Source organism: Pedobacter sp. N23S346 (assembly GCF_048515415.1).
Lineage (GTDB): Bacteria > Bacteroidota > Bacteroidia > Sphingobacteriales > Sphingobacteriaceae > Pedobacter.
Window position 1 is genome coordinate 114721 of the sequence record NZ_JBLYEE010000010.1, and the last position, 108218, is coordinate 222938.

General features: G+C 38.6%; 92 protein-coding genes and 2 tRNA genes. 35 read left to right on the forward strand and 59 right to left on the reverse strand.

The features are described from left to right. The first annotated feature begins 171 nt into the window (after positions 1–171). Positions 172–531: a hypothetical protein gene (locus tag ACN1CD_RS17350; protein ID WP_419131661.1), complete on the forward strand. Its 360-nt coding sequence runs from the start codon at positions 172–174 to the stop codon at positions 529–531. Positions 532–660: 129 nt separating this feature from the next. Here the strand turns inward: ACN1CD_RS17350 and ACN1CD_RS17355 are convergent, their stop codons facing one another. Next, positions 661–849, reverse strand: coding sequence for a hypothetical protein (locus ACN1CD_RS17355; protein ID WP_419131662.1), 189 nt, complete (start codon positions 847–849; stop codon positions 661–663). Positions 850–956: 107 nt separating this feature from the next. On the opposite strand from ACN1CD_RS17355, the gene ACN1CD_RS17360 reads away from it, so the two are divergent. From ACN1CD_RS17360 to asnS, 5 genes are all read left to right on the forward strand, one after another. Next, a complete protein-coding gene (locus tag ACN1CD_RS17360; RefSeq protein WP_419131663.1) occupies positions 957–1484 on the forward strand; it encodes a ferritin in 528 nt (175 codons plus the stop codon). A gap of 648 nt (positions 1485–2132) precedes the next feature. After that, a complete protein-coding gene (locus ACN1CD_RS17365; protein ID WP_419131664.1) occupies positions 2133–3581 on the forward strand; it encodes a circularly permuted type 2 ATP-grasp protein in 1449 nt (482 codons plus the stop codon). A 9-nt stretch (positions 3582–3590) separates the two neighbouring features. Then, positions 3591–4526 (forward strand): alpha-E domain-containing protein, encoded by a 936-nt coding sequence (locus ACN1CD_RS17370; RefSeq protein WP_320466003.1) that lies wholly within the window; start codon positions 3591–3593, stop codon positions 4524–4526. 41 nt (positions 4527–4567) lie between these two features. Next, positions 4568–5557: a transglutaminase family protein gene (locus ACN1CD_RS17375; RefSeq protein ID WP_419131665.1), complete on the forward strand. Its 990-nt coding sequence runs from the start codon at positions 4568–4570 to the stop codon at positions 5555–5557. 375 nt (positions 5558–5932) lie between these two features. Next, positions 5933–7381 carry an asparagine--tRNA ligase gene (gene asnS / locus ACN1CD_RS17380; RefSeq protein ID WP_419131666.1) on the forward strand — a complete coding sequence of 483 codons (1449 nt, stop codon included), beginning with the start codon at positions 5933–5935 and terminating at the stop codon, positions 7379–7381. Positions 7382–7881: 500 nt separating this feature from the next. Here the strand turns inward: asnS and ACN1CD_RS17385 are convergent, their stop codons facing one another. The 4 genes from ACN1CD_RS17385 to ACN1CD_RS17400 all read right to left on the reverse strand — a co-directional run bounded on the left by ACN1CD_RS17385 (position 7882) and on the right by ACN1CD_RS17400 (position 10938). Continuing rightward, positions 7882–8178, reverse strand: coding sequence for a GIY-YIG nuclease family protein (locus ACN1CD_RS17385; RefSeq protein ID WP_419131667.1), 297 nt, complete (start codon positions 8176–8178; stop codon positions 7882–7884). A gap of 580 nt (positions 8179–8758) precedes the next feature. After that, positions 8759–10420, reverse strand: a complete 1662-nt coding sequence (locus tag ACN1CD_RS17390) for an FMN-binding glutamate synthase family protein (protein ID WP_419131668.1) — start codon at positions 10418–10420, stop codon at positions 8759–8761. 13 nt (positions 10421–10433) lie between these two features. Further along, complete coding sequence (locus ACN1CD_RS17395; RefSeq protein ID WP_419131669.1) at positions 10434–10688, reverse strand: Txe/YoeB family addiction module toxin; 255 nt, start codon at positions 10686–10688, stop codon at positions 10434–10436. Next, positions 10681–10938 carry a type II toxin-antitoxin system Phd/YefM family antitoxin gene (locus tag ACN1CD_RS17400; RefSeq protein ID WP_419131670.1) on the reverse strand — a complete coding sequence of 86 codons (258 nt, stop codon included), beginning with the start codon at positions 10936–10938 and terminating at the stop codon, positions 10681–10683. Before ACN1CD_RS17400 ends, ACN1CD_RS17395 begins: the two co-directional genes overlap by 8 nt. A gap of 132 nt (positions 10939–11070) precedes the next feature. On the opposite strand from ACN1CD_RS17400, the gene ACN1CD_RS17405 reads away from it, so the two are divergent. From ACN1CD_RS17405 to ACN1CD_RS17420, 4 genes are all read left to right on the forward strand, one after another. Next, a complete protein-coding gene (locus tag ACN1CD_RS17405; protein ID WP_419131671.1) occupies positions 11071–11691 on the forward strand; it encodes an L-threonylcarbamoyladenylate synthase in 621 nt (206 codons plus the stop codon). A 537-nt stretch (positions 11692–12228) separates the two neighbouring features. Beyond that, positions 12229–18006 carry a gliding motility-associated C-terminal domain-containing protein gene (locus ACN1CD_RS17410; RefSeq protein ID WP_419131672.1) on the forward strand — a complete coding sequence of 1926 codons (5778 nt, stop codon included), beginning with the start codon at positions 12229–12231 and terminating at the stop codon, positions 18004–18006. An 8-nt stretch (positions 18007–18014) separates the two neighbouring features. Continuing rightward, the gene (locus tag ACN1CD_RS17415; RefSeq protein ID WP_419131673.1) at positions 18015–18935 is read left to right on the forward strand and encodes a type IX secretion system membrane protein PorP/SprF; all 921 of its coding nucleotides are present in this window, start codon (positions 18015–18017) and stop codon (positions 18933–18935) included. A 250-nt stretch (positions 18936–19185) separates the two neighbouring features. Continuing rightward, on the forward strand, positions 19186–19527 hold the full coding sequence (locus ACN1CD_RS17420) for a hypothetical protein (protein ID WP_419131674.1): 342 nt from the start codon (positions 19186–19188) through the stop codon (positions 19525–19527). Positions 19528–20351: 824 nt separating this feature from the next. Here ACN1CD_RS17420 and ACN1CD_RS17425 read toward each other — a convergent pair. The 9 genes from ACN1CD_RS17425 to trpD form a co-directional block, all read right to left on the reverse strand. After that, positions 20352–20546 carry a hypothetical protein gene (locus ACN1CD_RS17425; RefSeq protein ID WP_419131675.1) on the reverse strand — a complete coding sequence of 65 codons (195 nt, stop codon included), beginning with the start codon at positions 20544–20546 and terminating at the stop codon, positions 20352–20354. Positions 20547–20715: 169 nt separating this feature from the next. Further along, positions 20716–22125 carry a TolC family protein gene (locus ACN1CD_RS17430; RefSeq protein ID WP_419131676.1) on the reverse strand — a complete coding sequence of 470 codons (1410 nt, stop codon included), beginning with the start codon at positions 22123–22125 and terminating at the stop codon, positions 20716–20718. Beyond that, positions 22112–25297 carry an efflux RND transporter permease subunit gene (locus ACN1CD_RS17435; RefSeq protein ID WP_419131677.1) on the reverse strand — a complete coding sequence of 1062 codons (3186 nt, stop codon included), beginning with the start codon at positions 25295–25297 and terminating at the stop codon, positions 22112–22114. Before ACN1CD_RS17435 ends, ACN1CD_RS17430 begins: the two co-directional genes overlap by 14 nt. A gap of 128 nt (positions 25298–25425) precedes the next feature. Continuing rightward, positions 25426–26616, reverse strand: coding sequence for an efflux RND transporter periplasmic adaptor subunit (locus ACN1CD_RS17440; RefSeq protein ID WP_419131678.1), 1191 nt, complete (start codon positions 26614–26616; stop codon positions 25426–25428). A 71-nt stretch (positions 26617–26687) separates the two neighbouring features. Continuing rightward, positions 26688–27293, reverse strand: a complete 606-nt coding sequence (locus ACN1CD_RS17445) for a TetR/AcrR family transcriptional regulator (RefSeq protein WP_419131679.1) — start codon at positions 27291–27293, stop codon at positions 26688–26690. 430 nt (positions 27294–27723) lie between these two features. Next, positions 27724–28491: a tryptophan synthase subunit alpha gene (gene trpA / locus ACN1CD_RS17450; protein ID WP_419131680.1), complete on the reverse strand. Its 768-nt coding sequence runs from the start codon at positions 28489–28491 to the stop codon at positions 27724–27726. 91 nt (positions 28492–28582) lie between these two features. Further along, complete coding sequence (trpB, locus tag ACN1CD_RS17455; RefSeq protein WP_419131681.1) at positions 28583–29764, reverse strand: tryptophan synthase subunit beta; 1182 nt, start codon at positions 29762–29764, stop codon at positions 28583–28585. A 237-nt stretch (positions 29765–30001) separates the two neighbouring features. Continuing rightward, positions 30002–30634 (reverse strand): phosphoribosylanthranilate isomerase, encoded by a 633-nt coding sequence (locus ACN1CD_RS17460; RefSeq protein ID WP_419131682.1) that lies wholly within the window; start codon positions 30632–30634, stop codon positions 30002–30004. After that, positions 30634–31620 (reverse strand): anthranilate phosphoribosyltransferase, encoded by a 987-nt coding sequence (gene trpD, locus ACN1CD_RS17465; protein ID WP_419131683.1) that lies wholly within the window; start codon positions 31618–31620, stop codon positions 30634–30636. Before trpD ends, ACN1CD_RS17460 begins: the two co-directional genes overlap by 1 nt. A 222-nt stretch (positions 31621–31842) precedes the next feature. Between trpD and ACN1CD_RS17470 the strand changes: the two genes are divergently transcribed. Next, positions 31843–32784 carry an ion channel gene (locus tag ACN1CD_RS17470; RefSeq protein ID WP_419131684.1) on the forward strand — a complete coding sequence of 314 codons (942 nt, stop codon included), beginning with the start codon at positions 31843–31845 and terminating at the stop codon, positions 32782–32784. Between the two features lie 1572 nt (positions 32785–34356). On the opposite strand, the gene ACN1CD_RS17475 is transcribed toward ACN1CD_RS17470, so the two are convergent. The 3 genes from ACN1CD_RS17475 to recR all read right to left on the reverse strand — a co-directional run bounded on the left by ACN1CD_RS17475 (position 34357) and on the right by recR (position 37218). Beyond that, complete coding sequence (locus ACN1CD_RS17475; protein WP_419131685.1) at positions 34357–35217, reverse strand: alpha/beta hydrolase; 861 nt, start codon at positions 35215–35217, stop codon at positions 34357–34359. Positions 35218–35547: 330 nt separating this feature from the next. Then, on the reverse strand, positions 35548–36366 hold the full coding sequence (locus ACN1CD_RS17480; protein ID WP_419131686.1) for an SDR family oxidoreductase: 819 nt from the start codon (positions 36364–36366) through the stop codon (positions 35548–35550). A gap of 234 nt (positions 36367–36600) precedes the next feature. Beyond that, the gene (gene recR / locus ACN1CD_RS17485) at positions 36601–37218 is read right to left on the reverse strand and encodes a recombination mediator RecR (protein WP_419131687.1); all 618 of its coding nucleotides are present in this window, start codon (positions 37216–37218) and stop codon (positions 36601–36603) included. A gap of 141 nt (positions 37219–37359) precedes the next feature. Here recR and ACN1CD_RS17490 point away from each other — a divergent pair, with 141 nt between their 5' ends. The 3 genes from ACN1CD_RS17490 to ACN1CD_RS17500 all read left to right on the forward strand — a co-directional run bounded on the left by ACN1CD_RS17490 (position 37360) and on the right by ACN1CD_RS17500 (position 40319). Beyond that, complete coding sequence (locus tag ACN1CD_RS17490; protein ID WP_419131688.1) at positions 37360–38868, forward strand: sodium:solute symporter; 1509 nt, start codon at positions 37360–37362, stop codon at positions 38866–38868. Positions 38869–38887: 19 nt separating this feature from the next. Next, entirely contained in the window at positions 38888–39595 is a 708-nt protein-coding gene (locus tag ACN1CD_RS17495) for a TIGR00730 family Rossman fold protein (RefSeq protein ID WP_419131689.1), read from the forward strand. Positions 39596–39824: 229 nt separating this feature from the next. Then, positions 39825–40319 (forward strand): hypothetical protein, encoded by a 495-nt coding sequence (locus tag ACN1CD_RS17500; protein WP_419131690.1) that lies wholly within the window; start codon positions 39825–39827, stop codon positions 40317–40319. 231 nt (positions 40320–40550) lie between these two features. On the opposite strand, the gene ACN1CD_RS17505 is transcribed toward ACN1CD_RS17500, so the two are convergent. Further along, on the reverse strand, positions 40551–41141 hold the full coding sequence (locus ACN1CD_RS17505) for a DUF502 domain-containing protein (RefSeq protein WP_419131691.1): 591 nt from the start codon (positions 41139–41141) through the stop codon (positions 40551–40553). A gap of 290 nt (positions 41142–41431) precedes the next feature. Beyond that, positions 41432–43891, reverse strand: coding sequence for a bifunctional UDP-N-acetylmuramoyl-tripeptide:D-alanyl-D-alanine ligase/alanine racemase (locus tag ACN1CD_RS17510; RefSeq protein WP_419131692.1), 2460 nt, complete (start codon positions 43889–43891; stop codon positions 41432–41434). Between the two features lie 62 nt (positions 43892–43953). On the opposite strand from ACN1CD_RS17510, the gene ACN1CD_RS17515 reads away from it, so the two are divergent. From ACN1CD_RS17515 to ACN1CD_RS17535, 5 genes are all read left to right on the forward strand, one after another. Next, positions 43954–44442 carry a regulatory protein RecX gene (locus tag ACN1CD_RS17515; protein ID WP_419131693.1) on the forward strand — a complete coding sequence of 163 codons (489 nt, stop codon included), beginning with the start codon at positions 43954–43956 and terminating at the stop codon, positions 44440–44442. Between the two features lie 93 nt (positions 44443–44535). After that, positions 44536–44608: transfer RNA gene (locus tag ACN1CD_RS17520), tRNA-Gly, on the forward strand. Between the two features lie 72 nt (positions 44609–44680). Next, positions 44681–44764: transfer RNA gene (locus tag ACN1CD_RS17525), tRNA-Leu, on the forward strand. A 491-nt stretch (positions 44765–45255) separates the two neighbouring features. Next, positions 45256–46008 carry a helix-turn-helix domain-containing protein gene (locus ACN1CD_RS17530; RefSeq protein WP_419131694.1) on the forward strand — a complete coding sequence of 251 codons (753 nt, stop codon included), beginning with the start codon at positions 45256–45258 and terminating at the stop codon, positions 46006–46008. Positions 46009–46080: 72 nt separating this feature from the next. Beyond that, positions 46081–47268 (forward strand): serine hydrolase domain-containing protein, encoded by a 1188-nt coding sequence (locus ACN1CD_RS17535; protein ID WP_419131695.1) that lies wholly within the window; start codon positions 46081–46083, stop codon positions 47266–47268. A 375-nt stretch (positions 47269–47643) separates the two neighbouring features. On the opposite strand, the gene ACN1CD_RS17540 is transcribed toward ACN1CD_RS17535, so the two are convergent. From ACN1CD_RS17540 to ACN1CD_RS17555, 4 genes are all read right to left on the reverse strand, one after another. Beyond that, entirely contained in the window at positions 47644–47889 is a 246-nt protein-coding gene (locus tag ACN1CD_RS17540; RefSeq protein ID WP_419131696.1) for a DUF3253 domain-containing protein, read from the reverse strand. A 178-nt stretch (positions 47890–48067) separates the two neighbouring features. Further along, positions 48068–48376, reverse strand: coding sequence for a GNAT family N-acetyltransferase (locus ACN1CD_RS17545; RefSeq protein WP_419131697.1), 309 nt, complete (start codon positions 48374–48376; stop codon positions 48068–48070). Between the two features lie 20 nt (positions 48377–48396). Further along, on the reverse strand, positions 48397–48669 hold the full coding sequence (locus ACN1CD_RS17550) for a hypothetical protein (RefSeq protein ID WP_419131698.1): 273 nt from the start codon (positions 48667–48669) through the stop codon (positions 48397–48399). Positions 48670–48798: 129 nt separating this feature from the next. Beyond that, positions 48799–49053 carry a hypothetical protein gene (locus ACN1CD_RS17555; protein WP_419131699.1) on the reverse strand — a complete coding sequence of 85 codons (255 nt, stop codon included), beginning with the start codon at positions 49051–49053 and terminating at the stop codon, positions 48799–48801. A 238-nt stretch (positions 49054–49291) separates the two neighbouring features. On the opposite strand from ACN1CD_RS17555, the gene ACN1CD_RS17560 reads away from it, so the two are divergent. From ACN1CD_RS17560 to ACN1CD_RS17590, 7 genes are all read left to right on the forward strand, one after another. Further along, on the forward strand, positions 49292–49711 hold the full coding sequence (locus ACN1CD_RS17560; RefSeq protein WP_419131700.1) for an SRPBCC family protein: 420 nt from the start codon (positions 49292–49294) through the stop codon (positions 49709–49711). 186 nt (positions 49712–49897) lie between these two features. Further along, complete coding sequence (locus ACN1CD_RS17565) at positions 49898–51289, forward strand: TolC family protein (protein ID WP_419131701.1); 1392 nt, start codon at positions 49898–49900, stop codon at positions 51287–51289. A gap of 11 nt (positions 51290–51300) precedes the next feature. Next, positions 51301–54585 (forward strand): efflux RND transporter permease subunit, encoded by a 3285-nt coding sequence (locus tag ACN1CD_RS17570; RefSeq protein ID WP_419131702.1) that lies wholly within the window; start codon positions 51301–51303, stop codon positions 54583–54585. A 12-nt stretch (positions 54586–54597) separates the two neighbouring features. Continuing rightward, complete coding sequence (locus ACN1CD_RS17575; protein ID WP_419131703.1) at positions 54598–55689, forward strand: efflux RND transporter periplasmic adaptor subunit; 1092 nt, start codon at positions 54598–54600, stop codon at positions 55687–55689. 24 nt (positions 55690–55713) lie between these two features. Continuing rightward, the gene (locus ACN1CD_RS17580; protein WP_419131704.1) at positions 55714–56655 is read left to right on the forward strand and encodes a helix-turn-helix domain-containing protein; all 942 of its coding nucleotides are present in this window, start codon (positions 55714–55716) and stop codon (positions 56653–56655) included. A gap of 81 nt (positions 56656–56736) precedes the next feature. Then, positions 56737–57744: a phosphotransferase enzyme family protein gene (locus ACN1CD_RS17585; RefSeq protein ID WP_419131705.1), complete on the forward strand. Its 1008-nt coding sequence runs from the start codon at positions 56737–56739 to the stop codon at positions 57742–57744. Positions 57745–57806: 62 nt separating this feature from the next. Continuing rightward, on the forward strand, positions 57807–58670 hold the full coding sequence (locus ACN1CD_RS17590) for a dienelactone hydrolase family protein (protein ID WP_419131706.1): 864 nt from the start codon (positions 57807–57809) through the stop codon (positions 58668–58670). 149 nt (positions 58671–58819) lie between these two features. Here the strand turns inward: ACN1CD_RS17590 and ACN1CD_RS17595 are convergent, their stop codons facing one another. The 16 genes from ACN1CD_RS17595 to ACN1CD_RS17670 form a co-directional block, all read right to left on the reverse strand. Beyond that, positions 58820–59782, reverse strand: a complete 963-nt coding sequence (locus ACN1CD_RS17595; protein ID WP_419131707.1) for a hypothetical protein — start codon at positions 59780–59782, stop codon at positions 58820–58822. Positions 59783–59790: 8 nt separating this feature from the next. Beyond that, the gene (locus ACN1CD_RS17600) at positions 59791–60888 is read right to left on the reverse strand and encodes a toxic anion resistance protein (RefSeq protein ID WP_419131708.1); all 1098 of its coding nucleotides are present in this window, start codon (positions 60886–60888) and stop codon (positions 59791–59793) included. Positions 60889–60912: 24 nt separating this feature from the next. Next, complete coding sequence (locus tag ACN1CD_RS17605; protein WP_419131709.1) at positions 60913–61527, reverse strand: TerD family protein; 615 nt, start codon at positions 61525–61527, stop codon at positions 60913–60915. Between the two features lie 4 nt (positions 61528–61531). Next, entirely contained in the window at positions 61532–62086 is a 555-nt protein-coding gene (locus ACN1CD_RS17610) for a TerD family protein (RefSeq protein WP_419131710.1), read from the reverse strand. Between the two features lies 1 nt (position 62087). After that, positions 62088–62924 (reverse strand): phosphoribosyltransferase family protein, encoded by an 837-nt coding sequence (locus tag ACN1CD_RS17615; RefSeq protein ID WP_419131711.1) that lies wholly within the window; start codon positions 62922–62924, stop codon positions 62088–62090. Then, positions 62921–63619, reverse strand: coding sequence for an HAD family hydrolase (locus ACN1CD_RS17620; protein ID WP_419131712.1), 699 nt, complete (start codon positions 63617–63619; stop codon positions 62921–62923). Before ACN1CD_RS17620 ends, ACN1CD_RS17615 begins: the two co-directional genes overlap by 4 nt. 107 nt (positions 63620–63726) lie before the next feature. Further along, on the reverse strand, positions 63727–64542 hold the full coding sequence (locus tag ACN1CD_RS17625; RefSeq protein ID WP_419131713.1) for a TerC family protein: 816 nt from the start codon (positions 64540–64542) through the stop codon (positions 63727–63729). Between the two features lie 149 nt (positions 64543–64691). Continuing rightward, complete coding sequence (locus tag ACN1CD_RS17630; protein ID WP_419131714.1) at positions 64692–65711, reverse strand: WD40/YVTN/BNR-like repeat-containing protein; 1020 nt, start codon at positions 65709–65711, stop codon at positions 64692–64694. 5 nt (positions 65712–65716) lie between these two features. Further along, the gene (locus ACN1CD_RS17635; protein WP_419131715.1) at positions 65717–66148 is read right to left on the reverse strand and encodes a DUF2147 domain-containing protein; all 432 of its coding nucleotides are present in this window, start codon (positions 66146–66148) and stop codon (positions 65717–65719) included. A gap of 92 nt (positions 66149–66240) precedes the next feature. Next, the gene (locus tag ACN1CD_RS17640) at positions 66241–66621 is read right to left on the reverse strand and encodes a DoxX family membrane protein (RefSeq protein WP_419131716.1); all 381 of its coding nucleotides are present in this window, start codon (positions 66619–66621) and stop codon (positions 66241–66243) included. 42 nt (positions 66622–66663) lie between these two features. After that, positions 66664–67050 (reverse strand): DUF1801 domain-containing protein, encoded by a 387-nt coding sequence (locus ACN1CD_RS17645; protein WP_419131717.1) that lies wholly within the window; start codon positions 67048–67050, stop codon positions 66664–66666. 558 nt (positions 67051–67608) lie between these two features. Further along, a complete protein-coding gene (locus ACN1CD_RS17650; protein WP_419131718.1) occupies positions 67609–67821 on the reverse strand; it encodes a hypothetical protein in 213 nt (70 codons plus the stop codon). A 340-nt stretch (positions 67822–68161) separates the two neighbouring features. Further along, positions 68162–69595, reverse strand: coding sequence for a TolC family protein (locus ACN1CD_RS17655; protein ID WP_419131719.1), 1434 nt, complete (start codon positions 69593–69595; stop codon positions 68162–68164). After that, positions 69588–72758, reverse strand: a complete 3171-nt coding sequence (locus ACN1CD_RS17660) for an efflux RND transporter permease subunit (RefSeq protein WP_419131720.1) — start codon at positions 72756–72758, stop codon at positions 69588–69590. Before ACN1CD_RS17660 ends, ACN1CD_RS17655 begins: the two co-directional genes overlap by 8 nt. A gap of 22 nt (positions 72759–72780) precedes the next feature. Continuing rightward, positions 72781–73863, reverse strand: coding sequence for an efflux RND transporter periplasmic adaptor subunit (locus tag ACN1CD_RS17665; protein WP_419131721.1), 1083 nt, complete (start codon positions 73861–73863; stop codon positions 72781–72783). Positions 73864–74341: 478 nt separating this feature from the next. After that, a complete protein-coding gene (locus ACN1CD_RS17670; protein WP_419131722.1) occupies positions 74342–74875 on the reverse strand; it encodes a GNAT family N-acetyltransferase in 534 nt (177 codons plus the stop codon). A gap of 177 nt (positions 74876–75052) precedes the next feature. Here ACN1CD_RS17670 and ACN1CD_RS17675 point away from each other — a divergent pair, with 177 nt between their 5' ends. Continuing rightward, positions 75053–75757, forward strand: a complete 705-nt coding sequence (locus tag ACN1CD_RS17675) for a RibD family protein (protein WP_419131723.1) — start codon at positions 75053–75055, stop codon at positions 75755–75757. A gap of 125 nt (positions 75758–75882) precedes the next feature. Beyond that, positions 75883–77538, forward strand: a complete 1656-nt coding sequence (locus tag ACN1CD_RS17680; protein ID WP_419131724.1) for a carboxylesterase/lipase family protein — start codon at positions 75883–75885, stop codon at positions 77536–77538. 158 nt (positions 77539–77696) lie between these two features. On the opposite strand, the gene ACN1CD_RS17685 is transcribed toward ACN1CD_RS17680, so the two are convergent. The 8 genes from ACN1CD_RS17685 to ACN1CD_RS17720 all read right to left on the reverse strand — a co-directional run bounded on the left by ACN1CD_RS17685 (position 77697) and on the right by ACN1CD_RS17720 (position 86587). Beyond that, the gene (locus ACN1CD_RS17685) at positions 77697–78419 is read right to left on the reverse strand and encodes an MBL fold metallo-hydrolase (RefSeq protein ID WP_419131725.1); all 723 of its coding nucleotides are present in this window, start codon (positions 78417–78419) and stop codon (positions 77697–77699) included. Positions 78420–78580: 161 nt separating this feature from the next. After that, positions 78581–79969 (reverse strand): AMP-binding protein, encoded by a 1389-nt coding sequence (locus ACN1CD_RS17690; RefSeq protein ID WP_419131726.1) that lies wholly within the window; start codon positions 79967–79969, stop codon positions 78581–78583. Between the two features lie 8 nt (positions 79970–79977). Continuing rightward, complete coding sequence (locus ACN1CD_RS17695; protein WP_419131727.1) at positions 79978–80220, reverse strand: acyl carrier protein; 243 nt, start codon at positions 80218–80220, stop codon at positions 79978–79980. Between the two features lie 43 nt (positions 80221–80263). After that, positions 80264–81661, reverse strand: a complete 1398-nt coding sequence (locus tag ACN1CD_RS17700) for an MATE family efflux transporter (protein WP_419131728.1) — start codon at positions 81659–81661, stop codon at positions 80264–80266. Positions 81662–81671: 10 nt separating this feature from the next. Continuing rightward, positions 81672–83003 (reverse strand): lysine N(6)-hydroxylase/L-ornithine N(5)-oxygenase family protein, encoded by a 1332-nt coding sequence (locus tag ACN1CD_RS17705; RefSeq protein WP_419131729.1) that lies wholly within the window; start codon positions 83001–83003, stop codon positions 81672–81674. Beyond that, complete coding sequence (locus tag ACN1CD_RS17710) at positions 82990–84435, reverse strand: GNAT family N-acetyltransferase (RefSeq protein WP_419131730.1); 1446 nt, start codon at positions 84433–84435, stop codon at positions 82990–82992. Before ACN1CD_RS17710 ends, ACN1CD_RS17705 begins: the two co-directional genes overlap by 14 nt. Further along, complete coding sequence (locus ACN1CD_RS17715) at positions 84413–85939, reverse strand: pyridoxal phosphate-dependent decarboxylase family protein (protein WP_419131731.1); 1527 nt, start codon at positions 85937–85939, stop codon at positions 84413–84415. Before ACN1CD_RS17715 ends, ACN1CD_RS17710 begins: the two co-directional genes overlap by 23 nt. 21 nt (positions 85940–85960) lie before the next feature. Further along, entirely contained in the window at positions 85961–86587 is a 627-nt protein-coding gene (locus ACN1CD_RS17720) for a nitroreductase (protein ID WP_419131732.1), read from the reverse strand. A 281-nt stretch (positions 86588–86868) separates the two neighbouring features. On the opposite strand from ACN1CD_RS17720, the gene ACN1CD_RS17725 reads away from it, so the two are divergent. From ACN1CD_RS17725 to ACN1CD_RS17745, 5 genes are all read left to right on the forward strand, one after another. Continuing rightward, positions 86869–87963: a hypothetical protein gene (locus tag ACN1CD_RS17725; protein WP_419131733.1), complete on the forward strand. Its 1095-nt coding sequence runs from the start codon at positions 86869–86871 to the stop codon at positions 87961–87963. 20 nt (positions 87964–87983) lie between these two features. After that, the gene (locus ACN1CD_RS17730; RefSeq protein WP_419131734.1) at positions 87984–89831 is read left to right on the forward strand and encodes an IucA/IucC family protein; all 1848 of its coding nucleotides are present in this window, start codon (positions 87984–87986) and stop codon (positions 89829–89831) included. 40 nt (positions 89832–89871) lie between these two features. After that, a complete protein-coding gene (locus ACN1CD_RS17735) occupies positions 89872–91716 on the forward strand; it encodes an IucA/IucC family protein (RefSeq protein ID WP_419131735.1) in 1845 nt (614 codons plus the stop codon). A gap of 33 nt (positions 91717–91749) precedes the next feature. Beyond that, positions 91750–94155, forward strand: coding sequence for a TonB-dependent siderophore receptor (locus tag ACN1CD_RS17740; protein WP_419131736.1), 2406 nt, complete (start codon positions 91750–91752; stop codon positions 94153–94155). A 121-nt stretch (positions 94156–94276) separates the two neighbouring features. After that, on the forward strand, positions 94277–95422 hold the full coding sequence (locus ACN1CD_RS17745) for a DUF1624 domain-containing protein (protein ID WP_419131737.1): 1146 nt from the start codon (positions 94277–94279) through the stop codon (positions 95420–95422). Positions 95423–95596: 174 nt separating this feature from the next. On the opposite strand, the gene ACN1CD_RS17750 is transcribed toward ACN1CD_RS17745, so the two are convergent. The 8 genes from ACN1CD_RS17750 to ACN1CD_RS17785 are packed head-to-tail and all read right to left on the reverse strand — an operon-like array spanning position 95597 to position 102393. Continuing rightward, positions 95597–96454 carry a contractile injection system tape measure protein gene (locus ACN1CD_RS17750; protein WP_419131738.1) on the reverse strand — a complete coding sequence of 286 codons (858 nt, stop codon included), beginning with the start codon at positions 96452–96454 and terminating at the stop codon, positions 95597–95599. Further along, complete coding sequence (locus tag ACN1CD_RS17755) at positions 96441–96884, reverse strand: GPW/gp25 family protein (protein WP_419131739.1); 444 nt, start codon at positions 96882–96884, stop codon at positions 96441–96443. The genes ACN1CD_RS17750 and ACN1CD_RS17755 overlap by 14 nt, the downstream gene beginning before the upstream one ends. Further along, positions 96877–97134, reverse strand: coding sequence for a PAAR domain-containing protein (locus ACN1CD_RS17760; RefSeq protein WP_419131740.1), 258 nt, complete (start codon positions 97132–97134; stop codon positions 96877–96879). The genes ACN1CD_RS17755 and ACN1CD_RS17760 overlap by 8 nt, the downstream gene beginning before the upstream one ends. A 48-nt stretch (positions 97135–97182) precedes the next feature. Next, positions 97183–98982 (reverse strand): type VI secretion system tip protein VgrG, encoded by a 1800-nt coding sequence (vgrG, locus tag ACN1CD_RS17765; RefSeq protein ID WP_419131741.1) that lies wholly within the window; start codon positions 98980–98982, stop codon positions 97183–97185. Beyond that, positions 98982–99842: a hypothetical protein gene (locus tag ACN1CD_RS17770; protein ID WP_419131742.1), complete on the reverse strand. Its 861-nt coding sequence runs from the start codon at positions 99840–99842 to the stop codon at positions 98982–98984. Before ACN1CD_RS17770 ends, vgrG begins: the two co-directional genes overlap by 1 nt. A gap of 3 nt (positions 99843–99845) precedes the next feature. Then, entirely contained in the window at positions 99846–100313 is a 468-nt protein-coding gene (locus ACN1CD_RS17775; RefSeq protein WP_419131743.1) for a phage tail protein, read from the reverse strand. Beyond that, positions 100303–100767: a phage tail protein gene (locus ACN1CD_RS17780; protein WP_419131744.1), complete on the reverse strand. Its 465-nt coding sequence runs from the start codon at positions 100765–100767 to the stop codon at positions 100303–100305. The genes ACN1CD_RS17775 and ACN1CD_RS17780 overlap by 11 nt, the downstream gene beginning before the upstream one ends. A 45-nt stretch (positions 100768–100812) precedes the next feature. After that, positions 100813–102393 carry a phage tail sheath family protein gene (locus ACN1CD_RS17785; RefSeq protein WP_419131745.1) on the reverse strand — a complete coding sequence of 527 codons (1581 nt, stop codon included), beginning with the start codon at positions 102391–102393 and terminating at the stop codon, positions 100813–100815. A gap of 334 nt (positions 102394–102727) precedes the next feature. Here ACN1CD_RS17785 and ACN1CD_RS17790 point away from each other — a divergent pair, with 334 nt between their 5' ends. Further along, positions 102728–102859 (forward strand): AraC family transcriptional regulator, encoded by a 132-nt coding sequence (locus tag ACN1CD_RS17790; protein WP_419131752.1) that lies wholly within the window; start codon positions 102728–102730, stop codon positions 102857–102859. 628 nt (positions 102860–103487) lie between these two features. Here ACN1CD_RS17790 and ACN1CD_RS17795 read toward each other — a convergent pair. Continuing rightward, on the reverse strand, positions 103488–104873 hold the full coding sequence (locus ACN1CD_RS17795) for a DUF6055 domain-containing protein (RefSeq protein ID WP_419131746.1): 1386 nt from the start codon (positions 104871–104873) through the stop codon (positions 103488–103490). Between the two features lie 1131 nt (positions 104874–106004). On the opposite strand from ACN1CD_RS17795, the gene ACN1CD_RS17800 reads away from it, so the two are divergent. Then, a complete protein-coding gene (locus tag ACN1CD_RS17800) occupies positions 106005–106286 on the forward strand; it encodes a helix-turn-helix domain-containing protein (protein WP_419131747.1) in 282 nt (93 codons plus the stop codon). A 128-nt stretch (positions 106287–106414) separates the two neighbouring features. Here the strand turns inward: ACN1CD_RS17800 and ACN1CD_RS17805 are convergent, their stop codons facing one another. From ACN1CD_RS17805 to ACN1CD_RS17815, 3 genes are all read right to left on the reverse strand, one after another. Beyond that, positions 106415–106660 carry a hypothetical protein gene (locus tag ACN1CD_RS17805; protein WP_419131748.1) on the reverse strand — a complete coding sequence of 82 codons (246 nt, stop codon included), beginning with the start codon at positions 106658–106660 and terminating at the stop codon, positions 106415–106417. A 44-nt stretch (positions 106661–106704) separates the two neighbouring features. Then, positions 106705–107076: a hypothetical protein gene (locus ACN1CD_RS17810; RefSeq protein ID WP_419131749.1), complete on the reverse strand. Its 372-nt coding sequence runs from the start codon at positions 107074–107076 to the stop codon at positions 106705–106707. Positions 107077–107708: 632 nt separating this feature from the next. Then, the gene (locus ACN1CD_RS17815) at positions 107709–108017 is read right to left on the reverse strand and encodes a hypothetical protein (RefSeq protein ID WP_419131750.1); all 309 of its coding nucleotides are present in this window, start codon (positions 108015–108017) and stop codon (positions 107709–107711) included. Positions 108018–108218 lie beyond the last annotated feature (201 nt).

A 108218-nucleotide genomic window follows, 5' to 3' on the forward strand; every position in this document is an offset into this window, starting at 1 on the left:
ACACATAATTTATAATCATTCTAAATAATATTATAAGGAATAACAAATCCTGAGTTAATGACTGAAATCAAAGTTTTTAACTGATTTAGATTTTATTGATCATGACTTTCATCAAAATTAATTTACATTTTTATTTGTATTTAATCTAAATAATGATCAATTTCGCATGAGATGGAAAAAGCTTGTATCGATATTAATGAATTAATTAACGTGTTCTCAAACAATGAAGGCGCTGTTTATCAATCCGATAGATTAAATTGCTTTTATGTAGATTTTGGCGGTAAGTTTGCCCGCTACAATTGCTTATCACTTCAGAAGCTAAGAAAAGTAATTGAGGAAATCGATATTGAAGCATTGCTGTTGAATACTCAAAAAGCCGATTTTGAATTGGTAACCTTTAATGGTTGCGAACATATCTACTTATTGAGTGCCTTAGAAATCATTGCACTGAAAGATTTATTTGAAGGAACGTTTACCATGTTAAACTTAAATCATTTGATCAGTGATTGCTTATACAGACTGGTTTATTAATTAATGATTAGAGGGTTAGGTATTTAAAGGGTTAGCGTTTTACTTTTTTCAATCTCTACCATCATCTTGCAGCTGCATTCCCTCCTTTCTTTTATTAATCATAAGCCCAACTTTCAACGCCAAACTTCCTTAGTGATTTAATTGATAAATGCTGTTCTGATTTTTAATCTTTAACCACCATACCGTGTCCCCTTTGTTCTTGTATAAGTCATCATCCCAAACCTCAAACTCCTGACTTTCAATCCCAGACACCAAACGCCAAACGTTCAATTCCAAGCGCTCAACTCCAAACACCAACCCGCCTTTATTTAAACTCATTATAAATACCTACCCGTCAGCAATTTAGACTAATTTCATATAGCAAATAATTTACAATTATGAACAATTCTGTGTTACATTTGTATTGTTATTAAAGCACAAAAATTATGAAAGATTTAATGCGTATTAAATGTTTAATATCTCAGGATATTGAAACACTTTTAAATCAGCAGATTAAAAAAGAGGCACACTCTTCATCACTATATTTATCAATGGCATCTTGGTGTAACCAAAATGGTTATGACTTCTCAGCAGATTATTTCACTAAGCAATCTGAAGAAGAAAGAGCCCATCAGTTAAAATTGTTCAAATACGTGTTAGATATGGGTGGAAATGCGATTTCTCCAGAGGTAACAGGTATTAAATCAGATTTTGCAGGTTTCAGAGAAGTATTCGAAGATGCATTAGAAGCAGAAATTGCTATTACGCAAAGCTTTAAAAATTTAGCATCCAGATGTTTGAAAGAACAGGATTTCGTTACCATGGAATTCTTAAACTGGTTCTTGAAAGAACAACGTGAAGAAGAATACAAAGCTCGCCGTGCATTAGAATTGTTCGAAGTAATTGGCGAAGAAGGAACTGGAAGATGGGAAATTGACAAACACGTTAATGACATCACCTATTCTGAAGACTAGTTAATAACTAACAAAACATATATTGAAAGCTATCTTGATGAAAATTAAGATAGCTTTTTTTGTGCAGAATGATTTCTGAATCCTTCAAACTTATCCTCAAAAGGCGGAACCAAGAAGAGCTTCCTCAAGCTTTATTTAACCCAAATAACGCCTAAAGGTGAAGAAATCTAACCTGCCTCATCTAAAGGTTGGTACCTAACCGTGTCTCCAACAGAAAAACTCACGCCTATAAATTCACAATTGGCAAGATCAAATTTAGCTTGACTGGTGAGACAATCTTAAAAGACTATAAAAAAAGAAAGCTTCCAAGGTTGTACCAGGGAAGCTTCTTTTAGTTTAGGTTGTTTAGTTTATGTTGATTATGAATAAGTCTCTTGAATTTTGTAAAAAAAGCGCCGTTGCCAGCGCTTTTTTTAAACCAAATATATAATAATAATTAACGAGCATCACAAAAGTACTAAAAATTTCCATTTAAGCAAGCAATTTTTATAAAAAAGATATAATATTTTATAAAAAACCCAAAAAATGATTAATTACATCATTATAAAATTAAATATAGCAGCAAAAAAAACATGTATTAATAATTTTTTACAATTAAAATCATTTTTTTGAATACAAAATCATACTTTAAGGAAATATTTAAGTCAAATGATAGAAAATTTTATAAAAAATTACTTAAATCACCCAAATACTTATGATGAAATGTTTCTTAATAGTGAAAACTATAGAAATCACTATCAAAACTTTATTAAAAATTTCTCAAAAGAGTCTCTTGAAAACTTAAACAAAAAGGAAGAGTTGGCAAAAAAACTCTTTATGAGCCAGGGAATTACCTTTACCGTTTACGATAGTGGTGAGGGTATCGAAAAAATTTTCCCTTTCGATATCATTCCACGCATTATCACCTCCAGCGAATGGGCATTTATAGAAAAAGGAATCACACAACGACTTAAGGCATTAAATCTCTTTTTAAAAGATGTGTACAGCAATCAGTTTATTCTGAAAGATCAAATTGTACCCATTAACGTAATTTACTCTTGTCCTCATTTTTTACGGGAGATGCATCACGTAAACGTACTGCACGATATTTACATTCATATCGCTGGCATAGACCTGATTCGTGATCATGACGGCACCTTCTATGTACTGGAAGATAATCTCCGAACACCATCCGGCGTAAGTTATATGCTCGAGAATCGGGAAATTACTAAAAGGTTATTCCCTGATTTAATCCCGCAATGCGGCGTAAGAAGTGTAACAGAATATCCTGCCATATTATATAAAAATTTAATGGCACTATCGCCTAGAGCCGTTTCTAATCCAACAATTGTACTCCTTAGTCCCGGAATGTACAATTCGGCTTATTATGAACATACCACTTTAGCCCGTCTAATGGGTGTTGAATTGGTTGAGGGACGGGATTTGGTTGTTCAAAATCATAAAGTTTTTATGAAAACCACTACTGGTTTGCAACAAGTTGATGTAATTTATCGCCGTGTTGATGATGACTATATTGATCCGTTGGTATTCAACCCCAATAGTGTTTTAGGGGTTGCCGGTTTAATGGGCGCCTACCGAAAAGGAAATGTGGCCATTGTAAATGCCGTAGGAAATGGTGTTGCTGATGATAAAGCGGTTTACACCTACGTTCCAGATATGATTAAGTATTACCTGAACGAAGAGCCGATCTTAAAAAATGTTCCAACTTATCAATTAAGCAATCGCGATGAACTCGATTATGTTTTTGCAAACATCAATACCATGGTGGTAAAAAAAACCAATGGTAGCGGCGGCTACGGCATGTTGATGGGACATGCGGCATCAGAACAGGAGATTGAAGAATATAAAATAGAAATTTTAAAAGATCCAAGAAACTTTATTGCACAGCCCACCATTAGCCTTTCTTCTGCCCCATGCTTTATTAACGGAAAACTGGCACCGCGAAGAATCGACCTCAGGCCTTTTGCCTTAAACGGGCCGGATGGCATTTCAATTGTTCCTGGCGGATTAACCCGCGTAGCCTTGAAAGAGGGATCACTTGTAGTAAACAGTTCGCAAGGCGGAGGCAGTAAAGATACCTGGGTTTTAACTTCCTAAAATAACCATATGTTAAGTAGAGTAGCATCAAGCCTGTATTGGCTAAGCAGATATGTAGAACGTAGTGATGGTATGCTTCGCATGTTAAAAATAAATTATGCCTCATCGCAAGATACCATTCAGGAATTTACCTGGAAACCAGTGATCAGAATTTTTTCTTCCGATGACGAAAATGAACTCTTAAACATTCAGCATGATAGCAGGGCGGTAATTGAATATTTGCTGTTAAATAAAGATAACCCCAATTCGATTTTAAATATCGTAACCCTGGCCAGGGAAAATGCCCGAAGTGTACAGGAACATATTCCGAAAGATTTGTGGCAATGCCTGAATGAGTATTATCACACTGTTAAAGATGAAAAATTATTGTGGTACGTGCAGGAAGATGATCCCATTACCGCTTTAGATATTTTAATTAAACAAGTGATGCTCTATCACGGCACGGCAGATAGCGCCATGGAGCGTGGTGAAAGCAGAAGCTTTATGAAAATTGGCAAGCATTTAGAACGGAGTATTCAATCGATAGATATCCTGGATATCAAATTCAGTTCCATCAGTACCAATCCGGATTTGCTTACCGATATCGCTTACTGGAAACACCTGTTGCTTTCTTTAGGTGGCTATGAATTATACCTTAAAACTTACAGACAAGGTTTTGATGCCAAAAACATCATCGAATTGGTGATGCTAAATAACGATTTCCCCAGATCTGCTCTTTATTCCATGAATAATATCGAACGTTATTTTAGTCGGTTAAAAAGTGAGAGCAATATTGAAGACTATAATAATCTTTCTTTTAAAATTGGAAGATTGAAAAGCATGATTACCTATAGTTCGGTAAATACCATGGAAGAAGATCAGCTTCATCATTATTTAACAGAAATTAAAACCGAACTTTTTGGTATCGGTAACCTGCTTAATGAATATTATTTTGCAAATTCATAATGCGTTAAAATTGATAAACACCCTACTTAATCAGCAATACGATGCCAATCTTTAAAATAAAACACATTACCAATTATAAATATGAATCTCCGATCAGGGATAGCGCGAACCAGATTATTTTATTCCCGATAAAAGATGATTTCCAGAAAGTGGTAAAACATGATTTAAATATCTCCGGAAGTCCTGATATTGAAATTTTTATAGATTATTATGGAAACGAGGTGGGCACATTTACCCAAAATGAACCGCATACACAGTTAAAAATATTCTCTAAAGTAAGTGTAGAAACTTTTCCAAAACCACTTCCACAGGATGATATGTTTAGCCGCGAGCAATGGAATAGTTTAGATGCGATAAAATATGAAGTACTCTATATTGATTTCCTAAGGCAGGAGTCTTTCGAAGGCATGATGCAATTAAAAGAAACTGCACAGGCAATAAAAACCATTGAGGATACACCCTATCAAACAGCTATAAAATATTGTGCACACGTATTCAGCAATTACGAATATATTAAAGGAATAACTGCAGTTGATACCACCATTGATGAAATATTAAAGCTAAAGGCTGGTGTTTGTCAGGATTTTGCACATGTACTCACAGCAATGTTACGCTTAACGGGGATTCCGGCCAGATACGTAAGCGGGTACATCTGCCCCAATCAAGATGGCATGCGTGGCGAAGGCGCAACACATGCCTGGGCCGAAGCTTATTTACCTGAATATGGCTGGCTGGGCCTTGATCCAACCAATAACTGTATCGCTAATGAAAAGCATGTGCGTTTAGCCATAGGCAGAAATTTTGCTGATTGCTCTCCTGTTAAGGGCGTTTATAAAGGTGGTTTTGAACACCTGATGGAAGTAAATGTTTCTGTGGGCTATAATGATGAGGACTTTAACGATAATGAAAATTATTTCCAGCCCAAAGAGGTTAACTATACGAAACCTTCAGGTATCTCGACAGCGAATGTTAGAAAGCAGAATAGTTATCAGCAATATATGGAAGCGATGCAACAACAACAGCAGCAGTAGGTAGTTTTCAGTTCGCGTTCTAAGTCATCGGATGAATATAGCCTGTTTGCTAGTATTCATCCGATGACTAATCGTGAATATAGCCTGTTTGCCATTATTCATCCGATGACTAATCGTTTAGCTCAGAGTTCTCAGTTCTAAAGGAAACTAATTAGGTATATATAGTCTGTTTGCCAGTATTCATCCGGTGATGATTCGTCTAATTTTCAATTCAGCGCAGAAAATCACAGACTATTTCCAAATATTCATCAGATTACAATTTGTTAATTCACTTCGCGGTTTTCAGTGATCATTTCAAAACTGCAAACTACAAATTGAAAACTGACAGCTGATATACTTTTTTTTCCTAAATTTGCGCCTTTTACAAATAACAATATGATTAAGAGACAGCAAATTAAAGATTTATTAAAATCGACTGCATTTGGCACAGAAGTAACGGTTATGGGATGGGTAAGAACATTCCGCAATAATCAGTTTATCGCTTTAAATGATGGAAGTTGCATGAGCAATATCCAGGTAGTGATCGATTTTAATAATTTACCAGATGAGCTGTTAAAAAGAATCACTACCGGCGCTGCCATTTCTGCAACCGGAAGTTTAGTAGAATCGTTAGGAAAAGGCCAAACGGTAGAAATTAAGGCAACAACTGTGGAAATTTTAGGTGATAGCGATCCCGAAAAATTCCCTTTACAACCTAAGAAACACAGTTTAGAATTCTTACGTGAAATTGCACACCTGCGTTTCCGCACCAATACTTTCAATGCGGTTTTCAAGGTTCGCCATGCATTGGCTTTTGCCATCCACCAGTTCTATAATGAGCGCGGTTTCGTATACATGCATACGCCGGTTATTACAGCAAGTGATGCAGAAGGTGCGGGTGAAATGTTTAAAGTAACTACTTTAGATTTTGACAATACACCGCGTACTGAAGATGGAAAAGTAGATTTTTCACAAGATTTCTTCGCACGCGCAACCAACTTAACCGTTTCCGGACAATTAGAAGGTGAGCTGGCAGCAATGGCTTTTGGAAAGATTTACACTTTTGGTCCGACATTCAGGGCTGAAAACTCTAATACTACCCGTCACCTGGCCGAATTTTGGATGGTTGAACCTGAATTTGCCTTTGCTGATTTAGAGGATAACATGCAGCTGGCAGAAGACATGATGAAGTATGTAATTAAATATGCTTTAGACAACTGCAAAGATGAATTGGAATTCTTAAATACACGCTTAGCGGAAGAAGATAAACAGAAACCTCAGAATGAGCGCAGCGAGTTCTCTTTATTAGAAAAATTAGATTTCTGCTTAGCCAATGATTTTGAACGCTTAACTTATACGGAAGCCATCAAAATTTTAAAATCATCCAAGCCAAACCAGAAAAAACAATTCAAATATCTGATTGATGAGTGGGGAGCAGATTTACAAAGTGAACACGAGCGTTTCCTGGTAGAAAAGCACTTCAAAAAGCCTGTAATTTTAACAGATTATCCGGCAGATATTAAATCGTTCTACATGCGCCAAAATGAACCAGATGCCGAAGGCAGACAAACTGTTGCCGCAATGGATATTTTGTTTCCTGGGATCGGCGAAATGATCGGTGGTTCTCAACGTGAAGAACGCCTGGATCGTTTAACTAAACGAATGGAAGAATTAAACATTCCTCAGGATGAACTTTGGTGGTATTTAGATACCCGCCGTTTCGGAACAGCACCACATGCAGGTTTCGGTTTAGGTTTCGAACGTTTAGTATTGTTCGTAACCGGAATGACAAACATCCGTGATGTAATTGCCTTCCCGAGATTCCCTAAAAACGCAGAGTTTTAAGAAGGGTTTAAGGTTTAAGGTTTAAGGTTTAAGTAAAACAAATTGCTAAACTAAAGGGGTCAGGTTTTTCAAGAACCTGACCCCTTATTTTGTTATTGGTAGCCAACAATAATATGTTATATCCTGGCATTAATCAAATAGGAGATTGCCACGAATATTACCGATGAAGGATCGTAGAATATTCTCGCAAGGACGCTAGAGGGAGAGAAACTCCGGTTTTAAACTGACGAAGTTTTCCGTCGCACAAGCCAACTAAACTTCGTAAGTTGATTTACGGTCATTGCTCGGCGTTTAAAAATATGGCGCTACCCTAATCCTGCTGTCATTGCAAGGAACGAAGCAACCTTAATGCGATCGCTATATGCGTTTAGTCGTAGCGAAACGCTACAATCAGATTTTGACACTACAATCAGGTTTTGGCGCTAAACTAACATGGTCGTCATTGCGAGAAACGGCTTTTCTCCGTTTCGTGGCAACCTCATTGCTGCTAAAAGCAGTTGCTATTCCTCAATCAAATCATATAAATCTTTCCATTGCGGATTTAACTTATTAATCAAGTCAATTTTGTTTTGTCTCTTCCCTGCCTTTATTCTTTTTTCTTCGGTAATTGCTTCACCAATACTTTCAAAAAAAATGTAAAAAACTAATTTATAACATTTATATTTTGAAGTAAAACTATCTGGGTAATAATTATTTTTATGTTGCCAAGTTCTATTTCTTAATTCAGAAGTTACGCCAGTATATAAAATTGCATCATACTGATTAGTTAAAATATAGACGTAGCCACCCTTAGACATGCTTTTTTTTATTAAAAACAGTAAAATCTATGAATTTAATCAAATAGGAGATTGCCACGAATATTACCGATGAAGGATCGTAGAATATTCTCGCAAGGACGTTCATGGAGAAGAGAAATTAACTCGCTAAACTAACACGCTCGTCATTGCAAGGAACAAAGCAACCTTAATGAGATCGCTATATGCGTTTAGTCGTAGCGAGATGCTACAATCAGGTTTTCGCGCTAAACTAAGTCGGTCGTCATTGCGAGAAACGGTTTTTCTCCGTTTCGTGGCAACCTTATTGCTGGTTATGAAACTACGGTTTTAAACTGACGAAGTTTTCAGTCGCACAGGTCAACTAAACTTCGTAAGTTGATTTACGGTCATTGCTCGGCGTTTAAAAATATGGCGCTACCCTAACCCTGTCGTCATTGGAGGGACGAAGCAATCTTAATGCGATCGCTATATACGTTTAGTCGTAGCGAGACGCTACAACCAGATTTTGGCGCTAAACGAACACACTCGCCATTTCGAGGGTACAAATAAAAAAGCCCTGTAAATCTTGCAACTTACAGGGCTTTCTCATATAAGAAAGATCTTAAATCCCATCATCATGCATGGTATCGCTATATGGATTAGCATGCTGATAATCAACAGCAGAAACCTTATAATCTGTTGGCGCAAAGGTTGTCGCCGTACTCAAAGCCATCCCCAGTTCAAAACGGGTTGGATATGGTGTTTGCAATAAACTTCCGGCAGGGATATAGGGGAAACTCTCCAGGTAAGATTGCATTACGCTAGAGCTTACCCTCCGGTTAATATAAGCCCTGCTTAGTTGATGTGGCTCACGTAAACCCGCAGCCCCCAATAGTTCCACAGCACTTGCAACAGTAAGGTTATGGAAATTTTTCACCCGAACCGTTTTATCCTCCACCACTAAACCCTTCATTAAACTTTGATCTTGAGTAGCAACCCCCGTTGGGCAGGTATTGCTATTACATTCCAGCGCCTGGATACAACCTAAGGCAAACATCATCCCGCGGGCCGCATTACATAAATCAGCTCCTAAAGCAATATTTTTCACCAAATCGAAACCAGTAGCCACCTTACCCGAAGCAATTATTTTAATGTGTTTCTTTAAATCAAAACCATTCAATACATCATACACAAAGGCAACACCTTCACGCAGTGGCATGCCCACAGAGTTAGAAAACTCCTGCGGTGCTGCACCCGTTCCACCTTCTCCCCCATCTACAGTAATAAAATCAGGATAAATACCCGTTTCAATCATCGCTTTGCAAATGGCATAAAATTCACTTTTTCTACCAATACACAACTTAAAACCTACAGGTTTTCCGCCAGATAAATCCCGCAGCTTCTTCACAAACTCCAACAAACCAATTGGCGTATTAAATGCAGAGTGTGCTGGCGGAGACAATACATCTTTCCCTTCCGGCACCAAGCGGATTCGCGCAACTTCTGCGGTAACCTTTTTAGCTGGCAACATCCCGCCATGGCCAGGCTTAGCACCTTGAGACAGCTTAATTTCAATCATTTTTACCTGATCTGCATGGGCACGCTCACCGTAAGCATCGTAGTTAAAAGTTCCATCATCATTACGACAACCAAAATAACCCGTTCCAATTTGCCAGATTAAATCGCCACCTGGTTTACGGTGATAGTCGCTAATTCCACCTTCACCGGTGTTATGTGCAAAGTTGCCCATTTTCGCACCACCGTTTAAAGACAGAATAGCATTCTGACTCAACGATCCAAAACTCATAGCAGAGATATTATAAATACTGGCAGAATATGGTTTCGTACAACCCGGACCGCCAATAATTACACGGGGATCTAAATTTAATTCGTGATGAGAAATCGCCGCGATGCTATGACTCAACCATTCATAACCATTTTCGTATACATTTAACTGTGTTCCAAACGGAATGGTATCGTTATCCGTTTTGGCTCTTTGATAAATTAAGGAACGATTTAGTCTGCTATATGGCGTACCATTGGTATCACTTTCTACAAAGTACTGGTAAACCTTTGGTCTTAATTCTTCCATAAAATACCTTAAACGACCGAATACCGGATAGTTCCGTACTATACTGTGTTTAGGTTGATAAAGATCATAAACCCCGAGGATTACAAATGGTCCTGTAAAAAGGAATGTCCACCATAAAAAAGGATGGTATAAGCCCAGCATGATGGTTAGGGCGATTAAAAATGCGGCAATTGCCACGAATGCTTTTCTCATGTTTTGTTGTTATTTATGTATGATACCTACATTGCAGAATAATGATCGCTGAATTTTCTACCTTGTAAACCAATCTGTGTTCTAAATTTATTCTTCGAGACCACCAGCCTGAATATTGGTGTTTTAATGGCTCGGGTTTCCCTGTCCCTTCAAAGGGCGTACGCTCAATTTCTTTCAATAAGGTATTGATTTTTTTTACAATCGATTTATCAACCGTTTGCCAATAGAGATAATCCTCCCACGCCACTTCAAGAAATAGTTTAGTCATGATCAATCAGATCTTGCTCTTTCGCTAAACCCTTTTCATAATCTTTTAAACCTTGTTCCAATCTAAGTGCATTTTTAGAGCTCTTTAATAAGTAAAAAGTTTCTTGCATACTATCATAATCAGCTTTAGAAAGAACAACAACATCTTCACCCTTTGCCCGGGTAACAAATAACGGTGTATGATCCGAAAAAACTTTATCTAAGTAGAACTTTAAACTTTGCCTAAAAGAGGTATAATTGGTAATTTCCATTTTGCAACTTTTTAATAATAACCAAAATTAAAAATAATAAAACAACTGTACAACAATTTGTACATATTTGAAATTCTTATGAATTTATAATGATTTAAACAACCAACACCATTAAATTGTTAATTTTACGCTATGCTTATTAAAATCTATCCAGAGAACCCTAACGAAAAAGCCATTCAACAGGTGGTAGAAGTATTAAAAAAAGGCGGATTAATTATCTATCCTACTGATACCATTTATGGATTAGGCTGCGACATTACCAACCCAAAAGCCATCGAAAAAATTGCCCGTATTCGCGGCATTAAGCCAGAGAAGGCTAATTTTTCGTTCATCTGCCATGATTTAAAGCACATTTCAGATTATATTAAACCTATTGATAACACCACTTTCAGGGTATTAAAAAAAGCATTACCAGGTCCTTTCACCTTTATTTTCGATGCTAATAATAATGTCCCTAAATTATTAAGTTCTAATAAAAAAACAGTGGGTATTCGTGTACCTGATAATAATATCGCCAGGTGTATTGTAAAAGAATTAGGTAACCCAATCTTATCTACCTCAATTAAAGATGACGATGACGTAATTGAATACTCAACCGATCCGGAATTGATTCACGAAAAATATGAAAATTTAGTTGATTTAGTGATTGATGGCGGCTTCGGAGATAATGAAGCATCAACCGTTATAGATTGTACCAGCGGCGAATTTGAAGTAATTCGTGAAGGAAAAGGAAATATTGAAGATTTTCTTTAAGCACCTAGCCCATTTACACATTCAATAACTTTATAATCCACCCATTCTCTCATTCAATCACTCTATAATTCAATCATTCTCTAATTCATTAATTCTCCCATTCAATCATTTATTAACCACTAAACTTACCAACATCCCAGTTAATATTCTGATAATTAACTAAATTTAAATCATCAATGGCTAACTATCATTGATTACCGAACACAACTAATTTAACATCCCCTCAATATTAAATTAATATCCGAACCCTATTTTTACATCCTAAACATCCCATATGCAAAAAAATCTACTTCAATAAGCTGCTTTTCCAGCTAAATTGTTTCGCTGTGCGATTCAATTTCCCACTTATTCAGGCAAAATGATAAACCTTTGAGTGGGATTATCTTGCTATGGATATTCGAATGATCCAACAATCACCCTTAACGCTATTAATCGGTAAGCTTTACGCATGTAAGTTAAAATACTGAATAAAGATTTCATTGTCGCGTCTCTCAACTTGTCTGAAGAAGGAGACCATTATCATCCCTATAAAACTGTATGAAAAAACTTCTACTTTTATCCCTCTTGTTCCTGATTGCGGGCAGATTATTCGCTCAGGTAACACTCAACACTTCGCCCTATCTCGAAAATTTTGACGGAATCGGCACCACGCTTCCAGCTGGTTTCTCCGTGAGAACAGGTGCAACAGCCACTGCGTTGGGTACAACTGCAGCATTTACAACAGCCGCTACTGCATGGAACAATGCAACAGGCGCCTTTAAAAATTTCGCTTCAGCAACAGCCGGGGCCACAGCAACCACAGTAGCACAAAGTTCAGCTACAGATCGTGCTTTGGGCTTAAGGCAAACCGGAGGTGTAGGAGATCCAAATGGGGCTTTTGTTTTTCAACTGGCCAACACTACTGGTAAAACGGGCTTAAAACTAAGCTTTAACTTACAATCTTTAGATGCCGGATCACCAAGACAGGCCACCTGGAGGGTAGATTATGGCTTTGGTGCTGCACCAACTACATTTACTGCAGCAACCACTACCGGAACATTAACTACAGGGAATACTTCATTTTCCAATAACACGGTTAATGTTGATTTCGGAACAGCCTTAGATAACAATGCAAACACGGTTTGGATCAGAATCGTAACCATTCTTAACACCACAGGCGCAGGGAATCGCCCTTCTACAGGTATAGATAATTTTAATTTATCTTTCACTTCGGGTGGAGGCGTTACAACTCCTGCGCTAACCGCATCAACAGCAAGTTTATCCTTCGGGAGCCAAACTATCGCTACCAGTTCTGCTGTACAGAGTTTTACAGCAAAAGGTACGAATACTACTGCAAACACCAATATCAGTACATCATTACCTTTCTCCGTATCAAAAGACAATAGCACTTTTACCAACACAATCGCTTTTACACCTGCAGAAATTTCGTTAACGCCAACTGTTTATGTTCGGTATAACCCTACAGTAATAGGTGCATCATCTGGCAATGTAACGGTATCTAGTATAGGTGCAACTTTAATTAATATAGCTTTGACGGGCACAGGTGTAGCCGGAGATGTTACTCCGCCAGTTACCACAGCCAGTTATCCGAAAACCACTAACGCCACCCTCACTACCATCAATTTAGTCAATAACATTAGCGAGGCCGGAACAAGCTACTACGTTTTACTCACCTCGGGTGCAACTGCTCCAACAGCCGCCCAGGTAAAAGCCGGATTAGATGCAACCGGAGTTGCAGCCTTTAAATCAGGTTCATTCGCAAACACCGCAAATGTAGATGCTTCAGCTACCGTAACAGGCTTAACAGCTGGCACAACTTATACATTCTATACAGTGGCTCAGGATGTTGCCGGTAATTTACAAACCACTGTTGCAACTGTAGATGGAACAACCGCAAATCCACCTTTAGTGAGTGCACCGATCATCATCAGTCAGTATTATGAAGGCACTTCGGTAAATAAATGGATTGAATTAACCAACTTAAGCAATGCGCCCATTAATACGGCTTCGCCACAATTAAAACTGGCTTTATACAATATTTCTGGCGATGCCGGAACAATCAACATCACTGGAGCCCCCTCTCAAATTGTTAATTTAAACTTTACTATTCCTGCCCGCGGTTCGGTATTGTTGGGTAACACCGGAAATAGCAATACCGAAATTCCTTATTTAACCCCTGCCAGCGCCATACTCAACAGCAATACGGTAATTAATTTTAATGGAAATGATGGTGTAGCCTTGCTAGATGCAAACAATAATATTATTGATGCCTTTGGCCAAGGCGTTAACGCAAAGGATGTATCTTACGTAAGAAGTTTAAATGTAACGGCACCCAGCCCTACTTATACTGATGAAGACTGGACCAGAACAACAATGGCTTTGGTTCAAAATGCAATTGATGATGACGATGCAAACCGTTTAGGCGTTCATTTCCCGCCAAATTTACCTGTTTGTGCTGCACCATCAACACCAGCAACTGCATTAACATTTAACAGTGTAACCACCAACAGCATTTCTGCAGGTTTCACCAGATCTACAGATGCCAATGAATACCTGATTATCAGAAGCCTGAACAATACTTTAACCGCTTTACCAGCTGATGGAACAGTTTATAACGTAGGTACGCCTTTCGGCGGAGGCATTGTGGCAAATAGAATTGTAACGAATGTATTTACCGATAATGGCTTGGCAGATGCAACCAACTATACCTATTTCATTATCCCGCTAAATAACATTTCCTGTACTGGCGGTCCAAAATACTTTACAACAGGCATCCTTAGTGCCAGCCAGGCCACTAAAGCCTTATTACCATGTGCCACTCCTGTAGCTCAGCCAACAAACTTCATTATCACTTCATCCAACTATAATTTTATTCAGGGTGCATTTACACCTGCAAATGGCGCGGATGAACACCTGGTGGTGATGAGTACCAGCAACGCCTTAACAGCTTCGCCAGTTAATCAAACCACCTATAATATTGGCGACCAATTGGGCGGCGGTATCGTAGTAAAAAGAGGAACCGGCGGCACGTTTATTAGAAATGGTTTATCGCAAAATACCAACTATTACTTCTTTATCTATTCAATAAACAGCGCTTGCAGCGGCGGCCCATTGTACCTCACTACGCAACCCCTTTTAGGCAATCTGAAAACCGGAGTGTTAGATGTAAACAAACTCAATTTCTATTATGGCAACTTACATAGCCACAGTAGCTATTCAGACGGAAATAAAGATGATTTAACCAAGAAACCAGAGGATGATTATGCATTTGCAAAAAATTCCATGAATTTAGATTTCCTGGGGATATCAGAGCATAACCATACACAGGCAGGAATGTCATTAGCCAGCTGGCAACCCGGAATAGATGCTGCTAAAAGAGCAACAACATCTACTTTCGTAGCCATGCACGGGATGGAATGGGGCGTAATTAGTGGCGGCGGACACGTAATCGTTTACGGAATCGATTCATTAATAGGCTGGGAACCCGGCGAAAATCAGATTTATGTACCAAAGAGTGTTTACACAGGTACTACCGGATTATTCAGAATCATCAACAGACATGGTTTAAACGCAATAGCCACCCTGGCTCACCCCAACACAACCGATTACAATAACATTTTGGCTAATTACGATTTAAGTGCAGATAGTGCCATTGTAGGTACGGCGCTAGAAAGTGGTCCTGCATTTTCAACCAACATCACCTATTCAGATCCTGCCAGTTCTATGAGTTATCTGAGTTATTACAACAGGATGCTGGCCAAAGGTTATCACCTGGGCGCCAGTATAGATCATGATAACCACAATTTAACTTTCGGCCGGCATACCCGGGCCAGGTTAGTGGTGATGGCTCCTGCCCTTACCGAAAATGACCTGCTCGATGCGATTAAGAAAATGCGTTTTTACGCTTCGCAAGATTCGGCAGCTAAAATCGTTTTCACCATTAATAAACAACCTGTTGGTAGCGACTTTAAAACCGCAGGCGCACCACTAATAGAATTAAATTCGATTACCACGAGCCCGGTAACAAGCATTAAAATTCTTTACGGCACGCCAGGCAGCGGTGTTAATCCTGTAGAATTAACCACAAGTACTACGGCCAGTTTAACCTATACAGATAATGCATTGGCAAACTTAGCCACTGGCTATTATTATGCAGATCTTGTAGAAGCAGATGGAAGCAGAATCATCACTTCCCCAATCTGGTACAGCAGAGATGATGCAACTGTAAAAAGCAATCAAACCATCACCCTTGTACCTACCAAAACCGTTACCTATGGCGATCCTGATTTTCCTATTGGAGCAACCAGCGATAATACCAATATCAACATCACCTACACCAGTAGTGACATCAACATTGCAACCATTAGCAATAACGATGTGCATATTGTAAAAGCAGGTACCGTAACCATCACCGCAAACCAGGCAGGCGATACATTTTTCAATCCCGCCGTGGCGAAACAACAAGTTTTAACCATTGCACCGAAAACCATTACAGTAACTGCCGATGCCAAAACAAAAGTAGAAGCTACTGTAGATCCAGCCTTTACTTATACAGCTGCGCCTGCACTCTTAGGGGCTGATATTTTCACAGGTACCTTAACCAGAAATCCTGGAGAAACCGCTGGCGATTATACCATCATACAGGGAACATTGGCATTAAACACCAATTACGCCATTAACTATAAACCAGCAAACCTGCGCATTTATGCTATGCCAGTGGCCGTTGCCAGTGCTAATATTTCAGTGCCTTTAAATGCAACTGCACCAGTAATTACTTTTACCGCATCAGCAGGTACAGCACCTTTTACCTTTACCTATAACATTAATGGTGGCTCAACGCTAACTGCAACATCAAATACCAATGCGGTAAACTTAAGTGCACCCACCAATACAGTTGGCACATTTGTATATACCGTAACCAGTATAACAGATGCCTATAGCACGCAAACACAAAACGTTGCAACAACAGTAAAAGTGAACCCAATTCCGGTAGCTACCATTTCTGGCACTACCGCTTTATGTTTAAATGGTACGGCACCAATGGTAACCTTTACAGGTGGAAACGGTACGGGGCCTTACACCTTCACCTACAACATTAACGGCGGAACAAGCCAAACCCTAACTACTACCGGCTCAAACACTACCGCTACCCTTACTGCACCAGCAAACACCGCCGGAACATTCAATTACAATTTATTGAGGGTTTCTGATGCCAATGCTGCGCAAAATCAAACCAGTACGGCAACGGTAACGGTTAGAACCCTGGCCACAGCAACCATTGCAGGTACTTCGGCTGTGCCACAAAACGCTACCGCACCAACGGTTACTTTCACTGGTGCAAACGGAACAGCCCCATACACTTTTACCTACAATATTAATGGAGGCACAAACAGAACCGTTACTTCTACCGGGAATACGGCAACCGTTACAGCACCAACAACTGCTGTAGGCAACTTCGTTTATAATTTAGTAAATGTAGCCGATGCAAATTGTGGGCAGGCGCAAACGGGGGCCGCAACGGTAACCGTTCGTCCATTACCAATAGCAACCATTGCAGGTACCACTGCTGTTTGTAATTTTAGCAACTCACCACAAATCACTTTTACAGGTTCAGCCGGAACAGCACCTTATACCTTTACGTATAATATTAATGGTGGAAGCAACAGAACGATAACATCAAATGCTACAACCGCAACGGTAACTGCTCCGAGCAATACAACAGGAACGTTTGTTTATAATTTGGTGAGCGTAACCGATGCTTTCGCAACACAAACACAAACCGGAAATGCAACCATTACCGTAAATCCACTACCTGTAATTAACATCAGCAGCGATAAAGGCTTATCTATTTCAAAAGGCGATGCAATTATTTTAACCGCAACGGGTGGCTCACAATATAGCTGGACAGGTGCCGAAATCAGCAGTGGGCAATTAACATCATCTGCCACCATCAGGCCAAAACAAAGCGGAACTTATCAGGTTACCGTAACCAATGCCAGCGGATGTTCAAGTAATCAAACTATTTCCATTACAGTGGTTGATGATTATAAACTAGAAGCAAGCACTGTGGTAACGCCAAATGGCGATGGTTATAACGATAAGTTTATTGTTAAAAACATCGATTACTATCCGAATAACACATTGAGGATTTTCGATAAAGCCGGGCGGATTTTATATACCAGACAAGGTTACGCAAACGATTGGGATGGAACCGTTAACGGAAGTCCACTTGCCGAAGGAACCTATTACTACATCATCGATTTAGGAACAGGGATTAAAACATTTAAAGGATACATTAACATCATCAGAGACTAATTACAGACATGAGAGCAATTACAAAAAACATAAAGCAAATAAGTCGCGTAACGTTTCTATTTGCCACAAGCATTTTATTTTCAACTACTACAAAGGCACAAATTCTGCCATTAAATGCCCAGTATTTCCAAAACAAATACCTGGTTAATCCATCAATGGCGGGTATTAACGAAGGTTTAAATATTAACGGCAGCTTCCGTAAACAATGGTCTAACATTCCCGGTGCACCCATTACGCAAAGTATAACGCTAGATCAGCAGGTAAATAAAGTAGGTTGGGGCGTAAATGTTTACAACGAAAAATCCGGCGGTATGCAGCGCACTAAAGCTGTTGGAACCTTCGCTTATCATTTACCGTTAAGCAGCAACAACCAGCAGTTAAATTTCGGGGTATCTTTTGGCGCCAGTCAGGATAAACTAGATTTAAGTAGTGTCCGCAATAGCGATATTAACGATCCATCCATTGCCCGATTTAACGATCGTGGTTATTATCTTGATGGCGATTTTGGCGTTTCCTATACCTCTAACGCATTAACTGTAGAAGGTGCCATTCCAAACATGCGTTCCGTATTTCGAAATGATGATTTAAACTTTGCTGATAAACCCACTTTCTATTCAGCAGTAAGCTATAAGTTTAATTTTGGATCAGGCATTAATGCAGTAAGCTTAGAACCAAAAGGTGTTTTCAGGGGCATCAAAAATTATGATAACCTTTGGGATGCTGGCGTAAATGCCAATTTTATCGGCGATAAATTATTTGCGATGGCCATGTATCACAACACACAAAATGTTACGGTTGGTTTCGGCATGAACTATAAATCATCATTATATTTCATGGCCTATTACAACACAGCCACTTCCGCAATTAGTGGTTATACCGATGGCGATTTTGAAGTAAATATCCGGGTGAATATTGGCAAGAAACCATAAACCCCTATCTGCTAACGGCACCTTTCCACCAAAAGGAAAAGAACAAAAGAAAAAGGATTCTTCGTACCATGAAATTCAAACCCCATGAGGCCTCAAAAACCTTATGGGGTTTATTAATTATGCGGAAAAAACGGCCCCTATCCGCCTAGCGGCACCTTTCCCCGGGAGGGAAAGGGCGCAAGAAAAAAAGTATTCTTCGCACCATGCAATCTGCATCCTGCTATTTCCACCCTGCTCTCCGGCATAGGAAATGATGGAAGGAGAAGCCGTTGAAATTTTTGCACCCTCATTCAAATACTTCAAACCCAAGGTAGCGCGAACGGCTCCTAAAATAAATCTTTATTACAAACAAATCGAGCCCTTGCGCTACCGCCATTCAAATTTCGACGAGCTAATCCGACATCAGATCCAAGCCTTGATTTTTGCTTCTTTTCATCAAGGAAAAGAAGAAAGCCCATCGGCGGCCAGCCGAGGCAAGCCAGCGCAGCGAAAAAACGGCCCCTACCAACCTAAAAACACCTTTCCCCGGGAGGGAAAGAGCGCAAGAAAAAAGCATTCTTCGCACCTCGCGATCGGCACCTTGCTCGCTTAAATAATTTTCCCGCAGATTAAGAAGATTTCCGCAGAAGCGAGCGGCAAAAATCTGCGATAATCATTTAGATCTGCGGGACCAACCTTTGCATTATGCTGGAGGACGAATCTACTAGCAAAATCGTCATTGCGAGGAGGTACGACGAAGCAATCTATTTTGAAGATTCTTCAATGGAGATTGCTTCAGCAGATGAAGCCCCTACAATAACGGTTTTTCTTTAGGTCCTGAATCAAGTTCAGGATGACGACCGTTTTAACCCGCCATTCATGCAAATGCGAAAAAGGGATCGGTGCTGAATGAAAGTGGTGTGTAGAAACGCAGGAATCCTTTGCGCTCTGGATGACAATCCTTCTATTGCCACCCTGCTCTCCGGCATAGGAAATGATGGAAGGAGAAGCCGTTGAAATTTTTGCACTAACGTTCAAATCCCCCGCAACCCAAGGTAGCGCGAACGGCTCCTAAAATAAATCTTTATTACAAACAAATCGAGCCCTTGCGCTACCGCCATTCAAATTTCGACGAGCTAATCCGACATCAGATCCAAGCCTTGATTTTTTTGTTACTTTTTTGATCAAGCAAAAAAGTAAGAGCCCTTCGGCGGCCAGCCGAGGAAAGCCAGCGCAGCGGAAAAGGCCCCTATCCGCCTAAAAACACCTTTCCCAAGGAGGGAAAGATCGCAGAAAAAAACATTCTTCGCACCTAGCGATCGCCCCCCTGATATTTCTACCCTGCTCTCCGGCATAGGAAATGATGGAAGGAGAAGCCGTTGAAATTTTTGCAACAACGTTCAAATCCCCCACAACCCAAGGTAGCGCGAACGGCTCCTAAAATAAATCTTTGTTATAATCAAATCGAGCCCTTGCGCTACCGCCATTCAAATTTCCACGAGCTAATCCGACATCAGATCCAAGCCTTGATTTTTGCTTCTTTTCATCAAGGAAAAGAAGAAAGCCCTTCGGCGGCCAGCCGAGGCAAGCCAGCGCAGCGAAAAAAACGGCCTTATTTGGTTGATGAGCCATCAACCATGGATTCATTGATAGCGAATGTATTATAAAACACAAAATGGTTGGTGAGCCACCACACCATATGTTCATTGATGGCAATCGCAATACAAAACACAAGTTCGTTTTAAAAAAAAACTTCGGTTGGTGAGCCACCAACCGAAGTTTTACAAATTAAGGAAATCCCTTAATTCCAACCACCACCTAACGACCGATACAAACCAACCACAGCATTCAACTGCTCCGTTTTAATCGTAGTAAGCTCCAGTTCGCTCTGCAATAAATTACCTTGCGCCGTAATCACCTCTAAATAATTTGCCATACCACTTTTAAACAACAAACTCGCATTTCTCGAAGCCTGTTGTAAAGTCTGTGCTCTTTTTTCAGCAATGCTATATTGTGTTTTTAATTTCTCAACCTTAGTTAACTCATCCGAAACCTCTCCTACCGCAGTAATTACCGATTGACGAAATTGAATTACCGTTTTCTCTCTGTCTATTTTTGCTAAAGCTAAATTAGATTTTAATTGGCCTCTTTGAAAAATAGGCTGTGTAATACCGCCAGAAACGATCCCGAATAAAGATGCAGGCATACTGAACCAATTACTCGCTTTAAATGAATTAATACCACCACTGGCCGTTATCACCAACGAAGGATATAAATTCGCTTTCGCTACACCAACCTTTGCATTCGCTACATTTAAAGCCAACTCAGCAGATTTAATATCAGGCCTCCTGCTTAATAAAGCAGAAGGAAAACCTGCATTTAAATCTTTCGGAATAGTCATTTGATCTAACCTGCTCAGGCGAATAATCGACTTAGGTAACGTCCCAATCAACACACTCAAGGCATTTTCCTGTAGGGCAACATTTTGCTCCAAACGTGGAATCAACTGAGCTGCATTTAATTGCTGTGCTTCAGCTTGTTGTATAGCCAACGAAGTCACCTGCCCGGCATCAAACTGTAATCTGATTATCCTTAAGGTACTATCATTCAGCATCAGGTTTTTCTTTGCAATGTCCAATTGTGCATCGAGCATGAGTAAATTATAATAACCCTGGGCAACATTAGCTACTAAGCGGGTTTGGATTGCTTTCCTTGCCTCTCCGGTTTGCAAAAAACTAGCTAAAGCGCCAGCTTTTTGATTGCGGATTTTTCCCCAGATATCTGCTTCCCAAAGCACACCGAGGTTCGCATTGTAATCTTCAATATGGGTAGATCCTGTAAACTGATTTAAACTTAGACCGTTTAAACTATTGTCAGACGGGCGACTTGAACTACCGGTAACCTGCAACTTCAATTCTGGTAAATAACCAAGTTTCGATTGTTTAAACAATACTTCAGCAGCATCGATATTTTTCAATGCAATTTGCATATCATAATTGCGAACCAAAGCCGTATCAATTAAATTTTGTACGGTAAGATCGTTAATAAAACTCTTGAGAGGCAAATCGCCAATACTCGAAGAATCTTTAGGTGCTGAATTTCTAAACATTTTAGGCGCCAGACTATCTGGTAAAGCCAGATTTTGGGAAACCGAACATCCGCTCCATATCATAGCAAGCAGCAGAATAGTAAATATATTAAACCGTTTCATAAACTATATTTTTTACAGGTTCTTCATGATGAGAAACCTCGTTTGATTTTGAAATTTTTTCTTGTAAAGCCTGGAAGATCACAAATAATACAGGGATGATAAACAAACCTAATATTACACCCGAGATCATCCCGCCGGCAGCACCAATACTAATCGAGTGGTTACCTTGTGCCGATGGACCAGTAGCCCCCATCATTGGGATCAAACCAACCACAAAGGCGAGCGATGTCATGATAATTGGGCGCAACCTTAATTTTGCCGCCTCTAATGCAGCTGCAACCAAAGGCTGTCCAGCCTTTCTTCGCTGAACGGCGAATTCGACAATCAGAATCGCATTTTTAGCCAGTAAACCAATCAACATAATCAAGGCCACCTGCACATAAATATTATTCACAATTCCAGTTAATCCAATCGCTACAAATACACCAAATATTCCGGCAGGGATAGATAAAAGCACTGCGAATGGCAAGATATAACTTTCATACTGTGCAGAAAGCAAGAAGTAAATGAATACCAAACAGAGCAAGAAAATCACGGTAGATTGCCCACCAGAAGAGATTTCTTCACGTGTTTGCCCAGAGAATTCATAACTATAACCATCTGGCAACTGCTTCTCGGCCACTTCTTCAATTGCTTTAATTGCATCACCAGAACTAAAGCCCGGTTTAGGAATGGCATTTATCGAAATGGAGTTGAACAAATTATACCTCGATGCAGTTTCTGAACCATAAATCCGGGTCAGTTTTACCAGGGTATTAATTGGCACCATTTCACCACGATTGCTTTTCACAAATACACGATCTATAGCTGATGGATCTGCACGATCTTGTACATCAGCCTGAACCACCACGCGGTAATATTTCCCGAAGCGGTTAAAATCTGATGCCTGCACACTACCGAAATAAGTTTGCATACTTTGCAGGATATCTTTTACGTTAACCCCCAATTGATCTGCTTTCTCATCATTAATATCCAATTGCAATTGCGGATAATCGGCTTTAAAACTGGTAAAGGCTACAGCAATTTCAGGGCGTTTCATTAACTCTCCAATAAATTGTTGAGAGATGCCACTAAATTTATCAAGCTTGCCACCCGTTTTATCTTGCAAAACCATATCCAAAGCTTCTACATTACTAAAGCCCGGAACAGTTGGGAAACTGAATACGAAGAAACTTCCGCCAGATATCGCACCTAATTTGCCACGAACCTGGTTCATAATTTCATCGATATTTTTAATTGAGCCACGTTCTTCATTCGGCTTTAACAATACGAAAACAACAGCTGATGATGGACTGGTGGAGTTGGTTAATAAGTTGAAACCCGATACCGCAGTCACATCTCTCGATGCATCTAACTTACTTAACACTCCTTCTGCTTCAGTCATTATTTTCTGCGTGCCATCTAATGAAGTTCCAGATGGAGTGTTTACCGCAATGGCGATAAAGCCTTGATCTTCTGTCGGGATAAATCCTGCTGGCGTGGTTTTCACCATAAAAATAGTCACCAAAGTAATTAAGGCCAGTCCACCCATACTTAACCATTTGTGGCGAACCAAAAACTTTAAGCCACCTACATAACGGTTGGTTAACGAGTTGAAACTGGTATTAAATCCATTAAAAAACTTCTCTTTGAAACTCTTTTTTACTTCCGGTTGATCAGCATGTGCTGCATGATTATCTTTCAAAAACAAAGCCGCCAAAGCCGGGCTTAACGTTAATGCATTTACTGCTGAAATTACAATCGCAATGGCCATGGTAAAAGCAAACTGGCGATAGAAAACCCCTGTAGAACCTTCCATAAAACCAACAGGTAAGAACACAGCAGCCATAACCAAAGTAATGGAAATAATGGCACCTGTAATTTCGTGCATGGCCTCATGCGTGGCTGCTTTTGGCGATAAATGTTTGTGCTCCATTTTGGCGTGCACGGCCTCCACCACCACAATCGCATCATCCACCACAATTCCGATAGCCAGAATTAGAGCAAATAAGGTTAACAGGTTGATGGAAAACCCGAACAATTGCATAAAGAAAAACGTTCCCAATATGGCTACCGGAACCGCAATAGCAGGAATTAATGTAGATCTGAAATCTTGCAGGAAGATAAACACCACAATAAAAACCAATAAGAAAGCTTCTACCAAAGTATGCTCTACCTGTTCTATTGATTGATCCAAAGCAACCTTTGTACTATAAAAGATGTTCTTTTTAATCCCCACCGGAAAACTTTTTTCTGCCTTTTCCATCAGCTTATTAAGCGATACCTGAATATCGTTCGAGTTTGATCCAGCCAGCTGGATAATCCCGATCACGATTCCTTTTTTACCGTTTAAACGGGTAATACTGTTGTAAGAATAAGCTCCCAATTCTACCCTTGCCACATCTTTAAGGCGCAAAATAGAACCATCGGCATTGGCGCGTATAGCTATATTTTCATACTCTTCTGGTTTGGTTAACTTCCCTTTATACTTAATTACATATTCGAAAACCTCTTTACTTTTCTCGCCAAACTTACCAGGCGCAGCCTCCAAACTTTTATCCTGGATGGCTTTCATTACCTCATTAGGCGAAACTTTATAGGTAGACATTTGCGTAGGGTTTAACCATACACGCATCGAATAATCTTTCGAACCACCGAAAATTGCAGCAGAACCTACACCCGGAATCCTTTTAATTTCTGGAATGATATTAATCTGCGCATAATTGGCCACAAAAGTCTGATCGTATTTAGATTCATCTTCCGTATATAAACCGATGGCCATGATAAAACTGTTCTGTTGTTTTGCAGTGGTAACCCCTTGCTGAACAACTTCCGCTGGCAACTGACTGGTAGCCTGCGCCACACGGTTTTGAACATTCACCGCCGCCTGATCTGCATTAGTACCCAGCTTAAAGAAAACCGTAATGGCCAAAGACCCATCATTACTGGCTGTAGAACTCATGTAAGTCATGTTTTCTACCCCATTGATTGATTCCTCCAATGATGGCGCAACAGAACGTAAAACTGTTTCGGCATTGGCACCCGGATAGATAGCTGTAACCAAAACTGATGGTGGCGCAATATCTGGGAATTGTTGTAGGGGCAGTTTGGTAAGGCCAAGTACGCCCAGTATCACCAACAAAATGGAGATTACGGTAGCCAGTACGGGCCTTTGTATAAATATTTTGAACATTTTTTCTTATTTTATTTTTTTCGTTCCTGCAAAATGTGCCTTAGGATTTATCTTTAAGCTTTCGCCTTTGAGCTTTTACCTTTCAGCTTTAGTCTTTCTGCTTTTACCTTCTATCTTTCAACTTCCTATTATAATTGAGCAGCTTTGTCTGATGCCTTTTCAGGTTGAATTACTTGTCCTTCCTGCAAACGGTCTAAACCACTCAACACAATCTGGTCGCCAGATTTTACACCATCTTTAATAAGGTAATTGCTACCGCTTTTACCAATTACCGTGATTGGCATTTTGCTTACTTTGTTACCCTTGTTTACCATAAATACAAATACTTTATCCTGCATTTCTATCGTGGCAACCTGAGGGATCAAAATTGCATCAGGATGCGGTAAGCCTAAACGAATTTTACCAGTATTTCCAGAACGTAGAATCCCATTGGCATTTTTAAAAGTCGCCCTTAAGGTAATAGAACCCGTATTTTTATCAAACTGACCGTCGATCATATCTATTTTTCCTTTAACCGGATAGGCGCTGTTATCAGATAAAAGCAATTCTACTGCTGGCAAATGGCTAATGCGGTCTGCAGGGGTTTTACCCGGATAATTTGCATTGAAGCTGTTAAAATCATTTTCAGCCAAAGAGAAATAAACATGTACTTCATGGATATCTGAAAGCTGTGTTAAAGCTGCCTGATCTGTTGGAGAAACCAAACTCCCTTGCTTTTTAGGAATTCGACCGATATAACCACTTACCGTAGCTTTAACATTGGTATAACCCAAATTTATTTGAGCAGATGCTACACTGGCCCTTGCCTGTTCGGCATTGGCCTGAGCAATTTTATAAGCTGTTTTTGCCGTTTTAAGTTGGAAATCTGAAACCACTTTGTTCTGTACTAAAGGAGTTAACTTATCTACTTCTAGCTGAGCATTTAAAATAGCAGCTTCTGCAGCATGCAAACTGGCTTTTGCATTATTTAAAGCCTCACGGTATGGATTGTCGTTGATTTTGAAAAGTGTTTGTCCTGCAGTTACATAAGCACCTTCGTTAACTAAAACGCTTTGCAAATAACCGCTCACCTGCGGACGAACATCAATATCTACCGCACCCTGAATAGCAGCCGGATAGTCTATGTAAGTAGTTTGTGCGCTTTCGCTAACCAGGCTTACAGGCAATACCGGAGGTGGTGGTGCAGCAGCAGACTGATCAGGAGAAGATTTACAGCTGACCAAAATAATAGATAAGGTAGAGAGAATTAACAAAGACTTAACTTTATTAAACGATTTAACACTGTTAAGTAAAATAAACAAGCGATGGATAGCATTCATATGATTAAAAATTATTGTAGATTTTAAAGCTTATAAACTATTTAACAGTGTTAAATAGAGGAATAAAAAAATTAGCTATTAATGGATAAAGTAATTCCTTTAATGGCGTCTTTTAAAATTTGTTGGTTTAGTTCGTCTGTTGTTCTTCCATTAGGTCGCACTAGGTTAATCGAAATTAATCCATGGATGATCGACCAATAGGTATAGTATTTGGAGCAAATATCGTTTTCACTTACAGGCTTTTTTTTGTACAATGCCTCAATAGCATCTCCAAGCATTGATCCTACGGTTTCAGCTTCCTGCATTGAACTCTTAACATTGCAGCAAACCATATCTACACCATACATCAATTGATAAAATTCTTTATTTGCAAAAGCAAAGTTCCAGTAGGCAATCCACATGGCTTCCATTTTATCTTCGGCAGATTCATGTTTGTCTCTGGCCTCGCGAATATCTTTACCTAAGATCTCGTAACCCTTCCTGGTAAGTTCCAGCAGGATTCCTTCTTTATTGGAGAAATATTCGTAAATGATTGGTGCAGTATATTCAATCTGGTCAGCAATTTTACGCATACTCAATGCCTGCCATCCTTCAGTTTGAACTATGTTCAAGGCAGCATCCAGAATTTTGGTTCTGGTTTCATCTTTTAATCGTAATATTCTTTCTTTACTTCCCATGATTTGGAATATAAGGTGATAAATAATCTAACACCGTTAAGCAAATGTAGAATCATTTCAGAAATTGTGAATCATGGAATTGTCAAATGAAAATTAGTGGGGCTAAAAGAGCGTTTAAAATAGTTTAAACCTTGATTTTATATGGATTTATTTTCGATAGATTTATTTCAAATAATATAAATTATCAAAGGAAGATCTTCTCACTAAAACAACTTCCCTCCGACCAGAACTTGAGAAAACTAAAAGTCGTAGCGGGATGCTACGACTAACTCAATATATTTATTAGAACCATCGTCTTTGCGAGGAGGCTTTTTCAGCCGACGAAGCAATCTGAATGCGATAGTTCGAAGATTGCTTTGTCTCTCACAATGAAGGGTTTAGTCTCAGCGTGCTTTGCGAAAATCTTTGCTTCCTTTGCGGTTAAACACCCTTAATCCTTAAACTTCTTCATAAAACCACTCACACTTTCCTCTAAATTGCCATCTTCAATTGCTTTAACGAAAGCCGTACCAATAATTGCTCCGTTAGCATAAGAACAAGCTTTATCGAAAGTCTGCTTATCACTAATTCCGAAACCAATCATCGTTGGATTTTTTAGATTCATTGCTTTGATTCTACCAAAGTAAGTTTCAGTGGTGTTGCCTACCTCCAGGTTTTTACCGGTTGTAGCAGATGAGGATAGCAGATAGATAAAACCATTAGTTAAGCCATCAATCTTGTGAATCCGTTCATCGGCCGTTTGAGGCGTAATTAAAAACACATTACTTAAATTGTGTTCTTCAAAACAGCTTTGATAAAATTCTTCATATTCTACCATGGGTAAATCTGGTACAATGCAGCCATCAACACCCACTTCGGCACAGGCTTTACAGAAATTTTCAACACCAAACTGCAAAACCGGATTCACATAACCCATCAATAACACAGGGATAGTTACGTTTTTACGCAGGTCTTTTAATTGCTCGAAAAGCAGTTTCAGCGTCATGCCCTGATCCAAAGACTGTTTACTACTGGCCTGGATCACCGGACCATCAGCCACCGGATCTGAATATGGGAAACCAATCTCCAGCATATCTGCACCAGATTTTTCTAAGGCTTCAGCAATTTGAATGGTATCGCCAGTATTTGGATAACCAGCAGTATAATAAATGGATAATATATTTTTCTTCGATGCGAAGAGTTGTTTGATTCTGTTCATTTTTTTAACCTTTCCGTTATTGCGAGGTACGAAGCAATCTGATTTGAGGATTTAAGCAGATTGCTTCGTGCCTCGCAATGACGATGTGCTTTTATAAATTAAAATATTTAATATAAGTATCTAAATCCTTGTCTCCCCTACCCGACAAACAAATCACTACATTTTCGCCGCCTTTAAATTCCATTTTCTCTAAATAAGCCAGAGCATGTGCACTTTCTATGGCAGGAATAATCCCTTCCAGTTGGGTGAGCAATAATCCGGCATCTAAACTCTCTTCATCGGTAATCGAAACGTATTTCCCACGGCCGGTTTTAAATAAATGTGCATGTTGAGGACCAATTCCAGGATAATCTAAACCAGCGGAAACCGAATGAGGTTCTACTACCTGTCCATCTTCCGTTTGCATTAAGATGCTTCGGCTACCATGTAATACACCTTCCTTACCAAGATAAGTCGTCGCGGCAGAAAGTCCACTGGAAACACCCTTCCCCGCCGCTTCAACAGCAATCAGTTTTACATTTTCATCATCCATAAAATGATAAAACATGCCCATAGCATTACTTCCACCACCTACACAAGCTAAAACATAATCAGGTTGATCGCTTCCAGTCTGTTCGATTAATTGTTTTTTGGTTTCTTCTGAAATGATGGATTGAAAAATCGCCACCATATCGGGGTAAGGATGCGGACCAACCACAGAACCAATGATGTAATGCGTATCAACCGGGTTATTAATCCAATCACGCATCGCTTCGTTAGTTGCGTCTTTTAGCGTTTTACTGCCAGAACTAGCCGGAACAACCTTGGCACCTAACATTTTCATACGGGCCACATTTGGCGCCTGACGCTCAATATCCACCTCACCCATGTAAATTACACATTCAAGGTTTCGCAAAGCACAAACAGTAGCCGTTGCTACACCATGCTGACCAGCACCAGTTTCTGCAATAATCCTCTTTTTACCAAGCTTTTCAGCAAGGAGAATTTGGCCGATGGTATTGTTAATTTTATGCGCACCAGTATGATTTAAATCTTCTCTTTTTAAGAAAATATTAGCGCCATACCTTTCAGATAATCTATTGGCTAAATATAATGGCGAAGGACGACCTACGTAATCTTTCATTAACTGATGAAATTCTTTCTGAAAATCGGCATCATCAATAATTTTCAAATAATTCTGCCGCAATTCTTCTACGTTTGGATAAAGCATCTCCGGGATGTATGCCCCACCAAAATCTCCATAATATCCTTTTTCGTTTACTTTATATTTCATAATATTTTTATCAAATCCACCGATTAAGACCGGCGGCAATGAACTATTCTAATTTCAATTATCTTTATGTTATTCCATCCTGCTAAGCCTAACCACAAAATCTTCGTTCTACTCTAATCCGGCCTAACAAATTTTGGGGTTGCACTACCCAAGCCAAAGCAGGAACTTCAAAACAAAAATTTTCAGCCGGTGTTTTTTGTTTCTTTTTGACATCAAAAAGAAAGACGCCCCGTCCGGCTAGGACAAGATATTTATAAACGCCTTAACCTTTTCTACATCCTTTACACCAGGCTCAACTTCAAACCTGCTATTAATATCAAGCGCATATAATCTCGAATCTTCTATCTGCTTTATTGCTGCCGCATGTTCCAAATCAATTCCACCACTTAAAAAATAGGCCTTATTTAATGCATAATTTTCTAAAATCTTCCAATCAAAGGTTTTCCCCGAACCACCATGTGCTTTCGTTTTGGTATCAAATAGAAAATAATCAACCACATCATTATAAACATCCAAAATACCGAAATCAAAATCCTCATCAACACCGAAAGCCTTAATCACTTCTATACCACCAAATGTTGATTTTAAATCTGCACAATACCCGGGAGCTTCATTTCCATGTAATTGAACAGCTTTAAGCTGATATAGATTTATTTTTTTCTTCACAATATCCAACTCCTCATTCACAAAAACGCCGACCGTTTTAATTTCCGATGGGATGTATTTAATCAACTCCGCAGAAACATCACTGATCAGCCGTGGAGACTTCTCATAAAAAATAAAACCTAAATAATCGGGTCTTAATGCAGCAACAGCGGCGATATTGGCTGCAAGCTTCATTCCACAAACTTTTAATTTCAATTTGTTCATTAGGCCACTAACTTTTTAAAACTTGCTAATGCCTTTTTGCTTGTCAAAGATTCTTCCGCTTCATAGAAACAATCTGCGAAAGATGCCGTTGGCTTGATGGTTTTAATGGCAAGGGCAGAATTACAAAGCACCACATTGTTTTGTACATCTGTTGCTTCGCCATTCAGCACATCCATAAATATCTTTGCAGAAGACTCTACCGTGTCGCCACCTTTTATAGCAGTCGACGAAACCTTTTCAAATCCCATATCAGTTAATGTTAAAATACTTTCGCCCTTGTTGTTAAAAGTTTTCACATCGCAGGTTAGAGAGATCTCATCATAACCTTCTAAAGCGTGAACGATGGTATAATTTTTTGTAGTATCCTGATAAAGATAATTGTATAATCTAGCCAGTTCCAGACTGAAAACACCAACCATTTGATACTTTGGCTGTGATGGGTTCACCATTGGCCCTAACATATTGAAGAACGTTTTAATGCCCAAATCTTTGCGAATTGGTGCTACAATCTTCATTGCCGGGTTAAATAAGGGAGCATGGAGAAAACAAATGCCTGCATGATCCAGATTTCGCTTTAATGTATCCTGATCATTGGTGAAAGAATAGCCCAAATATTCCATTACGTTGGATGATCCACAACCAGAAGACACGCCATAATTACCATGTTTCGCCACATGATAACCAGCTCCTGCAACCACAAAAGAGGAAAGTGTAGAAATATTGAAGGTGTCTTTCCCATCGCCTCCGGTACCACAAAGATCAATTAATTCAAAGTCAGAAAAGTCTGCTTTTATGCCCAAATCCAGCATGGCATCACGAAAACCCTGCAATTCATCCACAGTAATATTTCTCATGGCATAGGCCGTAATAAAAGCCGCAATCTGCGAATCGTTGAATTCACCCTGAGTAATAGAAATGAGGATATTCTTCGCCTCTTCCCTGCTAAAACTCTTATTCTCAAATAAATGGTTTAATATCTTTTTCATGTTGATGTGTTCACTTCTACAAAAAATCCCATAAAAAAAGGATTGCTTTTTGGGCAATCCTCTTCGTTGTGTATAAAATATTTTAAAATATATAACAATAGAATTTGCCTAACGAATTTCGTTATGCCACCACCAATTGTTATTTAAGTTTTTAATTATCATGTTTGTATAGAACAAATATTGATATACTTTTTTATAATTCCAAAATCTTTCTAAAAATATATGGCTTTCTTTCGAAGAAAAGTACAGTTTAATGATGATTTGGGTTTCGGTTCCACTCCCGTGATCAAAAATCAGCGTGTTTTAAATACCGATGGCACGGCGAATGTTGAGCGAACAGGCTTGCCTTGGTTTAAATTCGACGATACCTACACCCGATTAGTGACCATGAGCTGGCCCCGTTTTTTCCTGGTCATTCTGATCACTTACCTCATTGTAAACACACTTTTCGCTGTTGCCTATAACGTGATCGGAATCGAAAATCTTAATGGAGCAAAAGGCATTACGCTTCGGGATCAGTTTTTCGATGCCTTTTTCTTTTCGGCACAAACCATCTCAACGGTAGGTTATGGCCATATCTCTCCGCAAGGTTTTATCACCAGTGTGCTTGCGGCTTTCGAAAGCATGTTGGGCTTACTTGCTTTTGCGCTGGCAACAGGCTTACTTTATGGTCGTTTTAGCAGGCCAACATCAAAAGTTTCCTTCAGTAAAAAAATGGTTATTGCGCCTTATCAAAACCATACGGGTTTGATGTGCCGACTGGTTAATCTTCGCAAAAATTCATTGATAGATATCGAAGCACAAATGTTTATGACGTATAATGAAACCGTTGATGGAAAACTAAAGCGTAGTTTTTATCCGATGGAATTAGAACGAAGTAAAATTAGTATACTGTCGCTCAACTGGACAATCGTTCATCCGATTACGGAAGACAGCTTATTATTTGAGAAAACGCTAGAAGAATTAAAGGTTGCTGAAGTGGAAATTGTGCTTATTTTGAAAGCTTTTGATGATACCTTTGCTCAAACGATTCATGCCAGAACCAGTTATCAGGACGAAGATATTGAATGGAATTCGAAATTCGAGCTCATGCATTACCATAACATAGAGGGCAAAACGGTTCTGGATTATAGTAAATTAGATAAGATTACCCCGACGGTTTGAAGAATCATACTTCCCCTTTTTGGAAAGTTTTTTCTTTTTTTGGAAAGCAATGGTAGTGCTAATCGGTTGCCATAGTCCCGTCATTCGCTTTATCCCGATTGAAGGAATCGGGACCGCTACTACCAGGTTTAGGTTACTCAAGCTACAATATAAGCATTAAATGAGTTTTACTTTAGCTATTTCCATCCAGCTAAGCCTTAGCACTCATCTCCGTTCTACTTAGATCGGCCTAACAAATTTTTGGGCATGCACTACTCAAGCCAAACCACAAACTTTCAAACAAAAATTTTAAGCCGACAATTTTGTTTCTTTTGTTGTCAAAAGAAAAAAGCCCGTCTGGCCAAGACAAAATATTTTTTTTTAGTGGTGCTGTCATCCTGAGGCACTGCCTGTCCCGATTTCGGGAAAGGATCTGTTCCATAGCTGCAGATAGCGGGATATTGAAGATTACTGCAAAAAGAATTTCCGCTGTTACCGACTTTAGTGATCTTAGATAAGATTACCCCGACGATTTAGAGAAGCATACTTTCCCCTTTTTGGAAAGCTTTATTTTGTTTTTGGAAAGCGGTGGTAATGCTAATCGGTTCCGATAGTCCCGTCATTCGCTTTATCCCGATTGAAGGAATCGGGACCGCTACTACCGGGTTTAGGTTACTCAAGCTACAATATAAGCATTAAGTGAGTTTTACTTTAGCTATTTCCATCCAGCTAAGCCTTAGCACTCATCTCCGTTCTACTTAGATCGGCCTAACAAATTTTTGGGCATGCACTACTCAAGCCAAACCACAAACTTTCAAACAAAAATTTTAAGCCGACAATTTTGTTTCTTTTGTTGTCAAAAGAAAAAAGCCCGTCTGGCCAAGACAAAATATTTTTTTTGGTGGTGCTGTCATCCTGAGGCACTGCCTGTCCCGATTTCGGAAAAGGATCTGTTCCATAGCTGCAGATAGCAGGATATTTAAGGTTGCTGCAAACAAAAAGGATTTCCGCTGTTACCGACTTTAGTGATCTTAGATAAGATTACCCCGACGATTTAGAGAAGCATACTTTCCCCTTTTTGGGAAAACTTTATTTTGTTTTTGGAAAGCGGTGGTAATGCTAATCGGTTCCGATAGTCCCGTCATTCGCTTTATCCCGATTGAAGGAATCGGGACCGCTACTATCGGGTTTTAGGTTACTCAAGCTACAATATAAGCATTAAGTGAGTTTGACTTTAGCTATTTCCATCCAGTTAAGTCTTAGCACTCATCTCCGTTCTACTTAGATCGGCCTAACAAATTTTTGGGCATGCACTACTCAAGCCAAACCACAAACTTTCAAACAAAAATTTTAAGCCGACAATTTTGTTTCTTTTGTTGTCAAAAGAAAAAAGCCCGTCTGGCCAAGACAAAATATTTTTTTTGGTGGTGCTGTCATCCTGAGGCACTGCCTGTCCCGATTTCGGGAAAGGGTCTGTTTCACAACTGCAGATAGCGGGATATTGAAGATTACTGCAAAAAGAATTTCCGCTGTTACCGACTTTAATGATCAAGGCTGTTGCAACAGAACAAATAAAAAAGCCCAGCTGCCGCATTAAGATTGCTTCGTGCCTCGCAATGACGAAATACGAAGAATAAATTCCACAATATCCTGATACAAATCATTCCCACCAAATATCATCTGACTTATCATAGGAACATGGCTTTTGCCTTTAATTTCCTTAATCTCTACAGGCACATTATTCGATTTTAATTTTTCGTAAAGTCTCGGTGTTTGAATTCTAATGGCTCCATATGTTTTCCCACCATAAAAAAGTAAATGTGGATTTTTAATGTTTTGTACATAATCCATTGGCGAGGCGAGTTTCCAAACCTCGGGCTTTGCGGTAAAGGTTCTTATGAAATCGTAATAGAAATTATCCTTTTCTGCTGTAGTGAGGTACTCATGTAAATCCAGTCCGAAAGGATCATTTAAAATTACGCCTTTAATTGGGTTTTTGATTCCCACCTTCTTAAAATACTGTGGATCTGCATTAATCAGCTCGCCTAAATGTGCGCCTGCAGAATGCCCCATTATAAAAATCTTTTCAGGGCTTGCTTGATAATTATTAATGTTGCTTTGCACCCATTTTACGGCTAAAGCACAATCTTCTGCCATTTTACCATATTGAGCATCCGGAGCCAGGGGATAATTGATGATTACGGTAACGATTCCCTTTCTGGCAAAATTCCGTCCCAACCACCAATATGTTTCCTTTTTTCCACTGCTCCATGATCCTCCATGAATAAAAATCAATACTGGTTTATCCGCCACCCCATTATTTTCATAAAAGATGTTCAGCGTATTTTTGATCTCGGTATTGCCTGCGTAATTGATATTTTTAGCCGTTTTTACCTGAGCAGAAGAGATTATGGTTTGAAACAAGAGCATTACTAAAACGAGTCTTTTAAGCATATGAAAGTTTTTTCTATCAAAAGTAAATAAACGGAATTGTGAAGGTTGTGGTTTTTTGGGTAGGAAGTCGTGAGTATTAAGTCGTGAGTATTAAGTCGTGAGTATCAAGACTGGGTGCAATTGACACATCTACTACTTTAAAATGCATACTTAAAACCTAAGAAAAGCCAGGAATTAAAATGACGGGTATAAAGACTAAGCGCAATCGACACATCTACTACTTTAAAATGATAACTGATTCTTATTCAAACATGAAATGATAAATGGAAGCATTATTATCATTGGCATAGAACTTTCAGCTTTTACCTTTTTGCTTTAGTCTTTCAGCTTTTACCTTCCAACTAACGGATTCTTTTCCTTCGCAAATAAATCAAATACCTTTTTATCTACAAATGCCGGAAACAACTTATTCATCCAAACCGCCAACTTACCTTGACCAGTCATGATTAACGTGCGCTTGCGCTGTTCTATTCCGTTAGCAATATGGCTGGCCACTTCTTCTGATGACATCATTTTACCTTCATCCATACTGGTTTCGCCATGTGCAACACCATCTTTTGATAATGCAGTAACCCGAATGTTGGATGCCGTAAATCCCGGGCAAGCCAGCAGTACATTCACGCCGGTATTCAGCAATTCGGTACGTAATGATTCTATAAAACCATTCATTGCAAATTTAGATGCAGAGTATCCCGTTCTTCCTGGTAAACCTCTGAAACCTGCAATAGATGATACGCCAACAATAGTTCCCTTCGCTTTCAAAATTTCAGGCAAAGCATATTTTGTACAATAAACTGTTCCCCAGAAATTTACATCCATCAGGTTTTTCAGCACTGACAGATCTACATCGTTAAACAAAGCACGCATTGATAAACCAGCATTATTAACCAAAACATCAATCTTTTGAAAAGAAACTAACGTCTGTTTAATAATTAATTCGCAATCTGCCTCCTTACTAACATCGGCCTGAACAGCTACCGCCCTGATGTTGTATTTTTTTTCTAAATCAGCAGTAATTTCACAAAGTGTTACATACTGACGGGCAGCTAAAACTAAATTCGCTCCTCGTTTAGCAAACTCTTCTGCACATGCTTTACCTATTCCGCTGGATGCACCAGTGATGATGATGACTTTATTTTTGAGATTCATTTTTTTAGTGTCGGGTTTTTAGTATCAAGTAGTGAGTAGTAAGTATCGAGTAGTAAATATCGAGTATCAAGACTGGGTGCTTACGCTATTAGTTAGTAGTAAGTATCGAGTATCAAGATTGAGTGCTTAGTAATGGGTATCAAGTATAAGACTGGGTACCTATTCATTTCTATTATATTATTTATTCCTGACTTCCGACTCCAGACTTCGGACTCCTGACTTCCGACTACCAAACTATTTCATCATGGCCGTTTCGTAAGGCACACGCGTGATGATCGAGCGGCCAAGCGTAATTTCATCAGTGTATTCTAATTCACCGCCAAAGGCAATTCCCCGGGCAATGGTAGTTACCGGAACATTAAATTCTTTTAAGCGTTTATAAAGATAGAAAAGTGTGGTATCGCCTTCCATATTCGGACTAAGGGCCAGAATAATTTCTTTAATTCCGCCGGCAGCCACTCTGGAAACCAATCCATCAATATATAAATCAGTTGGCCCCACTCCATCCATCGGAGAAATCAAACCTCCTAATACATGATAAACACCAAAGTACTGTCCGGTATTTTCGATTGCCATTACATCCCGGGTATCTTCTACCACACAGATGGTTTCCTTATCGCGTTTCAATGAAGTGCAGATTTCGCAAACTGCAAAATCTGAGATATTATTACAAATACTGCAATGTTTGATCTGTTGTTTAAGCTTTATAAAAGTATTGCCAAACTGGTTCACTTCCTCCTGTTCTTTATTTAAAAGATGTAGCACTAAACGCAAAGCAGTTTTTTGTCCCACACCAGGTAATTTAGAGAATTCGTTTACCGCATCTTCAAGCAGTTTGGATGAAAAATTCATGCACAAAAATATGAAATAGTTGCTTGGTTTTTTAGTGCTTTGGTTTTTTAGTTATTTTGTGGCGGTACCGAAAAAACTAACCATCTAACCAACAAAACAACTAACATTAATTTCTTACATTTAGCTGCTTAAAACAAAACTATGTCGCCAACCATACTCTTATGTTTCCTGATTGGATATTTTTTACTGTTGATCATTATCTCATTTGTTACCTCGAAAGGTTCTTCCGATAATGCCTCATTTTTTATCGCCAACAGAAACTCAAAATGGTACCTGGTAGCCTTCGGAATGATTGGAACCGCACTTTCGGGTGTAACATTTATTTCCGTACCCGGAGAAGTTGGCGCACCTGCCGGAAACCAGTTTCAGTATTTCCAGTTTGTTTTAGGCAATGCAGTAGGTTTCATTATTATATGCACAGTATTATTACCGCTGTATTACCGGATGAAACTCACGTCCATTTATAGTTATATAGAACAGCGTTTAGGCTATTATAGCTACAAAACTGCGGCATCAATTTTCCTGTTAAGCAGAACATTGGGTTCAGCAACCCGATTATACCTGGTGGTAATTGTTTTACAGCGATTCATTTTCGATAATTATGGCATTCCCTTCTGGCTTACGGTATTAATTTCCCTGGCGCTGATCTGGTCTTACACGTTTAAAGGTGGCCTGAAAACCATTATTATTACCGATACATTGCAAACGTTTTTCCTGGTTTTGTCGGTTTTTTTAACCATTTATTTCATTTGCAGCAGTCTGGGTTTCAATATTCCACAGGCTTTCGAAACGATAAAAAGCAGCAGCTATTCAAAGATTTTCTTTTTAGATGAATTTTTAACCAACAAGTTTTACTTCAGCAAACAATTTATCGGTGGCATTTTTGTAACCATCGCCATGACGGGTTTAGATCAGGATCTGATGCAGAAAAACCTGAGTATGGGTACGATAAAAGAAGCGCAAAAAAACATGTTTACCTTTACCGGAGTATTCGTCATCCTGAATGTATTTTTCCTGAGCGTTGGTGCTTTGTTATATATTTTCGCAGCCAAAAACGGCATCGATATTCCATTGGATCACTTTAGTGGCAAACCAAGAACAGATTTACTTTTCCCTGAAATTGCGTTGAATAACTTAGGAGCGGTACCTGCCATTATCTTCATGCTGGGCTTAACAGCGGCCACTTTTGCAACAACCGATTCGGCACTAACAGCACTTACCACTTCTTTTTGTGTTGATTTTTTAGGCATGGCCAAGGCAGAAAATGCGAATGCTAAAGATGCGGTGAAAAAACGCCACACTGTACACGTTGCATTCTCCATCTTAATGTTTTTGGTAATCATTGTAATCAACGCTTTAAATAGTTCATCAGTAGTGAGCTTAATTTTCACCATTGCCTCTTACACGTACGGACCACTTCTTGGATTATACAGTTTTGGATTGTTTGTAAAAAAACGAGGTTTGCATGATAAATTAGTGCCAATAGTTTGCATATTATCGCCTTTTTTATGTTACTTGCTTTCAACCTACTCAACCAAATTATTAGGCGGTTACGTTTTCAGTGTTGAACTGATTTTAATTAATGGTTTAATCACATTTATAGGTTTGCTTTTCATCAGCAAAAAAACTGATGCACAAACCAAATTTTAATATATAGCATACAGTACATATGACGAGTGAAGAAAAAATCAGAAGTGCCTTTGAAAATAAAGACTGGCAAGAAATTAAAGTAACAGATTCCTGGCAAATTTTTAAAATAATGGCCGAATTTGTCGACGGCTTTGAAAAATTAGCGAAAATTGGTCCATGTGTAACCATTTATGGTTCAGCACGTACCGCAGAAACAAATAGATATTATCAACTGGCTGAGCAATGTGGCAAGCTCTTAACCGATCGTGGTTATGGTGTAATTACCGGCGGTGGCCCGGGTATTATGGAGGCTGGTAACAAAGGAGCATACAACAATGGCGGTAAATCGGTAGGATTAAATATCGAATTGCCCTTTGAGCAGTTTCACAATAAATACATCGATCATAATAAATTATTAGAGTTCGATTACTTTTTCGTCCGCAAAGTGATGTTCATGAAATACAGTCAGGGTTTTGTGGTTCTACCTGGTGGTTTTGGTACCATGGATGAACTTTTTGAGGCTTTAACTTTAATTCAAACTGGTAAAATTGCACGTTTTCCAATTGTGTTAGTCGGTAAAGACTACTGGAGTGGTTTAATCGACTGGATTAAAGGCACCATGTTGCAGCAGGAACACAATATCCATGAAGAAGATTTGAATTTATTCAGACTGGTAGATACGGCAGAAGAAGCTGCAGAACATATTTTCAGGTTCTATGATAAATACGTACTGAAACCTAATTTTTAAATAAGATTAAAGAACAGGATTAAAAGAATTTGAGGATTTGGATATTGAAATATTCTCTCATTCAATCCTTCAAAATTGAAATCATGTTGAAGTAATATTCTCTCATTCAATCCTTCAAAATTCAAATCATTATAAAGAAAGTGCTCGTAACCGCGGGCACTTTTTTTATTTACAACATTTCCTGTAACGATTCGTTTATTCGGCAGTCTAAAACGAAACCCAGGAAGCGATGGAGAAAATATTGAATTGGAGAAAAGGTTTATTTGATAGTAATTATCAAGTATGGGAGAATGCATTTCTAAAGTTTTCTATCAATTTCAGCTCTTTCAAAAATTCTGCAATAGCCACCACGCAAGAAGGCATTTACCTGTTGAGAAGTGAGGGATATTCTAATCCGGAAACGAAAATATTCAATCAAAAAAATGAGGTTTTGGCCGTTATCCGTTATGATTGGATAAGCTTTAAAGCGAAGATTTTTTGTACTTCAGGAGAAGAATTCGATTGGAGTTATCAAAATAGTTGGGCCAGCAGATGGTCTGTTAATAACCACAAAAACAAGCAGATTATCTACAATTCATCATCTGGCGGAGGCCTCATCCACAGCAATATCGACGATGATTTGTTGATTATGGCAGGGCTTTTTATCAGGGAGTATTATACCCGGATTCTGTATCTATTTATTATCATTATGGTTATACTTTCCACCAGCAGAAGTATTTTTTAAAATGCTTAATTAGTCATCCGTTTCTGAAGATCCTGAATCAAGTTCAGGAGGACGCTTGGTTAAAAACCCAACCTTCTAAAATGCTTATTTAATTAGTCATCCGATGGATACTAGCTTGATGCAAATATTCATCGGATGCCTTTGTTGGAGGACGTGACGCTTAATTAGTCATCCGATGAATAATAGCTTTTTGCAGATATTCATCGGATGACTTTATTTGACGCTATAGTTTTAAAGGCCGCTAACACCGCCACTCACTACTAGTTTCATAGCATCTGCAGCGCTCATCTTTAAATCTGTAACCTTATCTCGTTTTACAATACAAAGCTGCCCCGCAAAAGAATATGATAACGGAAAATAAACAGCAACATCATCTGGTAAATCCAATTTATGAAGATCGTTCTGGGTTAAGAAGCCAATTTTCTTTAGTCCCCCTTCTACCTCTACCAATACCGGGTGATTAAATTTCTTTTCATCGCCAACAAAAGCCTCAGTAAGATCTTTAATGGAAGAATAAATAAAATTTAGCAATGGTAACCGCTGCATCATGCGTTGAAACCAATTGTACATCGGCTCGGTAACTAAATTAGTTACGAAAATACCAGCCAATAAAATAAGGGTTAAAACGGTTAGAAGGCCTAACCCCGGAATATTTCTACTTTCGCCAGTATGTGGATTAACACCAAGTATATTATTAACATTCAGCCAGCTATCTACTGTAGTAACTGCCCAAACAACTATAAAAATACTTACTGCGATGGGTACTACAATTAATAAACCCTTTATTAAATAGTTTAAAATAGCCCTCCCGATTTTGTTCATGTTACAAACTTATTTAAAAATGTTCAATAGTTAATGGTTCATTAGTTCAATAGTCATTAGTTAATTGGTTTGAAAGTTCATTGGTTCAATAATCATTAGTTCATTAGTTAGCATGGCTTATTAGCTCCATCAAGACTAATGAACTATTGAACCAATGACAAATGAACCAGGTTGTCTGCACCCTGACCCCAATGAACAAATGAACCAATGACAAATGAACCAATGACAAATGAACCAGTTTATCTGCACCCAAACTAATGAACTATTGAACCAATGACAAATGAACCAATCTATTCATAAAAATAAACCCGTTTAACCCTTTGTGATATATTTGTTAAGATTTCATAAGGAATGGTATTGGTATCATCCGCCAGCTGTATAATGGTTTGTTCTTTATTAAATACGATCGCTTCATCACCAGCACTCACATCCAAACCTGTAATATCCAGCATAGTCATATCCATACAAATAGAGCCGATAGTAGGAACTAACTGACCATTAATAAGCATTTTACCTACACCATTTCCGAAAGCACGATTGTAACCATCAGCGTAGCCGATTTTCACAGTCGCGATTTTACCACCATTCGGCATTACACCCCGCCTGCTGTAACCAACCGTTTCGCCTGCGTCTAAAGTTTTAACTTGGGTAACAGTCGTTTTTAATACCATTGTGGTCTGTAATCCGCGGTTATTTAAAAGCGCAGCATCGAAACCGTACAAACCAATTCCCAAACGAACCATATCCATTTGTCCGTCAGGCCAGCGACTAATTCCCGAAGTATTGGCAACATGAAGTATTGGTTTATAACCTAAAACAATGGTTAATTGGTTAGCGATAATTTTAAACTTATCGATCTGTTGCTGAGTAAAACCATCATGCGCTGCTTCGCCACTTGCAACCAAATGTGAAAATATACTCTGAACTTTTATCTGTTGAGAATCTTTCAGAAACTCAGATAGTTTCTCAATTTCATCATGATCAAAACCCAAACGGTGCATTCCACTGTCGATTTTTAAGTGCACAGGATAATTTGTAATCTCTTCGGGAAGTGCATTTAAAAAGCTTTTTAAGATCTCCAAACTATAAATTTCCGGTTCCAAATGATGCTTTATAATCGCTTCAAAAGCAGATTCTTCCGGACTCATCACCATTATAGGCAACGTGATTCCAGATTTACGCAAAGCGATTCCTTCATCTGCATAAGCCACCGCCAGATAATCAACTTTATGAAATTGCAGCAAATTAGCAATTTCGAAACTTCCGCTTCCATAAGAAAAAGCTTTTACCATGGCCATAATTTTAACACCAGGCTTAATCTTAGAACGGTAAAATTGCAGGTTACTAACCATTGCATTTAAGTCGATCTCCAATACAGTATCGTGAATTTTCTGCGTAAGTATTTTGCTAATTCTGGCGAATTCAAAACGCCTCGCTCCTTTTACCAAAATCGTTTCATGGCTAAATTGTAAACCCGGAAAATCACGGATGAAAGCATCCGTATCTTCGAAGAATTGTGTTTCACACTTAAACAGTGCTGCATATTGAGCAAGATGTATTCCGATTCCAATCAAACGACTTACTTTTTTCTGCGCAAGTAAGTCGGCTATTTCAGTATATAAAACGATATCATCTTTCCCGGTTTCAAATAACTCAGAAAGGATGACAGTTTTTTTAGCATGCTGGTTTTGTTGATTGAGGAAATCTAGTGCAATGGCCAGCGAAGAAATATCGGCACTGTAAGAATCATCAATAATGGAACACTGATTGATACCGTTTTTCAATTCGAGCCGCATACTCACATGACTCAATTTATCCAGACGTAAGCTGGCTTGTGCTGAGCTATAACCTAGTGCCAGTAAAGTTGCCCAGCAAATGATTCCATTTTCAATAGACGCCTTATCTTTAAAGGGCAAAAGACAAGTAATTTCCTGATCCTGATGGATTGCCCGCAAATGGCAATTTCCTTCAACAGGTTCTATTGCAATAATTCGAAGATCGGCCCCCTGAGTACTACTCCAACTGAATTTTCTTTGACCTGGTAATGCTGAAAAATCAATTCCATTAACGTAATTCGGAGAATAAATGAATAACTCGCAGGCTGCAAAAAGTTTAAGTTTTTCAGCTAGTTTTTCTTCTTTAGAAGCGAAGCCTTCTGCATGTGCTTCTCCAATGTTAGTCAGGATTCCAATTTGGGGCTGGATAATTTCGGCAAGCGTTTCCATCTCATTCGTAGCGGAAATACCCGCTTCGAAGATTCCAAGGGTATGATCAGCATTGATTTGCCAAACAGAAAGTGGCACCCCGATTTGAGAATTATAACTTTTCGGACTTCGAATAATATTAAAATCTACAGCCAGCAACTGATACAACCATTCTTTTACAATGGTTTTCCCGTTACTTCCGGTAATTCCAACGGTTTTCAAATTAAAGTGATTTCGATGTGTAGCAGCAAGTGTTTGCAAGGCACGCAGTGAATCATCAACAAGAATAAAATTGCAATCGGGATATAAGGCAATATATTTTCCCTCGGTAACCACAAAATTTCGGATTTGCTTATGGTAGGCATCTTCTATAAACTCATGTCCATTTCGGTGAGAAATCAAGGCAAAAAATAAAGAATTTTCTGGTGCCAAAACCGAACGGCTATCTATAATCAGGAACTGAATTATTGTTTGATCATTCGCTAATTTAACATCAGTCTGGAGAATCTTGGCAATGGTAGAAATGGTGTAGATCGGGTTTTGCATTATAATTATATTCAAAAAAATACGGCAATCGCTATTATTTTTACGAATTTCATCAATTAATTATGAAAAGCGGCAAACAAGAGACAGCAATATTAGACAAAAAACAGGCGCTAGCCAAAGTAGAAAGTTTTTGTGTTTACCAGGAACGCTCACAAAAAGAAGTTCGATATAAATTGGTAGAATGGGGAATGCGTGGAGATGAGATCGAAGAGATTCTATCTGATCTGATAGTAAATAACTTTTTAAACGAAGAGCGTTTTGCTAAATCATACGCTTCAGGAAAATTCAACATTAAAAAATGGGGTCGCGTAAAAATTAAACAGGGTTTGAAGCTGAAGGGCGTTCCGGATAGAATTCTACAAAAAGCTTTATATAGTTTAGATGATGACGATTATATGCAGACGCTGGAAAATCTGGCCATTAAAAAAGCGAACACCATAACGGAATCTAACCCTTTAAAAAGAAAAATGAAGCTCACTACCTATCTGCAGGGACGCGGATTTGAAATTGATTTAATTTTACTTGCACTGAAAGCCAGCAATTTAAACTAAATATTAAATTTTTAATAAAAAATCCCTTGACAGAAATAGAAATCTGTCTATATTTGCATCACCAAAACGAAACAGCATATCGGTTTTGTTAATGCGAAAGTAGCTCAGTTGGTAGAGCACGACCTTGCCAAGGTCGGGGTCGCGAGTTCGAATCTCGTCTTTCGCTCTAAATGCCTTCTTACCAGGAGGCATTTATTTTAAAAGGTTAACCTACCGAAGGATTTTGGAACAGGCTAATGCTCGGGTGGTGGAACTGGTAGACACGCAGGACTTAAAATCCTGTGCTTTCAAAGGCGTGCGGGTTCGATTCCCGCCCCGAGTACTTCAAAAAAAATTGAAATGAAAGCCTTGATGAAAATCAGGGCTTTTTGTTTAAATGATTTTAAAATCTGTCTTATCTACATAGCCATATTCTAAGTACTGTCATAAAGTTTTTAATCACAATAATACATATATTAGTATTGAATGATCAACCTTAATCCAGAAACGTTAGTATCTGCAATAATCTGCATAAACTTTTTCTCTATTGGCTTATACGCATTTTTGATAAGGCAGAATCGCAGCAATAGTTCAACCCTTTTCCTCCTTTCATTTTGTATTTCTCTTAGTTTAAATCAGCTGTATGATTTACTGGCTTTCAACAAAGTATTTGGTAACTACCTTCGGTTTTTGGATGAGTTTTCGTTGCTTATTGCTTTCTTATCACTCTATTTCTATGTTGTTTCCCTGACACAAAACTCGATTCGTTTTCAGAAAAAGCATTTCGTTCATTTAATACCTATTCTTATATTTCTTTTAGTCTGGGTATTTCCAATGCCAATTATAGAACAGTATCACAATAGCTCTTTCTTAACAATTCTTTACAAATATTATAATAATATCCAGGGGATAATTTATGTTTTTCTCATCAACGCCTGTGTAAATCAGCATCAGGGGATTCTGAAACACCTTAGCTCTACTGTTCACGAAAATGATCTTAGCTGGGTAAGAATAATGGTGATTATCTTATTGATAATCGTCTTCTTTTGGACACTAAGTAGCTTCGAAAAAGATATTTTCAATCTGACGGGATACGCCCTTCTCATCTTCAGTTATTGGCTTGGTTACCATATTATATCCCAAAAAAGCATTTACAGGAATATGCCCGCAGGGTTTGAAGTAACGGAGCTTAAACAAAGTGGACACAGGTATAAAAACTCATCGCTAACCTCGCTACAAAAATCCGAAATGATTGAACAGATCAGACATTTAATGGAAACTGAGAAACCCTATCTTTACAACGAGCTTACGCTGACTTCTCTGGCAGATAGATTAAAGATAAAACCTATTCATCTTTCGCAGATATTGAATGAAGAACTTAATGAGAACTTTTACACCTTTATTAACAGATACCGTGTGGATGAAAGTAAAAAATTATTGCTTGACCCGCGATACTCCCATTACAATATTCTTGGAATAGCGCTAGAAGCTGGTTTCAATTCAAAAACTACCTTTAATAAGGCTTTTAAAGAAAATACAGGTATCTCTCCATCCGAATTTCAGAGAACCTCAATACGTTCGTCTTAGCTTAGACGGGCGATTGGCACGCACATATTAGCCAGTTTTGCACTGTTAATTAGTGTAAACAAATAATAAGCGATGAAATTTCTTAAAATTCTTTCTCTCTCTATGGTGGTATTTACAGTATCTGTGAATTCCCAGACTCCCGCTGACTCTCTTACGTACCATCTTAATGAATACCTGCACAAAAAGAATCTGCCAGGTTTTGCAGTGGTCATTCTCAACAACAAAGAACCGATATATCAAAAAGGATTCGGATATGCCGACATTAAGAACCAAAAAGCATTTACGCCGAAAACTATTCAGAATATAGGCTCGGTAAGTAAAACAATTATTGCAGTTGCGCTAATGAAAGCTATTGAATTGAACTATTTTACGCTGGAGACAGATATTAATGAAATACTGCCTTTTAAAGTGATAAACCCTTATCGTCCAGATCAGGTAATCACGATTAAAGACCTTACTACCCACACATCCGGAATTATCGATAATGAGGCCATTTTCACAAGATCCTACAGATTCAGGAAGTCGACCGATTTGGATCCAACGCTTGGTAAATTCATGAAAGAACGTGGATACACTTCAGATCTTTCAGATACTACGCTGCAAAGTTTCTTAAAGTCATACTTAAGTTCGGACGGAAATTTATACAATACTCAGAATTTCTCCAACAGTAAATCTGGCAAACGGGCGAGCTACAGCAACATAGGTTCAGCGTTAGCAGCTTACCTTATCGAAGTGAAAGCAAAAATGTCGTTTGCTACTTTTACGGAGAAGTATGTATTAAAACCTCTGAAAATGAATAATACGAGCTGGCTCTTAACCAAAAAGAATTTTAAACAACATTCAGTTCCATACTTCAATAAACAAATGGCTTTTCCATATTATTGCTTAACAACGTATCCGGACGGAGGACTCAGAACTTCTGCAAATGAGCTGAGTAAATATGTTTTGGGGATGATTCATAGCCTGAATGGCAATTCAAAAGTACTCAGCCAGGAGTCGGTTAAAACAATGTTTACTCCGGTTTTTACCCCAGCTACTGCGCCTGAAAATATGAGTCTTCAAACACGTAATAAAGGAGTGTTCTGGAATCTTTACAACGATGGATATATCGGACATGACGGAGATGATCCGGGAGTCATTTCCCATATTCTGTTTAATGATCACATCGGGATTGTATTTATATCTAATATGTATTTAGCAGATAGAAGCGATTTATTAATACTCCTGAAAAAATATGGGGGAAGACTGGTGAAGGAATAAGGTAATTTTTTCATTTAATTTTGTGGGTACTATTTCATAGCAATAACATATTATCTGTGTTTGATAACCTCCCTGTAGCCATATTCAAAAAACGTCTTTTCAAGCTATTAAAGGCAATAAAACTTCCAAATCTTCATAAAAATGTTTGGATATTTGTAACGTTGGGAGTACTTCAATAAAAAATCGAAATGAAAGCCTTGATGAAAATCAGGGCTTTTTGTTTTATAGAGAAAATGTAAGATTCGATCTATCAACTAGTGTCTCACCAACTGAAAAACTCCTGCTTATAAATTTAACGGTATTAACATATTGACAAATAAAACTTAGTGTAGTTGATGAGAAACCAACCAGTAGATTAAAATGCAAATATCACGTTCAGATAATTTTAATGCGAATAGGTCCTTTGATAGAATTCACATCAACAGGCACCCCTTTTTGTGTTATCACCACTTTACCTTGATTGTGCAAATCAATAGCCTCATTAACTACATCCTTCATATGTTCAGGCCAATCGTCTGGAAATAGCATACGAGCAATTTCAGATGGACAGATCGTTTTTTCAGCGCCACGGTGAGTAGCCAAACATAAAATAGCTGATGATATATCTATATGCTCTAGCATGTGTTCTTAACAAGAAACGTAATTATTGCTTTGGAATATCTAATTAAACAAATGTCATTTCATAAATATTTATAATTCCAACAATTATAATATCACTCCAGCATGGGAATCATTTGGGCTTTTGATTTCTGTATGATATGTGATCTTATAATGATTCAATACTTTAAAATTTAAACATCTAAAACTCAGGCTTAACGTCTTTATTCCAGATGTCTGCATATTCATCTGGATGGCGCTTAAATTGCAGTGCCACATAGGTACATAATGGAATCACCTTCAATTGATTTGAACGGGCATAATCAGCCATGGCATCAAGTAACTTTTTTCCATAACCTTTCCCAGCCTGATCTTCATCTACTTCTGTATGGTAAACTTTAAGGTTACCATCGATAGTCTCCACGATCATTTCGCCGATCTTCTTATCATGATCAAACAAATTAAATGCAGCAGGTTCTGCTCCATCATTTTGAAATTTAACTTCTGCCATAATGCCTCCGGTAAACTAAATTATTTTTCTTCAGTATCTGCTCCTGTTGTTCCTTCTTCGTAACGGTCTACCCCACTTTCATCTTCATGTACAATTAAGGATTTCGGAGCAGCTGCAGCAGGATTGCCACCTGTTCCGGTAGTAACTGGCGTACTAAGCAAGTCATTGTTGCTGGATAAATCTTCGGTCTGCCCGGCTTCAGCATTACCCAATGCCTGCTGACTTAGTTGTTCCTGGTCTTTTCTCTCGTTTACATCATCCAGCGGAGATGAATTTGCATCTTTATTACTCATATGTTTTTCTTTGATTATAGAAACAACAAAGCGCAAATGTGAATGTTTCGACTAAATAGCAAACGAAAGTAAATGGCTTTAAAACAAGAAAGCAGTATCGGTGCTGATACTGCTTTCTTGTTAAGATCATTAACTGTAAATAATCTGGTAGTTTACGTTTACCCGTTTAGGATAATTGCTTTCATCTTCATTTAAAGATACAAAAGCTGCATTGCTATGAACCTTCGCCTTCAATGCATGCTCATAATGAAATTGAATTGTTTTTTCGTAATCTTTTTCGGTGAGCCTTGTTGTCTCTGTTAACAAATTCCGATCATTTAGATCTTCAGGCAATAAAGTGATGTCGCAATTTCCATCACTTATTTCTTTTACTAGATACTTCATCTTTTGTTTAAATGTTGGTTTCCGCTCTCTAAACTATCATGCGTGAAAGCACCAAAAATATGTTAAGTCTGCGGCTTGAGTGTAATCTCAAAGTTAATTTTCAATTATTTGTCTGCCGATATTATTGGGCTACTTTAGAAACCAGATCAGCAATTCGTTGAAGTAATCTTCATCACTTATTTCAGTTTTTTTATCATAGAAAGTTCGCTTATCTTTATTTTAAAAAATCTAGTAACCCATGAACAATACTTCGCCAATTAAAGTAGAAGCATTAGTTAACGCACCAGTTGAAAAAGTCTGGACATTCTGGACTGACCCGAAACACATCATTAAGTGGACATTTGCATCAATCGACTGGCATGCACCTTATGCTGAAAATGACCTCAGGGTTGAGGGAAAGTTTAAAACCAAGATGGCCGCCAAAGACGGCAGCGTGAGTTTCGATTTTGAAGGCATTTATAAATTAGTTGAGGCACATAAGCGAATTGCTTACGGCTTAGGCGATGGCAGGCAAGTAGAAATTAGTTTTGAAGAGGTTGATGGAAAAACACTTGTTGTGGAAGTTTTCGATCCTGAAGATCAAAATCCTTTAGATATGCAGCAAATCGGATGGCAGGCAATTTTAGATAACTTTAAGAAGTATGCAGAAGAAAACTAAAATATGAAGTTTGCTAATCGAACCATTTGCTTAGCCTTACGCCTTTGCTACAGGGCTTGCTTAATTTATTCCTGACATATTAAATCGTAACATTTTGATTATTATTTGATTCGCATAATTATTGATTTGAACTAAATAATTCGATATTGCATCCATAATTTACATTTGTGGTGTAAATTATACACCATGTTTCGTACATCTTTATCTTATTTCGCAGTTACTTCAATCATTTTATATTCTTTCCATTCAAATGCGCAAACACTTAGCTTAAAGGAGGCGGTAAAAACTGCTTTAAATAACTACGGTACAATTAAAGCAAAAGATAGTTATGCAAATGCATCAAAATCTTCTATACAACAAGCAAAAAGAGAATATCTTCCAAATTTTAGCTTAAGTGCCCAACAGGATTACGGAACGATTAATGGCCAAAATGGCCCCCAGTATGGATTTGGGGGCTTAGGAACAGCATCATCAGGCCCTGCTCTTGATCAACAAAACTGGAATGCTGCTTTTGGCGCACTATATTTAGCAAACGTTAATTGGGATTTTTTCACCTTTGGTAGAGTGAGAGAACGCATTAAAATTGCTGATGCAGCCTATCAAAGAGACAAAAATGATTTAGAGCAAGAAAAATTTCAACAAGAAATCCGGGTTTCAGCGGCTTATCTGAATTTGCTTGCTGCAAAGAGGTTAACCCGGTCTCAAAAAAACAACTTAGACAGAGCAATTATATTTCAGAATACAGCGATAATCAGAGCTAAAAATGGATTAATTGCCGGTGTAGATTCTTCATTTGCCAAAGCAGAGGTATCCAGTGCAAAAATATCTTTAACCAAAGCCAAAGATTTGGAACAGGAGCAAGCAAACAAACTTGGTATTTTAATGGGATTAAATGCTGTCTCCTATGATATTGATACTGCATCAATTACCCGTATTCCAACAAATTTGATCAGCGATACCACCATAAAGAACTCACATCCATTATTAAGATTTTACCAAAACCGGATAGATGTAAGCAATCAGCAAATAAATTATTTACGCAAATTATATTACCCAACCTTTTCTTTATTTGGTGTAATGCAAGGTCGTGGCTCTGGTTTTAGTCCTGGTTATTTGTTAGATCAAAATACTTATACTACAAGCTATCTCGACGGCATTAAACCTACAAGGGAAAACTATTTGATTGGAATAGGAATGACATGGAACTTAAGTTCTCTACTAAAAAACCACCCGCAAGTTCGTGCACAATCCTTTATCAGTCAGGGCCTAAAGGAAGAGTATCAAATGGCCGACCAGCAATTAAGGGCACAACTTTTATTAGCCGAGGCAAAACTAAAAAATGCCCTAGAAAATTACAGAGAAGCTCCTATACAGGTTAAGGCCGCATCTGATGCCTATTTGCAAAAAAGTACTTTGTATAAGAACGGGCTAACTACACTGGTTGATTTAACACAATCATTGTTCACCTTAAACAGAGCCGAAACCGATCGCGATATCGCTTACACCAATGTTTGGCAAGCTTTGCTATTAAAATCTGCAGCATTGGGCAATTACGACATCTTTATTAACGAATTTTAATCAATACATAAATGAATCTTATACGTTTTGCTTTACGTAAACCCATATCGATATTGGTTTTAGTTGCAGGCTTATTCTTTTTCGGAATCGGTGCGATCAATCAGATTAAAGTTGATATTCTGCCGCAGATGAATTTGCCGGTAATTTATATTGCCCATCCTTTTGGTGGTTACACACCCACTCAAATGGAATCTTATTTTGGCAAGCAATACATCAATGTTTTGCTATTTGCAAATGGCATAAAAAGTATTGAAACCAAAAATACCCAGGGTTTGATGCTGATGAAACTAACTTATTACGAAGGGACCAATATGGCTCAGGCCGCCTCCGAGTTAAGTGCATTATCCAATCGTGCGCAAGCTATCTTTCCACCTGGTTCTCAACCGCCATTCGTTATTCGTTTCGATGCTTCATCGCTTCCCGTTGGTCAACTGATCCTGAGTAGCCCCATTCGTTCCAACAACGAATTACAGGATTTAGCAAACACATACGTCCGTTCATCATTCTCTGCCATACCAGGGCTTTTATCTCCGGCACCATTTGGTGGTAGTCCTAGAACCATTGAAATCAATGTAGATCCTACCCTATTGCGTTCGCATAATTTAACAGTTGATCAGATTGTGGATGCCATCAGATTGAATAACCAGACTGCACCTTCAGGAAATGTTCGCATTGGTGATAAAAACTACATTACGCCAACCAATTATACCATCAAAAAATTAAAAGAGTTTGAAAATATCCCATTGTTTAAAGGAGGAGTTCAAAATCTTCAGCTTCGCGATGTGGCAACGGTAAAAGATGGTGCTGACTTAACTGCAGGTTATGCACTTATTAATGGAAAGCGATCGGTTTATTTAAGTATTGCAAAATCAGGCGATGCATCCACCTGGGACGTGGTTAAAAACTTAAAGAAGAATCTTCCAGCGATACAAAACACTTTACCCGAAGACGTAAAATTATCGTATGAATTTGATCAATCTGTTTACGTTATTAATGCGGTAAAAAGTTTAGTGAGTGAAGGGGCTATCGGCGCTATTTTAACAGGACTAATGGTTTTGCTTTTCCTTGGTGATAAAAGGGCCGCATTAATTGTAATCCTCACCATTCCCACTTCCATAATAGCTGGTGTTTTATTCCTCAAATTATTTGGGCAAACCATCAATATCATGTCTTTAAGTGGTTTGGCTTTGGCTATTGGTATTCTGGTCGATGAATCTACAGTAACTATAGAAAACATACACCAGCATTTCGACATGGGAAAACCAAAGGCATTGGCCATTTGGGATGCTTGTAAAGAAATTGCCTTTCCAAAATTGCTAATCTTACTGTGTATACTAGCCGTATTTGCACCAGCTTTTACCATGACTGGGATTCCAGGTGCATTGTTTTTACCACTTGCATTAGCCATTGGTTTTTCGATGGTGGTTTCATTCCTGCTATCACAAACTTTTGTGCCTATCATGGCAAATTGGCTGATGGTTGCTCACCCTAAAAAAGGAACAGCAAATCATCCGGGTATAACACAAGATGAGGCAGATTTTATAGCTACCGGAATCCCGATGGAAAGCGAGGGTGATACGTTAAATCAAAAGAAAATGCTGGTAGCGCGTGAAGATTTTAGCGGAGATGGAAAAATTGGATTCTTCGATAAATTCCGAAACCGTTTTATGCGCTTCCTGGATAGGATTTTTCCTCACCGAAAAATGGTAGTCATGATTTATCTCGTGGTAATTATCGGTTCTGCAGCATTACTTTTGATGAATATTGGTCGTGATGTGTTGCCAAAGATTAATTCCAGTCAGTTCCAATTAAGATTAAGAGCACCCGATGGAACCCGTTTGGAAAGGACGGAAGAAAAAGCGAATACCGTATTGGCTGAACTAAAAAAAATGGTTGGGGCAGAACATGTTTCCATCTCATCTGTATATGTTGGTCAGCACCCCGCCTTATTTTCTGTTAATCCTATATATTTATTCATGGCTGGCCCACATGAGGCTGTTTTTCAGGTAAGCTTAAAAGATTACGAGGTGGATATGGATGATTTCAAAGATCAGTTAAGGGCAATAATTAAAGAGAAATTACCTGATGTAAAACTTTCTTTTGAACCGATTGAACTCACAGATAAAGTATTAAGTCAGGGATCTCCAACTCCTGTTGAAGTTCGTATTGCAGGTAAAAACAAAAAACAGAATGAAATTTATGCAAACAAAATTCTGGCTGAATTAAAAGAAATCCCATACATGCGGGATGTACAACTGGCTCAACCCATTAATTATCCATCGCTAAATATCAACATTGATCGCACCAGAGCAGCACAAGTGGGTGTAGATATGGCTGATATCTCCAGATCATTAATTGCCTCTACCTCATCATCACGTTACACGGATAAAAACGTTTGGCTTGATGAAAAAGTAGGATTGCCATATAATGTACAAGTGCAGGTTCCGTTTAGCCAAATGAACAGTAAGGATGATATTGGTGAAATTCCGCTTTTGAAAAATACAGCGCGCCCGATATTGAGTGATGTGGCGACCATCACACCAGGCACTACTTATGGAGAAAACGATAATGTTGGTGCCATGCCTTTCTTATCGGTTACGGCCAACCTTTACCATACCGATTTGGGTACGGCCACAAAAGACGTAAATAAAGCAATTATTAATATTGGTGAATTACCTAGAGGCTTAAGCATTTCTGCTATTGGCTTAAGTAAGGTATTAACAGAAACATTAGATAGTTTACAATCGGGATTATTAGTTGCTATTTTAGTAATATTTTTAATGCTTGCGGCAAATTTCCAGTCGTTTAAAGTTCCTTTGGTTATTTTAGCAACCGTTCCCGCCGTAATTCTGGGGGCGTTGCTGCTCCTTACCCTCACCGGATCAACACTTAATTTGCAATCTTATATGGGGATTATTATGTCGGTTGGGGTATCAATTGCCAATGCAGTTTTACTGATTACCAATGCCGAGCATTTGCGCAAACATAATGGGAATGCCCTGGAATCGGCCAGAGAGGCCGCAGCATTACGATTACGCCCAATTATTATGACAAGTGTGGCCATGATTGCAGGAATGATGCCAATGGCCATTGGCCATGGTGAAGGTGGCGGACAAGTTTCGCCGCTTGGAAGAGCCGTTATTGGTGGATTATTGGCATCAACATTTGCTGTTTTAATTATTTTACCTCTGGTATTTGCTTGGGTCCAAGGCAAAGAAACTACAGATTCTATGTCATTAGATCCGGAAGATGAAGAAAGCGTTCACTACATTAAAGGTTTAGCAGAAAACGAATAAATTACGACAATCATGAATATGAAAATATTTTCTACATTTTTAGGATTAACCTTTATTACAGCTATTTATGGCTGTGGAAATTCAGAAATTAAGGCCGAAAAGAAGAAAGAAAAGGAATTAACCATTGCAACTTTCAAATTAAAAAAGGACAGGCTATCTACTAAATTAAATTTACCCGGAGAGTTAATTGCTTTGCAACAGGTTGATCTCTATGCAAAAGTGAGCAGCTTTGTTAAATCGCTAAAGGTTGATATTGGATCGGAAGTGAGCAAAGGCCAATTACTAATGACTTTAGAAGCGCCTGAAATGACCTCTCAACTGGCTGCAACGCAATCGAGAATTAAGGCACAGGAGGCCATCTATACGGCCAGCAAGGCAAACTATAATCGTTTGTACGAAACCAGTAAAACACCCGGCACCATTTCAACAAATGATTTGGACCAGGCTTTAGCCAGAAAAAATGTTGATTTGGCACAATTGGAAGCAGCTAAAGCGGCATACAGAGAAGTGGGTTCGATACAAGGTTACTTAACCATCAGCGCACCATTTAGTGGAATTATTTCGGCAAGAAATGTAAACCTTGGTGCATATGTTGGCCCATCAGGTAAAGGATCTGATCTACCCTTATTTACCCTTCAGGATCAGAAAAACCTGAGGCTAGCCGTTTCCATACCAGAAGTTTACACAGGTTATTTAAAAGCTGGGGATGTAGTAAGCTTTACTGTTAAATCATTACCCAACCAAACTTTTACCGCAAAGGTAAAACGCCTTTCTGGTACATTGGATTTACGTCTGAGATCTGAACGCATTGAAATGGATGTTCCAAATGCCAATAAAACATTATTACCTGGGATGGTTGCAGAAGTGAACATTCCCTTACCTGCCAGTGCAAGTACCTTTGTAGTGGCAAAAAAAGCATTACTTGATACCAGTGAAGGCTTATTTGTACTCAAGGCCGTCAATGGAAAAGCAGTTAAAGTTGCAGTTAAAAAAGGCAGGGAAACAGATGATCAGGTAGAGTTATTTGGTAATCTGACCGAAGGTGACAACTTAATTGCAGAACCAACTGAAGAAATGCATGAAGGAATGCCGATTAAATCTTAAATTTGATTTTATAATTGCTTTAATATGCTGGCTAGAAATCAGGAAATTAATATCATAACTAAAAAGGAAACCCTGGAGGATTTTTATAATAAACTAAAAATCACTCGTCCTGAAATCCCTACCCCTAGTCTTAGAATGATTGATGACATTAGCCATTTCAATGTTTTCAATCGTGCTGTGGCTTGTTCAAATATGCCGTCGGCATTTAGCAGACGAGATTACTATAAAATATCACTGATCATTGGCAATGGTATTTTGCATTATCCTGATGCAGAAATAGAGATAAAGGGAAGGGCATTATTATTTACCAACCCTAATATCCCATATGCTTGGGAAAGCACTTCACCAAAACCTGCCGGGTATTTTTGCTTATTTACCGAAAATTTTATTCGTAACAGAAATGAAAGCCTGAGCGATTCTTTAATATGGAGAATAAATGATAGCCCTGTTATTCATATTGATGAAGAACAAGAAAAAGCACTGGTTGATATTTTTTCTAATATGATGAAAGAAATGGATGGTGATTATGTACACAAATACGATCTTTTACGCAATTACGTACAATTGGTTGTTCACCAGGCATTAAAAGTCAAGCCTCAAGGCAGTATTTTTAAGCAGAATAATGCATCCGTTAGGTTAACCTCTTTATTTATTGAATTACTCGAAAGGCAATTTCCAATTGGTTCTACAGAACATGTACTGGAATTAAAAACAGCTCATGATTTCGCTCTCCGATTATCTGTTCATGTCAATCATCTTAATCATGCAGTTAAAGAAATTACAGGTAAAACCACCTCAGAGCATATTGCCAAAAGAGTTACTACTGAAGCAATTGCACTTTTAAAACACACAGAATGGAATATTTCTGAAATTGCCTATTGCCTTGGTTTTGAATATCCTGCAAATTTCAATATCTTCTTTAAACGTCAAGTACAGTGTACACCCAAGGCTTTTAGGGTTAGTTAATTTTCATTGAAGCTGCATGGCGTCCGCCGTTTATGAGTATTGCACTAAAACCTTAACTTTATAGCAAACTTTCCGGACGCTATGCCTCATCATTTTTTTCCTGCACAATATTCTACCCTTTCGTCGGCTGCATTGCAAACCCATCTTATCGAAAGCTACCAGTTAGCGACCGATACCACCTGCCGGCTACTGATCAGAAATGTAAGTGATACTTATCTTTTAGAAAACAGTAAAAATAAATATATCTTCAAAATCTATCGCAATGCGCACCGAAAGCTGGAAGAAATCAAGGCTGAAGTAGCATTATTGAATGCCCTCAAGGCAGAGGGCCATTCGGTTTCCTTTCCGATAAGCGATCAGCATCACAAACAAGTCCAGCAATTTAAAGCAGCAGAGGGTTTAAGGAACGGTGTATTATTTAGCTTTGCAGAAGGAAAAGTAATACACGATCTGGATCAAAATCATCTTGATACTTTAGGCAAATCCATAGCGAGAATCCATCAAACTACTGCTACAATCAAGTTAGCGGATCCAAGGCCATCATTTAACTTTCAAACCACTTTACTGGAACCTATTGCAACACTGGAACCTCATCTCAAAGATATGCCCGAAGAGTTAGATTACCTTAAAGAAATCTCCAACCGGGTGATTAAAAAAATTGAGTCTTTCGATACAAACTCATTTTCAACCGGTTATTGCCATTATGATTTGTTTCCAAAAAACTTTCACTTTGACGAGGCCGGAGACATCACTTTCTTTGATTTCGACTTTGCAGGTTATGGTTATCTGATCAACGATTTGATGTCGTTTTTGAATCATTACTTTTTCCATCAGCTAAATAACGTCATTACCAAAGAGCAGGCAGCAGCCGACTTTAATGCGTTTTTAAAGGCCTACCAACAAGTTAGAAAACTCACTGCAGATGAAATTGAAGCCATCCCCTATCTCGGCATCTGCTTCCATATCTTTTTCCTTAAGTTTTTCTATGATAATTTTGATGACTTTTCAAATCCCTTTCTAACGCCTAAATTTACCAGGCACCGAATCGATTTAATTCGCAAATGGGAAACCATGTATTGTAACTTTTAGGTAACGCAAAGAAAAATCCCTGTAGCATGTTTATCTTGTATTAACCCTAAAAAATAAGTCAGATGAATCAGAAAATAATTACCCTTTACGATGAATACACCCACAGTCAGCTGAACAGGAAAGATTTCATGAAGAAACTGGCTTTGCTGGCTGGTGGCACCGCTATGGCCATGACTATTTTACCTTTACTGGAGAATAACTATGCGGCAGCGGCACCCTTTTTCAGTGAGGAGATTTTGGTAGAAAATATTACTTATGCCAGAGTTGAAGGAAACATGAATGCTGTTTTGGCGAAACCGAAAACAGATAAAAAATTAGGTTGTGTATTGGTTATTCACGAGAACAGAGGCTTAAATCCACACATTATAGAGGTAACGAAAAGGGTTGCAGCCGAGGGCTTTATTGCCTTAGGTGTAGATGCACTTTCGCCTTTAGGTGGCACACCAACTGACGAAGATAAAGGGCGTGAGCTGATTGGTAAACTAGATCCTGAAAAGAATTTGCAAAATTATTTAAAAGGGCTTGAATATCTTCGCAATAGAAAAGATGCCAATGGCAAAGTGGCTTGCATGGGTTTCTGCTGGGGCGGCGGAATGGCAAACAAACTCGCTGTTCATGATCCGAAGTTACAAGCAGCCGTAGCGTATTACGGGGCGCAGGCAAATGTTGCAGATGTATCCAAAATCAAAGCGAGTTTAATGTTACATTATGGTGGACTCGATGAACGCATCAATGCGGGCATACCCGCTTATGAAAAAGCCTTGAATGAAAACAATAAGGATTATAAAATTTATATTTATGATGGCGTAAATCATGCTTTCAACAATAATACTTCACCAACCCGGTATAACGAAGCGGCAGCTAAACTGGCCTGGGGCCGAACAATGGAATTATTTAAACAGAAGTTGGCCATATTAACGAGATGATAACCCGCTCGTCATTCTGACCTATAGCGCAGCGGAAAGCTACGCAGTAAATTTAGTTCAGCACCTTTCTGCAAAAGATCCTGAATCAAGTTCAGGAGGACGATTCTTTGAGTGGAATTGTCTTTACAAGGAGGGATAAAAACACCAACCTAAAACAAATCCGTTTTTAACATGGCCTTCAATATATTCGATTGCACATCGAAATTATTAAGGTGATTTAAGAAGTTAATGTCTGAAATTTTGATGTAGCTATCTTCCAGCAGGGCAACAATCTCTGCCGGAATGGCTACTTTCAGCATTGCAGCATTGCTTTTTAGCCTGTCATTTTTATATTCCATTTCCTGCACAATCCTTTCCTTTTCTGATAAGTTATTTTCTTTTTCTATTCCATTCAAGATGGATAAATCACAGAATAAAAATAAATTTCTACTTGGAAAAAATAGGAAATGTTTGTCGATATCCAGGAACTGATACACTTCGATCACCAGTTCGCCAGCCTTCAATCCAAATGCAAACTGCGTGCGAAAATCATATTTGCACAGCAACCCCATCAATTTTCTTTCTATAATCGCATTGATGTTGGAGTAGACTTGTTTAGCACTAAAATCAATTAAAGTAGATAGTTGTTTGGTATTGAGGTCGAAATAGAAATCGTTGGCGTATCTGGAACTGAAAACGTTGATGTTTTTGGAGAAGGGAAAGTCAGTACTGAGATCAGATAAAACGGCAAATAACCTTCTTAAAGACTGATTGATTTTTAAAGATTGCTTTTGCTTATCCAGACTGAATTGCTGTTGATTAACCACTGAACCAGAAATTTTAGTAATTAATTCGTCGTTCAAGTCAATCTCGTCATAGATTAGGCTGACGTTTTTTTCGTTGCTTTTTTTAATTTTCCGCAGCAGCGCAATTACACTTTCGGTAAACTGAACGTGGAAAAGATCAAGTTTATCTATCTCCAGTTCTTCGTTATTGGCAAATAATTGATGAATAACCTGGCTTCTTAAAAATATTTTATAGATTACCTCATCATCAAAAAACACCGAAAGCAACTGTAAACGGTTGATTTCGGTGCTCGATTTTTTTAAAATATTTAAACGGTAATCATCCATGTTTTAATTTAACTCACCCGGGTTACGTTCTTTTTCAGCTCTGCTTCTAAAGTTTTTAACTCCCCATCCAGCACTCTTCTGCTCTGTGCACCAGCCTCATGAATTTGTTTTACCTCATTCAGCGTCGCAATTAACGAAGAAGTAGTCATTTTCAGGGTTTCCAAAGATACCACAGTTTTTTCATTCTCTCTGGCTACATCGATACTGTTTTGTTTCAGCATCTCTGCATTTTTTTGTAGAATGGTATTGGTGGTATCAGAAACTTTCTTCTGCATTTCTACATTGGCTTTTTGCCTTTGTAGCGCCACGGCGAGGGTTAACTGGTTTTTCCAAACCGGAATAGTAGTAGAAACAATAGACTGTGCTTTTTCTGCAATGGAAGTATTGTTGTTCTGCACCACACGAATCTGCGCCAGCGATTGCAGCATGATAAACCGTACAATTTTCATGTCGGCCAACCTTTTATCTAAACGATTGGTGAAATCTCTTAAATCAGCAATTTCATAATCCTGATAATCAGCAGGTCTGCCTTCCATTTCGGCTAGCTTTATATTCAGCTCATTGTATTTCAGCTGGCCTGCAATAATCAGCTCTTCCATTTGATGGATATAACCCACATTACTGTCGAACATGGTTTGAAGTGAACTGTTATCCTTAATGGAATTTAAACGACCAGCTTTGATTTTGTTAGTGATTTTATCAATGTTATTCACCACCACATCATACTTCTGGAAAAGCTTTTTCACGTCCACAACCAGCGATTTCAAAAAAGGAATTTTCGAAATAAAACTCTTGAAACCACTTTGCTCCAGTTCAGAAATGTCTATATAATTCAGTTCCGATAGTAATTCGTTAATTAAGCCCCCAACGTCGCCACTGTTATAGGTTCTTACAGATGATAAAAAATCATTACTGTATTTCTCCATAGAGTTTTGTGCATCGCTTCCATAATTTAAAATAGAATTGACATCAGATGGCTCCAGCGACTTACCGAGTTCGGCATATTTTTCACTTTCTTGTGGTGTGATCTTATCAAGGCTTACATTGCCGTCTTTATCCAGTTTTACTGGTGTTAAATCCTGAGTAATGTTAGGGTTGGTTTCCATAGTTTTATATTTGTTAAGCCAGGCTTATAAATAATTTTGAGTAACCGTTTTCACTGTATCTTCCAGTTTTTTGTCTTTTGTAGGCTCACCAATGGCATTAAATTTCCATTCACCGTTTTTCTTATAAAAAACGCCCATTACCATTGATACGTGACCAGCAAAGTTTGAACCGTTGGCTATGTCATATTTAGCAAAAACCTCCGTTACCTGTTTGGTTGTACCTTCATAGATGCGAATAGAAGCGAAAGGAATGGTTCCAAAATCATGCCCTCTAAAGCTGTTTAAAACAAATGCTACATACGCAACATTTACATCCAGTTTAGAAAAATCAAGCGTTATAATTTCATTATCCAAACCATCATCGCCACCCATATCGCCCGTCAAATCGTCGCCACTATGCTTTACAGATTCGTTTTTAGATTTTAGATTCCCGAAGTAAACCACCTCTAAAAGTTGCTTGTTCTCATTGTATAAGACGCAACTGGCATCTAAATCTACCGCTTCTTTTGATGATCCGAAACCAAATAATCCTTTTTTCTCTATTGCGCCCCAGTTAATACCTACACAAACATTTTGTAGTTTACTCCCGTTGCTTTTTTCAAGGCTAATACGTTGTCCTTTTTGAAGATTGATTGCCATAATGTTATTGATATTTATTTAAATAATCTTGTAAACCACCCTTCATCCCCATTCCAACAGCTTCAAATTTCCATTTGCCTTCACGTTTGTAGATTCTTCCGAATTCTACAGCAGTTTCGATAGAAAAATCTTCTTCCAACTCATATTTTAAAATTACTTCATTGGTAACGGCATCAAAAATACGTACAAACGAGTTTCTCACCTGACCGAAGTTTTGTCTTCTGTTTTCAGCATCATGAATGGTCACCACTATACAGATTTCGCTTACTTTCGGATCTGCTTTGGTTAAATCAACTTTAATTTGCTCATCATCACCGTCACCATCGCCTGTTAAATTATCGCCTGTGTGTTCAACACTGCCATCAGGAGAAATTAAATTATTGTAGAAAACAAAATTCTCATCAGAGACTAATTTTTTCTGGTCATTTAAAATAAAAATTGAAGCATCTAAATCAAAGGCAGAGCCTGTTGACGAATTGTTGGTATCCCAACCTAAACCTATTGTAAATTTCGGTGCATCGATATTTTCTCTTTGCCCCTTTTGCAAGTTTATAGCCATATTATATTAATTTATAAGTATTGTCTTTTATGTAACTTTTAATGAGTTGTAAATTATCGGCATAAGCATCCATTAAATGGTAACTGTTGCCTAAAGCTAAATCGTAAAGCTGATGAATAAAATCATGATCCCTTCTTTCTAAAAAGATAGAAAAACTGCTGGGTGCTGTGTTTAAAATGTATTTAACAATCCTGGTATTGAAAGAAAAATACCCGTTATTAATGATTGTCTCCAAATCAAAGATGGACTTAACCTGATGGTAATTTAGAAAATTCTCCACATTTGGATGAATGTCTTTATTCACCAGTTCAGCAAAATAAAGCATGTGCATCTCATTTCTTAAACCATATTCTTTGGCCATTTTTAAAATCATCCGTTCGTGGCTGCCAGTAATTTTAATATCATCTAAAAACAAGAGCGTTTTTCCTTCTAAAAAATCCTTATCGATGTGAAAAGAATCATTACCAATTAAATTCATTCGCTCTTCTGCACTCAATTCTCCATAATCTTCTTTATAAGTTATGGTACGGTGAACTTTAGATTCCTGAACGGTAAGACCTCCATTTTCGACCAACCAACGGTTTAATTGCGAAACGAAATAGTTTTTCATGGCAAATGTTGCCGTTGGAATAAAACTATAGGGACTGGAGATCACCACTATCTGATCAGCAATTCGGTTATCTGCCAAATAATATTTGATAAAACCATCGGCCAGGTCTTTACCGAAAGAACGGGCAACTAAGTCATCACCAAATTTAAAACGACTATAATCATTAGGATCAAAGCCAAAATTGGCGGTGTTATCAATTTTATGAAGTGAATAAGTATATGGAATCATGAGAGTAGATTGGAGATAGATAAGTTATTGGAGTGGATCAGCATACTGTTAATGCCCATCATTTGCGCGCCGCGGATGTCTGCCAAAGGATTGTCGCCCACATGAATAATTTCCTGTAATGCCAGATCCTGGTGTTTTTCACGGTCAATACCATCAATCATTAGCTGAAAGAAACCTGCATTGGGTTTAGACATTCTCACTTCATCAGAGTACAACTGAAAATCGATAAAGGTATCAATCCCAAGGTGATTAATCACTTTACGAAGCGTTTTGCCTTTGATAAAACCAGTATTACTTAAAATATTAGTTGTGGATAGACCTGAACGTTTTATCTCGGACAGCACATTTAAACAGTTTTCGCAATAAATTAAAGGCATGTGATTAAGCAACAAAACCTCCATTTTCTGATATAAATCTTCGAGATCGAGATCGCCAAAGTTGAAATCATAATCATTGATAATGCTGATGACCATCAGGTACATTTCATCTGCATCAACATTTTTGCCGGTTTTTTCATTAATGGCATTAACCATTAAATCTACCTGCCTAAAAATGACACCCACTTCATCAATACTTTTATTTTTTGAATTCAGGTTTTGATGAAAATAATGCGTTCGCTCTATTTTAAAAGCTGGGTTCGACTTAATTAATGTTAACCAAAGATCAAAAGAATAATGTTTGTAAAAGCCATTCACGATATGTTTTCCTTTAACTACAATTTTTAAATCTTAATATTACACATTTAACGTAGCTTTAAGAATTATTGTATGTAAGATTTTTATAGACAACTAAACGATACTGGTTAAGATTTATCCAAAACTTCATCCGCCTTATCCACCACCTCAAGTTCTGCAGTGGTCTTCTTTGGAAAATTAAACAATAACGATGTTAACACTGGTAAAATAAAAATGGCCACAGTAAATATAGAGACAAACAAATCTGTTTTTTCACTTTCAATGGCATGAGAAATTGGCGACTCTGGATTGAAGTGTGTAAAAAGTGATGAAGTTAATTTAATCCCTAAAACCCCGATTACAATAAATGCAACAGTTTCCAGGAAGGTAAATTTCTCCATTAATTTAACAAAAGCCTGTGCTACAAAACGCATGGCCAGTATTCCCACGAAAACACCAATGTAAATCAGATATATATTATCAGTAAAAGCCACAGCTGCAAATACGTTATCGATGGAAAAAGCAAGATCCATTACCTCTACCAAAGCAACAGTAGCCCAGAATGTACCGATCAAACCAACTGTAGATTTATAAATCCAGCTTTTGCTTTTATCAACTTCTTCGTCTTCTTCATTCTTTTTCACATTTTTCTTCCAGAAATAATCGAAAGCAAGGTAAATCAGATAAAGGCCACCAAGTGGTTTAAGCCACCAGATTTTAACCAGCCATGCCGCCAGGAATAAACAAATTCCACGAAAAACATAAGCACCGATAATCCCGTATTTTAGTGCTTTATCTCTCTGATCTTTAGGCAAATCCATTACCATGGTAGCCAAAACGGCCGCATTATCCACAGAAAGCAGACTTTCGATTACGATTAAGTTTAAAATAATTAGTAGAGAAGCTTGAATATCATCACCTAAAACAGTGTGCAAAAAATCCATAGAACGTTAGTATATAATTAAGTATTTAGTTTAAACAAAGAAAACAAAATATTCTGGTTTGTATTAATTAAACAGCATATTTTATGAAATCAATTTTAATGAAGATTAGATGTAGCTTGCAGAGAACTGTTACGTTTTTAAATAAATATTTATTTATTGATCACCAGCTCAAAAACATTTCCATTTCCCCCGGCCAGGATAATTCTGTTTCCTTTTGAGCCTTTTTGCACTGCATTAAAACTCCGATCATCGAGATGTTTCCAATTTCTTCCACCATCTGTCGAAACATCGGTTCCTGAAGTACCTGTGGCAATAACCATATTTTTATTTAGGTAAGCTACACCCGATCGAAAACCCGCAACAGGGGTAACAGGCTTAGTCCAGGTTTTTCCGCCATCGCTGGTGAGCAAAACATTATTATCATTGGCTTTATCTTTCACATAATTCCCACCAACCACAACGCCATTTTTGGCATCATAAAAATCGATTGAGAAAGGGCCAGTAGTGCTTTCCCCTTGCCAAATCGGGCATTTAAAAACGCTCCAGTTTTCTCCGTAATCGGAAGAATAATAAATATTTGATGTAGTTCCTCCACTGGAAATCCAAACTTTCCCACCCGGCGAAGTTTTAATGGTTGTTCCACTGGCAGCAAAACCGGCCTCTCCTTCAGCTAGGGTTTGCTTGAGATTTGAAGATATATTTTGCCAGGTATTACCAGCATCTGTAGTTTTTAACAATTGCATTTTACCCTGAATGGGATCCCCAAAAATTATCGCTCTGTTTTGATCCCAAAAACCCAATCCATCTAAAAAGATAGCAGAATCTATATTTTTATAATGCTCGGTCCAGGTAGTGCCACCATCAATAGTTTTAAGCACATAGGCTGGTGATCCTGCATTAACAATTATAGCTTTTTGCTGATCAAATGCTTCTATATCCCTGAAATCTAGCTGCTCATAGCCTTTTGGTTTCATCCATTGCCAGGTTAAACCACCATCGAGGGTTTTCCCTACTGATCCATTGCTTCCACTCGCCCAAATGACCTGATCAGAAACAACGCTTAAACCTCTTAAGCTAGTTTTGGTATTTTCATTTAATGGCTTCAGATTAAATGACTGCGCTGTACAAAAAAAAGGTGCCATTAGCAGGCACCAGATTATTTTTTTCATTTTTTTTATTTAACTCGCTTAAATGTTTCCGATCTACCTAATAATGAGATCCCCACATAACCCCTCACATTTAATACATCATTACCTTTCATTGTCATGTTACAGCTATAGGTTTTTCCGCTTTTCGGATCATAGATTGTTCCGTCGGTCCATTTGCCATCCTCATAAACAAAGTCTTTTAGCAACTCTAAATTTAAAAGAGATCGTTTTTGTAAAGTGGTATTTGGATTTTTAATATCCAATTTCGGCTTCCCATTAATATTAGGTTCTTTTATCCAGGCTAATTTGCCGAAGTATTTATCACCTTTTTTATATATCTCAATCTGTCCTTCTCCTGACGGATTAAGCCATTTACCAACAATTGCATCTTTATTTTGAGCAAATACTGAAAACGACAGGGCTACCAATAGCAGCATTAATAATGGAAACTTTCTCATATTTTTATTTATAGTTAGTTTTTAAAGATAGTGAATTGGCCTTTTTATGCAAACTGAAAATAAAAAGAAAAAGTATTTGTTAATCCAAAATTTTACTTTGAAAGTATGGGCAGATATTTTTGGCGGTATGCAAAGAAAAGGAAAACATTAAAAATAAGCATTACCGCTACCATAGGCAGTTCTTTAGGCCCCAGAAAAGCATGGTAAAGAAAAATATTTAAGGTGATCGGGAAGATAAGCAATGCACCCAATGGCGCAGTTCGCCCGATTAGGAGCAGGATACCCGCAACCAGTTCTGTTCCCTTTATCAGCGGCATCAGGTAAACCGATGCCGTTATGCCGGTCATAAATGTGGTTTGATCGGCGGTCATGGCTGGCATTTCTGCCGGCATTATTTTAAAGAAAAACGGAATGGACGCAAAGAGGTACATCGCTCCCAGCAGTACCCGAATAATAATTGTAGCAATTTTCATAATGATGAGGTTAGTTATGATTTAATAATATTGTCATTTAAATTAAAGGCCTCTGCTTTTTTCGATCAGATCAACCCAGTTATTTACAAACTTTTCCAGCGCAGGTTTTTTCTTTTCAATATCTTCCAGATTGTAAAACCTGGCGGCTCTTCTATCCTTCCAGTTCCCTTGTAAAAGAGCTGGGTCTTCGATCATGTTGCCATCATAAAAAATAAATATGAGTTGAACATATTCTTTTGACCGAAGATGAAATGCAGCAAAATCCTGCTGATAATAAAAGCTAGGTACGTTCCACTTCATCTGCTCTGACAGCTTCCTACTGGCATTTAAAATAATTGACCTTAATTCTTCAATTTCACTTTTAAATGGATAATCGAGCTGACTTAAATATTCATCAACTTGTTCTTTACAGGATAATTGGTTCCTCATTGCCCATATTTAGTGCCTAAAAATTAAGCTGATTTATAAATATAAATGCCATCTAATATAAAGATAATTAAAGTTTCATACGTAATAAAAATGATGGAGATAAAACTGTAAACTACTAATTATCAGCGCTGAATGCGACAATAAATATAAGCATTGATAATTAGAAAAAGAAAAATGTTGGTTTGACATTTAATCAGGATGTTCGAATGAAAAAACGCTAGATAAAAATTAATTAAAATAGTTTTCCACAGTATTGAATTATTTCATTTTTTTTTATACGTTTAGTAAAATAATTCACAATAACTTAATGTTATAATAACCTAACCAAAACATTTATACTATGAGCACATTCCTATTGATCACAGCAGCATTCTACATTGGATCTTTCGCACTTATGTTGTATTGCTATTTCTCTGCTGAGCAGATTCCAAGCGATGATGAAAAATTCTAATCACCACTTTTAAGAACTTAAATTAGCGCTCTCAACAATCTTTTCTATTTACTACTCACTTTCAGGTAAAATATATTTGGTCAGTTTATTTCAACTGACATCCATTTTTATTTTTTTTCGATCCAGTTCAATAAATCTGCAGCTGATTCTGTATACCAAATAATTGCTGAAATAATCGAAAGCACCAGTAGGATCCATAAAATTGGCCAACCTTCAAACTTGCGTTTCGGAGAAGAACGATTAATTTCGTGAAGATGATTATGGTCTGATTCCATCCTATCGTCCATATGCTCTGGGTTCGGATTAGATACATTGCTCATAAATTGAAATTGGTTAGTAATACAAAACTAAGTTATAAACTGTATAATCAAAATAAATTGACAAAATAGTTTCGTTTTTTTTCGAATTGATCGATTTGCGGATAATTCGAAAGGAAACCAAACAACATAAACGCAGAATTAATATAAGTTTTACTTATCCTGGTCATAGCATTTCGCTACGACCGCATTATTTAATTGAAACTAAGGGTCATTAAGTTTAGCAAGTTTTTTTTATGGTGAAAAATGCATTCGTATAAATTGTATCGCAAATTGATAACAAAAAAACGGTCTTCAAAATTATTTGAAGACCGCCTAAGTTGCTAAAAACTTAAATTAAATGTTAATTCCATCCACCACCAAGTGCATGATAAATATTTACCACTGCATTCAGCTGTTGCTTTTTGGTTTCGATTAATTCCAGTTTAGATTGTAAGGCATCGCGTTGCGTCATTAAGACTTCGAAGTAATCTGCCCTGGCCGATCTGAATAAAGCATTTGAAATTTCTATTGATTCGGTAAGCGCTTTAACCTGTTGATTTTTCAAATCATAACTTTTCTGCAGGTTATTGATATTCGACATTTGATTGGCCACTTCGATATAACCATTCAAAATGGTTTTCTCATAATCAAATACCGCCTGCAACTGCTTCGCATTCGCCGTTAAATACTCGGCTTTTATCGCATTTTTATTAATAAGTGGTCCGGCCAGGTCTCCTGCCAAAGAATAGATTAAAGATTCGGGTGTTCTAAGCAAGTAATTCGGATTAAATGCCTGATAGCCTACAGTTGCCGAAATACCTAAAGAAGGATAAAACTGCGCCTTCGCTACTTTAACATCCAATTTAGCTGCTGCCAGTTCAAGTTCTGCTTGTTTGATATCAGGTCGGTTTGCCAGCAACTGAGATGGAATCCCTGATGCTACTGTGGATGGAACCAGGTCTGTGAAATTTTTTCCATCCCTGATGATCGGTTGCGGATATCGTCCTAATAGAAAATTAATTTTATTTTCTGTCTCTGTAATATTTTGCTGAATATCAAACTGCATACTTCTGGAGCTCAAAACCTCTGCCTGAAATTTCCTTACGGCAAGTTCTGTTACGCGGGTCGCTTCTTTTTGAATCTTCATTAACTCCAGCGCATCGCTCTGGATTTTAATATTCTGTTTTACAATATCCAGTTGATTATCAAGCGCCAATAATTCATAATAAGAATTGGCAACTTCTGCAACAAGATTAGTGACTACAAAATTCTTACCTGCAACTGTTGACAGGTAATGATTTACCGCCGATTTTTTTGCGTTACGCAACTTGTGCCAGATATCGGCCTCCCAGTTGGCCTGTAAACCAAATCTATAATCTGGCAATACTTCAGGCACGCCTTTACCAGGGGTAATTTCAGTAGAGGCATCACCTGCACCAGAACTGGTGTATCGGCCAACTTTATCCAGTCCGGCACCAACACTATAACCTAAAGTAGGTAAGAGATCGCCTTTTTTAGATTTAATATCATTCCTGGCGATTTCAATATCCTGTAAAGTGATATTTAACTCCTGATTATTTTTTAAAGCCGTATCGATCAGGCTAACCAGGTTGGGATCAGTAAAAAATGTTTTCCACTGGATGGTTGCACTGTTCAAGGTGTCTTGCGAATCGCTAAAACCAGCAGGTACATTTTTATTTTCAGCACGTTGTGCAACCTCTGGTAATTTACAAGCGGTATATGCTGCGCATATTACGGCTAAACCAAGGTATTTATAGATGCTTTTTTTAAACATTGTCTTCAATTTCTTCAGTTAATGGATGTTCCTCTTCAATTTTGTTCAATTTGTGTCCCTCGGCAATTTTTCCAAATATGAAATACAAACCTGGAATAATTACCACCCCGAAAATGGTACCGAACAGCATCCCTCCAGCCGCAGCTGATCCAATGGTTCTGTTTCCTATTTTACCAGGGCCTGAAGCAATCATTAATGGAATCAAACCTGCAATAAAGGCAAACGAAGTCATTAAAATCGGCCGGAAACGCACAGAAGCACCTTCCATGGCTGCTTTTAAAACCGATGCACCCTGACTGTGCCGCTGTGTGGCAAATTCGACAATCAGTACTGCATTTTTTCCGAGCAAACCAATGAGCATTACCATTGCTACCTGCGCATAAATGTTGTTTTCCAGTCCTAATAATTTCAAGAATAAAAAGGCTCCGAAAATACCTGCCGGGAGGGAAAGAATTACAGAAAGTGGAAGAATGAAACTTTCATACTGAGCAGCAAGCACCAGGTAAACGAATGCCAAACAGATTAAGAAGATATAAATTGCCTGGTTTCCCCTCGAAACTTCATCTTTAGAAATACCTGCCCAATCGATTCCAAAACCCCGTGGCAATGTTTTAGCGGCCACTTCTGTAATGGCTTTAATGGCTTCGCCAGAACTATATCCGGGCGCAGATTGCCCGCTGATTTCGGAAGCATTGTACATATTATGACGGGTAATTTCAGACAATCCGTAAACTTTTTCCATTTTCATAAAAGCGGCAAATGGAACCATTTCATCGCGATCATTTTTAACCGATAGTTTTAAGATATCTTCTGGCAAGGCCCGGTATTGTGGCAACGCCTGTACCATTACCTTATATTGACGATCGTATTTAATAAAGCTCGTTTCGTAATTACTACCCACAAAAGTAGAAAGCGTATTCATTGCATTATCAATCGTTACCCCTTTCTGCTGCGCAATTTCATTATCAATTTTGAGCATGTACTGCGGAAAACTTGCACTATAAAATGTAAATACAGATGATAATTCTTTACGCTTATTCAATTCCCTTACAAAATCGTTGGCAACCGTTTCCATTTTTTTATAATCTCCACTTCCGGCCTTATCTAAAAGCCTAAGCTCGAAACCTCCCGCGGCACCATAACCTGGCACTGCTGGCGGTTGAAAAAACTCGATGGTTGCACCTGGAATCGATTTTGATTTTTCTTCAAGTTCTTCGATAATTTCTGAAGCAGAATGCTTGCGTTCATCCCAATCTTTCAAATTGATTAAACAAGTACCAGAGTTTGAACCCGTACCTTCAGTTAAGATTTCATATCCAGCTAAAGATGATACCGATTTAACGCCATCGATATCTTCACACATTTTCTGAAGTTTCTCTGCAATCTGATCTGTCCGTTCTAAAGTTGATCCCGGAGGAGTTTGAATAATGGCGTAAACCATTCCCTGATCTTCATTTGGAATGAAACCAGATGGCACACTACCACTTAAGCCCCAAATACCTAAACAAAATGCGATAAGCACACCGAAAGTAAGCATCCGGCGACTAACAACTTTCGTTAAAACGAACTCATATTTACCAGAAAGCTTTGCGAAGCCATTGTTAAAGCCATCTAAAAACTTATCTACTATCGTTTTCTTTTTCGCCTTACCATGATTGTTTTTCAACATGATGGCGCACAAAGCCGGCGTAAGTGTTAAAGCCACAATACCGGAAAGAATGATTGCCGTAGCCATGGTGATCGAAAACTGGCGATAGAAAATACCAACCGGCCCAGACATAAAAGTTACCGGAATAAATACCGATGCCATTAAAAAGGTAATTGCAATAATTGCCCCACCAATTTCTTTCATTGCCTGCTGCGTAGCCTTGAGTACAGAAAGATGCCGATCTGCTTCCATCTTTGCGTGTACCGCTTCAATTACCACGATCGCATCATCAACTACCACACCAATGGCTAATACTAGGGCGAACAGTGTTATTAAATTCAGCGTGATGCCGAAGAATTGCATAAATACGAAAGTACCGATTAACGAAACCGGAACCGCGATGGCCGGAATAACCGTAGAGCGCCAGTCGCCAAGGAACAGGAACACCACCAAGCCTACTAAAATAAAGGCCTCTACAAGTGTGTGAACTACTTTTTCTATGGATGCATCAAGGAATTTAGAAACATCATAACTCACTTCATAATCTAATCCTTTCGGAAAAGAACTGCCTTTAATCTCGGCCATTTTAGCCTTTACATCCTTAATTACCTGACTGGCATTACTTCCGTAAGATTGTTTTAATACAATCGCTGCTGAAGCTTTTCCATTCAATGTAGAATACAGATTGTACGCTGCACTACTGAATTCTACATCTGCAACATCTTTTAAACGAAGTAATTCGCCATTCGGACTAGACCTTAAAATGATGTTTTCGTAACCTTCTTTGGTATTAAATCGACCTGAATATTTTAACACATATTCAAATGCCTGCGATCTTTTACCAGAACTTTCACCCGTTTTACCTGGCGATGCTTCTAAACTCTGCTCATCAAGAGATTTCATCACTTCATCAACAGAAATTTTATAAGCCTGCATGCGATCTGGCTTTAACCATATCCGCATGGCGTAATCTCTATCTCCCAAAATATCTGCATAACCTACACCATCAATCCTTTTCAGTTCTGAAAGCAGGTTAATATCAGCAAAATTATACAGGAAATTCTGGTTCATTTTCGGATCCTTGCTATACAAATTAATGTACATCAACATATTAGATTCTTCGCGGCTAATCTTTACCCCTTCGCGAACCACTAACGGCGGAAGCTTATTTGTAACCGCAGCCACACGGTTTTGAACGTTTAAGGAAGCCTGATTTGGATCTGTTCCTAAATTGAAAACCACCTGAATGGAAGCCTCACCATCGTTACCAGCATCCGATGCAATGTATTTCATTCCCGGAACACCATTAAGTGCCCGCTCTAAAGGAATTACTACTGATTTAATTAATAATTCGTTATTCGCACCAGGATATTCTGCTGTGATATTAACTTTTGGTGGAGATATGGATGGGAATTGCGTAACTGGAAGAGCAGTAATGGCCAAGACCCCCAAAAACACAATAATGAGCGATATAACTATAGAAAGGACGGGCCTTTGTATGAATTTGCTAAACATAAAATAAGTTTGAAGGTGTAAATTATTCGGTTTTCAATCTCAAGCTGTTGATCACATCTTGCGGTTTTTGAAACTTAAAGGCAATCTTATCATCGTCTTTAACTTTCTGTACGCCTTCCAGCAAAATTTTATCGCCAAGGCTTAAACCATCTCCAACAATATATAAATCTGGCAGGTCGCCTTTTATCGTAATAACCCTGGAATGCACTTTATTCTTACTATCCACTACGAAAACATAGGTTTTATCCTGAATTTCATAGGTTGCTTTTTGAGGGATAACCAATGCATTCTTCAATGGAACAACCATTTGAATTTTACCGGTTTCTCCGTTTCTAAGCAGATTATCAGAATTTTTAAATCTGGCCCTGAACGCAATGTTTCCGGTTTCGTTGTCGAATTCACTTTCAATCAACTCCACCTTCCCTTTTGATTTCAGCAATTCGTTATTGGCTAAAAGCAAGCTTACTTCCTGTTGTCCTTTTGCTTTAACTGTTGATTGGTAATTCAAATATTCAGGTTCTGAAACGTTGAAATAAGCAAAAACCTGACTGTTATCTGAAAGGCTTGTTAATAAAGCGCCTTCCTCTACCATACTTCCGAGTTTTAAAGGAATTCTATCTATTGTACCCTCAAATGGTGCCCTGATTTCGGTAAAACCAAGGTGCATTTTCGCCATCGCAGTTTCGGCATTGGCCGATTGTAGTTTTGCTTTGGCCATGGCTAACTCGTTTTTGGAAACGACATTTTTATCTGTAAGTAATTTAGTATTCTGAAGTTCTATTTCTGCAGATTTAGTTTCTGACTGTGCTTTTAACAACTCCGCCTGAAGCATTTTAGGCATAATCCTAAATAGGATCTGTCCAGCATGTACATGCTGACCTTCATCTACATAAATGTTTTGTAAATAACCTTTTTCCTGTCCGCGGATTTCGATGTTCCTCACTGATTTGATCTGTGAAACATACTCTTTGGTAAACGAAGTATCGATATTTAACGGTGTAGTAACTGCATAAGTAACTACTTCTTCTTTTTCCTCTTTTTTTGAAGTACAACCTGTTACATAAAGCAAAGCACCCAAAGCGAGGTACATGACATTTCTTTTCATTGTCTGATTTTTTGAATAGTTTATCTGATTTTTTTCTATCTGATTAATTTGAGGGAAATTAATTTCAGATAACAGTGGTGTTTTGAAACCGCTGCCTTCTGTAGATTAGCATACCCCATTTGATTAATACTGGTACGAAATAACTACAGATTTATGAAGTTATAATGAAGTTGAACTTCAGGTTGGAGGTAAGTGGATAAATCCTAAGCAATTTTAATTAAATGAGGTGGTCTTAGAAGCTGTCTAAAAATTATAATTTATTAACTTACGAAATTTCCAAGGCCTGAGCGCTGAAGAATTTCGTAAGTTTTGATGAGAGTACCATAAAACTTTCGAAGTATTTCCCACAACAAGGGCCACTAAAACTTCGCAAGTTGATCTTCATTCATGAATTTAGACAGTTTCTTAGCGAGATGCTAAGACCAGGACTCAGGGTTGTAGCAAGGCGCCAAAACCTGTAATAGAAATACTAAGATCATTATTTAATTAAAGATGATAACGTTTTACGCATCATAATATCAGTTTGCTCATCATCACCCATTTTAAAAATGTGCCGATCAAAAGCAACAAACCCATTTTTTTCGTAAAACCTAATCGCTCTTGGGTTTTCTTCCCAAACGCCTAGCCATATGGTATCTTTCTTTAATCGTTCGGCAGTAACCAAGGCTTGTTCGTAAAGCATTTGGCCAACTTTTTTACCATGATGACTCGATTTGACATAAATCCGTTCGATTTCTAAAGCCATATCTCCCTGGTCTTCCGTTTGGGCAGCTCCAACATTTACTTTTAAATAACCTACAGGCAGACTTTCATCCCATGCAACGAAAAACATCGATTCCTTATTATTTAATTCGCTTTTAACTTTTTCTTCACTAAAATTTTCATCGAGGTACTTTTGCATATCCTCTTTTGTATTGCTAGCGGAGAAAGTTTCGTAAAAAGTTTCCTTACCAATTTGTTGAATTATGCTAATGCTTTCAGCCGTAGCTGCAGTAATTGTGATATGCTCCATGTTATTAAATTCAGTTTCCAAAATTATATAATCCTCAACCATCCACCTTTAACATTTGTTAAATAATTTTTCCTTATTAATAAAGATCTTTTTCTGATATCAATAATAAAACCCTTCCATAAATTACAAACAAGCCTGTTCTATTTTTTGTTAAACTTAATCTAATCCAAGATTGATATGAAAAAAGAACGCCCATATGTAACCTGTCTGATGATGACTTCAGTTGATGGGAAAATCCTCGGAGAAAAATGGGGCACTAGTGAAAAAATGGAAACCCTGAAAGGGAAATTTGAACAGATCCATGAAGAAATCGGCATTAAAGCCTGGATTGTTGGCCGTACCACAATGGAAAAAGATTTTACCGACTTTGCAAAGCCAGTGATCAAAAAAGAATCTCCAGCTATGGATCGGGGCGATTTTGTTGGCAAACACAACAATTCTGGAAAGTTCGCCATTGCTCTAGATGGTCAAGCTAAGTTAGGGTGGCTCGAATCCACGATGGATGGCGATCATGTCATTACGATTTTAGCTGAGGATGTGTCAGACGGATATCTCGCACATCTTCAAGATATTGGCATATCTTATATTTTCGCCGGAAAAAATGAAATAGATTTATCTGTAGCATTAAATAAACTACGTAAACTGTTCGGAATAGAAAAACTGATGCTGGAAGGTGGCGCCCGGATTAATGGAAGCTTCCTTCAGGCAGGATTAATTGATGAACTTCACCAGCTATTATTACCTATTGCTGATGGAGGAACAGAAACCTCATCACTTTTTGAAATCGATCCAAAAGTTAAAGGTAATGATGCAACCTTAATGAAACTCGAAAATGTAAAACAAATTGAGGATGATGTGCTGTGGCTTACCTACAAATTTTAACTGCCTGAAAAAATTTTATTTTAATGGCAATAGAATTAAATAGTTGACGTTCCAATTTTATACTTTCATTGCTAGAAATACCATTAAATCAGATCCATTGTTAATCAAAAATTCGGCTGTCTTTCATGTTTAAATCTCCTGGAAATTTCTTCCTGCTTACACTCTGTTTAGTTTTCTTCGCCACTAATTTCGCTGTCGCCAATAATGAAAAAGGTTTATTATCAACCAAACACGTTGCAGTAACAGGCGGACGGGTTGAGGGTTCGATTGCCGCAAATGGGGTTTTATCATTTAAGGGGATTCCTTACGCCGCTGCTCCTGTGGGTAATCTTCGTTGGAAAGCACCACAACCACCGCTCCCCTGGAAAGGTGTTAGAAATGCAGATCGGTTTGGATCACGCCCGGTGCAAGAATCGAATCTTTTATATGAATTCAGATCGACGGAGATGAGTGAAGATTGCCTTTACCTAAATGTGTGGACTTCTGCCCAATCCAATCAGGAAAAACGTCCTGTTTATGTGTTTATTCACGGTGGCTCTTTCATCCATGGCGATGGATCACAACCTGCATACGATGGCGAAAGCATGGCTAGACAAGGTGTAGTTTATGTTTCTATTAATTATCGGCTTGGCGTTTTCGGCTTTATGTCACATCCAGAACTCAGTAAGGAGTCTGGCTATGGCGGCTCTGGAAATTATGGCCTGTTAGATCAGGTAGCCGCTTTGGAATGGATTAAAAAAAATATCAGTCAATTTGGCGGAGATCCTGATCGCGTAACTATTGGAGGTGAATCTGTAGGCGCCCAATCGGTAAGTGCACATATGGTTTCGCCACTTTCACGTGGTTTATTTACGGGTGCGATTGCAGAAAGTGGTTCACTGATTGACGTTCGTGCTTTAGTGCTTCCTTTGAAAAAATCAGAAGAATTGGGAACAGAACTGACTAGCTTTTCTAAATCAAGCTCTATTTCAGAGATGAGATTGATGCCTGCAGAAAAATTGCTAAAATTTGTAGAAAAAGGAAATCCGCGCCGTTTCAAACCTACGATAGATGGCTATTTCCTAAAAGAAAATCCGGAAAAAACTTTCATTGCCAAACAGCAAGCAAAAGTCCCTCTGTTAATTGGCTGGAATGCACAAGAAGTTCCCGCAGCAGCATTGTTCAGACTTCGCCGCATCAATACTAAAAACTACAAAACTGCCGTCGAGAAAATTTATAAAGAAAAAGCCGCTGATGTTCTAGCACTTTACCCTGCAAAAACAAATGCAGAGGTGAAAAAAGCTTCGAGTGAGTTAATGAGTGATAGATTAATTAATTACAGCAGCTGGAAGTTTGCAGAATTACATGCACAACAGAAATCTGCCCCGGTTTATAGGTATTTATTTGCTCACCCCCACCCTGGTCTAAATCAACGGACCATTAGAGAAGGAAATGCTTTCCAGGTATTGATCAAAAAAATGCTTAATAAAGTAATTACCGGTACTTCATTCCACGCCTCTGAAATCGAATACGCGCTAGGTAATCTCGATGTTCAGGACAATTACGATTGGAAGGCAGAAGATTATAAGGTATCGAAACAAATGCAGAGCTACTTCATCAATTTTATTAAAAATGGAAACCCTAATGGCCCTGGAATTGACCAACTTCAACTTACTAACTGGCCAACTTACAACAGTGGAAACAAGGGAGAATTCTTGAGGATAGACGGAAATAGTAGCGCCGAAACAGATGCTACCAAAGCACGTTTTTTGTTTTTCCAGAATTTGGAAGAGACAGAATAAGGTGATTTTGGTTAATAACATGCATTAAAACACAATTTAAACAGTTATTCTAGTTTTAACCACCCTTAATTTATAGCATTTTGCACCCTCCGGAGGTGGGGTGCCCAAAGGGCGGGGTGGTTAAATCCATATTATTAATCACACTCAGAGTAATATAACTAGAATTTAATAATCGGTTTTTCCATATCATGGTAAAGCAGTACCTTCCATTCTTGTTGCCTTCCTTCTTCCTCCCACTTTTGGCGTGCTTCGAGTGCTTTTCTTCCCTCGTAATCATTCTTGAAGGCCACCTGAAACTTAAGATAGTTTCGTTGTGGTAAATTGTCGGCACCGTAAAAAATTGTTTCTTCGTTTTCCTTAATCCAGAATACCTGATGGTGAGGTGTATGTCCGCCAGAAACCTCATATGAAATTTCATCTGTAATATTGCCCTCATCATCATTAAGCAAAACAACATTCGGCAGCAATGCCAGCTGCTCCAGCATTTCTATGCGATAGGATGGATTTCCCTCTTGTGTTAAAGCAAAATCTAATTCGCGCTGTTGAATATAGATGGTTGCATTAGGAAAACTTTCAATGAATTTCCTGTCTGAAAAATACCCTATGCCATCAATATGATCTTTATGCAAATGCGAAATAAGGACTTTCGTTACCTGGTCGGGATCAACATTTTCATCTTTTAAGCGTTGGCAAATTGGAGGAACTTCGCCCTGGTTTAAATTGATGCCAGCATCCAACAGGATCAAATCTTTTTCTGTGGTAATTAAAAAAGGCTGGATAGCGACTTTTGCTCCCGATTCTGCAACTGAAGAATCAATTAATGAAAATTTTTTGCTTTTATTTACGGTGTAGTTTCCTAGTTTCAGTGCAATTACGCTCATTTTAATCGTTGTTTTCTAAAGGCAAATCTGGCAATAATTTGCAATATATTGACAACCTTAATAACCCATCTGAATTAAAAGAATAAACTTTGACAACTTTAATAGCCCACCTGATATAAAGTTGTCAAAGCTGAATGAAGATCCGCTACAACCAAATTACATCACACCAATATTTCATCTTTTATTGCCATATAATCTACCTTCCCGTTTGGCGTAAGTGGAATACTATCCAGTAGCTTAGTTTTCACACAGGCAGGATGAATTTTTACCTGCTCAAAAAGTAATTGCTTTATCACTTTTTCATCAATCCCTGCATCTACATAGGCAACAACCATATACTTATCTTCCTCTGCGATGCAGATGAATCTTATACCACTAAACTTTTCACTCAAAATCTGCTCAATTTCATCCAGATTTATCCTTACCCCAAAAAGTTTAATAAACCGTTTACTCCTTCCTGTGATGTAAAAAAAGCCATCATGGTCTGTTCTTGCCAAATCGCCAGTAAGCAGTACCGTATCCTGTTTATAGGCCAATAAATCTTCAACTTTGGCCGCATATCCACCAAAAATATTAGGTCCATAATACCTCAATTCGCCAGATTCCGCGTCGATATCCAAATTACCCTCTTTAATCGGCTTCCCGATCGATCCTAATTTATCCAGCAGGTATTCTGGTGGCAGATAAGAAATTCTCGCCGTGGCTTCAGTTTGTCCATACATGGAAAAGAAAGAGATTTTATGATCAACCGCATATTGCCCGAATGCTGCTAAAATAGATTCATTTAACCGTCCTCCAGCCTGGGTTAGATAACGTAATGATGGATATTTCTTTTCCAGAAACCCAATTCGTTTCAACATCTCATAAACATAAGGAACGCCAGCCAATGAGGTGTATTGAAACTGCTCCAACTCCGCCCAGAATTCCTTTTCCATAATGGTGCTGTTGGTACAAATGATGCTACCGCCTGCAAGAGAATTACTAGTGAAAACCGAGAAACCATAAGAATAAAACAATGGCAGATTAAGTGGGGTAACATCAGCCTGATGAATAGGCAAATAATCTACAATAGATAAAGCATTGCTTACTATATTTCGATCAGATAGTTTCACAAATTTCGGAGATCCCGTACTTCCCGAAGTATTGATTAATAATTTTATCTGCGGATGAACCTCCGTTTTAGTCGCCACCTCTTGCCTGAATAATTGATGTTCAGGTCCTGCATTAACCGAAGTATAACCATTAATTGCGCCCTGTAACGGATCATAAATATAGTAAGGCCGATAATGTTGCTCCAGGTTTGTTTTATAATCCTCATTTAAAGCCGGACTCAATAAGGCAATCGTAAAATTACTCCTCAAAAAGTTTAGCAAAACTTCAACAGATTTCAGCTGATTATCTAGGTAAAGAAACACCAACCCTGAAGTTTCATCTATCGCTAAAGACTCATGAAAATCTTTGGGTGTTCGGGAAATCCCTGTTAAAGGATCAATGTATTGTAAAGCGCTGTTATTTAATATCAGTTCGTAAAGCCGGGATAGATTTTCCATAGAGAGTATCAGTTAAAGGTAACATGGAGTTTATTCAGCACTTGTTTTACATTCGTAAAACTCGACATTTCCAACACATCCTCAATTGCAATGGTCAGGTTAAATGCGGTTTCAATGGCTTCAACCAGGAACAGATGCGATACAGAATCCCATTCTGCAATTCCCTGGTATTTTAAATCTTCCGTTACCTGGTCAACTGGTATTGACAGTGCTTCAGAAAATGCCTGTTTTAATTTTTCTATGTTGTTCATATTAGATAGTGGTTTTGATGATGTTTTTCTCCATTCGGAGGTTTTATATTTTAACAGTTTTCCATTTTCCCATTTTAAAAACAGTAACGCAGCTACAGGAAAGTACAATCTCAGAAATCAGGATGGCCAGGAAAATTCCTTTTGGGCCCCATTGAAAATAAATTCCGAGCAGATAAGATAGCGGCAACTGAATAATGTAAAACATAAGGATATAGAGTGCGGTTACTGTATTTACATTTCCTGCAGCGTTGAGTGCCCTGGAGATTACCATCGTATAGCCAAAGAAAAAGAAAGCAATCGACATGTATTGCAGGTATTCGGAGGCATACGTTAACACTGCTGTTTCATGGGTAAAAAAACTGGCAACAGATTTGGAATAAAACAGTAGAAAAACTGCGATGCTTCCCAAATAGCACATATTAAATACACCAGTTTTCCAAATGGATGCTTCTGCCCTGTCGGGCTGTTTAGCACCAAGATTCTGTCCGGTGAGCACGCCAGCAGCATTTGCAATTCCATAGGCTGGCAATACGCTAAACATGATAATCCGGTTGGCAATGATATAACCTGCCAGCACGCTTTCTCCAAGCTTGGCTACAATAACAATCATGATAAACCTGCTGGAAGACGGAACAAGATATTGAACCATGCCGGCGGCCGCTAGCTTAAGCAGCCTTTTCATTAAGGATGGGACCATCACCAGTTGTTGCCTGGAGATTACAATGCGCTTATTACCTTTGATCAGGTACCATACCTGGTAACTTACACTAAATACATTGGCAGTAACCATAGCAATAGCGGCGCCCAATATGCCGAAAGCAGGAATTGGGCCCAAACCGAAAATGAGTATCGCGCATAAACAACCATTAAGAACGTTTGAAAATGCCAATGTTCGCATGGCCATTGAGGCATCGCCAGAGCCGCGAAATATGCCATTGATCAGCATCCGCATGATCATAAAAATCAGACCAGCGAACATGGTTTTAGAAAACACATTCCCATAGGCCACCAGGCTTTCTGAAGCGCCTGCAAACTGCATAATCTGCTGATTAAAAATCAATGCAATACAACTGCAAACCAATGATAAAATAATGCCAAGGTAAATCACCTGCATGGCTGCAAGACCTGCGCTTTTTGGCTTTTGCTCACCCACACGCCTCGAAATTACGGCAGTAGCAGCAATGCTTAAGCCGGTAGCTACAGACTGGATCAGAATAATTACTGAGTTGGTGATCCCCACTACAGTAATTGCCCGTTCGCCCAGGCTACTCACAAAAAGCAAATCAACCAGCACAAAAAGTGATTCCATACTCAACTCCAGCATGGTAGGCACAGCAAGCAAAAAAGTTGCCCTGTTCACACTTCCAGAGGTGAAGTTTTTTTCAGTACCCTGTAGCGCTATTCTAAATAAATCAAATAAATGGCGTATTCTCAGTAACACATTTTTGGGTTTAAAGGGTTAAATCAACAGCTGATTTCAGGTGAACAGGAAGATCTGAAGTGCTGAATGATTGGAATGCAATTCTTTCCTCAACGGCATAGATAGTTCTTCCGGTAATTTGATTGATAATTTGTGAATTCCGGTAGGCTCCCATACCTAAATCAGGTGTGGAAATTCCATGGGTATGTAATTCTGCATTCTGAACAAAAATTTCATCCCCTGCCTCATCGATGGTGTAATTTCTACGCACATCATAATTTCCATCCTGCAGGCGCCTGATCCGGTTCGAAATTCCAGTCATAAACTCTGGCTCTACGTATTTATAGCCCGTGGCAAGAATTACATAATCAGTATTAATTTCGAAATTGTTCTGCTGCTCTACATGTGAAAAATTCAGCAGATAAGATTCATCCTCTTCCTCGCAAATATCATTCAACCTGCTATTGGCCATCAATACCACTTTGAGGTTCTCATCATTAATGTCCATCGCATACAAACTGTTATAAATCTGATTAATCAGCTCTGCGTTGATGCCTTTAAACAAGATGCTTTGACGGGCGAGTACATCCTTCCTTTGCACTTCGGGCAGGTTATGGAAATAGTCGATATAATCCGGTGAAGTAAGCTCGAGGGTTAACTTGGTATGATTTTCCAAAGGGAAAAAACGTTCAGACCGTGTGAACCAGTTTAACCGCATTCCTTTTTTAACTTCCGGAAGTAAATCCTGAAAAATCTCTGCAGCGCTCTGGCCCGAACCAATAATGGTAACCGATTTCTTTTTAGCCAGGTTATCTCTATGGTTGAGGTATTGCGAAGTATGAATTACATTTTGAAGCGTTTTTTTCTTAATCGCTGGTGGAATATAGGGGCTTGTGCCTGTACCTAAAACCAATTTGTAGGTTTGCCAGGTGCTCATCTCTCCAGAATGTGTATCCCGTGCGGTTACCTCATAAACAGGATGATCATAAGTTACCGACACCACCTGCCTGGAAAATAAACAGTTGTTTAATTGCTCAAGCACCCACCTACAATACGCATTGTATTCCTTTCGAAAAATAAAAAAGCTTTCCCGGATATAGAATTTATACAGGCGGCCACTGTGCTTCATGTAATTTAAAAAACTGTATGGGCTGGCCGGATTGGCCATGGTTACAAGGTCGGCCATAAAGGGAACCTGAAGTGTTACCTCATCCAGCATCAAACCCGGGTGCCAGTTAAACTCGTCTGACTGATCGAGAAAAAGCGTATTAAAATCTGCTATTGGTTGGGATAATGCAGCAAGGCCCAGGTTAAACGGACCAATTCCAATCCCGATTATATCGTAAATTTTAGGTGTTTTCATGGATAAATGTGTTAGATGAATGATGATGATTTTGAGGAAATTTCTCCCAATACCACTCCCGTAAGCAGAAATTGAGATATGCTTTTTTATGCGGCATCTCGATAATGTGCTGAAGTTTAAAACCTACCTGTACCTTATTCATGAGTGCCGCCCGAGATTCGATAGCCCCTTCTCCTACTAACCTACCTACTTCTGGTTGCATAAAAAGCCACTCTACAATACTTCTTGTAATGAGCGATGGAAATTTCTTTTGCTTATCTGTTGGAGCGATGAATAAATGGGTACCATAATCTGATAGCAAAACGTCGTAATAATCGCCCAGGATATCTCTTGTAGCCCAATAAACTTCAAAATTGAAAGTTGCTTCTCTGTTAACTTCACCAATATAACTATGTGAAATTCCTTCTGCCAACAGCGTTCGGTAGAAATGCTCCAATTCTTTTAAAGACCAGTCCATTTTCCAGATGGCTTTGGCATGTTCTGAGTGAAACCACTGATGAACCATAGGAAGGTCTTTTTCCAGGTCAAATGGCCGGATTTTGATGGCTACTTTTTCCTGATCAAAATATCGATAAAAAACATGTGCTGTTGATGGTGGAGCAAGCAGTTTAGTACTATAAAAATAGCACTGTAGCGGATTAAAAATCGATCGCACATAATTTCCTGTACAATTAAAAAGTTCTCCTTTAATTTCTAAACGCCGCTGATGAAGTAGGCTTTCAATAGCTTCATTCTCTTCTTGTTGCGCAATAGATTTTAACTGAAGGTAAACACATCTCAGCAATTCCTGCTCTTCCATAACTTTATACCTTCCTAAAAGACTGACCAGCTGAAAAACCTCGTCTAGTTCAAATAGAGGAGATGGCCGATCGCTTATTCCTTTCAAATATTGCTGAAACCAGGACATTACTAAATCATTGGATAATAATTGATCTCCTGTTATTTTCGCTTTAAACCTTTTAATAACAGGAGCAAACTGTTCCTCCACGGACTCCTTATAACTGATCTTTAACCTGGCGATGGCCAGAGCATGAGATATAAACAATGCCTGATCTATCGATTGCCATTCCGGATAAAGAATCTGTACCTCAGCAACTGCCAATTCTAAAAATTTAGCCACATTGATATCCATCACCTCATCTTTTTCCAAATGATGCATGAAAGCGGGAAATTTAAAAATATGTTTCCCAATACTGCTGAAGTAGATTAGCGGTATAAAAACTTCCGCACCACTTGCAGGAAAGGCAATTTTCAAATGCAAATCCAAGCCACTCTTGCTGATTCCTCTGGACAATACCTGATCATATTCCGGGATTCCCATGTATCGCGTACAACCTCCAAATTCCAGGCAGTATTGGTTCACAATGGCTGTAAAAAACCGACTGTCTCCATCAGCAACCGGCTGATTATTATTCAGAATATGCTGCTCCATAAGTTTTGATGATGCTTAGAATATGCTGAATATCATGGATAGTAGTGATCGGATTGAAAATGGTAAACTTCAGGTAAAAGATTCCATCCACTTTAGTACTGGCCACTAATACTTCACCCGTGTGGAACATTTTCTTTTTGATGTATTGATTTAAGGCACAAAGATTTACATTTGGCAGGTTGCCTGGCTTGCACCTGAAAACCAGTACACTAATATCAGAAGTACTCAGCAGTTCCAGTTCAGGATCAAGATCTATAAAAACTGCTGCTTCCCGGGCAGTAGAAATCACGGTGTCCATATAAGATCCGAGTTTACTTCTGCCCAACAACCTCAGTGTAAACCATAATTTTAGTGCATCGAATCTCCTGGTACTTTGCGTAATCGACTTATTAATTTGTGCGGGGTACTCTTCATAATCCTGTTCTTTGGGGTTCAGGTAATCTGCGTGGTGTTTGATGATCTCCAGCGTTTTTTTATCGCGAACAATAAATGCACTGCTGCTGATCGGCTGAAAAAATGATTTATGATAATCGATAGTAACGGAATCTGCTCTTTCTATCCCTGCCAATAAATGCCTGTGCTGATCTGTAAGCAGTAAACCGCAGCCATACGCAGCATCTACATGCATCCAAATTTTATATCTTGCAGCCAGGTCGCTGATTGCTTCCAGTGGATCAACATTACCAAAGTCAGTGCTTCCGGCTGTAGCCACAATTGCGAAAGGAATATTTCCTCGTTCGCGCTCCTTTTCAATTGCTGCTTCAAGGGCATCTGGCTTCATTCTAAAGCGATTATCAGTTTCTACCTGGATCACTCCTCGCTCTCCTAAACCTAGAAGTGAAGCATTTTTCTGATTACTAAAATGAGATTTATCAGAAACAAAAACCCTGAACCGGGAAGCTTCAGGAGGGTTTCCATTCACTTTAATATTGTGATTAAGCCTGTTTTGTGCAAAACAATCCCTTGCTAGCAACAAGCCCATCAGGTTACTTTGAGATCCACCGCCGGTAAATACTCCATCTGCCTGCTCACCGAAACCAATTTGCTGAGCCGTCCAGTTAATTAACCTACGTTCCATCAGGGTTCCCCCCGCACTTTGATCCCAGGTATCCTGCGAAGAATTGATCGCACTGATGAGTACTTCTGCCGCAAGTGCAGGGATAACTACAGGGCAATTGAGGTGTGCAATGTAATTAGGAAGATGAAAAGCGGTAGCATGATCTACATATAATTCCTGAACTTCCTGAAAAAGTGCATCATAATTTGCTAAAGGTATATCGAACTCAATCTTTTTAAACTGCTCCCCCAACTGTAGCGGCGTAATGCCACTAAAGGGTTTTTGCTGCTGATCGAGAAATTTAAGCACCATCGCTTTCGCCTGGTCTATGGCCTGGCTGTAAGAATCGGCTGTATGTTGATGAAAAAGGTCTTGAAAATCGAATGGCTGAACCATAGCATTCAAGGTCTGATCTGCGATCAGTTCCGGGTAAGATATATTTTCCATAGTTTGAGGTTGGTTTTTAGGTTAGGAGCGCCAGGTTACTTTTTGATCGATAGCTGTTCTTTTCTTCTGAACTGGCACAGTCGAATCGCTGGTATAGCCCATAAAAAATAAGCCGAGCGACTGCTCATTTTCAGCTAAGCCAAGCGTTTTTACATAGTCAATTGCAGATCCACCAGTGGCCCAATAGGAAGCAATTTTAAATGAAGTTGCACTGATGGCCATATTCTGCACCGCACAGGATACAGCAGCGAGTTCTTCCCATTCCGGAATATTAACCCTTGTGCTTTTAACGAAAATGATTGCGATTATACAAGCCGCTTTAAGCGGATAATCTTTCAGATAATTGTATTTTGCTAATTTTTTCTCAGCATCAGGTATATCCTCATACAGATTTCGATAATACGAACACATGTAAGTTCCGTATTTAACCAGCTGGCTATCCGTTAAAACCACGAACCTCCAGGGTTCAGTCATTTTATGGGTGGGTGCCCAGGTAGCGTTGGTAATGATTTCCAGTAATTCGGCTTCGGGAATGATGCCTTTATGGTATTGATCGGCATAAATACTTTGCCTTTTTCGAATGTAATGGGTAACCACTTCGTCATCCCGACGCCATTCCGTTTGGGTAAAATAAATCTCTTTTTTCATGGTAGATGGAGGATTTAGGTATGCAAAAAAATAAATAAGAAATATTAGTTGTTATTTAAACTAAATAAAAATAGATTTGCTCATAATAGTACTTATTTAGACTAATTAAAGATAATAACAAATGTAAATGTTCTCCTGATTAAAACAATAATTATTTTAATAAACATGAATAAAAAATCACTAACAACTGATTATTAATTATTTAACTATTAATTACAACACTATTATCCTCACATGATTTAAAAAAGTAAAATTTCCATCTACCTAAAAAACCTACCAATATGGATTTGAAAAACGAAGAATCACCACACCAATTACCTCCAATGGCGCCACTAATTATTGAGGTTTTGCCTATTGAACGTGCGATTATTAAGAGTTCTGCGCTGCAACTGCAGAAAGAATTTGGTCATTACGAATCGCCGGCATACATCGCATCGTTGCACCTAAATGCATATGCCTTACTCCCCGAACGTATCGCCGCATTACTGAGTAACCTGAGCAACGACTTTTCCAGTCAGCAATATGGCGCAATTGTTTTTAAAGGCTTGGTAGATGTAGACCAGGATGCTTTAGGGCCAACGCCTGCATCATGGAAAGAATCGGATGATGATAAACTGAATCTGTACGGATTTATATGCGCTCTGCTTCATGGTGCTGTGCCGTCTAAGCCTGTACAATATTATGTTCAGCGCAAAGGCGGAGGAATTTTACATGCCATTATCCCAGAGGAAAATATGAGTTTTTCCCAAACGGGAGCCGGTTCAAAAACCGATCTTTTCGTGCACACGGAAGATGCTTTCCTACTTCATCCGGCAGATTTCCTCAGCTTTTTATACCTCCGGAACGAAGAGCGGGTAAATTCTACTTTATATTCCATCCGCTCTCATGGAGAACCAGACGAGCTGATGAAAGCACTTTTCAGAACCATTTATAAGTGCCCTAAAGATGCCAATTTTGATGTTGAGGAAGCGTTAGGAGAGCAAGAGACCACCGCTGTTTTATATGGAAATGCCAGGCGTCCTTTTATCCGCTTTGATGCGGCAGAACAAATTTATAATGAGCAGGCCGATCAAACGCCTGAGGCTTTAGACATTCTAAAACAGTTTTGGGCAAAAGCTAAACTGCTTATTTATGATCAGTTTATTCCGAATGCCGGAGATTTAATTTTTGTAAATAATCACTTATGTGCCCACGGGCGAACAGCCTTTAAAGCGGGAGTTAGAGCCGTTGACGGAAAGATTGTACCCTGTGAACGCCGACAAATGCTCCGCATGATGAGTAAAAGCAGTTTGATCCATATGCAATCGCTGGCACACCCGGAAAACCCCTTCCTGATCATGGAAGATCACTATGGCAAAGTGGCTACTGCACTTTAATTCGCTGAAAATTTAACCAGATGCAAAAACAACCCGATATGAATACCGCTAAAAATAATCAGTTATCTCCAGAATCTGCCATTGCCCATTTAGAACCACAAATATGGGAAAAGGTAAATCGCCTGCAAGTAAGAAAAATGCTTTGCGAGTTTTCGCATGAACTGCTCCTCGTTCCGAAGCTCAAACGGATTCACGGTGCTTGGGGATTGTATACCTTAACCACGGCAGATAGCGAAATCGAATATCAGTTTCTGGCACAGGTGCTCGGACTGGATCACTGGCACATCGATACAGATTCCATTACTAAAATCATCAATACTAAAACAGTGCAATTGGATGCCATTGCCTTTATTATAGAGTTTAAAAAATCCCTCGGTTTTACCGATATCAATTTGCCAACCTATCTGGAGGAAATTATTAGCTGTCTTTATGGAAGTGCATACATGCATACAAATACCAAACTTACCGCTAAAGATTTAACAGAAGCCAGTTATGCAGATACCGAACACGCAATGATTGCCGGACACCCGTGTTTTATTGCCAACAGTGCCAGAATAGGATTTGATGCTATAGATTATCAAAACTACAGCCCTGAAGCTGCGGCTCCACTTTCACTGATTTGGGTAGCTGGCTACCAGGATTGCACGGAATTTACAAGCATTTCTCCGCTCACTTACCAGCAGCTTATCACGCAGGAACTGGATCCAGAAACCATTCAATCGTTTAATGATGAATTGTTGAAAAAAAATCTTGACCCTGCATCCTACCTCTTCTTCCCTATCCATCCGTGGCAGTGGTTTAACAAACTGATTCACCTGTTCGCCCCGGATATTGCAGCCGCTAAACTGGTTTGCCTGGGTTATAGCAAAGATCATTATCTCCCTCAACAATCTGTACGCACATTTTTCAACGTAAGCAATACCAGTAGATACTATGTAAAATCTGCGCTTTCTATTTTAAATATGGGTTTTATGAGGGGGCTTTCGCCATACTTTATGCGTACCACTCCCGCCATTAATGAATGGGTAGCCCAAATTGTAACCAGCGATCCATACCTGCAGCAGAAAGGATTTACCGTTTTAAAGGAGATTTCCACGGTGGGTTATACCAACCATCATATCGAAAATGCCATTAAAATGGATAGCCCTTATAAGAAAATGTTGTCAACACTTTGGCGGGAAAGTCCAATGGATAAAATAGCTCCCGGCGAGCGACTGATGACGATGGCTGCATTGTTGCACGTAGATGCACAGGGCAACGCACTCCTGCCCGAACTCATAAACAGCTCCCCTTTAAATACCGAACAATGGCTGGAAAGCTACCTTCAATGTTATTTAAGTCCGCTACTACACTGCTTTTATTTCCACGATATGCGTTTTATGCCACATGGTGAAAACCTGATCCTGGTATTTAAAGATAATGTTCCGGTGCGATCAATTATGAAGGATATAGGTGAAGAGGTTGCAGTGGTTAATCAGCAAAAAGAACTGCCCGAAATCGTAAAAAGAATTATCATCCCTGTTCCCGAAGACCTAAAGATCTTATCTATTTTCACACAGATTTTCGATTCCTTTTTCCGCTTTTTAAACCATATCCTGGTAGAACATGTGGCATTTCCTGAAGAAAAGTTTTGGAGCCTGGTAGCAGATTGCATTACAGAATACCAGTGTGAATATCCGGAACTTGAAGAAAAATTCAGAAAATACGACCTGTTCGCTTCAGAAATTATCAAAACCTGTTCTAATCGCCTGCAAATGCAAAACAGTCAGAAAATGCTTGATGGCGCGAATCCGTTCAAAAATCAAAAGTTTGCCGGCATTTTAAAAAATCCTCTGGCCGCTTACCAAACCAACCTTTCGCAAAAATAGCCTTCAAAAACTCACCTATCTATTCTTAATTCTGAAAAACATGAACATACAATCAATGGTTACGCCAACCCAAGCTTCTTTGCACCTCGAAAAATCAGTTTGGGATCACGTAAACAGACTCCACCTTAGAAAAATAATTGCTGAATTTTCTCACGAACGCATTATCACTCCACAATACATTGCTGAAAATAATGGTTGGGGCCATTACGAATTGCAAAATAATACGCAGGAAATTACTTACATTTTCCTTGCAAAAATCCTGGCATTAAACCACTGGTATATCGATACGGATTCACTGGAAAAACAGGTGGAGGGCATTCCTTCAGAAATCGATGCGCTCAGTTTCCTGATCGAATTTAAAGATGAGCTTGGAATTCCGGATGAATCACTGCCGGTTTACCTGGAAGAGGTTTGCAGCACATTAAGCGGAAGTTCTTATCTGAATTTTTATGGTAAGCCAACATCCGAAGACTTGCTCACATCCGGTTATCAGCAAACAGAATCTACCATGACCGGGCATCCACGTTTCATCGCCAACAATGGTAGAATTGGTTTTGACGCCAGCGATTACCGTGAATATGCCCCTGAAACAGCCGAACCTTTCTCATTGGTTTGGTTGGCTGGCCACAGCAGTACCGCCATATTTACCGCCGTTTCTACATTGGAATATGAGCAGGTAATTTTGCAGGAACTCGGAGTAGAAAACTTACAGCGTTTCAACGATATTTTAATCCATAAAAAACTAAATCCGGAAGATTATTTCTTTATCCCAGTGCATCCATGGCAGTGGTTTAATAAGCTGGCCAACATTTTCGCTGCTGATATCGCCACACAACAATTGGTTTGCCTTGGCTATAGCGATGATCAATACCTGCCGCAGCAATCAATAAGGACATTTTTTAACGTGAGCAATCCAGAAAAATTTTATGTAAAAACTGCCCTGTCGGTACTCAACATGGGCTACATCAGAGGATTGTCGCCAAAATTCATGAAAACAAATCCACCAATTAATGAGTGGATCTATAATTTGGTAGAAAACGACAGTTACTTACAGTCCAAAAAATTCTTCATTTTAAGGGAAATAGCCAGTTTAAGTTTCGCCCATCAGTACTATGAGGCGGCAATAAGTGAAGATAGCCACTACAAAAAAATGCTTGCTTGTTTATGGAGGGAAAGTCCGGTAAGCAGACTAAAGGAAAACCAGCGATTAATTACAATGGCTGCATTGCTACATGTAGATAATGATGGGAATGCTTATTTGCCGGCACTCATTCGCGCTTCGGGATTAACTACAGCTAACTGGTTAAAGGAATATTTTGATTGTTACTTGAGTCCATTAATACACTGCTTTTACAAATGGGATATGGTATTTATGCCGCATGGCGAAAACCTGATTATGGTACTCGAAAACCACATTCCGGTGCGTGCCATTATGAAAGATATTGGCGAGGAAGTCTCTTTACTCAATACTACCCATCCTGTTCCTGAAGCCGCATTAAGGCTATCGGTAACCGTCCCTGAAACAGCTAAAACATTGCCCCTGTTTACCCAGATTTTTGATTCCATTTTCAGATTTATATCAGCCATTTTGGTGGAGCATGATGATTTCAGTGAAAATGAGTTTTGGAAGCTGGTTGCAAACTGTATTCTTAATTATCAGCAGGAACACCCGGAATTTAAGGAAGATTACAAGAAATATGATCTGTTTATCGGCGAGTTTAGTCCTGATGCTTTGAACAGGCTTCAATTACATAATAACCGCCAGTTGCGAAACCGGGCAAACCCATTTAAAGACCTTCCCTATATCGGAAATATGGAAAACCCTATTTACCGCTACAGACACGGTGCTACCGAGCAGGAAGAGGTCAGTAATCAAAAAGAATAAACACAATTACATATAAAACCATACATGATTATTATGAAACAATTTTGCCCCGCTCGTTCGGTTAGGATGAGTAAACGTTTAAACTTTTGGTCTTTAGTTACAGCAGTTTTTATGCTCTGCATTACTTCTTCGGCCGCAATGGCTAATTTCAGCAGACAGGAAAATGGCTCCATCTCTGGAAAAATCACCACCAGCGACCGCAAACCTGCAGAATTTGCAACGGTTTCGTTAGATGGCCTGACCAATGTAGCCGTAGACAAAACGGGAACTTATCAATTCAAAAACCTGGCTCCTGGAACCTATACGCTTAAAGTAAGCTTCGTTGGTCAGCAGCCGCAGGTTAAAACGATTGTACTGCAGGCAGGAGAAAATACCACAGCAGATTTCTCCTTTTCTTCTACAGCTAAAGATTTAAACGAGGTGCTGATTGTTGGCGATAAGTATAATATATCATCGAGGAAAGAAAGCCGGTATGTTTCCAGGTTACCACTTAAAAATCTCGAAAACCCACAAGTTTATTCTGTGGTAGACAAAGAACTGATTAAAGAACAAATGGCACTTACGCTGGAAGAATCATTTCGTAATATCCCGGGTGCTGCTCCGGCAAAAACAGGTGCAGGCATGCCAGCGTTTTTTTCGAGGGGCTTTCAAACCAGTGAAAACTTCAGAAATGGCATGGCTACATTTCTAAGAACGGGTATTGATTTATCAATGGTAGATCGCGTGGAAGCGATTAAAGGTCCATCGGCTATGCTCTTCGGTGCAGCAATGACTTCTTTCGGCGGACTGGTAAATTATGTAACTAAAAAACCTTACGATACATTCGGAGGTGAAATTTCGTATGTTCAGGGTAGTTTCGATCTGAGCAGGTTAACGGCTGATATCAATACGCCGGTAAATAAGGATAAAACATTGTTATTCCGGATGAACCTGGCGACGCAAAAGGAAAACTCCTTTCAGGATCAGGGATTCGGAACAACTTATGCCGTAGCGCCGAGTATTTCCTACCAGGTAAACGATCGTCTGATTTTTAGACTTGATGCAGATTTGCAAACGTATAAAGGCACTTCTTCTACTGCCTGGGCCACAGGCAGCAGGGTAACGGCAACAAGTTACGATCAATTAGACCTAGACTATAAACGTTCATTAATCGATAACTCATTTGTTGGCCACCAGTCTTCAAATAACGTTTACGCACAGGCAGAATACAAAATTTCTGATAATTGGACCTCGCAAACCAATTATTCATTCAGTAATGGAGAATATAATGACCTTCTTTACTTTAATCAAACCTGGCTAACCAACACCACCATTGCCAGGGCGATTAGTGTATTTTCACCGGAAAAAGCTGGTAGAAAAGAAATTCAGCAAAACTTTACAGGCGATTTTAAAATCGGGACGCTGAGAAACCGTTTGGTGGTAGGCCTGGATTACATGTCGCAATTTAGAAACTTTAAATTTACTGCATTGCAGTTGGATACCATTACCCTTAACACAACGGTAAAAGATATTCGGTTACAACAGGTAGAAAATCGTTTGGGAAACATCAGCACGCCGCAGAGTTTAAACAAGCAAAATACCTACAGTGCATACTTTTCTGATGTGATTAATGTTACCGATAACCTGATGGCCATGGTGAGTTTACGTGCAGATCGGTTTATGAATGAAGGTACCTTAAATAACCTGACACAGGTAAAAACTGGAAACTACAATCAGACTGCCTTTTCTCCGAAATTAGGAATTGTTTACCAACCGATAAAAGATAAGGTGGCCATTTTCGGAAATTATATGAATGGGTTTAGAAATGTTGCAAATACAACGCAGCCAGACGGTTCTATTTCTGTTTTCGAACCACAGCAAGCCAATCAATGGGAAGGTGGTGTAAAGCTCGATCTGATGAATAAAAAGTTGAATGCAACCATCAGTTATTATGATATTTCGGTTAAAAATATCACCAGGGTAGCCACTATCAACAATCAAAACTTTACTGTACAGGATGGCACGCAGGAAAGTAAGGGTGTAGAAATAGAATTTATCGGTAATCCTTTCCCGGGTTTCAATTTTGTATCTGGTTATGGTTATAACGACAATAAATTTAAAGATGGCAGTCCGGCACTAGCTGGCAAGCGTGGCGTTGGAACGCCAAAGAATGTTGCTAATATCTGGTTAGGCTACACCTTATTAAACGGTGGTGCGAAAGGTTTAGGCTTTGGTGCAGGCGCAATCTATGTTGACGATACTTTTTCTAACGCGGCCAATACTTTTGTATTGCCAAAATACACAGTTATCGATGCTACAGTTTTCTTCAATAGGCCCAAATACCGTGTTAGCTTTAAAGCAAACAACATTCTGGATGAAAAATACTGGATCTCTGATGGCTTTTATTCGCGTCCGCAGAAACCGGTTAACTTCCTGGCCAGCCTGACCTTCAAATTTTAAAAAGCAAAAAAATAAAAGGCTCGCAAATCACATGCTTAACAGATAATAGCTGCGTGTTGCAAATGGATCTGTGAGCCTTTTTCTAAAAGCTTAAAGCCTTAATTTCAAATCTCGATACTTCATGAAGAACCAGACCTTATCAGGAAAACCAGCAGATGTAGAACAATACAGTAAAGCATTATTACTCGGCATCCTGCTTACTATTGCTATTTTGGATCATACTCGGCTTTTCTTTCACTATTGGAATACGAACCCTGGAAATCTAGAAAGTACCACCTCTGTTCTATTCTTCACCCGTTTTATCTCTCATTTCTTTGCACCTACCGTTTTTTTCCTCAGCGGTACTTACCTTTTTAAATGGAGCAAAGACAAAAGCAGGCAACAAGTTTTTTATAAAATGCTGATGCTTGCCTTTATCCTGATCTGTATCGAACTGGTAATTAATAACTTTTTGTGGACATTTGATTTACAATATCGTACCATTGGACTTTTCATTATCGGAGCTTTGGGTTTGAGTATTTTCTTATTGGCATTTCTTCAGTTCATTCCTAAAAAGTTTCTTTTATTGTTCAGTATTTTGGTTTTAATTGGCCACCATTTATTAGATGGAATTACATTAACAGGTCAATCATCATCAACAATTTTATGGTCTGTATTACATCAGCAAAAATACATTCCAGCAGGAGAAAGACTTTTCATTATTAATTACACCCTTATTCCCTGGTTTGCCATACTCAGTTTAGGTTATGCTATTGGCCATCTTTATCAAAGAAAATGGCTTTTAGCTACAGGTATAGTGTTAACGAGTTTATTTTTTATCCTCCGCGGGATCAATATTTATGGAGATTTCCAGCCATGGGCCAAACAAGAAACTTTTGAAAAAACGATACTTTCCTTTTTTAGTGCAACGAAATATCCTGCCTCAACAGATTTTGTTTTTATTACACTCGGGCCGATGTTTATCGTGCTTCATTATATAAAGGGCATAAAAAATAAGTTGACAGATTTCTTCGTAACTTTTGGTTCTACGCCGCTGTTCACTTATTTAATCAGTACTTTACTAATCCATCTCACAGCAATGATTGGCCTCGCCCTTTCAGGTAAGTCATGGTCTGTCATGGTGATCACCCCAAAGTCGTACATAACCGGGAATGCACTTTCAAATTATGGTTATTCATTAGGGATAGTTTATCTGTTATGGCTGGTTTTTGTGTTTTTGCTGTACATGTGCTGCAGATTTTATCGAACCTATTTGTTGCGCAAATAAGAGTTTCGGTATTAACACAAGTCCCGAAATACTATCCTATTCGATAGGAAGCTATTTTATGACATTAATGGTGTTAAAAATCTACTGAAATTTACTTGATGGGTTTTTAGCAACACGCTCAACCACTGTATTTTTTGCATATTTTAACTTTAGCGATTTCATAATCACTTTAATTTAATAAGGCCATTGTACATATAGTGGTTTAATCATCCAGGGATATTTAATTACCGAAAAACTAAATGGTGATTGATTAATCAGGATATCATAAACTCTCCTTTCAATAAGCAGCTCCCAGCGATCATCCTGTTCGCTTAACAAGCCATCCCTAATTAGCCAATTGCCCCTGAAGCCATCAATAGAACTTGATCCAATGGCTGTCCAATACCCAATCACGGCCTGCAACAGTTGCGTCATCAATTCTATTTCAGCATGGCTAATGACTGTTTGATTTGTAATGGATTTGCGAAGCGGAATGCCACATAACACTTTGTTCAGTGCCAAATCCGGTTCATCAGTTTCTAACTGACCTGTTGCTAAAAACTGGAGATAATGAATAGCCGCAGCCTGCTTTTCAGGCAAGAAGACTTTATTATCGTCTATAAGGTTTAATCGTTCAAAAAGTAAAGGAATGTTGTGGTTAATTAACACCAGACCCGCATTTTTGACAGGAATAATCCCTTCAAATATTTCTTCTGGTTGATTGATCATAAATTCTGGATTTTTTCTCTTAATTATTTCTGTTTTCGGCTGAAGTCTAACCAGTTTTGCTTTTCTGAAAGGCGACATTTTCTCCTCTGTAAAAAAGTTCAAAATAAAAGCCTGCCGCGCCAGTAAAATAGCCAGATCTTTCAGTAAAAAGGGTGTCCAATTGCCATGGATATTATTGTCATTATCGTAAAAATTAATCAGCGATGCAAAGTGAGACAAGAAGGCAAGACAATCAACTTCAGTTCTTCCATCCAAAAGTGAAGAAACTGGAACCAACGCTGTTTCCTGAGCGGCCAATGCGGTATGTTGATCAATTATTTTCATTATCATAATAAAAACTTGTTCCTTCATTTATATGGAAAGGAGATACATAATTGTGCCGGGTATTGGTTTGGTTGTAGATGTACATAATGGTAATTTCGATTAAACTTTTGTACAGATAGACAAAATCGACCTTAACATCGAAAACTACAATGTGGGGTTCGTTATGCAATAGCGATATTTTTATTGCCTCGGCAATTTCTCCTCTCAGCATCTCGTCCATCTTTTTAAAGAAAAATTGCTGCAAGCCTAAGCCAAACTGGGGTTCAAAATATCTTTCCCCCTGTTTGGTCATCAAAATAATATCGATGCAATTATTAATATTCTGCTCGTTGGCACTTAGTTTCAACTGGCTGTTGCCCGCAGAAAATGTAACCGGAAATACCCATCCCGATCCTAAAAAGCTGTGCTCATATTTAGTTAATTTATCCACCTATTATTACATTAAATGCTCCTAGTACAATTTGTCCGCCATGTGCTGTTGAGTCTCCAAGCCTTGCAGCGGGCATTCCGCCAACCATTACAGTTGCCGATCCTTTTAGAATCGAATCGGGCGGTCCCACACAAACCAGCGTATCGCCTACTTTGGCGGCTGGTAAACCGGCAATTAAAACGGTTGGCACGCCGGGGCCTACTATTGGCCCGCCTACATGCGGTATGGGTACTGGCCCAGGGTTCATCATGGGACATTGGTGAAAATCGGTTAATCTGGCTGCTGGAGGCACATTATTTTAGTTTATCATAATCATTGCGCTTTTCAGCGTTAATTCCATTCCGCTCTTTATTTGTGCGGTTGTTCCGCCTTCGCAAGCGTATTGGCTATCGGCTGTTTCTTTAATATTAATCCCGCTTATTTCTACATCCCCTCCGGGTGCCATCAATTTAACCCCGGTTTTACCCTGTATAGTTACCGTTTTATCGGCCTGTATGCTAATATCGAATGGACTTTTCATCACGATTCCATCAGATGACATGGTTACAGTGTTTTTATTATGGTCGGTTATGGTTATTTTCTTTTCATCATCGCTTAAAATGATGGTATTTTTGCCTGGTGTTTCTATGGTGAGCACTTTTTTATCGTCATCAAACTGCACGTAAATTCCTGACTTTGATACGATGGCTTTAGTGGTATTCTTTTGGTTGGCTGTTAAACCAGTAAAAGGAACATTTTTGGAACTGCTGTACAAACTGCCCAAAATAACCGGGTACCGGGGATCTTCATTTAAAAAGCCTAAAATCACTTCGTCGCCAACCTCGGGCATAAAAAATACGCCAGCTCCGTTGGTCGAATAAAAATTAGACATTCGGGCCCAAATTCCCGCACCATTGGCGTCAAACAAGGGTACATTTACCAAAATGCGGAATTGCGAATCGGGATCTTCGTACATTTGTTTCACAGTTCCATTAAATAGTCCACGGGCACCGGGAATAAGCCCTGAAGCGGGCTGTGCCATTACATCGGGTTCTTCTATAAACCAGGTAGGCGGTAAACCGATGGAAACTTCTGTAATCCAGTTGCCGTTAGAGAAATCGTGTTCTACACCCGAAACCAAATGGTCGCCGTTAAACCGATCGCCCAACCCCTGCAGTGTAACATAGTTACCAGGTTCGATTAAATTGGTACCCTGTATTTTAGCTACCCCTTGTATTTTGGAATACTCGCTTTTAATTAGTTGTGCCTTACACCATTCTGTTAAATCGGCAGTTTCTAACGGTGCTGTGGTTTGTAGCTGGTAACTATCCAGGCCAATAACCTGGGCCAGTTGTTTCGAACTGATGTTTCCGGGGCCAGTTACATCATTTGCAGACTGCTGTTTACTAATTATCTGGTTCTTGTAATCCCAAGTGCTGGCTGTTACCTCTCCCAATTGGGTAACGGCATTCATATCGGCATTAAAAGCCATCAGGTTATCGCCGTAGGCAATGGTTAATACCGGAGTTGAGGTTGCTGCTGGTTTTTGTACCGAAACCTTCCCATTGAGGGCATTTACCACCAATCCATTTACTTCCGCACGTGCCAGGATAAAATCCCAATCGGTAACATAATACTGCACCTGCTCGGGCCAAACCGTAGTAGTGGCGGCCACATCGGCCGTTAAATCGCCATAATTACCAATAATAGACTGGATAATATTGCTATCCTTCTGTTTAGAAAAGGTGAGGCTTTTGCGGCCAACAATCATTTTAACGGCAGCGTCCCTGCATTCTACTTCCAGTGCAGAACCTACTATTTCATCTATCCTGAGGGATTGTTTGGTAATGATACCACTAAAAATGAGCCGATTGGTCGAATCGTAACCGGCTTCAATGGTTAATTTGCCTCCAGGTTTAAAGGTCTCCGAAGAACTGGCATCAAATGTTCCTGTATCGGCCCTTCCATCCTGCACAACAATTTTGGCAGTTGGTATTTTATTGGTCTTTTTCTCAACGGTGATGGCGTATATCCGAAAAGTATCGGGAATTAACGTTCCATCTAATTTAATATCGTAGGTGGCAATCCCACCCGAATTAATAATATCTGTAGCAGCCATTATACTGGTTGAATAATTGGTGGAAAAATAAGTTTCTCGCCGCCATGCAGTTTTCTAAACTTATTGAGGTTGTTGTATTTTGCAACCTGAATGTAATACGCTTCCTGGTTCCAAACCTCCTGGCATAAATGCGGCAAGGTTACGCCCTTTACAACGGTAACGATGTGACTTACATCGGGAGATTGTTTTTTCTCCATCTTTTCTACCGTTGTTGGTGAAATATACTGACAAAAGGCCATCGATATTTTGGCCCTTAAAGGACTTCCATTGGGCTTAAATAAGGTATAAGAAATATCAAAAGAGGTTAAAACACAGTTAAAGGAAAGGTTTTGCCCCCATTGCGATTTTACAAAATTGGAGCGGTGTATTTTGCCGTTATAGGTATAAATAATGGTTTCGAGTTTTTTAATTTCTACCTCCATATCAGTTCGATTGGCATCCACCACGCCGGTACAATCAATCACAATATCAAAACTCAGCTTATCGCTTGGCGTAGCTTTATATTTTTGTGATGGTGCACTGGTATTGGGTACTTGTTGCGTATTGTCCTCTATGCTTCGCTGCATTTTAAGCGAATCGGGATTAATCATTAGCGAGTAAGGTGCCACAGCTTGCATGTTTGCGTTTTTTAAAGGCATTTTAAAATTCTCATCCGTATATCCGCTAACCTTCATTAATCCCATAACTGTTCTATCTTTTATAAATTTTGCTTGGCGCCTTAACGGCAAAATCTGTTTGCACTCTTCCAAAAATTGCATTTTCAGGTTTTCGAGATCCTTGATCCAAATTTCCGGAGCATCGTTTATTTGCCCCGAAAAAATTTCTGTTTTAATAATCAATTCTCTGATTTCGATGGACATAGCTTAATCAAATGAATTCCCAAACATCGAAGTTGGTGCAATCTCAAAGTATGTATAGGCCAATTCAATAGACTCTATCACAATTTCATTTTCCTGGGATTTCAAATCAGAAACAGCGTATTTAACCGGATAGGCATTATGAAATGTCCATTTTTCATAAACCATCCCCGTGGCATCCAATAGGCTTAGGCTAATATCCTGAGTGGTAATTTTACTGGTCAGTCCATCTTCAATGCAGTTGGAACACCAATCATTCAATAAAGCCCCTTCAGGTATTGAAGCCTTTTTTAAAACCAGGTTCTGGCTGGAAGAAATGGTTGGCAACCTGTATTTAAATCTGTTTTCGCCACCACATAACACTTCTTCTATATTCAACTCCTTCGCAATACCGCTCACTTCCTGAAAGGCGGCATTTTCTCCTTTGAAAGAAAGTTCAAAATAAAAGCCTGCCGCGTATTCTTTATTTGCCATTGGTAATGGTTAACTGTTCATGTGCAATTTCAATGGTATCAATTGTCACCTCACTTCCGTCCGATTTTAAATCGGTACTGGTAATTTTTGTAGGCCATGCATTGCTCAGTGACCACTGCATGGTTACGTTCCCGCTTTCATCCAATAACTTAATTAAGATCGTTCTTCTTTTAATGATATTCATCTTAATTTCTGCATGCCAGTTCCAAAAGGTATTGTCGTTAACGAAAATGCCTCTCTTCATTGTCACGTTGCCATATTTAGAAATACCAGGCATTTTTTCTGTTGAGAAAAGTTTGCTGTTACTTGCACGGTATTCTATCACCTGTGTTTCTACTTCCATTCCGGAAACTTCCTGAAAAGCCACACCTTTTAATTCTGCTCCAAGGTCAACTTCAAACCTAAACTTGGGCATTGGCCATGTTGAGCCTTGTTTGCTGCCGTCATCTGCCATAACTATATTTTTTTAAAAATGAAAATAATTTTATTAAAGATCTAACTATCCGGATACCGGCATTTCCTGCTGGAATGTTAAAACCATAAACTCTGCCGGACGAATCAGGGCTACTCTTACCACCACGGTCATGATGCCATTCAGCACATCATCTGCGGTCATGGTAGTGCCCATGCCACAGGCTACAGAAAATGCGTCGGCAGGTGTTGCGCCCATTAATCCGCCATTTTTCCAAACTGAAGTAAGAAAACTGCGAATCATTGATTTTACTGCTTCCCAGGTATTTTTATCATTAGGCTGAAATACGTATGGATGGCAGGCCAGTTTGCAGGATTGCTCCAGGAACGTCATGGTCCGCCGCACCTGGATGTATTTCCAATCCTGGCTATTGCCTTCCAGTGTACGCGCACCCCAAACCAAAATGCCAATGCCATTGAAAAAGCGAATAGCATTAATGGATTTACCAGAAATGGCATCCATATTTAAGTTGGCTTGCTGACTTTCGGATAAATTAATTGGCAGGGAAGACGCACCTACAATACTCACATTGGCGGGTGCCTGCCAAGGGCCAACCTGATTATCGGTGGTTGTAATTACACCTGCCATTGCACCACTTGGTGGTAAAATATTTGCAATAGCCAAAACCTGATTGATAATGGTACTGTAAGTTTTACTAGCATTCTGTAAAGCATTGTGATACTGCGTAACGGTTAAAGCTGCACCAGAAGGACTGGCGATATTGGCTAAAATCTGTGCTACTGCAGGATTGGGATTATTGGCAGGATTTAAAAGTGGTGCCAGTTGTTTTGTATCGCCACCAAACAGATTGGTATAATCTATATCCGAAGTTTGCATGGTGGTTGTACCAACAAAAGGATAATAAGCTGCCCCGTAATCAAGTCCCACCACTCCGGTATTGTTTCTAAAAGTCTGGATATCCTGTGTATATAAAATTGGATCAGGATTTCTACCGCCAATCACATCAAACAAAGCCATAGCCGTTTGCATTTTTGTACATTGAAGCAGCATGGCTTCCATTAAAATACCATTATCAGCTACAGATAGTAAAGTAGCTTCCGGGCAAATGTACAGGGTTGGTTCCTGCTCATTCATCAATAAATGTAGCCCAGCGGTTAAATCACTTAGTTTTACATTAGAATTGATCAAAGGCGCACCTACTGCCAGAGGGCTTTTGGATGGTGCCCCATAAGTACCCACAGAAACGATATAAGCATCGCCACCACCATTCTCATAAAACATTTTAATGCTGTTATAGAGGTAATAAATGGTATTGGGATCCGGAAGAATAGAATAGTAATTGCCATCAATGATCATATAATCCGGATCAACGGGTTTTGATTTTTGCTTTATGAGGTAATATTCCGGATTATACTGTTTCGCTGGACTAGCTGGTGCTGGCGGATCAGGATAACAGTAGAAAGCCTGAAAATCAGAAAATGAGCTGATTTTTTGTGCTACATTGGCATAAGATCTTCCCTCATACATGGCCTGTGGCGTATAACCAATAAATGCAGGTACTGCTGTGGCCACTGGCACTACTGAATTTGGGAAATCATTAAGTTCGTTGATGTAAACCCCCGGAGATTGTATATTAGATAAATTCATACGTTATTTTAGTAATGGATTGGCGTTAAGTGATTTTTTAAAAAACCTCAAGCCAATTTAGGTATTTGGATGGTATTATTTTTTAAAAAAATACCTGCATCAAAATGATGATTAGCCTAAAAAATGGCAATCCTTATTTAATGAACAGGATATTCTGGATATAATTTATAACGGAATAGGGTACATTAATATAAAAAATGGATTGATCACAATTGACCAATCCTTTGAGCTTATCGATTAAAGCTAACGCTTTTGATTTTAAGGTAGGTAATCCAATAAAAAACCTCTTAAACTGATCTTTAATTCAAATGGAATTATATTTTCAATTGATCAAATTAAAAAAAATACTTGGGCAGATATTGTGTACATGGCTGGATATTATGATCAATCGCATTTTATTCGCAATTTCAAATCCTTTACAGGCGAAGATCCCCCGTCCTGCTTTTTCGAGGAAAAAATATGGTAAACTTCTTTTTGAAAAAACAAGACTGTCCCTTTTGAAACAGTTTTATCAACATGGGTTTAAAATTTGGTTAAATAATTAAAGTACCATTTTTATAATAGAAGTAAATCTACAAAATAAAATCTAAAATCATAGATATCAGTGATGTTGAAAATTTAAAAAAATTCTAACGAATACCAATTTTATGATAAAGCCAGGTGCCATGGTATGATATAGATAAATGCTAATGTAGCAAGCACGATGAAAGCTGACCTCTGCAACAGACAAGCTGATGTAGTTCAGCAATTTCTTTGCTTCGAGAATAACCCTGTTTAGTATAAAAGCTGATCGAAAGATCAGAACGGCCAGTTTGACCCAAAACAGGTGTTCACTTTTAAGCGAAATGGGGTGACAGCTTAAACGCGAAACGGGCGGCCGTTTTGCCGAAATACCTACCTGATTATTATAAACTTAAATACAAACATTTGCGGCCATGATTACGATTTTATCTTCAATTAATAATCGAACTCAGGTTAATATATTCAGTTGAACGTTCTTAAAAAAGTTACCAGGCTAATGTAAAAAAAGCCGCCTCAACAAGTTTGAGACGGCTCAATCTTAATTTAAATAAAACGCATTATTCAGCGATGTCTTACAACACGGAACTGTTAGTGAATTTTACTTTGAAAGGCCATTGGTCATCATTAGCTTCATTTTCATCCCATGGATGTGGTGCATAGGTAGTCGGAGCTCCAGTCACTACATACCATAATTTTACAGTACCAGCCGGCACAGTAAAGCTACTAGTTGCGTTGTTGGTCCACATGCCGCTATACCTGCGTTCTCCTGTATTTAAAATCGCAACATATCCATGGCGCCAACCTGCTCTTGCTGGATTTGCTACCTGATTATAGCCAGGCGCATTAACCATACCAGTAAAAACGGTAGACACAACCGTGCCTGCGGCAGGAACGGTTAAAGGGATAACATTGTAACCGGTAGTACCCGGGGCACGATTATATGCTACCTGGTAGCTTCCGTCAGTTAGCCTTGTGTAGTTCCATGTTTGGGCACCATGGTAATTGGCACCATAAGATCGGAGTGAAGGAATATCCCAGGTGACAAATCTTACAGCCTGATCATATATTTCTCCATTAAAAGTAGCCATATTAATACCATTGAGCCTCATATATGCCTGGATAGGATCTTCCGGTTGGCGAGACTCGCGCCATAATTTTCCGATAAAATCTCGCCCTCTTTTAAATTCCCAATAGTAGAGTATAAAGTAACTTGCATAACGATACCATTCATGGTGAACATGGCGGTGGTAATTATCCTTGTAGACGGTGAAATCATATGCGGTAAAAACCGTCGAAGGATAACTCTGGAATCCCTGGAAATTAGCCGTTTGCTCCCAAAAGCCGTTACCGCCATTGCCACCAAATCCATAGCGGAACCCGCCAACACCCTGGTCAGCAAAAACCTGGTATTGGAAACTATGTCCAATCTCATGACCGATGACATGACCAACCGGCTGCATTGTACTTGGACTAACCCACAGGGCACCAATTACGTTATCATAGCCTGAACCGGTAGCCAGCCATTCCGTTTGATAATTTATAAAGATCATCATCTTATATTTACTCAGCTTAGATGTAGCTAAATTAGCAAATCCTAATTGAGTTACATTTAATTGAAAAAAGCCTTCTGCTTTGCTCAGCAGGTCAGTAATATCTACCCGGTATGTGGCTGGCACGGCGGTTGAATTTGGGTCGTTACTGCCATAGCCTTTGGCCCAGAAAACAATAAAGTGATCGGAAGAGCGGGATCTAGACCAACTCCATGTGCTAGCCGAATTATTAAAATCATTTGAGCTTAGTTCCTGCGGAATATAGACTTCGGGAGCAGCAGCTGCAACCGCTGCTGTTTTGGCCTGCTTTTGTAGGTTAGTTAGCTGAGTGGGCTGAATGGAGTTGAATTCATCTTTACAGCCTGATAACAATACAATTATCAGGAATAATAAAATTTGTTTTTTCATTTCGGTTTTTGTCTGATTAGGTTTATAGATTGATTAAATTTTATAACAAAGCGTGCTAATCTTTAAGATGTTGATTCCCTCAGGAGACCAACAGGCTGTTCGCCAAAAATATTTTTATGATGGGTTAATACTTAAAACATTAGACATTACAATACATTTCCATGCTCAGTATAAAAGTGGTAAAGCATGGGGCCACTTGATACCTTATCATTACAGTATTGAATGTTTAAATTTACATAACAGAAGATGACCATTCTGATCATATATTAGCAACAAGCGGCAAAATATTGATATATTGTTAGTTAAGCTTCCCTTCCTGGCGCAAGTCTTATCGATTGGGAGAGCTGTTGTGGCTGACTTGTGATTTCAAAACTTAATAAATTAATGATTTCTAATAATCATTTTTCTAAAGCGCAAATCAATAGGAAATAAAAAAACCAGAGCCAAAATTAATAAACTTGATCCCCGGTTAAGTACAATCAGCAGGAATAATTGAGCATTTAAATCGCTTTAAATACAGATTAGAACACATATAAAAAGAAACACTTTGAAATTTGCCTGGGCCGTTAAAGTAATCGCTACGACCAATAGCAACTAAGGGGGTAGGCAAATTTTACCAAAACCGAATGACTACATACTCCGTGATATATGAACGTTCATCAAGAAATATAATCAATAAGCCAAAAAAATTAAAAAACACTTACCGCGGGCAGTTACCCATTTACTACATATCTTCCACCTCTAACTTCTCTACTTCTCCATAAAACTATACCGCTTTGCTTTCGCCTCTTCAATCATCGTTTGCGCAAGCTCCTGTTCATACTGCAGCATTTTAATGCGAAAAGTAATTTCTGCCTGTTGGTGAGGGCCGCAGTTATCTATTTTCTCTAAACAGCGTATCTCGAGTAGGTTTAAATAAACCATAAGCGGTGTATAAGGATTTATCTTTTGATTTAGCCCGGATTTGCTGCCGGATAGCTTGTGCCATAGCAAACAGAGACCAAAAGGGAATCACCCAAATAAAATGGAGAATGCATCAGCGGGAACTAAAACAAGCATTGAAGGAACAACACGAGATTGTAACCGCCATATTTCAGAATGAAAGCAATATTTTTGCTTAAAATGAAACACATGGATAAACCAAATGTTGCAATAGTAGATAATGCACTGTTAGAACGATTAATATCAAAGATTGAAAACCTTGAGCAAATTGTTATTTCTAAATTAGAAGAAATTCAGGAAGCTAAAAAACCTTATCTGACATTAGAGGAAACTGGTAGATTGTTGAATATGAGTGAGAAGTGGATGCATGATAATAAGTTTACTATTGGATGCTCCAAGACGGGTGGAAAATGGTTATTTCAGAGAAAACATATTAGAGAATACGTTGAGCAAGATTTCTTTAAAAAATAGTAGAAGCAAATTACTAAACATAACGTATCAACTAAACTGATTTGTTTTAAAAAATAAAAGCCCTCGCTGGATGGCGGGGGCTTTAACATTATTTAATAAGTAATCTTTAAATATTTAGAATGCTATATTTACAATTCTGTAGAATAGCCACCATCTTTAAATTGTCTATTTTCCTCTAGCCATTTAAGTACCTTGTCAATACATTTAAGATTTAAGGCTATGCCTGTTGCTCTTGTATACGATATTTGACCATCACCTGTATCTCTTATTGTTATAATTTTTTCTCGCATAGAACTTCCATGCGATTTAATCGAATACGCTGTGGTTGATCCAACTTCTATTGTTTTTTCAACTCTGCCGGTCTCTAAGATCATTTGTTTGAGAATATCGATGTCAACGGTAGGCAAATGTTCCTGCATTAGCAAACCTCCAATTCAAATGCGACCTGATCCCCTGTTTCAAATACTGATTCTAAAATAGGCTGGTTTTTTGTGTCGAACATCATTTGACCTTCTTGATGATTCATAGATTCCCATCCATTAAATTCTAGTTCACTTTCTAGTCCTAAGCCATGTTGTTCAGACAATAAACAGAAACACATTACTGCTTCTCTAATGGCGATATCAAAATCTGACTGATCCTTAGCTACAGTTTTTAAACCAAAAAGAGGAATGTCAATATAAATCTTATTATCTGTTTCGTCTATTTTTGACCAAACTGGCATTATTACACTTACCGCGGCAAGCTTTCCGCTATGGCGGGTTATTCCAATAGCTGATTCGTTTTGCATGATTATTATTTTTAAACTCTTTAAATTTTTAAAAGCTTTAAAGCAGAAAGGTGTTTTTGAACAAAATATTGTTCTACAAAAAAATGCCCAACGGCACTTATTACTTTTTGCTTGCTTGCTTAATAAACGCTAATCTAATAAAAGAAGTTTTATTTTTATACAGATGTAGTGGACGTTAACATGCTCGATTTGAGTATTTATCAAAACTATAAAATCTCACTGACTAATTTAATTTCAGTCTCTTAATGTCTAATTGGTACGATATATTATACCATTTAGAGCGCGCAGGTTAATAGATCTCCATCTAATGCATTTATATACATATTGTATATAAATGACGTGCTTAAATCGAATTTAGTTTTTAATAATTTATTAAAATTTATTTTAATAGTATAACTAAAAAGTTACACTTCTGTTACATTCTTGTGGGTGATTTGTAGAGATTCTGTGGTGTTTTTGTACTAAAACAGAAGCGCCGCGGGAATTAAAATAAGAGGAAAAACATAATATTTATCTTATTATAGTTGCGTTTATTTTTAGGTGTATTTAAAGTTGCAATAATGACACTGATAATTCCGTAATTTTTACTAGTTTACAATAGTAGCCGTAGTGGACAGGCAGCACTTATTAATCTACTTATCTAATTGCTTCTGCAGCACTTCTATCATCCTGAATGCCTGGTTAAGATTAGCCTCCAATATCTGAATTTTCTTGTCATGCACCGCAACCTCTGCCCGCAATTCATTAATTACATCCATTGTATTTTTAGGCTTTGCTTCTTTTAAAATCTCCGGTCCAGTCCCATGAAGAAACCATTCCGGATTCATGTTGTATTTCTCGTACAAAGTTACCAATAGCTTAAGGCTAATTCTTCTTTTTCCTGTCTCAGTCAAATGCATAGATGATTGATGCTCATCCAATAATCCCGCAGCCTTTCTCAAGCTATCGCTAATATATTTTTTCCTAAAATGAATAAGCCTATTTATCTTCTGTTGCTCCTCTATTTCCTTATTAGGGATCAAGCGGGATTCTTGGGGGGAAGAAATAATTTTCTTTTTTTTGTATTCGAATTACAGCCCTATCCATTTTTATTTTGAGCGACGCCGGCCACATCCTAATCAGTCTATTACTTCCAGAAGGTA

Bases quoted from the DNA above. Each gene is read 5' to 3' on its own strand.
- ACN1CD_RS17550 (WP_419131698.1), bottom strand. From the start codon at position 48,669: ATGAGTAATAAAGATGCAAATTCATCTCCGCTGGATGATGTAAACGAG.
- ACN1CD_RS17430 (WP_419131676.1), bottom strand. From the start codon at position 22,125: ATGAAACGGTTTAATATATTTACTATTCTGCTGCTTGCTATGATATGG.
- ACN1CD_RS17365 (WP_419131664.1), top strand. From the start codon at position 2,133: ATGATAGAAAATTTTATAAAAAATTACTTAAATCACCCAAATACTTAT.
- ACN1CD_RS17805 (WP_419131748.1), bottom strand. From the start codon at position 106,660: ATGATCTTAGAGACCGGCAGAGTTGAAAAAACAATAGAAGTTGGATCA.
- ACN1CD_RS17730 (WP_419131734.1), top strand. From the start codon at position 87,984: ATGCAAAAACAACCCGATATGAATACCGCTAAAAATAATCAGTTATCT.
- ACN1CD_RS17500 (WP_419131690.1), top strand. From the start codon at position 39,825: ATGGAGAAAATATTGAATTGGAGAAAAGGTTTATTTGATAGTAATTAT.
- ACN1CD_RS17680 (WP_419131724.1), top strand. From the start codon at position 75,883: ATGTTTAAATCTCCTGGAAATTTCTTCCTGCTTACACTCTGTTTAGTT.
- ACN1CD_RS17780 (WP_419131744.1), bottom strand. From the start codon at position 100,767: ATGGCAGATGACGGCAGCAAACAAGGCTCAACATGGCCAATGCCCAAG.
- ACN1CD_RS17610 (WP_419131710.1), bottom strand. From the start codon at position 62,086: ATGGCTATAAACTTGCAAAAGGGGCAAAGAGAAAATATCGATGCACCG.
- ACN1CD_RS17725 (WP_419131733.1), top strand. From the start codon at position 86,869: ATGGATTTGAAAAACGAAGAATCACCACACCAATTACCTCCAATGGCG.
- ACN1CD_RS17490 (WP_419131688.1), top strand. From the start codon at position 37,360: ATGTCGCCAACCATACTCTTATGTTTCCTGATTGGATATTTTTTACTG.
- ACN1CD_RS17605 (WP_419131709.1), bottom strand. From the start codon at position 61,527: ATGGCAATCAATCTTCAAAAAGGACAACGTATTAGCCTTGAAAAAAGC.
- ACN1CD_RS17760 (WP_419131740.1), bottom strand. From the start codon at position 97,134: ATGATGAACCCTGGGCCAGTACCCATACCGCATGTAGGCGGGCCAATA.
- ACN1CD_RS17600 (WP_419131708.1), bottom strand. From the start codon at position 60,888: ATGGAAACCAACCCTAACATTACTCAGGATTTAACACCAGTAAAACTG.
- ACN1CD_RS17410 (WP_419131672.1), top strand. From the start codon at position 12,229: ATGAAAAAACTTCTACTTTTATCCCTCTTGTTCCTGATTGCGGGCAGA.
- ACN1CD_RS17560 (WP_419131700.1), top strand. From the start codon at position 49,292: ATGAACAATACTTCGCCAATTAAAGTAGAAGCATTAGTTAACGCACCA.
- ACN1CD_RS17375 (WP_419131665.1), top strand. From the start codon at position 4,568: ATGCCAATCTTTAAAATAAAACACATTACCAATTATAAATATGAATCT.
- trpB (WP_419131681.1), bottom strand. From the start codon at position 29,764: ATGAAATATAAAGTAAACGAAAAAGGATATTATGGAGATTTTGGTGGG.
- ACN1CD_RS17750 (WP_419131738.1), bottom strand. From the start codon at position 96,454: ATGAAAATAATTGATCAACATACCGCATTGGCCGCTCAGGAAACAGCG.
- ACN1CD_RS17695 (WP_419131727.1), bottom strand. From the start codon at position 80,220: ATGAACAACATAGAAAAATTAAAACAGGCATTTTCTGAAGCACTGTCA.
- asnS (WP_419131666.1), top strand. From the start codon at position 5,933: ATGATTAAGAGACAGCAAATTAAAGATTTATTAAAATCGACTGCATTT.
- trpD (WP_419131683.1), bottom strand. From the start codon at position 31,620: ATGAAAAAGATATTAAACCATTTATTTGAGAATAAGAGTTTTAGCAGG.
- ACN1CD_RS17505 (WP_419131691.1), bottom strand. From the start codon at position 41,141: ATGAACAAAATCGGGAGGGCTATTTTAAACTATTTAATAAAGGGTTTA.
- ACN1CD_RS17585 (WP_419131705.1), top strand. From the start codon at position 56,737: ATGCCTCATCATTTTTTTCCTGCACAATATTCTACCCTTTCGTCGGCT.
- ACN1CD_RS17645 (WP_419131717.1), bottom strand. From the start codon at position 67,050: ATGAGGAACCAATTATCCTGTAAAGAACAAGTTGATGAATATTTAAGT.
- trpA (WP_419131680.1), bottom strand. From the start codon at position 28,491: ATGAACAGAATCAAACAACTCTTCGCATCGAAGAAAAATATATTATCC.
- ACN1CD_RS17475 (WP_419131685.1), bottom strand. From the start codon at position 35,217: ATGCTTAAAAGACTCGTTTTAGTAATGCTCTTGTTTCAAACCATAATC.
- ACN1CD_RS17575 (WP_419131703.1), top strand. From the start codon at position 54,598: ATGAATATGAAAATATTTTCTACATTTTTAGGATTAACCTTTATTACA.
- ACN1CD_RS17625 (WP_419131713.1), bottom strand. From the start codon at position 64,542: ATGGATTTTTTGCACACTGTTTTAGGTGATGATATTCAAGCTTCTCTA.
- ACN1CD_RS17495 (WP_419131689.1), top strand. From the start codon at position 38,888: ATGACGAGTGAAGAAAAAATCAGAAGTGCCTTTGAAAATAAAGACTGG.
- ACN1CD_RS17400 (WP_419131670.1), bottom strand. From the start codon at position 10,938: ATGGAAATTACCAATTATACCTCTTTTAGGCAAAGTTTAAAGTTCTAC.
- ACN1CD_RS17775 (WP_419131743.1), bottom strand. From the start codon at position 100,313: ATGGCAAATAAAGAATACGCGGCAGGCTTTTATTTTGAACTTTCTTTC.
- ACN1CD_RS17705 (WP_419131729.1), bottom strand. From the start codon at position 83,003: ATGAAAACACCTAAAATTTACGATATAATCGGGATTGGAATTGGTCCG.
- ACN1CD_RS17390 (WP_419131668.1), bottom strand. From the start codon at position 10,420: ATGAGAAAAGCATTCGTGGCAATTGCCGCATTTTTAATCGCCCTAACC.
- ACN1CD_RS17640 (WP_419131716.1), bottom strand. From the start codon at position 66,621: ATGAAAATTGCTACAATTATTATTCGGGTACTGCTGGGAGCGATGTAC.
- ACN1CD_RS17480 (WP_419131686.1), bottom strand. From the start codon at position 36,366: ATGAATCTCAAAAATAAAGTCATCATCATCACTGGTGCATCCAGCGGA.
- ACN1CD_RS17535 (WP_419131695.1), top strand. From the start codon at position 46,081: ATGAAATTTCTTAAAATTCTTTCTCTCTCTATGGTGGTATTTACAGTA.
- ACN1CD_RS17385 (WP_419131667.1), bottom strand. From the start codon at position 8,178: ATGTCTAAGGGTGGCTACGTCTATATTTTAACTAATCAGTATGATGCA.
- ACN1CD_RS17350 (WP_419131661.1), top strand. From the start codon at position 172: ATGGAAAAAGCTTGTATCGATATTAATGAATTAATTAACGTGTTCTCA.
- ACN1CD_RS17555 (WP_419131699.1), bottom strand. From the start codon at position 49,053: ATGAAGTATCTAGTAAAAGAAATAAGTGATGGAAATTGCGACATCACT.
- ACN1CD_RS17355 (WP_419131662.1), bottom strand. From the start codon at position 849: ATGAGTTTAAATAAAGGCGGGTTGGTGTTTGGAGTTGAGCGCTTGGAA.
- ACN1CD_RS17715 (WP_419131731.1), bottom strand. From the start codon at position 85,939: ATGGAAAATATATCTTACCCGGAACTGATCGCAGATCAGACCTTGAAT.
- ACN1CD_RS17440 (WP_419131678.1), bottom strand. From the start codon at position 26,616: ATGAATGCTATCCATCGCTTGTTTATTTTACTTAACAGTGTTAAATCG.
- ACN1CD_RS17540 (WP_419131696.1), bottom strand. From the start codon at position 47,889: ATGCTAGAGCATATAGATATATCATCAGCTATTTTATGTTTGGCTACT.
- ACN1CD_RS17635 (WP_419131715.1), bottom strand. From the start codon at position 66,148: ATGAGAAAGTTTCCATTATTAATGCTGCTATTGGTAGCCCTGTCGTTT.
- ACN1CD_RS17530 (WP_419131694.1), top strand. From the start codon at position 45,256: ATGCCAATTATAGAACAGTATCACAATAGCTCTTTCTTAACAATTCTT.
- ACN1CD_RS17675 (WP_419131723.1), top strand. From the start codon at position 75,053: ATGAAAAAAGAACGCCCATATGTAACCTGTCTGATGATGACTTCAGTT.
- ACN1CD_RS17415 (WP_419131673.1), top strand. From the start codon at position 18,015: ATGAGAGCAATTACAAAAAACATAAAGCAAATAAGTCGCGTAACGTTT.
- vgrG (WP_419131741.1), bottom strand. From the start codon at position 98,982: ATGGCTGCTACAGATATTATTAATTCGGGTGGGATTGCCACCTACGAT.
- ACN1CD_RS17655 (WP_419131719.1), bottom strand. From the start codon at position 69,595: ATGTTTAAAAAAAGCATCTATAAATACCTTGGTTTAGCCGTAATATGC.
- ACN1CD_RS17615 (WP_419131711.1), bottom strand. From the start codon at position 62,924: ATGATTCCATATACTTATTCACTTCATAAAATTGATAACACCGCCAAT.
- ACN1CD_RS17630 (WP_419131714.1), bottom strand. From the start codon at position 65,711: ATGAAAAAAATAATCTGGTGCCTGCTAATGGCACCTTTTTTTTGTACA.
- ACN1CD_RS17565 (WP_419131701.1), top strand. From the start codon at position 49,898: ATGTTTCGTACATCTTTATCTTATTTCGCAGTTACTTCAATCATTTTA.
- ACN1CD_RS17735 (WP_419131735.1), top strand. From the start codon at position 89,872: ATGAACATACAATCAATGGTTACGCCAACCCAAGCTTCTTTGCACCTC.
- ACN1CD_RS17810 (WP_419131749.1), bottom strand. From the start codon at position 107,076: ATGCAAAACGAATCAGCTATTGGAATAACCCGCCATAGCGGAAAGCTT.
- ACN1CD_RS17665 (WP_419131721.1), bottom strand. From the start codon at position 73,863: ATGAAAAGAAATGTCATGTACCTCGCTTTGGGTGCTTTGCTTTATGTA.
- ACN1CD_RS17785 (WP_419131745.1), bottom strand. From the start codon at position 102,393: ATGAATTTATCTAATATACAATCTCCGGGGGTTTACATCAACGAACTT.
- ACN1CD_RS17405 (WP_419131671.1), top strand. From the start codon at position 11,071: ATGCTTATTAAAATCTATCCAGAGAACCCTAACGAAAAAGCCATTCAA.
- ACN1CD_RS17770 (WP_419131742.1), bottom strand. From the start codon at position 99,842: ATGTCCATCGAAATCAGAGAATTGATTATTAAAACAGAAATTTTTTCG.
- ACN1CD_RS17570 (WP_419131702.1), top strand. From the start codon at position 51,301: ATGAATCTTATACGTTTTGCTTTACGTAAACCCATATCGATATTGGTT.
- ACN1CD_RS17515 (WP_419131693.1), top strand. From the start codon at position 43,954: ATGAAAAGCGGCAAACAAGAGACAGCAATATTAGACAAAAAACAGGCG.
- ACN1CD_RS17370 (WP_320466003.1), top strand. From the start codon at position 3,591: ATGTTAAGTAGAGTAGCATCAAGCCTGTATTGGCTAAGCAGATATGTA.
- ACN1CD_RS17420 (WP_419131674.1), top strand. From the start codon at position 19,186: ATGATGGAAGGAGAAGCCGTTGAAATTTTTGCACCCTCATTCAAATAC.
- ACN1CD_RS17595 (WP_419131707.1), bottom strand. From the start codon at position 59,782: ATGGATGATTACCGTTTAAATATTTTAAAAAAATCGAGCACCGAAATC.
- ACN1CD_RS17510 (WP_419131692.1), bottom strand. From the start codon at position 43,891: ATGCAAAACCCGATCTACACCATTTCTACCATTGCCAAGATTCTCCAG.
- ACN1CD_RS17360 (WP_419131663.1), top strand. From the start codon at position 957: ATGAAAGATTTAATGCGTATTAAATGTTTAATATCTCAGGATATTGAA.
- ACN1CD_RS17670 (WP_419131722.1), bottom strand. From the start codon at position 74,875: ATGGAGCATATCACAATTACTGCAGCTACGGCTGAAAGCATTAGCATA.
- recR (WP_419131687.1), bottom strand. From the start codon at position 37,218: ATGAATTTTTCATCCAAACTGCTTGAAGATGCGGTAAACGAATTCTCT.
- ACN1CD_RS17795 (WP_419131746.1), bottom strand. From the start codon at position 104,873: ATGAAAAAACAAATTTTATTATTCCTGATAATTGTATTGTTATCAGGC.
- ACN1CD_RS17710 (WP_419131730.1), bottom strand. From the start codon at position 84,435: ATGGAGCAGCATATTCTGAATAATAATCAGCCGGTTGCTGATGGAGAC.
- ACN1CD_RS17745 (WP_419131737.1), top strand. From the start codon at position 94,277: ATGAAGAACCAGACCTTATCAGGAAAACCAGCAGATGTAGAACAATAC.
- ACN1CD_RS17580 (WP_419131704.1), top strand. From the start codon at position 55,714: ATGCTGGCTAGAAATCAGGAAATTAATATCATAACTAAAAAGGAAACC.
- ACN1CD_RS17800 (WP_419131747.1), top strand. From the start codon at position 106,005: ATGGATAAACCAAATGTTGCAATAGTAGATAATGCACTGTTAGAACGA.
- ACN1CD_RS17650 (WP_419131718.1), bottom strand. From the start codon at position 67,821: ATGAGCAATGTATCTAATCCGAACCCAGAGCATATGGACGATAGGATG.
- ACN1CD_RS17720 (WP_419131732.1), bottom strand. From the start codon at position 86,587: ATGAAAAAAGAGATTTATTTTACCCAAACGGAATGGCGTCGGGATGAC.
- ACN1CD_RS17460 (WP_419131682.1), bottom strand. From the start codon at position 30,634: ATGAACAAATTGAAATTAAAAGTTTGTGGAATGAAGCTTGCAGCCAAT.
- ACN1CD_RS17660 (WP_419131720.1), bottom strand. From the start codon at position 72,758: ATGTTTAGCAAATTCATACAAAGGCCCGTCCTTTCTATAGTTATATCG.
- ACN1CD_RS17545 (WP_419131697.1), bottom strand. From the start codon at position 48,376: ATGGCAGAAGTTAAATTTCAAAATGATGGAGCAGAACCTGCTGCATTT.
- ACN1CD_RS17470 (WP_419131684.1), top strand. From the start codon at position 31,843: ATGGCTTTCTTTCGAAGAAAAGTACAGTTTAATGATGATTTGGGTTTC.
- ACN1CD_RS17690 (WP_419131726.1), bottom strand. From the start codon at position 79,969: ATGGAAAATCTATCCCGGCTTTACGAACTGATATTAAATAACAGCGCT.
- ACN1CD_RS17740 (WP_419131736.1), top strand. From the start codon at position 91,750: ATGAAACAATTTTGCCCCGCTCGTTCGGTTAGGATGAGTAAACGTTTA.
- ACN1CD_RS17435 (WP_419131677.1), bottom strand. From the start codon at position 25,297: ATGTTCAAAATATTTATACAAAGGCCCGTACTGGCTACCGTAATCTCC.
- ACN1CD_RS17685 (WP_419131725.1), bottom strand. From the start codon at position 78,419: ATGAGCGTAATTGCACTGAAACTAGGAAACTACACCGTAAATAAAAGC.
- ACN1CD_RS17590 (WP_419131706.1), top strand. From the start codon at position 57,807: ATGAATCAGAAAATAATTACCCTTTACGATGAATACACCCACAGTCAG.
- ACN1CD_RS17445 (WP_419131679.1), bottom strand. From the start codon at position 27,293: ATGGGAAGTAAAGAAAGAATATTACGATTAAAAGATGAAACCAGAACC.
- ACN1CD_RS17425 (WP_419131675.1), bottom strand. From the start codon at position 20,546: ATGGCTCATCAACCAAATAAGGCCGTTTTTTTCGCTGCGCTGGCTTGC.
- ACN1CD_RS17395 (WP_419131669.1), bottom strand. From the start codon at position 10,688: ATGACTAAACTATTTCTTGAAGTGGCGTGGGAGGATTATCTCTATTGG.